100 protein-coding genes, 2 tRNA genes, 1 other RNA gene and 6 pseudogenes (2 of these 109 running past the window's edge) are annotated in these 115,343 nt (G+C 68.4%); 58 read left to right on the top strand and 51 right to left on the bottom strand.

Annotated features, from left to right (window positions below):
• The 4 genes in view from ACFORO_RS03335 to ACFORO_RS03320 are tightly spaced (at most 3 nt apart) and all read left to right on the top strand, a layout consistent with a single transcriptional unit that may run on beyond the window.
• Positions 1–793, top strand: partial view of an ABC transporter substrate-binding protein gene (locus ACFORO_RS03335; protein ID WP_377869419.1) — the 3' portion only. Its footprint begins 593 nt before the window's first position; 793 of the gene's 1,386 nt are visible here — the last part of the coding sequence; its start codon lies off the left edge, out of view; the stop codon is at positions 791–793.
• Positions 790–1,740, top strand: a complete 951-nt coding sequence (locus tag ACFORO_RS03330; protein WP_377869418.1) for a carbohydrate ABC transporter permease — start codon at positions 790–792, stop codon at positions 1,738–1,740. Before ACFORO_RS03335 ends, ACFORO_RS03330 begins: the two co-directional genes overlap by 4 nt.
• A gap of 1 nt (position 1,741) precedes the next feature.
• The gene (locus ACFORO_RS03325; protein ID WP_377869417.1) at positions 1,742–2,611 is read left to right on the top strand and encodes a carbohydrate ABC transporter permease; all 870 of its coding nucleotides are present in this window, start codon (positions 1,742–1,744) and stop codon (positions 2,609–2,611) included.
• A 3-nt stretch (positions 2,612–2,614) separates the two neighbouring features.
• The gene (locus ACFORO_RS03320; protein ID WP_377869416.1) at positions 2,615–4,672 is read left to right on the top strand and encodes a glycoside hydrolase family 2 protein; all 2,058 of its coding nucleotides are present in this window, start codon (positions 2,615–2,617) and stop codon (positions 4,670–4,672) included.
• Positions 4,673–4,711: 39 nt separating this feature from the next.
• On the opposite strand, the gene ACFORO_RS03315 is transcribed toward ACFORO_RS03320, so the two are convergent.
• Positions 4,712–6,379: a ricin-type beta-trefoil lectin domain protein gene (locus ACFORO_RS03315; RefSeq protein ID WP_377869415.1), complete on the bottom strand. Its 1,668-nt coding sequence runs from the start codon at positions 6,377–6,379 to the stop codon at positions 4,712–4,714.
• Positions 6,380–6,883: 504 nt separating this feature from the next.
• On the opposite strand from ACFORO_RS03315, the gene ACFORO_RS03310 reads away from it, so the two are divergent.
• From ACFORO_RS03310 to ACFORO_RS03280, 7 genes are all read left to right on the top strand, one after another.
• Positions 6,884–9,112, top strand: coding sequence for a terpene synthase family protein (locus ACFORO_RS03310; RefSeq protein WP_446681589.1), 2,229 nt, complete (start codon positions 6,884–6,886; stop codon positions 9,110–9,112).
• A gap of 572 nt (positions 9,113–9,684) precedes the next feature.
• Positions 9,685–10,476: an MBL fold metallo-hydrolase gene (locus ACFORO_RS03305; protein ID WP_377869413.1), complete on the top strand. Its 792-nt coding sequence runs from the start codon at positions 9,685–9,687 to the stop codon at positions 10,474–10,476.
• The gene (locus tag ACFORO_RS03300; protein ID WP_354750009.1) at positions 10,473–11,060 is read left to right on the top strand and encodes a DedA family protein; all 588 of its coding nucleotides are present in this window, start codon (positions 10,473–10,475) and stop codon (positions 11,058–11,060) included. The genes ACFORO_RS03305 and ACFORO_RS03300 overlap by 4 nt, the downstream gene beginning before the upstream one ends.
• Positions 11,057–13,177, top strand: a complete 2,121-nt coding sequence (locus ACFORO_RS03295; protein WP_377869412.1) for a phage holin family protein — start codon at positions 11,057–11,059, stop codon at positions 13,175–13,177. Before ACFORO_RS03300 ends, ACFORO_RS03295 begins: the two co-directional genes overlap by 4 nt.
• Complete coding sequence (locus tag ACFORO_RS03290; RefSeq protein WP_377869411.1) at positions 13,174–13,413, top strand: glutaredoxin family protein; 240 nt, start codon at positions 13,174–13,176, stop codon at positions 13,411–13,413. Before ACFORO_RS03295 ends, ACFORO_RS03290 begins: the two co-directional genes overlap by 4 nt.
• Positions 13,410–13,640: a putative acetyltransferase gene (locus tag ACFORO_RS03285; RefSeq protein ID WP_377869410.1), complete on the top strand. Its 231-nt coding sequence runs from the start codon at positions 13,410–13,412 to the stop codon at positions 13,638–13,640. Before ACFORO_RS03290 ends, ACFORO_RS03285 begins: the two co-directional genes overlap by 4 nt.
• 10 nt (positions 13,641–13,650) lie before the next feature.
• Positions 13,651–14,403: a class I SAM-dependent methyltransferase gene (locus ACFORO_RS03280; RefSeq protein ID WP_377869409.1), complete on the top strand. Its 753-nt coding sequence runs from the start codon at positions 13,651–13,653 to the stop codon at positions 14,401–14,403.
• On the opposite strand, the gene ACFORO_RS03275 is transcribed toward ACFORO_RS03280, so the two are convergent.
• From ACFORO_RS03275 to ACFORO_RS03260, 4 genes are all read right to left on the bottom strand, one after another.
• Entirely contained in the window at positions 14,369–15,166 is a 798-nt protein-coding gene (locus ACFORO_RS03275) for a TetR/AcrR family transcriptional regulator (RefSeq protein ID WP_377869408.1), read from the bottom strand. The two genes, ACFORO_RS03280 and ACFORO_RS03275, sit on opposite strands and share 35 nt — an antisense overlap.
• A 49-nt stretch (positions 15,167–15,215) precedes the next feature.
• Entirely contained in the window at positions 15,216–15,410 is a 195-nt protein-coding gene (locus tag ACFORO_RS03270; protein WP_377869407.1) for a ferredoxin, read from the bottom strand.
• A 13-nt stretch (positions 15,411–15,423) separates the two neighbouring features.
• Positions 15,424–16,599 (bottom strand): cytochrome P450, encoded by a 1,176-nt coding sequence (locus ACFORO_RS03265; protein WP_377869406.1) that lies wholly within the window; start codon positions 16,597–16,599, stop codon positions 15,424–15,426.
• Positions 16,600–16,786: 187 nt separating this feature from the next.
• Complete coding sequence (locus ACFORO_RS03260; RefSeq protein WP_377869405.1) at positions 16,787–17,404, bottom strand: TetR/AcrR family transcriptional regulator; 618 nt, start codon at positions 17,402–17,404, stop codon at positions 16,787–16,789.
• Positions 17,405–17,529: 125 nt separating this feature from the next.
• Between ACFORO_RS03260 and ACFORO_RS03255 the strand changes: the two genes are divergently transcribed.
• The 4 genes from ACFORO_RS03255 (at position 17,530) to ACFORO_RS03240 (ending at position 20,459) form a co-directional block, all read left to right on the top strand.
• On the top strand, positions 17,530–18,144 hold the full coding sequence (locus ACFORO_RS03255) for a YbaB/EbfC family nucleoid-associated protein (protein ID WP_354749991.1): 615 nt from the start codon (positions 17,530–17,532) through the stop codon (positions 18,142–18,144).
• Between the two features lie 145 nt (positions 18,145–18,289).
• Positions 18,290–18,856 (top strand): snapalysin family zinc-dependent metalloprotease, encoded by a 567-nt coding sequence (locus ACFORO_RS03250; protein ID WP_354749989.1) that lies wholly within the window; start codon positions 18,290–18,292, stop codon positions 18,854–18,856.
• Positions 18,857–19,034: 178 nt separating this feature from the next.
• A complete protein-coding gene (locus tag ACFORO_RS03245; RefSeq protein ID WP_377869404.1) occupies positions 19,035–19,718 on the top strand; it encodes an alpha/beta fold hydrolase in 684 nt (227 codons plus the stop codon).
• 144 nt (positions 19,719–19,862) lie between these two features.
• Positions 19,863–20,459 carry a LysE family transporter gene (locus tag ACFORO_RS03240; RefSeq protein ID WP_377869403.1) on the top strand — a complete coding sequence of 199 codons (597 nt, stop codon included), beginning with the start codon at positions 19,863–19,865 and terminating at the stop codon, positions 20,457–20,459.
• Here the strand turns inward: ACFORO_RS03240 and ACFORO_RS03235 are convergent.
• Positions 20,456–21,460: a LacI family DNA-binding transcriptional regulator gene (locus ACFORO_RS03235; RefSeq protein WP_377869402.1), complete on the bottom strand. Its 1,005-nt coding sequence runs from the start codon at positions 21,458–21,460 to the stop codon at positions 20,456–20,458. The genes ACFORO_RS03240 and ACFORO_RS03235 overlap by 4 nt on opposite strands.
• Before the next feature lie 203 nt (positions 21,461–21,663).
• Between ACFORO_RS03235 and ACFORO_RS03230 the strand changes: the two genes are divergently transcribed.
• From ACFORO_RS03230 to ACFORO_RS03205, 6 genes are all read left to right on the top strand, one after another.
• Entirely contained in the window at positions 21,664–22,740 is a 1,077-nt protein-coding gene (locus ACFORO_RS03230) for an ABC transporter substrate-binding protein (RefSeq protein ID WP_354749977.1), read from the top strand.
• On the top strand, positions 22,740–24,317 hold the full coding sequence (locus tag ACFORO_RS03225) for a sugar ABC transporter ATP-binding protein (RefSeq protein WP_377869401.1): 1,578 nt from the start codon (positions 22,740–22,742) through the stop codon (positions 24,315–24,317). Before ACFORO_RS03230 ends, ACFORO_RS03225 begins: the two co-directional genes overlap by 1 nt.
• Complete coding sequence (locus ACFORO_RS03220) at positions 24,289–25,248, top strand: ABC transporter permease (protein WP_354749973.1); 960 nt, start codon at positions 24,289–24,291, stop codon at positions 25,246–25,248. Before ACFORO_RS03225 ends, ACFORO_RS03220 begins: the two co-directional genes overlap by 29 nt.
• Entirely contained in the window at positions 25,245–26,228 is a 984-nt protein-coding gene (locus tag ACFORO_RS03215; protein ID WP_354749971.1) for an ABC transporter permease, read from the top strand. Before ACFORO_RS03220 ends, ACFORO_RS03215 begins: the two co-directional genes overlap by 4 nt.
• A gap of 51 nt (positions 26,229–26,279) precedes the next feature.
• Entirely contained in the window at positions 26,280–28,769 is a 2,490-nt protein-coding gene (locus ACFORO_RS03210; protein ID WP_377869400.1) for a LamG-like jellyroll fold domain-containing protein, read from the top strand.
• A gap of 111 nt (positions 28,770–28,880) precedes the next feature.
• Positions 28,881–29,519, top strand: a complete 639-nt coding sequence (locus ACFORO_RS03205; RefSeq protein WP_377869399.1) for a hypothetical protein — start codon at positions 28,881–28,883, stop codon at positions 29,517–29,519.
• Here the strand turns inward: ACFORO_RS03205 and ACFORO_RS03200 are convergent.
• Entirely contained in the window at positions 29,493–29,918 is a 426-nt protein-coding gene (locus ACFORO_RS03200; protein WP_377869398.1) for a PGPGW domain-containing protein, read from the bottom strand. The genes ACFORO_RS03205 and ACFORO_RS03200 overlap by 27 nt on opposite strands.
• 136 nt (positions 29,919–30,054) lie before the next feature.
• Between ACFORO_RS03200 and ACFORO_RS03195 the strand changes: the two genes are divergently transcribed.
• Together ACFORO_RS03195 and ACFORO_RS03190 are read left to right on the top strand one after the other, a co-directional pair.
• Positions 30,055–30,708, top strand: coding sequence for a GNAT family N-acetyltransferase (locus ACFORO_RS03195; RefSeq protein WP_377869397.1), 654 nt, complete (start codon positions 30,055–30,057; stop codon positions 30,706–30,708).
• Position 30,709: 1 nt separating this feature from the next.
• The gene (locus ACFORO_RS03190; RefSeq protein ID WP_377869396.1) at positions 30,710–31,333 is read left to right on the top strand and encodes a class I SAM-dependent methyltransferase; all 624 of its coding nucleotides are present in this window, start codon (positions 30,710–30,712) and stop codon (positions 31,331–31,333) included.
• Here the strand turns inward: ACFORO_RS03190 and ACFORO_RS03185 are convergent.
• On the bottom strand, positions 31,327–31,932 hold the full coding sequence (locus ACFORO_RS03185; protein WP_377869395.1) for an FMN reductase: 606 nt from the start codon (positions 31,930–31,932) through the stop codon (positions 31,327–31,329). The genes ACFORO_RS03190 and ACFORO_RS03185 overlap by 7 nt on opposite strands.
• Positions 31,933–31,962: 30 nt before the next feature.
• Complete coding sequence (locus ACFORO_RS03180; RefSeq protein WP_354749957.1) at positions 31,963–33,057, bottom strand: LLM class flavin-dependent oxidoreductase; 1,095 nt, start codon at positions 33,055–33,057, stop codon at positions 31,963–31,965.
• A gap of 241 nt (positions 33,058–33,298) precedes the next feature.
• Here ACFORO_RS03180 and ACFORO_RS03175 point away from each other — a divergent pair.
• The 6 pseudogenes from ACFORO_RS03175 to ACFORO_RS46655 all read left to right on the top strand — a co-directional run.
• Positions 33,299–34,711, top strand: a pseudogene (locus ACFORO_RS03175) (ATP-binding protein); the annotation flags it as partial.
• Positions 34,688–36,157 (top strand): annotated as a pseudogene (locus ACFORO_RS03170) (ATP-binding protein); the annotation flags it as partial. The pseudogenes ACFORO_RS03175 and ACFORO_RS03170, both read left to right, overlap by 24 nt.
• Positions 36,158–36,163: 6 nt before the next feature.
• Positions 36,164–36,802 (top strand): annotated as a pseudogene (locus tag ACFORO_RS03165) (toprim domain-containing protein); the annotation flags it as partial.
• 32 nt (positions 36,803–36,834) lie between these two features.
• Positions 36,835–37,464, top strand: a pseudogene (locus ACFORO_RS46665) (DNA gyrase subunit A); the annotation flags it as partial.
• Positions 37,465–37,491: 27 nt separating this feature from the next.
• A pseudogene (locus ACFORO_RS46660) lies at positions 37,492–38,139 on the top strand (LAGLIDADG family homing endonuclease); the annotation flags it as partial.
• A 390-nt stretch (positions 38,140–38,529) separates the two neighbouring features.
• Positions 38,530–40,611: pseudogene (locus ACFORO_RS46655) on the top strand (DNA gyrase subunit A); the annotation flags it as partial.
• Between the two features lie 942 nt (positions 40,612–41,553).
• Here the strand turns inward: ACFORO_RS46655 and ACFORO_RS03155 are convergent.
• The 6 genes from ACFORO_RS03155 to ACFORO_RS03130 form a co-directional block, all read right to left on the bottom strand.
• Positions 41,554–42,057 (bottom strand): YbaB/EbfC family nucleoid-associated protein, encoded by a 504-nt coding sequence (locus ACFORO_RS03155; protein WP_377869393.1) that lies wholly within the window; start codon positions 42,055–42,057, stop codon positions 41,554–41,556.
• Positions 42,054–42,434, bottom strand: coding sequence for a YbaB/EbfC family DNA-binding protein (locus tag ACFORO_RS03150; protein WP_377869392.1), 381 nt, complete (start codon positions 42,432–42,434; stop codon positions 42,054–42,056). The genes ACFORO_RS03155 and ACFORO_RS03150 overlap by 4 nt, the downstream gene beginning before the upstream one ends.
• The gene (locus ACFORO_RS03145; protein WP_377869391.1) at positions 42,435–43,550 is read right to left on the bottom strand and encodes a C40 family peptidase; all 1,116 of its coding nucleotides are present in this window, start codon (positions 43,548–43,550) and stop codon (positions 42,435–42,437) included.
• Positions 43,547–43,861: a hypothetical protein gene (locus ACFORO_RS03140; protein ID WP_116205241.1), complete on the bottom strand. Its 315-nt coding sequence runs from the start codon at positions 43,859–43,861 to the stop codon at positions 43,547–43,549. The genes ACFORO_RS03145 and ACFORO_RS03140 overlap by 4 nt, the downstream gene beginning before the upstream one ends.
• A gap of 78 nt (positions 43,862–43,939) precedes the next feature.
• A complete protein-coding gene (locus ACFORO_RS03135; RefSeq protein WP_377869390.1) occupies positions 43,940–44,740 on the bottom strand; it encodes a DsbA family protein in 801 nt (266 codons plus the stop codon).
• A 5-nt stretch (positions 44,741–44,745) separates the two neighbouring features.
• Positions 44,746–45,255, bottom strand: coding sequence for a MauE/DoxX family redox-associated membrane protein (locus ACFORO_RS03130; protein ID WP_377869641.1), 510 nt, complete (start codon positions 45,253–45,255; stop codon positions 44,746–44,748).
• Positions 45,256–45,353: 98 nt separating this feature from the next.
• Here ACFORO_RS03130 and ACFORO_RS03125 point away from each other — a divergent pair, with 98 nt between their 5' ends.
• The 4 genes from ACFORO_RS03125 to ACFORO_RS03110 all read left to right on the top strand — a co-directional run bounded on the left by ACFORO_RS03125 (position 45,354) and on the right by ACFORO_RS03110 (position 50,348).
• Complete coding sequence (locus ACFORO_RS03125) at positions 45,354–46,184, top strand: glutamate ABC transporter substrate-binding protein (protein WP_354748328.1); 831 nt, start codon at positions 45,354–45,356, stop codon at positions 46,182–46,184.
• On the top strand, positions 46,181–48,601 hold the full coding sequence (hrpB, locus tag ACFORO_RS03120; RefSeq protein ID WP_377869389.1) for an ATP-dependent helicase HrpB: 2,421 nt from the start codon (positions 46,181–46,183) through the stop codon (positions 48,599–48,601). Before ACFORO_RS03125 ends, hrpB begins: the two co-directional genes overlap by 4 nt.
• Positions 48,602–48,678: 77 nt before the next feature.
• Positions 48,679–49,593 carry an ATP-binding cassette domain-containing protein gene (locus ACFORO_RS03115; RefSeq protein WP_377869388.1) on the top strand — a complete coding sequence of 305 codons (915 nt, stop codon included), beginning with the start codon at positions 48,679–48,681 and terminating at the stop codon, positions 49,591–49,593.
• On the top strand, positions 49,590–50,348 hold the full coding sequence (locus ACFORO_RS03110; protein ID WP_377869387.1) for an ABC transporter permease: 759 nt from the start codon (positions 49,590–49,592) through the stop codon (positions 50,346–50,348). Before ACFORO_RS03115 ends, ACFORO_RS03110 begins: the two co-directional genes overlap by 4 nt.
• A 365-nt stretch (positions 50,349–50,713) precedes the next feature.
• On the opposite strand, the gene ACFORO_RS03105 is transcribed toward ACFORO_RS03110, so the two are convergent.
• Entirely contained in the window at positions 50,714–51,208 is a 495-nt protein-coding gene (locus tag ACFORO_RS03105) for a TetR/AcrR family transcriptional regulator (protein ID WP_417281601.1), read from the bottom strand.
• 109 nt (positions 51,209–51,317) lie between these two features.
• Between ACFORO_RS03105 and ACFORO_RS03100 the strand changes: the two genes are divergently transcribed.
• Positions 51,318–52,457, top strand: coding sequence for an FAD-dependent monooxygenase (locus ACFORO_RS03100; protein WP_377869385.1), 1,140 nt, complete (start codon positions 51,318–51,320; stop codon positions 52,455–52,457).
• Here ACFORO_RS03100 and ACFORO_RS03095 read toward each other — a convergent pair.
• Both ACFORO_RS03095 and ACFORO_RS03090 read right to left on the bottom strand, forming a co-directional pair.
• On the bottom strand, positions 52,429–53,076 hold the full coding sequence (locus ACFORO_RS03095; RefSeq protein ID WP_354748339.1) for a response regulator transcription factor: 648 nt from the start codon (positions 53,074–53,076) through the stop codon (positions 52,429–52,431). The two genes, ACFORO_RS03100 and ACFORO_RS03095, sit on opposite strands and share 29 nt — an antisense overlap.
• Positions 53,073–54,620 carry a sensor histidine kinase gene (locus ACFORO_RS03090; RefSeq protein ID WP_377869384.1) on the bottom strand — a complete coding sequence of 516 codons (1,548 nt, stop codon included), beginning with the start codon at positions 54,618–54,620 and terminating at the stop codon, positions 53,073–53,075. The genes ACFORO_RS03095 and ACFORO_RS03090 overlap by 4 nt, the downstream gene beginning before the upstream one ends.
• Positions 54,621–54,701: 81 nt before the next feature.
• On the opposite strand from ACFORO_RS03090, the gene ACFORO_RS03085 reads away from it, so the two are divergent.
• Positions 54,702–54,911 carry a hypothetical protein gene (locus tag ACFORO_RS03085; RefSeq protein ID WP_162834652.1) on the top strand — a complete coding sequence of 70 codons (210 nt, stop codon included), beginning with the start codon at positions 54,702–54,704 and terminating at the stop codon, positions 54,909–54,911.
• Positions 54,908–55,636 (top strand): hypothetical protein, encoded by a 729-nt coding sequence (locus ACFORO_RS03080; RefSeq protein ID WP_377869383.1) that lies wholly within the window; start codon positions 54,908–54,910, stop codon positions 55,634–55,636. Before ACFORO_RS03085 ends, ACFORO_RS03080 begins: the two co-directional genes overlap by 4 nt.
• On the opposite strand, the gene ACFORO_RS03075 is transcribed toward ACFORO_RS03080, so the two are convergent.
• From ACFORO_RS03075 to hutH, 8 genes are all read right to left on the bottom strand, one after another.
• Positions 55,633–55,854, bottom strand: a complete 222-nt coding sequence (locus tag ACFORO_RS03075) for a hypothetical protein (protein WP_182895320.1) — start codon at positions 55,852–55,854, stop codon at positions 55,633–55,635. The genes ACFORO_RS03080 and ACFORO_RS03075 overlap by 4 nt on opposite strands.
• A gap of 11 nt (positions 55,855–55,865) precedes the next feature.
• Positions 55,866–56,996 (bottom strand): inorganic phosphate transporter, encoded by a 1,131-nt coding sequence (locus ACFORO_RS03070; protein WP_354748345.1) that lies wholly within the window; start codon positions 56,994–56,996, stop codon positions 55,866–55,868.
• 239 nt (positions 56,997–57,235) lie between these two features.
• On the bottom strand, positions 57,236–58,507 hold the full coding sequence (locus ACFORO_RS03065) for an FAD-dependent oxidoreductase (RefSeq protein WP_377869382.1): 1,272 nt from the start codon (positions 58,505–58,507) through the stop codon (positions 57,236–57,238).
• Positions 58,508–58,686: 179 nt separating this feature from the next.
• Positions 58,687–59,832, bottom strand: a complete 1,146-nt coding sequence (gene hutI, locus ACFORO_RS03060) for an imidazolonepropionase (RefSeq protein ID WP_377869381.1) — start codon at positions 59,830–59,832, stop codon at positions 58,687–58,689.
• Positions 59,820–61,124 (bottom strand): formimidoylglutamate deiminase, encoded by a 1,305-nt coding sequence (locus tag ACFORO_RS03055; RefSeq protein ID WP_377869380.1) that lies wholly within the window; start codon positions 61,122–61,124, stop codon positions 59,820–59,822. Before ACFORO_RS03055 ends, hutI begins: the two co-directional genes overlap by 13 nt.
• A complete protein-coding gene (locus tag ACFORO_RS03050; protein ID WP_377869379.1) occupies positions 61,121–62,317 on the bottom strand; it encodes an allantoate amidohydrolase in 1,197 nt (398 codons plus the stop codon). The genes ACFORO_RS03055 and ACFORO_RS03050 overlap by 4 nt, the downstream gene beginning before the upstream one ends.
• The gene (gene hutU / locus ACFORO_RS03045; protein ID WP_354748355.1) at positions 62,314–63,975 is read right to left on the bottom strand and encodes a urocanate hydratase; all 1,662 of its coding nucleotides are present in this window, start codon (positions 63,973–63,975) and stop codon (positions 62,314–62,316) included. Before hutU ends, ACFORO_RS03050 begins: the two co-directional genes overlap by 4 nt.
• A gap of 2 nt (positions 63,976–63,977) precedes the next feature.
• Positions 63,978–65,504, bottom strand: a complete 1,527-nt coding sequence (hutH, locus tag ACFORO_RS03040; RefSeq protein WP_377869378.1) for a histidine ammonia-lyase — start codon at positions 65,502–65,504, stop codon at positions 63,978–63,980.
• Between the two features lie 180 nt (positions 65,505–65,684).
• On the opposite strand from hutH, the gene ACFORO_RS03035 reads away from it, so the two are divergent.
• The gene (locus ACFORO_RS03035) at positions 65,685–66,470 is read left to right on the top strand and encodes an IclR family transcriptional regulator (protein WP_354748358.1); all 786 of its coding nucleotides are present in this window, start codon (positions 65,685–65,687) and stop codon (positions 66,468–66,470) included.
• 2 nt (positions 66,471–66,472) lie between these two features.
• Here the strand turns inward: ACFORO_RS03035 and ACFORO_RS03030 are convergent, their stop codons facing one another.
• On the bottom strand, positions 66,473–67,474 hold the full coding sequence (locus ACFORO_RS03030) for a zinc-dependent alcohol dehydrogenase (RefSeq protein WP_377869377.1): 1,002 nt from the start codon (positions 67,472–67,474) through the stop codon (positions 66,473–66,475).
• A gap of 26 nt (positions 67,475–67,500) precedes the next feature.
• Between ACFORO_RS03030 and ACFORO_RS03025 the strand changes: the two genes are divergently transcribed.
• From ACFORO_RS03025 to ACFORO_RS03010, 4 genes are all read left to right on the top strand, one after another.
• A complete protein-coding gene (locus ACFORO_RS03025; protein WP_377869376.1) occupies positions 67,501–70,089 on the top strand; it encodes a helix-turn-helix transcriptional regulator in 2,589 nt (862 codons plus the stop codon).
• Positions 70,090–70,524: 435 nt separating this feature from the next.
• Positions 70,525–72,132, top strand: coding sequence for an AMP-binding protein (locus tag ACFORO_RS03020; RefSeq protein WP_377869375.1), 1,608 nt, complete (start codon positions 70,525–70,527; stop codon positions 72,130–72,132).
• Positions 72,129–72,806: a tRNA-dependent cyclodipeptide synthase gene (locus ACFORO_RS03015; protein ID WP_377869374.1), complete on the top strand. Its 678-nt coding sequence runs from the start codon at positions 72,129–72,131 to the stop codon at positions 72,804–72,806. The genes ACFORO_RS03020 and ACFORO_RS03015 overlap by 4 nt, the downstream gene beginning before the upstream one ends.
• Positions 72,807–72,821: 15 nt before the next feature.
• Positions 72,822–73,562: a class I SAM-dependent methyltransferase gene (locus ACFORO_RS03010; protein ID WP_377869373.1), complete on the top strand. Its 741-nt coding sequence runs from the start codon at positions 72,822–72,824 to the stop codon at positions 73,560–73,562.
• A gap of 387 nt (positions 73,563–73,949) precedes the next feature.
• On the opposite strand, the gene ssrA is transcribed toward ACFORO_RS03010, so the two are convergent.
• Positions 73,950–74,324, bottom strand: a transfer-messenger RNA (tmRNA) gene (gene ssrA, locus ACFORO_RS03005).
• Positions 74,325–74,501: 177 nt separating this feature from the next.
• Here ssrA and ACFORO_RS03000 point away from each other — a divergent pair.
• The 5 genes from ACFORO_RS03000 (at position 74,502) to ACFORO_RS02980 (ending at position 78,747) form a co-directional block, all read left to right on the top strand.
• Entirely contained in the window at positions 74,502–75,194 is a 693-nt protein-coding gene (locus ACFORO_RS03000) for a sensor domain-containing protein (protein ID WP_354748370.1), read from the top strand.
• Complete coding sequence (locus tag ACFORO_RS02995; protein WP_354748372.1) at positions 75,191–76,324, top strand: sensor histidine kinase; 1,134 nt, start codon at positions 75,191–75,193, stop codon at positions 76,322–76,324. The genes ACFORO_RS03000 and ACFORO_RS02995 overlap by 4 nt, the downstream gene beginning before the upstream one ends.
• 57 nt (positions 76,325–76,381) lie before the next feature.
• On the top strand, positions 76,382–77,023 hold the full coding sequence (locus ACFORO_RS02990; RefSeq protein ID WP_009073303.1) for a response regulator transcription factor: 642 nt from the start codon (positions 76,382–76,384) through the stop codon (positions 77,021–77,023).
• 101 nt (positions 77,024–77,124) lie between these two features.
• On the top strand, positions 77,125–77,343 hold the full coding sequence (locus tag ACFORO_RS02985; protein WP_344269261.1) for a hypothetical protein: 219 nt from the start codon (positions 77,125–77,127) through the stop codon (positions 77,341–77,343).
• A gap of 102 nt (positions 77,344–77,445) precedes the next feature.
• The gene (locus tag ACFORO_RS02980) at positions 77,446–78,747 is read left to right on the top strand and encodes an acyltransferase family protein (RefSeq protein ID WP_377869372.1); all 1,302 of its coding nucleotides are present in this window, start codon (positions 77,446–77,448) and stop codon (positions 78,745–78,747) included.
• On the opposite strand, the gene ACFORO_RS02975 is transcribed toward ACFORO_RS02980, so the two are convergent.
• From ACFORO_RS02975 to ACFORO_RS02935, 9 genes are all read right to left on the bottom strand, one after another.
• Positions 78,737–79,633 (bottom strand): amidohydrolase family protein, encoded by an 897-nt coding sequence (locus tag ACFORO_RS02975; protein WP_377869371.1) that lies wholly within the window; start codon positions 79,631–79,633, stop codon positions 78,737–78,739. The genes ACFORO_RS02980 and ACFORO_RS02975 overlap by 11 nt on opposite strands.
• On the bottom strand, positions 79,630–80,112 hold the full coding sequence (smpB, locus tag ACFORO_RS02970; RefSeq protein ID WP_116206697.1) for an SsrA-binding protein SmpB: 483 nt from the start codon (positions 80,110–80,112) through the stop codon (positions 79,630–79,632). Before smpB ends, ACFORO_RS02975 begins: the two co-directional genes overlap by 4 nt.
• Before the next feature lie 140 nt (positions 80,113–80,252).
• Positions 80,253–81,146, bottom strand: coding sequence for a permease-like cell division protein FtsX (gene ftsX / locus ACFORO_RS02965; protein ID WP_037359041.1), 894 nt, complete (start codon positions 81,144–81,146; stop codon positions 80,253–80,255).
• Between the two features lie 45 nt (positions 81,147–81,191).
• A complete protein-coding gene (gene ftsE, locus ACFORO_RS02960) occupies positions 81,192–81,881 on the bottom strand; it encodes a cell division ATP-binding protein FtsE (protein ID WP_009073292.1) in 690 nt (229 codons plus the stop codon).
• 98 nt (positions 81,882–81,979) lie between these two features.
• Complete coding sequence (prfB, locus tag ACFORO_RS02955) at positions 81,980–83,083, bottom strand: peptide chain release factor 2 (RefSeq protein WP_377869370.1); 1,104 nt, start codon at positions 83,081–83,083, stop codon at positions 81,980–81,982.
• 64 nt (positions 83,084–83,147) lie between these two features.
• On the bottom strand, positions 83,148–83,648 hold the full coding sequence (locus ACFORO_RS02950) for a PadR family transcriptional regulator (RefSeq protein ID WP_344268867.1): 501 nt from the start codon (positions 83,646–83,648) through the stop codon (positions 83,148–83,150).
• A 240-nt stretch (positions 83,649–83,888) separates the two neighbouring features.
• Positions 83,889–83,962 (bottom strand) — tRNA-Met (locus ACFORO_RS02945).
• Between the two features lie 763 nt (positions 83,963–84,725).
• Positions 84,726–84,799, bottom strand: a tRNA-Met gene (locus ACFORO_RS02940).
• A gap of 67 nt (positions 84,800–84,866) precedes the next feature.
• Positions 84,867–87,836, bottom strand: a complete 2,970-nt coding sequence (locus ACFORO_RS02935) for a UPF0182 family protein (RefSeq protein WP_377869640.1) — start codon at positions 87,834–87,836, stop codon at positions 84,867–84,869.
• 166 nt (positions 87,837–88,002) lie between these two features.
• Here ACFORO_RS02935 and ACFORO_RS02930 point away from each other — a divergent pair, with 166 nt between their 5' ends.
• The gene (locus tag ACFORO_RS02930) at positions 88,003–88,557 is read left to right on the top strand and encodes a PPA1309 family protein (RefSeq protein ID WP_344268864.1); all 555 of its coding nucleotides are present in this window, start codon (positions 88,003–88,005) and stop codon (positions 88,555–88,557) included.
• Between the two features lie 94 nt (positions 88,558–88,651).
• On the opposite strand, the gene ACFORO_RS02925 is transcribed toward ACFORO_RS02930, so the two are convergent.
• Positions 88,652–89,671: a YlbL family protein gene (locus ACFORO_RS02925; protein ID WP_377869638.1), complete on the bottom strand. Its 1,020-nt coding sequence runs from the start codon at positions 89,669–89,671 to the stop codon at positions 88,652–88,654.
• Positions 89,672–89,862: 191 nt separating this feature from the next.
• On the opposite strand from ACFORO_RS02925, the gene ACFORO_RS02920 reads away from it, so the two are divergent.
• Positions 89,863–91,287 (top strand): zinc-dependent metalloprotease, encoded by a 1,425-nt coding sequence (locus tag ACFORO_RS02920; protein ID WP_377869369.1) that lies wholly within the window; start codon positions 89,863–89,865, stop codon positions 91,285–91,287.
• A 570-nt stretch (positions 91,288–91,857) separates the two neighbouring features.
• Here the strand turns inward: ACFORO_RS02920 and ACFORO_RS02915 are convergent.
• Entirely contained in the window at positions 91,858–92,367 is a 510-nt protein-coding gene (locus ACFORO_RS02915) for a M48 metallopeptidase family protein (RefSeq protein ID WP_344268851.1), read from the bottom strand.
• Between the two features lie 216 nt (positions 92,368–92,583).
• Between ACFORO_RS02915 and ACFORO_RS02910 the strand changes: the two genes are divergently transcribed.
• From ACFORO_RS02910 to ACFORO_RS02900, 3 genes are all read left to right on the top strand, one after another.
• Positions 92,584–93,669 (top strand): ThiF family adenylyltransferase, encoded by a 1,086-nt coding sequence (locus tag ACFORO_RS02910; protein WP_354748385.1) that lies wholly within the window; start codon positions 92,584–92,586, stop codon positions 93,667–93,669.
• Between the two features lie 103 nt (positions 93,670–93,772).
• Positions 93,773–95,074, top strand: a complete 1,302-nt coding sequence (locus tag ACFORO_RS02905) for an ABC1 kinase family protein (protein WP_377869637.1) — start codon at positions 93,773–93,775, stop codon at positions 95,072–95,074.
• A 246-nt stretch (positions 95,075–95,320) separates the two neighbouring features.
• A complete protein-coding gene (locus tag ACFORO_RS02900) occupies positions 95,321–96,103 on the top strand; it encodes a hypothetical protein (RefSeq protein ID WP_446681588.1) in 783 nt (260 codons plus the stop codon).
• A gap of 429 nt (positions 96,104–96,532) precedes the next feature.
• Here ACFORO_RS02900 and ACFORO_RS02895 read toward each other — a convergent pair whose 3' ends face one another.
• The 5 genes from ACFORO_RS02895 to ACFORO_RS02875 all read right to left on the bottom strand — a co-directional run bounded on the left by ACFORO_RS02895 (position 96,533) and on the right by ACFORO_RS02875 (position 101,572).
• Positions 96,533–96,715 carry a hypothetical protein gene (locus tag ACFORO_RS02895; protein WP_377869367.1) on the bottom strand — a complete coding sequence of 61 codons (183 nt, stop codon included), beginning with the start codon at positions 96,713–96,715 and terminating at the stop codon, positions 96,533–96,535.
• Complete coding sequence (locus tag ACFORO_RS02890; RefSeq protein WP_377869366.1) at positions 96,712–97,767, bottom strand: class I SAM-dependent methyltransferase; 1,056 nt, start codon at positions 97,765–97,767, stop codon at positions 96,712–96,714. Before ACFORO_RS02890 ends, ACFORO_RS02895 begins: the two co-directional genes overlap by 4 nt.
• A 706-nt stretch (positions 97,768–98,473) precedes the next feature.
• Positions 98,474–98,821, bottom strand: a complete 348-nt coding sequence (locus ACFORO_RS02885; protein ID WP_354748395.1) for a WhiB family transcriptional regulator — start codon at positions 98,819–98,821, stop codon at positions 98,474–98,476.
• Positions 98,822–98,974: 153 nt separating this feature from the next.
• The gene (locus ACFORO_RS02880; protein WP_377869365.1) at positions 98,975–99,253 is read right to left on the bottom strand and encodes a hypothetical protein; all 279 of its coding nucleotides are present in this window, start codon (positions 99,251–99,253) and stop codon (positions 98,975–98,977) included.
• Between the two features lie 219 nt (positions 99,254–99,472).
• Positions 99,473–101,572, bottom strand: a complete 2,100-nt coding sequence (locus tag ACFORO_RS02875; RefSeq protein ID WP_354748399.1) for an ATP-dependent DNA helicase UvrD2 — start codon at positions 101,570–101,572, stop codon at positions 99,473–99,475.
• Between the two features lie 64 nt (positions 101,573–101,636).
• On the opposite strand from ACFORO_RS02875, the gene ACFORO_RS02870 reads away from it, so the two are divergent.
• Positions 101,637–102,365: a DUF4191 domain-containing protein gene (locus ACFORO_RS02870; protein ID WP_354748401.1), complete on the top strand. Its 729-nt coding sequence runs from the start codon at positions 101,637–101,639 to the stop codon at positions 102,363–102,365.
• A gap of 151 nt (positions 102,366–102,516) precedes the next feature.
• Here the strand turns inward: ACFORO_RS02870 and ACFORO_RS02865 are convergent, their stop codons facing one another.
• Complete coding sequence (locus tag ACFORO_RS02865; RefSeq protein ID WP_377869364.1) at positions 102,517–103,005, bottom strand: RDD family protein; 489 nt, start codon at positions 103,003–103,005, stop codon at positions 102,517–102,519.
• Positions 103,006–103,177: 172 nt separating this feature from the next.
• On the opposite strand from ACFORO_RS02865, the gene glnA reads away from it, so the two are divergent.
• Together glnA and ACFORO_RS02855 are read left to right on the top strand one after the other, a co-directional pair.
• Positions 103,178–104,602: a type I glutamate--ammonia ligase gene (glnA, locus tag ACFORO_RS02860; RefSeq protein ID WP_116201910.1), complete on the top strand. Its 1,425-nt coding sequence runs from the start codon at positions 103,178–103,180 to the stop codon at positions 104,600–104,602.
• A gap of 156 nt (positions 104,603–104,758) precedes the next feature.
• A complete protein-coding gene (locus tag ACFORO_RS02855) occupies positions 104,759–106,600 on the top strand; it encodes a plasmid pRiA4b ORF-3 family protein (RefSeq protein WP_377869363.1) in 1,842 nt (613 codons plus the stop codon).
• Between the two features lie 63 nt (positions 106,601–106,663).
• On the opposite strand, the gene ACFORO_RS02850 is transcribed toward ACFORO_RS02855, so the two are convergent.
• Genes ACFORO_RS02850 through ACFORO_RS02840 form a run of 3 tightly spaced genes read right to left on the bottom strand, consistent with a single transcriptional unit; the run spans position 106,664 to position 109,631 of the window.
• Complete coding sequence (locus ACFORO_RS02850) at positions 106,664–107,830, bottom strand: glycine C-acetyltransferase (RefSeq protein ID WP_377869362.1); 1,167 nt, start codon at positions 107,828–107,830, stop codon at positions 106,664–106,666.
• Entirely contained in the window at positions 107,827–108,795 is a 969-nt protein-coding gene (locus tag ACFORO_RS02845) for an NmrA/HSCARG family protein (protein WP_377869361.1), read from the bottom strand. The genes ACFORO_RS02850 and ACFORO_RS02845 overlap by 4 nt, the downstream gene beginning before the upstream one ends.
• On the bottom strand, positions 108,792–109,631 hold the full coding sequence (locus ACFORO_RS02840) for a polysaccharide deacetylase family protein (RefSeq protein ID WP_377869360.1): 840 nt from the start codon (positions 109,629–109,631) through the stop codon (positions 108,792–108,794). Before ACFORO_RS02840 ends, ACFORO_RS02845 begins: the two co-directional genes overlap by 4 nt.
• Before the next feature lie 119 nt (positions 109,632–109,750).
• Between ACFORO_RS02840 and ACFORO_RS02835 the strand changes: the two genes are divergently transcribed.
• Positions 109,751–110,650, top strand: a complete 900-nt coding sequence (locus tag ACFORO_RS02835; RefSeq protein WP_377869359.1) for a LysR family transcriptional regulator — start codon at positions 109,751–109,753, stop codon at positions 110,648–110,650.
• Positions 110,651–110,655: 5 nt separating this feature from the next.
• Here the strand turns inward: ACFORO_RS02835 and ACFORO_RS02830 are convergent, their stop codons facing one another.
• From ACFORO_RS02830 to ACFORO_RS02820, 3 genes are read right to left on the bottom strand one after another with little or no spacing between them, the layout of a single operon-like run.
• On the bottom strand, positions 110,656–111,084 hold the full coding sequence (locus ACFORO_RS02830; protein WP_377869358.1) for an arsenate reductase ArsC: 429 nt from the start codon (positions 111,082–111,084) through the stop codon (positions 110,656–110,658).
• The gene (arsB, locus tag ACFORO_RS02825) at positions 111,081–112,151 is read right to left on the bottom strand and encodes an ACR3 family arsenite efflux transporter (protein ID WP_377869357.1); all 1,071 of its coding nucleotides are present in this window, start codon (positions 112,149–112,151) and stop codon (positions 111,081–111,083) included. The genes ACFORO_RS02830 and arsB overlap by 4 nt, the downstream gene beginning before the upstream one ends.
• Positions 112,148–112,510 (bottom strand): ArsR/SmtB family transcription factor, encoded by a 363-nt coding sequence (locus tag ACFORO_RS02820; RefSeq protein ID WP_354747895.1) that lies wholly within the window; start codon positions 112,508–112,510, stop codon positions 112,148–112,150. Before ACFORO_RS02820 ends, arsB begins: the two co-directional genes overlap by 4 nt.
• Before the next feature lie 81 nt (positions 112,511–112,591).
• Between ACFORO_RS02820 and ACFORO_RS02815 the strand changes: the two genes are divergently transcribed.
• From ACFORO_RS02815 to ACFORO_RS02805, 3 genes are all read left to right on the top strand, one after another.
• Complete coding sequence (locus ACFORO_RS02815; protein WP_377869356.1) at positions 112,592–113,041, top strand: ArsI/CadI family heavy metal resistance metalloenzyme; 450 nt, start codon at positions 112,592–112,594, stop codon at positions 113,039–113,041.
• A gap of 71 nt (positions 113,042–113,112) precedes the next feature.
• Positions 113,113–113,592, top strand: a complete 480-nt coding sequence (locus ACFORO_RS02810; protein ID WP_377869355.1) for a UPF0158 family protein — start codon at positions 113,113–113,115, stop codon at positions 113,590–113,592.
• Between the two features lie 7 nt (positions 113,593–113,599).
• Positions 113,600–115,343 carry the 5' portion of a hypothetical protein gene (locus ACFORO_RS02805; protein WP_377869354.1) on the top strand. Its footprint extends 281 nt past the window's final position, so the window shows 1,744 of its 2,025 coding nt (coding positions 1–1,744); its start codon is at positions 113,600–113,602; its stop codon lies off the right edge, out of view.

Below are 115,343 nucleotides of genomic sequence, written 5' to 3'. Positions count from 1 at the left end.
GAAGAAATACCAGCAGTTCAAACCCGGCGCGAAGCCGATCCACCTGGAGCAGAACGCCTTCAACAGCCAGCTCCAGCTCGAGATGTTCGCCAGCCAGCTGGGCACCGGCCTGGCCGGCCCGGACGGCAAACTGCGGCTGAATTCCCCGCAGTACCACCAGATCCTGACCTGGCTGGACACCGTGCGCAAAGAAGGGCTCGGCACCCGCGCGGAGTACCTCAAGCCCAGTGACGTCAGCGCGCTGGACTCGGCCGACGAGGTCTTCTACCCGTGGGCGATCTGGTTCGATTTCGCCCCGCAGCAGCAGTTGACCGCGACCAAGGGCGACTGGCGGGCGATGCCGTTGCCGGCGTGGACCGCGGGCGGCGCGCGCAGCGGCGCGATGGGCGGGTCGTCGTTCGTCATCCCCAAGGACGCCAAGAATCCCCAGCTGTCGTGGCTGTTCTACCGCTTCCTGATGTTCGACCAGGCGGGCTACACCGGCGTCTATGGTCCGAACGCGGTCTATCCGGGCGGGTTGAACACGTCGATCCCGGCTTACCGGCCCGCCGCCGATCCGGCGAAACCGCTGTTCCGGCCGATCGACGCGATGGGCGGACAGGACGTCTGGAAGACCGCCGTCGAGGCGGGCCGGGAAATCCCCGGCGGGGCCCCGATCCCGGCCTGGTGGTCCGGCGCGGTCGACTACCTCGGCACCGACCTGCAGAAAATGCTGGACGGCGCGCTCACCCCGCAGCAGGTGATCGACAAGGCGGGCAAGGACATCCAGGCCAACCTGATCGACCGCAAATGACGACTCGTTCCGTCTCCCCCGCGACGAAGGTGTTCCGGGAACCGGCCGTCGAGCCGCGCACCCGGACACCGCGTCGGCGGCGGCGCACTCTTCCGTTGCGCCGTCTCCTCGCGCCCTACGTGTTCGTGCTGCCGTTTGTCTTGGTGTTCTTGGCTTTCAGCGTCTACCCGCTGTTCTTCACGCTGCGCCTGAGCTTCACCGACTGGCACGGATCCGGTGCCGCACATTGGATCGGCCTCGACAACTACCGCTATCTGCTGACCAGCAGCGGGTTCTGGTCGTCGCTCGGCAACTCCGGCGTGCTGTGGCTGCTGATCGTCCCGGCCCAGCTGGTGCTCGCCGTACTCGTGGCGGTGCTGCTCAACGCGGTCAAGCGGCTGCGCGGCTTCTACCGGGTGGCGTTCGTCGTGCCGTTCGTGACGCCGCTGGTCGCGGTCGCGCAGATCTGGATCGTGCTGTTCGACCAGGACAACGGCGCGGTGAACGCGATGCTCGGCGCGGTCGGCCTTCCCCCGGTCGGCTGGCTCGTCACGAGCGGATGGGCGAAGCCGACGCTCGCGTTGCTGTTCCTCTGGAAGACCACCGGATTCGTGGTGCTGATCGTCCTTTCCGGACTCCAGCAGATCGACCGAGGCCTGTACGAGGCCGCTTCGCTCGACGGGGCGGGCCGGATCCGGCAGCTGTGGTCGATCACGGTTCCGCTGCTGCGCCGTTCGCTGATGTTCAGTCTCGTTTTGCAGACGCTGGCGGTGTTCCAGATGTTCGCCGAGCCGTACGTGGTCACGAAAGGCGGTCCGTACACCTCGACCACCACGGCCGGGCTCTATCTCTACAACCACATCACCCGCGCGGATCTCGGCACCGGGGCGGCGAACTCGTTCCTGCTGGTGATCGTCGTGATGGCGGTGTCGCTGCTTTTCGTCCGGCTGCTCCGAGCGGAGGACTGACATGACCACCCTCGGCGTCCGCCAACGGAAGCCCCGGCCGCTGCTCGGCTCGCACGCGTTCCTGCTCGTGCTGACCGTCGCCCTGCTCGCGCCGGTGGCGTGGGCGATCCTGTCGTCGTTCAAACCGGCGGGCGAGATCATCCGGAACCCGCTCGGGTTCGACCCGGCGACCTTCACCCTCGCCAATTTCCGCGGGATGTTCCAGGACGTCCCGATCGGCAGCGGGTTCCTCAACACCGGCATCGTGCTCGTGGCGAAGGGCGCGATCACGATGTTCTGCGCGCCGCTCGCGGCCTACGCGTTCGCGAAATACCGGTTCGCGGGCCGGAACCTGATCTTCGGCGCCGTGCTGCTCACCCTGATGCTGCCGACGATCGTGCTCGTCATCCCGCTGCTGCTGGAGATGAAGGAACTCGGCTGGGTCAACACCTACCAGGCGCTGATCCTGCCCGGTTCGGTCGACGCGTTCGCGATCTTCTGGATGCGCCAGGTGATCGCGGCGGTGCCGGACGAACTGCTCGACGCCGCCCGCGTCGACGGCTGCGGCGAGTTCGGCATCTTCTGGCGCGTGGTGGTCCCGGCGATCCGGCCGGGGCTCGCCGGGCTCGGCGTGCTGACGATCATGAACATCTACAACGATTTCGTCTGGCCGGTCGTCGCGGCCAGTTCCAGCCGGATGGCCACCCTCCAGGTGGTCCTCTCGACGCTGGCCCAGAACATCTCGGGCAACCGGGTGGACGCCGATTACGCGACCGTGACCGGGGAACTGCTCGCCGCCGCGTCGATCGCGCTCGTCCCGCTGCTGATCCTGTTCATCGTGCTGCAGAAGCACTTCATCAACGGCATCCTCGCCGGAAGCGTAAAGGGCTGACACATGACGATTGCCGAGAACTCCGCCGACCCGACCGCCGCGGAGGCGGTCCCGCGGCCGGGGTACCCGCGTCCCGACCGGGACCGGTCCGCGAGATGGCTGAGCCTCAACGGGCGCTGGCGATTCGCCGCGGAAGACGGTGCGCCCGAGTCGATCACCGTCCCGTTCGCTTGGGAGACCGCGGCTTCCGGCGTGCACCGCACCTGGCTGGAACAGGCCGTCTACACGCGAACTGTCACGGTTCCGGCGGAGTGGGCCGGACGCCGGGTCGCGCTGTGCTTCGGTGCGGTGCATCACCGGGCGGTCGTCTCGATCGACGGGACGCCCATCGGTTCGCACGTCGGCGGGCACAGTTCGTTCGAGTTCGACGTCACCGACGTGCTGGAGCCGGGCCGATCCGCCGAGCTGACCGTCGAGGTCGAGGCACCCGCGGACAAACGCGAAATCCCGCACGGCAAACAGCGTTCGATCCCGCGAGACGACTACGACGGCGTCTCGTTCACGCCGACGTCCGGGATCTGGCAGAGCGTCTGGCTAGAGGCACGCGGCCGCACCTACGCCGCGGAGGTTTCCGTGCGCGGGGATTCGCTGACCGGCTTCGACATCGCGGGTGAACTCGCTGGGGACGCTCCGGACAGCGCCGCCGTGGTCGCGCTCTTGGAGGGCCGCGAGACCGTCCTTGCAGTGCGGGACGGGCGGTTCTCCGGACGACTGGAGATTCCGTCGCCGCAGTTGTGGAGCCCAGAATCGCCGCACCTGTACTCCATTGCGCTGACCGTGGGCGAAGGAGACTACGCCGATCGGCTGACCGTGACCGGCGGCCTTCGCCGGATCGAAACGCGCGGCGAAGGTTTGTATCTCAACGGGGAACGGCTTTACGTGCGCGGCGTGCTCGACCAGGGCTACTGGCCGGAGTCGGGGCTCACCGCACCGGACGACGAGGCGCTGGTCCGCGACCTCGAACTGGCGCGGGAGCTCGGTTTTTCACTGGTGCGCAAGCACCTCAAGGCCGAGGAACCGCGGTGGCTCGACCACGCCGACCGGATCGGGATGCTGATCTGGGCCGAACCGCCAGCTCCGAGCCGGTTCAGCCCGGCCGCCGCCGCGGCGTTCGAGGCGCAGCTGCCTGACTTCGTCGGGCGCGACGGCAACCATCCGTCGATTGTGATCTGGGGGCTGTACAACGAAGAATGGGGCCTGGACTGGGACATCCCGGGCAGCCCGGAGCGCGCTGCCGCGGCCGTGCGCGCGTACGACCTCATGCGCTCGCTCGACGACACCCGGCCGATCGTGGAGAACTCCGGCTGGGCGCACGTGAAGACCGATCTGGTCGACTGGCACTACTACGACGAGAATCCGCGCAACTGGGCGGAAAACCTCGCCGCACTCGCGTCCGGGGAACGGGAGTCGTTCGAGGTCAGGCTCCGGCCCGACTTCCTGGTCGACAAATCGTTCTACGGTTCCGCTGACTTCCCGCGCTCCGGCGTGCCGGTGCTGAACAGCGAGTACGGCGCGGGGTTCACCAGCCTGGAGCGGGCGTGGCACGTGCGCTGGCAAACCCAGGAAATCCGCAGGCACGACCGGTTTTCCGGCTATATCTACACCGAGCTGACCGACGTGGAACACGAGATGGCGGGCCTGCTGGACACGCACCGGCGGCCGAAGGACTGGGGCGGCCTCGATCCGGCCGACGCCTTCGCGGCGACCACCCTGGTCGTCGACCTCGTGCCCGCGCACGCCGGTGCCGACCTGCCGGTGCCGACGGAACCGCTGACCCTCGACGTGCACGTCTCGCACACCGGCCAGGAGCCGATCGCCGGAACTCTGCACGCCGGGTGGGGCGCCTCAGGTTCGCGCAATCTGCCCGCGGCATCGGTTTCTCTTGCCGCGCAAGCGAAACCGTTCCGGCTCAGCGACGCGTTCCCGTTGACCGTCCCGGTGCCGGGCGGTCCGGCGCGACTGCACCTGTGGCTGGAAACGGACGGCAAGGTGACCGCGCGGACCTTTGTGGACGCAGCGGTCGTGGAGGAATTGAACCGGCGGGGCGCGCGTAGCCGCTAAAGGGAAAGGGCGGCCAGCCGAGCTGGCCGCCCTTCCTGATCAAGCCGGAACGTGCCAGACCTGAGTGAACAAGCCGTTGCAGTCATAGATTTGCAACTGCGTGCCATCCGCGGTCTGGGCCTGCGGATCGTCGAGGCACCGACCTGACTGCGGATTGTAGATCGACCCGTCCGCCCGCGCCTGCCATTGCTGCGCAGGCGTGCCAAGACAGTCGCGAAGCTCCACTTTGGACGAATTCGCGGTCCCGCCGCCGACGATGTTCAGGCACTTGTCGAAAGCCCGGATCGTGCCGTCGGTTTCCAGCGACCACTGCTGCCCCGTCGCGATACCGCAGGTGTACAGCTGCACCGCGTTGCCGTTGACCGACGTGTTGGTGTTGACATCAACGCACTTGCCGGTGGTTCCGGGTCCGGTGATCTGGCCCTGCGCGTTCGGCAGCGTCGCCGTGCCGAAGTCCGTTTCGCATTTGCCGGTGGACAAATGTGTGCCCGCGAGCATCAGGAAGGTGTTGCCCGAGGGCGCGCCGAGCAACGGCGAACTGTACCCGGCGCAGGCGGTCTCGCCCGCGTCGTAGCCGCCGGTCGGCGCGGTGGTCACCGGCGTGGTGATCTCCTGCCAGGCACCGGATCCGAGGTTCCGGTTCACGAACAGCACGTGCCCGTCCTCCGGCTGGACCGCCAGTGAGCCGTCCGTGCCCGCGACGACCCGCTGTCCGGACGCGACGAGGGTCCCGTTCGCGCCGCCCGCGGGCGACCACGTCAGGTACGGCGTGTGCAGCAGGAACCGGTGGTCGGCGGTCTCGATGCGGGTGCCGAGGCTGCCGGGATTCCACGCTTCAGCGTCCGGGGAGGTCTTGAAGTAGACGTCGCACGCCTGGTCTGGATCGAAGCCGGCTTTGCAGTCCTCGTAGGTCATCGCGTAGGTGCCGTTGGGCAACGGGACGACGGTGGCCATCCCGGGCCGCTCGACGCCGTTCTGCAGCGCGACGTCGTAGACCTCGCTGCCCCAGGTCAGGCCGCCGTCGGTGGAGACCGCGTGGGCGAGAACCTGGGCGTAGTTGTTCACCGACGGGCGTTCGTCGGAGAAATAGCAGATGAGCCCGTGATCGGTGGTGGCGAACTCCGGTTCCCAGATGCCGTGGCCGATCGTGTTGGCCATCCCGGACTCGGCCGCGCACGAACTGCGGTAAGTCCAGCTCGCGCCCTGATTGGTGGACACGAAGACCTCGACCGCCTGCTGCGTGTAGTCGCCGTGGTTCCAGGCAGTGCCCGCGGCGAGCAGCGTGCCGGCCGGCAGCGATCCTTCGGCGCGCGGCAGTTCGTACAGCGTCGGGCCGTCGAGATCCCAGCCGTGCTGGGTGTCGGTGACCGTGCTGATCGGCGAGGACGTCCAGGTGACGCCGTTGTCGGTCGACCGGTAGACCGGGAAGTTCGCCTTCCCGACGCCGGTGCCGGAGTGGGAGAAGGTGGCCAGCAGGGTGCCGTTCGCGCTGCCGTTGTGCGCGAGGCGGATGACGCGCGGATAGCTCGCGTCCTCAGTGGAACCACTGGCCGTGCCGGGCCGGTAAAGGACCCCGCCGGAGGTGGTGGCCGCGGTGGCGGTGCCCGCCGGAAACGCGGCCGTGAGGGCGGCGCCGAGCACGACAGCGGCGACCAGCGCGCCTCTCCGTCTCGGCCTCGAACGGGAACTCAGGGGACCAGGCGACATGAGCGTCACTCCTAGGACGGGACGGCGCCACAACCTCCTTGGCTGCTCCCCTTCCCGGGCACAACGGCCCGCACGCGGCAACTGTCCGCCGTCGCCGCGCGAGCTTCTCGAAGAGGTGGCCGCCGGGGGACCCAGGCCGCTTTGCCATCGTGTGAAAACCTGAGCGTACTCCGATTTGCACACGTTGCAAGAAACTGTCCGGCAGACACCCGCCCACACCCGGATGACGGCTCGCCGTCCACCGACGAGCGACGCGGGAGCACGCAGCGAAGACCTCCCGGCGGACCGCGCTGGTCCGCACGGGCGATCCGCGAAATCGGCGGAGTGGCAGGACTTCCGCCGCGCCGGTCCGGTCTGTTTGCCTCGTGGAGTCGGCACCCACGGAACGCGAGGGGAGCACGCGTGCAGCCGTTCGTCCTGCCCGAGTTCTATCTGTCGTACCCCGCCCGGCTGAACCCGCACCTGGACGGCGCGCGGAAGCACAGCAAGGCGTGGGCGTACTCGATGGACATGATCGACATGCCCCAGCACGGCACCGTCATCTGGGACGAGCACGACCTCGACTCCCACGACTACGCCCTGCTGTGCTCCTACACCCACCCCGACGCCGCCCCGCGGGAACTCGATCTCGTCACCGACTGGTACGTCTGGGTCTTCTACTTCGACGACCATTTCCTGGAACTCTTCAAACGCACCGGCGACATCGAACACGCACGCGATTACCTGGACCGCATCGCCCGCTTCATGCCCGCCGAAGGCGCCATCACCGAGACCCCGGAAAACCCCGTCGAACGCGGCCTGACCGACCTGTGGAACCGCACCGTCCCCCACCGATCCGCAGGCTGGCGCCGCCGCTTCCGCGAAAGCACACGCAACCTTCTCGACGAATCGCTGTGGGAACTCGCCAACATGAACGAGGGCCGCATCGCGAACCCCATCGAATACGTCGCGATGCGCCGCAAAGTCGGCGGCGCCCCTTGGTCCGCCAACCTGATCGAACATTCCCTGAACGCCGAAGTCCCCGACGAAATCGCGGCTAACCGCCCGATGGAAGTCCTGCGCGACTGCTTCGCCGACGCCGTGCACCTGCGCAACGACCTCTTCTCCTACCAGCGCGAAGTCGAAGACGAGGGCGAACTGTCCAACAGCGTCCTGGTCTTCGAAAAGTTCCTGGGCTGCACCACCCAGCAGGCCGCAGACGCCGTAAACGATCTCCTCACCTCACGCCTGCACCAATTCGAACACACAGCGCTAACTGAGGTCCCCGCCCTCTTCGAGGAACACGGCGTAGACCCCGCCGGACGAGCCGAAACCTTCGCCTACGTCAAGGGTTTGCAGGACTGGCAATCCGGCGGACACGAATGGCACCTGCGCTCAAGTCGCTACATGAACGAAGGCGCCCTAGACGACCACGGCGGCCCAGAGTTGCTGGGCGGCCCGTCCGGACTGGGAACCTCCGCAGCTCGAATCTTCCGCTCTATTGCAAACACCGCACCACAACGCGCACGAGCCTTCACACACCAGCCCTACGAACAATTGAGCCCAGTCACGCTGCCCACCCTGCCCCTGCCGTTCCCCCTGCGCCTGAGCCCGCACCTGGCGGCTGAACGCAAGAAAATCACCGATTGGCCGCGACGAATAGGCGTGCTGTCCGAATCGGTGTGGGACTCCGCACGCCTGCGCGTCGCCGACATACCGCTAGCCTCCGCAGGAATCTGCCCAGACGCTCCCCCGGAACAGCTGTCCCTCACCAACGACTGGCTCACCTGGGGTACCTACGCCGACGACTACTACGCAGAAGTCTTCGCCCACGACCTGCCCACCGCCAGAGTGGCCACCGAACGCCTGAAACTCTTCATGCCCACCGACGGCGCCTCTCCGCCCTCGCCCGTGACCGCACTGGAAACCGGCCTGGCAGACCTGTGGCAACGCACCACCGGCCCCCTGACCTCCGCCGAACGCGAGTCCTTCCGCCACACGGTCGAGAAGATGATCGACGCCTGGGTGTGGGAACTGGCCAACCAGGCCCAAAACCGCATTCCCGACCCGATCGACTACGTGGAAATGCGCCGCCAAGCCTTCGGCTCCGACCTGGTGACCAGCATCAGCCGGCTCACCAACAGCAGCACCGTACCCCCGGAAATCCGCCGAAACCGCGTCATCGAAGCGCTGGAAGATTCAGCCGCCGACTACGCCTGGCTGATCAACGATTTAGTCTCCTACCGCAAGGAAATAGAATACGAAGGCGGCCTGCACAATGCGGTGCTGGTAGTCCGTTCTTTCTTGGACGTCGAGCAAGATCAAGCCCTGCAGATCGTCGCGAACCTGGCAGAAGCAAGACTGGCAGAATTCCAACACGCGGTTGACGTAGGCCTGCCGAGCATGTTCGCCGACTACAGCCTGGACGCGGAGGCGCAGGCCACGCTCACCGACTACGCGGACCTGCTGAAGAACCTGATGACCGGAATCGCGAACTGGCACCACGAATCCGCCCGGTACACCGACGAAGAACTGGACCGAGTCCGAGACGCGAAAGCCGCGACCGGGGCCCCCGCCGACCCGAGCGACGCCGCCGGATCCCCGGACACCTCCAAGGCACTGCTGCACCCAGGATGCACCGGCACCCACCCCGTCCCGATCGGCACAAAACCCAGCCTCCACCCCAGCGGCCCGACCGGCCTGGGCACCCGATCCCTGCACATCCCCGCACCAGCCAACTCCGCCACCCACTGACCAGTTCCGTGAGGGGAACCCTGAGGGACTCTGATTCCCTCAGGGTTCCCCTCACGACCCCCACCGGTCCGTGAAGGGCTCCTTGAAGGAATCTGATTCCTTCAAGGAGCCCTTCACAGCCCTCCCCCACCGCCGCGACGCACCCAACGCGGCATTCAGTGCACCCCACGCACCCAATGCGGCATCCGGCGCGTCGCATGCCCCCAATGCGGCGTTCGGTGCGTCAGATGCACCCAATGCCACATTGGGGCGCTAACCCCGGCCGCGAACCCAACGCAACCAGCCACTCAGCCGCGCACACCACCCACCAACCGCAGCCCGCGCACCCAACGATCGAGGCACCCAGCCCCTCCCCCGCACCCCGATACGAAGCCTCCCTGCGGTCTGGTGGTGCTTGTCAAGGCATCTTTCCCGCCTTGACAAGCACCCCCAGACCGTCAGCACAATCAAACTTCGGGGTGCCCCACGCAACCAACGCAGCAATGTCGCCGCCAGGCGACGAGCCACCCCCGAACGGTGCCCCCCGCCACTCCACCGAGCATCTCCCGGAACATCCAGCAATACTCGAACCCGTGACCAGCCCGAACCTCCACTTCCTAGGCCACGCGACCACCCGCGTGGAACTAGCCGGGCAGGTAGCCCTGACCGACCCCGTGCTCACCCGCTGGATCGGCCCCCTAACCCGAGTAGTCCCCAAACCAGACCTCGCCGCCTGGTCCGCAGTAGACGTCGTCCTCATCTCCCACCTCCACGGCGACCACCTGCACCTCCCCTCCCTCAAACTCCTGGGCAAAGCCACCAGAATCCTCGTCCCCCAAGGCGCAGGCTCCTGGCTGGCCAAACAGGGCTTCACCGAGGTAGAAGAACTCTCCCCAGGCCAATCCACCACCTCCGGCCGCCTCAAAATCACCGCCACGGAAGCGATCCACTCAGGTCACCGCTGGGGCCCCCGCCTGACTCACGGCCCGCAAAGCCCAGCCCTAGGTCACCTCCTGGAAGCCGACAACCAGCGGCTCTACTCAGCAGGCGACACAGACCTCTTCCCCGGCATGGCCGATCTGGGCCCAGTAGACGTAGCCCTGCTCCCAGTCTGGGGCTGGGGCCCGAACCTGGGCCCAGGCCATCTGACCCCAGAACGAGCCGCCGAAGCCGCCGCCCTCCTCCAGGCCCGCACGGCAGTCCCCGTCCACTGGGGCACCCTGGCCCTCCCCGGCATCCACCGCACGGCCAAAATGCGCAGACTCCTCGTGGAACCCCCGCGCACCTTCGCGCACCACGTCCGCTGCCTGGGCCTGGACACCGAGGTCCTGCACACCCGCCCCGGCTCCGACGTCCTGTTCCCGGCCCGCAAGGAGCGCGGGTGAACTGGACAGACCCGTCAGCGATCGGCTACCCGGCGCTGTTCGGCGGAGTACTGCTCGGCTCCGTCATCCCGATCGTCCCGACCGGCGCGGTCGTCGGCGCGGCAGCCGCGGTCGCGATGACCACCGACCACCTCTCGCTCCCGCTGGTGATCCTGCTGGCCGTACTTGGCGCATACCTCGGCGACGTGATCACCTTCGCCGTCCCGAAACTCGGCAGTGAACCGCTGCTGCGCTTCGTAGAACGACGCCAGCAAGCCGAACGCCTCGCGAAGGGCCGCGAGCAGTTCGCGAGACGCGGCTGGCAGCTAGTGGTGATCGGCCGCCTGGTACCCGCCGGGCGCATCCCGGTGCTGCTCGCCGCGGGCACGCTCGGCTACCCGTGGCGCAAGTTCCTGCCGTCCGGTCTCCTGGCCTGCGTCCTGTGGGCGGTGGCGTACTCGCTGCTGGGCATCCTCAGCGGCGGCATCTTCGACTCGCCGCTCGTCGCGACGCTGCTCGCCACCGTCCTTGTGCTGCTCGTGACCGTGCTGACCACGCTGATCTCCAAGAAACGGGCGGCCAACCAGACGGGAGGACATCGATGACGACACCTGCTCCGGCGAAAGGCCGGTTGCTGCGCGGCGGCCGCGTCGTCGCGCGGGTCCTGCTGGTCTGGATTGCGGTCACCGGCGCGCTACGGCTGCTCGACGCGTGGCTGGACGGGTTCACGATGCAGTCCTGGTGGCAGCCGACGGTGTGCGCGCTGATCCTCGGACTGCTCGTCTCCGTGGTGTGGCCGCTCGTCGTGCGGGTGGCATGGCCGATCGCGTACTTCACTCTCGGCGTCGGCACGTACATCCTGCTCAGCGCCGCGGCGTTGGCGATCCTGCAGGCCGTGCCCGGTGTTGAGCTGCACGGTTTCTCGACGGCGGTCGTCATCACTGTCGCGATGTCCGCGGTGGGCGCGGTGATCTCCAGCGTGCTGGCCGTCGACGAGGACGAGATCTTCTTCCGCCGTGCCGCGCGACGTCGACGGAAAGCGAAGCACCGCACTGATTTCGCCGATCAACCGCCCGGCGTGGTCTTCCTGCAGATCGACGGGCTCGGTTACGACACCGTCCGCCGCGCCGTGCGGGACGGCGACATGCCGACCTTCGCCAAGTGGCTGTCCGAGGGCACGCATTCGCTCACCCGCTGGCACACCGACTGGAGTTCGCAGACCGGCGCGAGCGTCTGCGGGATCCTGCACGGTTCGAACCACGACATCCTCGGTTTCCGCTGGTACGAAAAGGATCGCGACCACGTCATGGCGTGCGCGCACCCGTCCGACGCGGCCGAGATCGAGCGGCGGCACAGCGACGGGCACGGCCTGCTGTCGATCGGCGGCGCGAGCCACGGCAACCTCTTCTCCGGCGATGCCCCGCACGTCAGCCTGACCATGAGCTCGGTGCCGGTCCTTACGCCGCGCAAGCGCCACCGAGACCGCGTTGGCGCTGGGTACCGCGCTTACTTCGCCAACCCGGTCAACGTGTTGCGGACCTTCGGTGTCGCACTCGCCGACGTCGTCCGGGAGCTGTCTGCGGCGGCCAAACAACGGCGCGCCGGCGTCCTGCCGCGAATTCCGCGCGGCGGTGTCTACCCGCTCGCCCGGCCGGGCACGACGGTGATCGCGCGCGACGTCGTGGTGTCCGCGATCATCGGCGACATGCTCGCCGGGCGGCCGGTGGTGTACGCCGATTTCCTCGGCTACGACGAGGTCGCGCACCACTCCGGCATCGAACGGTTCGACACGCTGGAGGTGCTGCGCTCGATCGACCAGCAGTTCGCACGGCTGCTGCGGGCCGGTCGGCTTTCGCCGCGGAAGTACCACGTCGTCGGGCTGTCGGACCACGGACAGACTCAAGGCCAGGCGTTCGTCGACCGGTTCGGCGAGACCGTCGAGGCGCTCGTCGGACGGCTCTGCGGCGGTACACCCGTTGCTGAGCAAGGTAAACGTCGACAGGCGGAAAGCTGGCAGGTCAACGCCGCACTGGCGGAGGCAACCGCGACCGGCGGCCTGATCGCGCGACGGTTGCGGGCCCGGGTCGAAGGCGCGGAAGGAGCCGAGAACCGGCCGCGCACGGCGACCGGCTCGCCAGGGCAGGTCACGCGCGTGGCTCCCGGAGTCGTCGCTGTGGTGTCCGGGCATCTGGCGATGGTGTCGTTCACCGAGCACGAGGGCCGGGTCGAGCTGGAGACGATCGAGCGCGAGTACCCGGACCTGCTGCCGACGCTGGTCGACCACGACGGCGTCGGATTCCTGCTGGTCCGCAGTCGCGAATTCGGCCCGGTGGTGCTGGGCCGCGACGGGTTGAAGCGGCTCGCGACCGGCGTCGTGATCGGCGAAGACCCGCTGGCCGACTACGGTCCGTATGCCGCTGAGCTGGTCCAGCGCGTCGACAGCTTCCCGCATTGCGCCGACATCATGATCAACAGCCGGTACGACGCGGACTCCGACCAGTCCTCGCCGTTTGAACGGCACGTCGGCTCGCACGGCGGGCTCGGCGGACCGCAGCAGCGCGGCTTCCTGCTGCATCCGCGAGAATTCCCGGCGCCCGGCGAACCCGTCGGCGCGGAGGCCGTGCACCGCGTGTTCCGCGACTGGCTCACGTTCCTCGGCCATCCGGAACCCGGTGCGGCCGAAGGCAAAACCGCTGTCGTCCCCTCGGAGGTAGTGTCATGAGCAACCCGATCGTCTACGGCGCGAGCTGGTGCCCGGACGTCAAACGCAGCCGCGCGCTGCTCGACGACAAGGGCGTCGAGTACGACTATGTGGACGTCGAGGCCGACCCCGCCGCCGAAGCCCGCGTACGCGAACTGCAGGACGGTGCCCGCCGCATCCCGACCATCGTCTTCGCGGACGGCAGCCACCTCGTGGAGCCGAGCGACGACGAACTGAACGCCCACCTGTCGCGGTGACCCCGCTGACGGAACTCCCGCTGGGCACGCGGGTTGTCGTGCGATACCGGATCGAGGGCGGATTCACCGACGCCCTCGGTTCGCTTCGCGCTCGCGACGCTGAGACCTGCACCGTCGAGACCAAACGCGGGCTGGTCGTCGTCCCGTTGGCGGCGGTGGTCGCGGCCAAACCGGTGCCGCCGGCGCCGCAACGAAAATCGAGTGGCCCGCCCGAGCCGAATTTGTGACGATCACCGGATGCGCACCTTCGACGAACTGGTGGACGAGGCCTCGTCGGTATCCGTCGACGGCTGGGACTTCTCGTGGCTCGACGGGCGGGCCAGCGAGCAGCGGCCGTCCTGGGGGTATCAGCGGCTGATCGGCGAGCGGATGCGGGACGTCCAGTCCGTTGTGGACATCCAGACCGGCGGCGGCGAGGTGCTGGCAGGCGTGCCGGTGCTGCCACCGCTGACCGTCGCCACCGAATCGTGGCCGCCGAATCTCGAGAAGGCCGCCGCGTTGCTCGAACCTCGTGGCGCGATCGTCGTCGCGGACACCGACGAGCCGCCGCTTCCGTTTCAGGACAACACGTTCGAGCTGGTGGTCAGCAGGCATCCGGTCACCGTCTGGTGGGACGAGATCGTGCGGGTCCTCAAGCCCGGCGGCAGCTATCTGTCGCAGCACGTCGGGCCGTGGAGCGTGTTCGAGCTGGTCGAGTACTTCCTCGGGCCGCAGACGCCGGAAGTGCGCAACAGCAGGCATCCGGACCGCGCGAAGGCCGAAGCGGAGAAGGCCGGGTTGGAAGTGGTGGACCTGCGCTTCGAGGAACTGCGCACCGAGTTCCACGACATCGGCGCGGTGATTTACTTCCTGCGCAAGGTGATCTGGATGGTTCCAGGGTTCACTGTGGACGAATACCTGCCGCGCCTGCGCGAGCTGCACGAGGAATTGCGGAAGGGACCGTTCGTGGCGACGACTACGCGGTATCTGATCGAGGCGCGCAAGCGATAGCCGCTTCGATGCCGTCCGCCAGCACCGCCACGCCAGCGTCGAAGCTCAACCGTGCCTCATGCTCCAAATAGGACACTCCCGCAGGCGGCGGCGCGCTCTCCTCGCCTAGCCGGGCGACATGCGGGTACCGCTCAGCCAGATCGGGAGCCAGCTCGCCGAGCGCGGACGTCCGTGCCCGCCACCAGTCCTCATCGGACAGTCCGGTTTCCTTGAGTGCCAGCCGCGATTCGGCGGCGATCTGCACCGCGCCGCGCACGACGTTGAGCAGCGCGCCCACCAGCCGCCGCACCTGGCCGGCGGGCAGGCCGGTCGCGAACAGCACCCGCAGCACCGTTTCCTGCATCCGGAACTCCCCCGGACCCAGCACCGGACGCGCGTAGGACACCTGCAGCAGCCACGGGTGGCGCAGATGGAAGTCCCACAGGTCGCTGGCCAAAGACACCAGCGCGAGACGCCAGCCGCCGGACAGGTCGTGGTCGTCGCGGAGATCGCCGAACACCTGGTCGCACATCAGGTCGATCAGCTCGGTCTTGCTCGGCACGTACGTGTACAGCGCCATCGCGGTGCGCCCGAGCCGGTCCCCGACCGCGCGCATCGACAGCGCCGACATGCCTTCGGCGTCCGCGAGTTCGATCGCCGCGCCCACGATGAGGTCCACGCTCAGCGCGGGTTTCGGCCCCGGCGCGCTGCGCGATTCGACGCCCGCGCGCCACAGCAGCTCCATCGAACGGCGGGCGTCGCCCTGCCCCGCGAACACGACCACCGGCGACCCCTTTCCCCTTACAGGATAAAGGACCGCCGGGGCCGCCGGCTCAGCCGTCCACCTCGATCGCGAGGGCCGGGCAGAGCTGCGCCGCCTCCTTCGCCTGCGCGTGCAGATCCTCCGTCGGGTTTTCCTGCAGCAGCACCACGATCCCGTCCTCGTCGCGCTGATCGAACACCTCGGGCGCGACAAGCACGCACTGCCCGGCCCCGACGCAGCGGGCCTGGTCGACGACCACCTTCATCTCGCGACTCCTTTCACCAGGTCACGGGGAGTTCGTGCACCCCGTAGACGACCATGTCGTGCTTGAACTTCAGCTCGTCCACCGGCGCGGCCAGCCGGAGCGTCGGGATCCGCCGGTACAGCGTCCGGTACACCACCTGCAGCTCGACCCGCGCGAGCGGCTGGCCGAGGCATTGGTGCACGCCGTAGCCGAACGCGACGTGGTGGCGCGCCCTGCGGGTGACGTCGAGCTTGTCCGGCTCCGGGAACTGCGTTTCGTCGCGGTTGGCGACGTCCGTGGCCGCGACCAGGCCCTCGCCCTTGCGGACGGTCTGCCCGCCGATCTCCAGGTCTTCGAGCGCGACGCGGCGGCGTCCGGAGTGGACGATCGTCAGGTAGCGCAGCAGTTCCTCGACCGCGTTGGCCAGCAAGGCGTCGTCGCCGTCACGGACCGCGGCGAGCTGGTCCGGGTTCTCCAGCAACGCGACCGTGCCGAGCGCGATCATGTTCGCCGTGGTCTCGTGCCCGGCCACGAGCAGCAGCTGCCCCATCGCGGCCGCTTCCTCGACGGTCATCGCGCCAGCGGAGACCGGTCCGTTCGCGAGCCTGCTGAACACGTCGTCGGCCGGGTCGTCGATCTTCTTCTCGACCAGCCGCCCGAGATAGCCCTGCAGTTCCTCCGCCGCCGCGAGCGACTCTTCGGCGGTCGCCTCCCGCGAGACCAGGACCTTGCTGCAGCGATGGAAGAAGTCGCGATCCTCGTACGGCACGCCGAGCAGTTCGCAGATCACCAGCGACGGCACCGGCAGCGCGAACGCCTGGACGAGGTCGGCGGGTTTCGGACCGGCCAGCATCTCGTCCAGCAGTTCGTCGACGATCTGCTGGATCCTCGGTCGCATCGCCTGGATCTTCTTCACCATGAAATCGCCGGTGAGCAGCCGGCGCTGGGCGGCGTGCTCCGGCTCGTCCATGCCGATGAACGATTTGAACCGGTTGCGCCGTGCTTTGATCCCCGGCGTCTGCGGCGGATAGCCCGCCCGGTCGGGTTCGGCGCTCACCCGAGGGTCGGCGAGCAGCGCGCGCACGTCTTCGTAGCGGGTGAACAGCCACGGTTCGCTGCCGTCCCAGATCCGCACCCGCGACACCGGCTCGTCGCGCAGCTTGCGATCGAGTTCGGGCGGCGGATCGAACGGGCAGCGCCCGCGGCTCATCGGAAAGTGCTCTACGGGCCGGGCCTCCGGCATCACAGCCTCCTGGAGGAGAAGTCACCAAACGAGTGTTCGGATACTTACTGAACACATGTTAGGAGTCCTGGTGAGCACTTGCCCAGGACTGCGGTCCAAGATCACCGGGATGGCCGTGGACGACCGTGGCAAACGGGGAGGAAACGCCCGTGGCTCAAGCGAAAATGAGCGCCAGCAGTTCGTCGGCGAAACTCACGACTTGGTCTCCGCCCGGCTGCCGTCCCGTCGAATGGAACAGCGCGACGCGGCCGTGCGCGCCGACGAACGCGATCACTCCGGCCCGTTCGGCGGGCACCCGGAGCGCGGTGCCGGACTCGGCGCAGCGGGCGAACGCGGCGGTGATCCGGTCGACGAGATCGACCGCCGGACCGTGCGGCCGGGCCTCCGGCGACGGCCGGCTGGCCCCGTTGGCGGTCATCAGCCGGTAGTGGCCGGGGTTGGCCATCGCGAACCGGCAGTACGTGTGCAGCAGCGCGCGCACCCGGCCGACCGCGTCGCGGGCGGGAACGCGGGACTCGGCCGCGTCCATCGCGACGCGCAGCCGCCCGAACTCGTACTCGGCGAGCCCGGTGACGAGCGCGGCCCGGTCGCTGAAGTGCTGGTAGATGCTGGCCGGGGCGATGCCGACGGCGCGGGCGACCCCTCGGATGGTGAGCGCGTCCTCGCCGTCGAGTTCCGACAGGAGCCTGCTGGCCGCGGCGAGGATTTCCCCGCGCAGCCGTTCGCCCTCGCCCCAGCGGTTGCGCGTACGGGCCTGGACTTCTTCGGACACTTGCCCATTGTTACCGCTCGCGTTGCCCCCGTCCGCCCCGGCCCGCCGCGGATGTCGATCGTTTCGTCGCCCGGCAGCCATCCGAGGTTCACCAACTGGGCGGGGGCGGCCGATAGCGTTCGCCGGTGGACGATCAGGGGTGGCTGGACGACTTCCAGCGGCGGATTGACGAGATGCAGGCCAAGAGCGCTGCCCTGCAGGAGACGCTGAGCACCGCGGAGGGCCGCGCCAAATCGGGCGACGGGCTGGTGTCGGTTTCGGTCGCCCCGAACGGCACGCTCAAGAACCTCGAGATCGACGACCGCGCCCTGCGGCACGGGGGCGCCCGGCTCACCGCCTCGATCATGGACGCCTACGGCAAAGCCCAGCGCCAGGTGTCGCGCGACGTCATCGACGCGTTCGAGCCGATCGCCGGCGACAGCGAAATGATGAACGTGGTCAAGTCGTATCTGCCGGAGCCGGAGGAAGAGCCCGAGCCGCAGCCGCCCGCCGAGCCGCCGCGGTCCGAACCGCCCGCCCGGTACCCGGCGCCTCCGCCGGGCAGCACCACCCCGCCGGGCAGCGCGGCTTACGGCCGCCCGATGCCCCCGCCGGCCGGCGCGACCCACAGCCGTCCGCCAATGCCGCCTCCCGGCACGACCCCGCCGCCCCCGGCCGCGCCCGAACCGCCCCGGCCGACGTCCGGGCCGCACCGCAGGCGCGCCGCCGGCGAGGACGACGACGAGATGCAGCCCTGGTAACGGCTTGTCAACCCGTCGTTAGTGGTGGGAAATCACCAGTTGCCGGACCGTACGAATGGGGGGTCACATTCCGGGAGCTTCTGCCTACTTTGGGTTGAGCGCGCGCAAACCCGGCAAACTCCCCCATCCCCCCAGGAGCTTTCTTATGTCCAGGAAGTTCGTGCTGTCCGGCGCGGTCGCACTCGCTCTGGCCGCAGCCCCGCTCTCGGGCGCCGTAGCAGTCGCTGCTCCGGCTCCTGCCCCGTCTGTCGCCGCGACGACCACGGTCTACTACTCGACGGCAGGCGCGCCGTCGTTCCGGGCCGCGATCAACGCGGGCGCGGCGAACTGGAACCGCGCGGTGACCAACGTGAAGCTGGTCGAGCGCTCGTCCGGGGCCTCGCTGCGGTACGTCGAGGGCAACGACCCGCGCGGGTCGTACGCGCAGACCGACGGACACGGCTACGGCACCATCTTCATCGACTACACCCAGGCCCGCCAGTACGACAACACGCGGATCACCGCGCACGAGACCGGCCACGCGCTCGGTCTGCCGGACCACTACTCGGGCCCGTGCTCGGAACTGATGTCGGGCGGCGGCCCCGGCCCGTCCTGCCACAACGCCAACCCGAACTCGCAGGAAGCGTCCCGGGTGCAGCGGCTGTGGGTCAACGGAATCCGCGCGGCGGCCGGACCGCAGCAGCGGATCTACGAGCAGGTGCCGGTCGGCTGATCGGCTGAGCGAGCGGCGGCCGGGCGCGTCCCGGCCGCCGCTTCGCTGTCAAGGCTTCCTTGTCAGATAGCGCCGTTCGGGCCCGGGTTGAGGTCGGAATCCTCCTCTTTCCGCCGGGACAGCGAATCCCCGGACGCCGCCGGTGGTTGGCTTGCCTCCAGACGAAGGGGAGGCATTCATGGCGGAAATCGTTCTGGTCCACGGCGCTTGGAGCGACGGGTCGGCGTGGCTGGAGGTGATCCCCGCGCTGCATCGGCAAGGACACCGGGTCCGTGCGGCACACCTGCCGATGACCTCGCTCGCGGACGACATCGCCGAGGTCCGCCGGGAAGCCGCCACCTTCAGCGGCCCGGTCGTCCTGGCCGGTCATTCCTACGGCGGCGCGGTGATTTCCGGTGCGGCCAAGGATAATCCGCAGGTCAACGCCCTGGCTTACTTCGCGGCGTATGTCCCGGACGAGGGCGAGAACGTGCCTTCGCTGAACGGCAAGTTCCCGGACTCTCCCGGCAACGACGCGATGGTGTTCCGCGAGGACGGCTGGTCGTCGATCGACCCGGACCGCTTCCACTACGCCTTCGCCGCCGACGTGGCTCCCGAACGGGCTGCCGCGCTGGCCTCGGTGCAGCGGCGCGCTCGCGCCGAATGCTTCGCGGTACCCGCGGGTCCGGGTGCCTGGCGCGATCTGCCGACGGCTTACGCAGTGTCCACAGAGGACCGGATTCTCCACCCGGACCTGCAACGCTGGCTCGCCGAGCGGGCTGGGGCTGATTGTGTCGAGCTGGCGGCCAGCCACTATTCGCTGCTCTCCCAGCCGGAAGCGGTGGCGACGGTGATCGACAAGATCGCGGCCCGCGGCGAGTAGCCGGGAATTCAGTTGCCCAGTCCCGTTCGGACAGCCGAGTATTCCGGCCATGACCACCGAACCCGCCCGTCGTGACCCGTCCCGTTGTCCTGCCCCTGACGGCAAGCAGCAGACGGCGCAGGAAGGGACCAGCCAGGCCGTCCGATGAGCGCCGCGCTGGTCGCGGGGCTTGTCGCCGGGTACGGGATCGCCATGCCGGTCGGTGCGATCGGCGTCTACCTGGTCGAGCTCACCGCGCGCACGTCGTGGCGGGTCGGGGCGGCCGCGGCGATGGGCGTGGCCACCGCGGACGGCGTCTACGCCGTTCTCGCCACCACCGGCGGCGTCGCACTGGCCCCGCTGCTCGCCCCGATCACCACTCCCCTGCGCCTGACCTCCGCCGCCGCGCTGTTCCTGCTCGCCGCGTGGACGGCGGTCCGGGCCATCCGGCGTTATCGATCCGCCGAAGCTCCTTTGCTGGCAACGGAACCACACCCACTACGGGCGTACGCGACCCTGCTCGGCCTGACCCTGCTCAACCCGTCCACCATCATCTACTTCACCGCACTCGTCCTCGGCGAACGACCGGCGAACGGCACTGTGTTCGCCGCCGCCGCGTTCGCCGCTTCCGCCAGCTGGCAACTGCTGCTGGCGATCGGCGGCGCGTTGCTCGGACGCGGTCTGACCGGTCCGCGCGGACGGCTCGGTACCGCATTGCTGTCCAGCGTGGTGATACTCGTACTGGCGGTTCGGCTGCTCTAGGAAACGACCGTGCTTTCCCTTATCTCCAGGGAAAACGGCGGCTGCACCGAACGCGGCGCGGCACTCTCGGTACCGGCGAGGCGGCTGTGGATCAGGTCGATCGCGGCCTCGGCGATGGCCGCCTTGTCCGGCGAGATCGTGGTGAGCGCGGGCAGGCTGAACGCGCTCTCCTCGGTGTTGTCGAAGCCGACGATCGCGATGTCATCCGGCACCCGCAGCCCGTGCTCGGCCACCGAGCGCAGCGCGCCGACGGCCAGCAGGTCGTTGAAGCAGAACACCGCGTCCGGTGGTTCTTCCTTTGCCAGCAGCCGTTTCATCGCCGCCGCCCCCTCGGCGCGATGGTACTTCGCCACCGGCTCTACCAAGGAATCCGCCGACGGCAAACCCGCATCCGCCAACGCGGCCCGATAACCGGCGAGCCGCAGCGACGAGGTCCCGCGCTTGGGGTTCGCGCCGATGGCGGCGATCCGGCGACGGCCGAGCGAAACCAGATGCGACACCGCGACGTGCGCGGCCTGCACGTTGTCGATCGCCACCCGGTCCAGCGCGACGTCCACCGCGTGCTCGCCGAGCAGCACCAGTGGGATTTTCCCTTCCGCGTCAGGGAAATCGTCCGCTTCGAGCGCTTCGGGATGCACCAGGGCACCGTCGACCAGATGCGGGCCCAGCGAGTCCACAGTGGCCCGTTCCCGGTCGCGAGTCCCTTGCGTCTGCTCGATCAGCACGCTCCAGCCGCGGCGCTGCGCGGCGGTGATCACCAGCCCGGCCATTTCGCCGAAGTACGGAATGCTCAGCTCCGGCACCATCAACGCCAGGAACCCCGTCCGCCCGCGACGCAGGTTGCGCGCTCCGACGTTCGGCCGGTACCCGGTCGCGGCCAGCGCTTCTTCGACGCGCCGCCGGTTCTCCGGCTTCACGAACGCGTAGCCGTTCACCACGTTCGACACGGTTTTCACCGAAACGCCCGCCAGCGTAGCGACGTCCTTCAGGGTCACGGCCACGCTGACTCCTCATCTCGTCCGCCCAGAGCCCATCACGAGCCCGCGAGGCTTCCGGCACCAGCCCCGACGACCACGTAGTGTAGCGACGTTTTGCCTGTTTACAACGTTGTTCCAACGATGTAAAAATAGCCGGAGCTCAGCGGGGTGACGGGCGTCACGCCGCCGAGCGGGTTGCCCCAGTCGTCGGCTGCGAGGAGTCCGCCGTGTCCCCGTCCGTCCCTGCCCGCTTCGCCCTGGTCGCCGGCGCCGCCACGGCACTCGTGCTCGCCGGCTGCACCAGCCGCGAGGAAACCCCGGCCGCGCAAAGCAATGGCTCCGGCCCGGCCGCCTCGGCCGCGTCCGCCGCGCCGAGCGCCGACGGCTGCACCATCGACAAGACCGGCTACCCGAAGCTCGACCCGAAGACGGCGATCGTCGGCTTCTCCCAGTCGGAGAAGGAGGCGAACCCGTTCCGGATCGCCGAGACGCAATCCATCCGCGACGAGGCGGGCAAGCTCGGCATCCCGGCCGACCACCTGCTCACCACGAACGCGCAGAGTGACCTCAACAAGCAGATCTCGGACATCAAATCGCTGCTGGACCGGGGCGCGCAGCTGCTCATCGTGGCCCCGCTGAACTCCGACGGCCTGCAGCCCGCACTCGACGCGGCGAAGGCGAAGAAGGTCCCGGTGGTCACCATCGACCGCCAGGTCACGTCGAAGGCGTGCACCGATTACCTGACCTTCATCGGGTCCAACTTCATCGAACAGGGCCACCGCGCGGCTGCCTCCCTGGCAAAGGCCACCGGCGGCAACGGCAAGGTCGCGATCCTGCTCGGCTCCTCGGGCAACAACGTGACCACCGACCGCACCAAGGGCTTCAAGGACGAACTCGCGAAGACGCCCGGCCTCACCGTGGTCGCCGAGCAGACCGGCGAATTCGACCGCTCCAAGGGCCAGTCGGTGATGGAACAGCTGATCCAGAGCCATCCGGACCTCACCGCGGTGTACGCGGAGAACGACGAGATGGGCATCGGCGCGGTCAACGCGCTCAAGACCGCGGGCAAGAACCCGGGCAAGGACGTCAAGGTCGTGTCCGTCGACGGCACGCGCAACGCGGTGCAGCTGATCGTGGACGGCAGCTACAACGCGGTCATCGAATCGAACCCGCGGTTCGGGCAGCTGGCGTTCCAGACGCTGCAGCAGTTCGAGGACGGCAAGCCGATCCCGCCGAGCATCGTCATCACCGACGACTCCTACGACGAATCGAACGCGGCCAAGAAGGTCGGGAACGCGTACTGATGACGAGCACGGCCGACACCGAGGTGGCGACCATGACCGCACCAGTGCTCGAGGTGTCCGGGGTGACCAAGCGGTTCCCCGGCACCGTGGCCCTCGACGACGTCTCCTTCCGCCTGCGCCGCGGCGAAATCCACGCGCTGGTCGGGGAAAACGGCGCGGGCAAGTCCACGTTGATCAAAGTCCTCACCGGCGTGTACCGGCCGGACGAAGGCGAGGTCCGCCACCTCGGCGAACCGGTCGGGTTCCGCAAGCCGATCGACGCGCAGCGCGCCGGGATCTCCACCATCTACCAGGAGGTCAACCTCGTCCCGCTGATGAGCGTGGCGAGCAACGTCTTCCTCGGCCGGGAACCGCGCACCCGCACCGGATTGGTGGACTGGTCCGCGATGAACGAGCAGGCGCGCGAGCTGCTCAGCGGATACGGGATCGACACCGATGTGCGGCGTCCGCTGCACACGCTCGCGGTGGGTGCGCAACAGATGGTCGCGCTGGCTCGCGCGGTGTCCACAAAGGCCGGTGTGGTCGTGATGGACGAGCCGACGTCGTCGCTCGAACCGCGTGAAGTGGATACTTTGTTCGAGGTGCTGGCCCGGCTGCACGCCGACGATATCTCGGTGCTTTATGTAAGCCATCGGATGGACGAGCTGTATCGGGTGTGCGACAGCGTCACCGTGTTGCGCGATGGCCGAGTTGTCCACAGTGGACCGCTGAAGCCGTTGCCGCGCATCGAGTTGGTGTCGATGATGCTCGGCCGGGAGATCCGGCAGATCCGCGCCGAGGGCGTCACCGCGTTCGGCGAGGAGCATCACGCGGAGAAGGAACCGTTGCTGCAGGCCTCTCATTTATCTGGCGGGAACAAGCTGCACGACGTTTCGGTGAGTGTTCGGCCGGGCGAGGTTGTCGGCCTGGCTGGGCTTCTCGGGTCCGGCCGGAGCGAGACCGCGCGAGCTGTCGTCGGAGCGTTCCCGCTTGACGGCGGTACCGTACTGTTGGCCGGAAAGCCGTTGAAGCGCGGGAAGATCTCCGCCGCGATGCGGGCCGGGATCGCGTTGCTGTCCGAGGATCGCAAGGCGGACGGGATCATTCCGAATCTGTCCGTCCGCGAGAACATCGTGCTCGCCGCGCTGCCGCGACTGTCCACTTTCGGCTTTGTCAGCAGGTCCAAACAGGACCGAGTGGTGAAGACGTTCATGGAACGGTTGCGGATCAAAGCGTCCAGCCCGGAGCAGAAAGTGTCCGAACTGTCCGGCGGCAACCAGCAGAAGGTGCTGCTGGCGCGCTGGCTCGCCACCGGGCCGAAGGTGCTGCTGCTGGACGAACCAACCCGCGGCATCGACGTCGGAGCCAAGGCCGAGGTGCAGGCGCTCATCGACGAACTGGCTCAGGACGGGCTCGGCGTGCTGCTGATTTCATCCGAACTGGAAGAGATTCTCGACGGCGCGGACCGGGTGGTCGTCCTGCGCGACGGCAGCGTCGCCACCGAACTGGCCGGCGACGCGGTCACCGAGGACAACGTGCTGGCGGCCATCGCCGCAGGGGGTGACAACGATGTCGACCGCGACACTGACGAGACCTGACCGCGCCCGCGTCACGAGCTGGCTGCAGAACTACGGCGTGTATCTGGCCGTGGTCGTGCTGCTGCTGTTCAACATCGCGTTCACGCAGAACTTCCTCTCCGCGGCCAACTTCCGCACCCAGTTGGTGCAGGCCGCGCCGGTGTGCATCGTCGCGCTCGGCATGGCGCTGGTGATCGGCACCGAGGGCATCGACCTGTCCGTCGGCTCGGTGATGTCGGTCGCCGCGGCGCTCGTCCCGCTGTATCTCGGGGCCGGGCCGCTGATGGTGATCGTGGTCGCGCTGGTCGCCGGGGTCGCTTCCGGGCTGTTCAGCGGGTTTCTGGTGGCACAGCTCGGTATTCAGCCGATCATCGCGACACTAGCCCTATTGGTCGGCGGTCGCGGGCTAGCTCTCGTGATCGCGCACGGACAGCTGGTGCAGTTGCACAATCCGGACTTCCTCGCGCTCGGCACCGGCGATGTCCTCGGTGTGCCGATCATGGTTTTGGTGGCCGCGGTTCTCTCCGTGCTAGCCGGATTACTGGTGCGGCGCACCACCTTCGGCCGACACCTGGTCGCGGTCGGCGGCAACCGTCCCGCTGCGACACTCGCCGGGCTGCCGGTGAAACGCGTCCTGATCGGCGTGTACGCCATGTCCGGTGCGCTGGCGGCGATCGCTGGCGTGCTGTCCACCGCACGGCTCGCCGCGAGCGACCCCAACGATCTCGGCCTGCTGATGGAACTTTCCGCGATCACCGCGGTGGTGGTCGGCGGGACTCCGCTCACCGGCGGCCGGGTACGCGTGCTCGGCACGGTGTTCGGGGCGCTGCTCATGCAACTGGTGCACGCCACGCTGATCAAGCACAACCTGCCCGATTCCGCCGCGCAAATGGTGCAGGCCGCCATCATCGTCGCCGCGGTGTACGTCGCCCGGGAACGGAGCACGCGATGATCGCGACCACCGCCGCCCCGCCATCGGAACGGGGTGCCGCGTTCGCCGCGGTCCTGCAACGCCAAGGCGCGGCCGTGGTGCTCGTGCTCGGCGTGGCCGCCGCGTGGTTTGCCTTCCCACGTTTCGGATCCGCGGACAACCTGCGCGACCTCGCGCTGCAAAGCTCGTTCCTGGCAGTGATCGCGCTGGGCATGACGTTCGTGATCATCTCCGGCGGGATCGATCTGTCCGTCGGCTCGGTGTACGCACTGGGCGGCGTGCTGGCCGCATACGGCTCTCGCTACGGCCTGGTCATCGCGATCCTGCTGCCGCTGGTCGTTTGCGGACTGATCGGGTTCATCAACGGCCTTCTCATCGCCCGCACGAAAATGGCGCCGTTCATCGTCACGCTCGCCTCGTTGTTGTTCGCTCGCGGGCTCTTGCTGGCCTTGACCAACGAGGGCGCGACAACGTACAAAGTGGAGCCGGGATCGGCGTTGCTCTGGCTGGGGCAAGGCAAGATCTTCGGCGTCGGCGTGCCGGTGTACCTCGCTTTGGTCCTTTTCGGACTCGGCGGGCTGCTGCTGCGCCGGACCCGGTTCGGCCAGTCGGTGTTCGCTCTCGGCGGCGCGGAACAGTCCGCGTTGCTGATGGGTCTTCCGGTGGCCCGCACTAAGATCACCCTCTACACGCTCAGCGGCACGCTCGCCGGATTCGCCGGCGTGCTCACCGCGGCGTATCTGCAATCGGGCGTCACCGTGCTCGGCGTCGGCACGGAACTGGACGCGATTTCCGTCGTCGTCATCGGCGGAACGCTGCTCACCGGCGGCGCGGGAACCGTCATCGGCACGCTCGTCGGCGTGCTGCTGAAGACGCTGATCCAGAACGTCATCAACCAGGTCGGCACCCTCGATTCCAACTACCAGACGGTGGTCAGCGGCGCGTTCCTGCTGGTCGTCGTCGTGATCCAGCGGCTGCTGGCCCGCTCCCGCCGATCCTGACCCCGTGCCGCTCCATCCGCGCTGATCCACCTGTAACTAGGAGGTTCGACGATGGTCCGTCCTGCCCGCAGACCCGGCCGTTTGGCCACGGTGGCCGCCGCGCTCGCCGTGGCCGTGTCCGGGTTGTCGAGTGTCCCCGCCGCCGCGGCTGACCCGCCGCAATGGCAACGCCTCACCCCTCCCCTGACCACCCCGTGGACCAACCAGGTTTCGCCGGGCAACGCCCTTCCCGAATACCCGCGCCCGCAGCTGACCCGCGACAACTGGCAGAACCTCAACGGCGTCTGGGAATTCTCCGCCGCCAAACCGGGCGATTCGCCGCCGATCAAACGCAGTCTCGACGAACGCATTCTCGTCCCTTACCCGGTCGAATCGGCGTTGTCGGGAATCATGCGGCACGAAACGTCGATGTGGTACCGGCGGACGTTCCAGGTGCCGAAGAACTGGCACGTCGGCGGCCGGGACCAGCGGCTGATCCTGCACTTCCAGGCGGTCGACTACGACACCACGGTGTGGGTCAACGGCCATCAGGTCGCGCGCCACACCGGCGGTTACGACGCGTTTTCCGCGGATGTCACCAATGCCCTGACCACTGGGAAAGACCAGGAAGTCGTCGTCGGCGTCACGGATCCGAATGACGCGGGCGGACAACCGCTCGGCAAACAGCGCAAGCCCGGCGACGGAATCTTCTACACCCCGTCGTCCGGCATCTGGCAAACCGTCTGGATGGAACCGGTGACCCCGGCTTACATCTCCAAAGTGGACACTACGCCAGACGTCGCCAACGGTTCGGTCACCGTCAACGCCGTCGTGGGCGGGCCGGTGAAGCAACGCGTGGAAGCCGTCGCGTACGACCACGGCCGCGTCGTCGGCCATGTATCCGGACCGGCGAACACTCCGTTGAAGCTCAAGGTGAACCGGCCGCATCTGTGGACCCCGGACGATCCGTTCCTGTACGACCTGCGCGTCTCACTGTCCTCTGGGGACAGTGTCGGCTCGTACTTCGGCCTGCGGTCGGTTTCCGTCGGCAAGACCGCGGACGGCAAGCAACGAATGATGCTCAACGGCAAGTTCGTGATGCAACTCGGTCCGCTGGACCAGGGTTTCTGGCCGGACGGCATCTACACCGCGCCCACCGACGCCGCGCTGAAGTTCGATCTGGAGCAGGAAAAGGCGCTCGGGTTCAACATGGTGCGCAAGCACATCAAGGTCGAACCTGATCGCTGGTACTACTACGCGGACAAGCTCGGGCTCATGGTGTGGCAGGACATGCCCGCGATGAAGGACGACATCGAGGCGACGCCCGCGTCGCAAGCGAACTTCGAATCCGAACTGCACCGGATGATCGACCAGCACCGCAGCTTCCCGTCGATCGTCACCTGGGTGCCGTTCAACGAGGGCTGGGGCGACTACGCCGTCGGCCGGATCGCCGACCAGGTCAAGGCCTGGGACCCGACGCGGCTCGTGGACGCGGAGTCGGGCGTGAACTGCTGCCGGTCCGAGCCGGACAGCGGGCGCGGCGATCTCTACGACGACCACACCTACACCGGTCCCGGAACCCCGGTGCCGGACGCGACACGCGCCGCAGTCGACGGCGAGTACGGCGGCCTCGGCCTGAAGGTCGACGGACACCAGTTCGACCCGGCCGGCAGCTTCGCCTACGAGATGGAACCGGACAGCGCCACGCTCACCCGGCGCTACGCCGAACTCCAGCAACGCCTCCTGCTCGCCGGACGGCAATGCGGGGTGTCGGCAGGCGTGTACACGCAGACCACCGACGTAGAAAAGGAGGTCAACGGCTTCTACACCTACGACCGTCAGGTGAAGAAGATGGACTTCGCCGCCGTCCGCGCCGCGAACCTGTCGGTGATCAAGGGCGTTGACGGCTCGCCCCAACAGGGTCCGGTGATCCCGCCGGGCACTCCCGGCATCGACGGAATCGCCGCGTACCCGTTCGACGAGAACAGCGGCACCACCGCGGCGGACACCGTGGGCCACCACGACGCGACGCTCATCGGCGGCGCTTCCTGGACCGCCGGACACAGCGGTTCGGCCCTCGCGGTGAACGGCTCCGGCCAGTACGCCGACACCGGTGCCGCGCTCGCGAAGACGGACCTGAGCTACAGCGTCGCGGCGTGGGTGAAGTTCAACGCGGTCGGCGACGGGTTCCAGACCGTGGTGAGCCAGGACGGCAACGACCACAGCGCGTTCTTCCTGCAGTACTCCGGCGCGGACCACAAGCTGGCGTTCAGCTTCGTCGGCACGCGGGCCCTCGCGCCGATGACGCCGGAAGCCGGACGCTGGTACCACCTGGTCGGTGTCCGCGACGCCGCTACCGGGCAGCTCGCGCTGTACGTGGACGGTCAACCGGCCGCGTCGAAGAGCGTCTGTCTCGGCGAGGCGTCCACCGGGCACACGGTGATCGGGCGAGGGAAGTACGGCGGGAACCCGGTCGACTTCCTGAACGGGGCGGTTGACCAGGTGCACGTGTACGACCGGGCGTTGTCTGCTGCGGAGGTGGCCAAGCTTTACGCCTCCTGACGGCTAGCGAAGGGAGCGTCTGGGCCTGCGATTTCGCAGGTCCAGGCGCTTTCTTTCTCCGGTCCCGATACCATTCCCCAGCCCCGACACCGAGCCCTGAGGAGCCGAGCCGTGCCATCCGCCCCGCCGGAAGAACTGGCTCCTGCCGGTACCCGCCACCGGGTTGCACGAGCAGCGACGGAAGTACTTGCCCCCTGGGTGTGGGTGCTCGGCCTGCCGCTCGTGGTCGCCTGGCAAGTCACCGGTCAGCACCTCGGCGAAGCCGTGCTGTGGGGCCTGATCGTGGGAATCACCGGCTCCCTGATCCCGATGGCGGTCATCGTGCGCGGCGCGAAACGCGGGAAGTGGGACAGTCACCACGTCACCAACCGCGCCGGTCGGCTCGTGCCGTTCGCCGCGTGCATCGGTTCCCTCGCGCTGGGATTCGTGGTGCTGCTCGTCGGCTCCGCGCCCCACGAGATGATCGCGCTGGCCGCCGCCGAGCTGGCCTGTCTGGTTGTCGCGCTGGCGGTGACCTTCGGGCTGAAATTCAAGATCTCGATGCACGCCATGGTCGCCGCCGGGTCGACGGTGATGCTGATGAAGGTCTACAGCCCCTGGCTGGCCTTGCTTTTCCTTGCCGTGGCGTGGGTTTGCTGGTCGCGCGTCGAGCTGAAAGACCACACCGTCGCGCAAGTGACCATCGGCGCGGTGGCTGGCGTCGTGATCGGCGGGGGCGGCTACCTAGGACTCGCCGCCGTGCTCGCCTGACGCTCGCTTCGCCCGCACCCGTCGATAGCTCCAAATCAGCAACGCGAACAAGATCAAGCTCGACAGAATCAAGCTCGTCCCGGTGCTCCACCCGCTCAGCGGCAGCGACCGAACCGTCCCCCACACGATGCCCGCGGCCAGCAGCGCGAGCCCGGCCAGCACGGAACCGGCGATCCGCCACGGCGAAGACACACTGTCCTCGGCGGCTTTCATCGCCCGCGTCCGCACCGGGTCGACAAATCGCTGCAGCGCCGGGAACTCCGCGGCCAGCACCAGCAGTCCGGCGAGCACCAGCAGCAGTCCCGGCCCCGGCAGCACGAGCAGCACGACCCCGACGATCACCAGCACTCCGCCGACGACCGAGAAGAGCACCCGGCGCACTGGCTTGCCCAATCCCATCAGTTCAGTGTGCCGTCAGACTCGCCGTGCTGCCAGGCGAAACTTGGCCGGACTGTCCATACTGGACCCACGCTGGCACCCGGTCCTGCGACGGCGCGCACGTTTTTTGTCGGTGCTGAATGCTTAGCTGCTCAGCGTGGTCGAAGCACTGCCTGACCTCATCCTCCGCTGGCAGGCGGGATGGGGCGCATCCCGAGGCTTCCGTCCTGCCGAACAAGCCCGCGGCGGGCTGCATGTCCTGGTCGGACAACCCGACCGGCATCGCGAGGTCGTCGCGCTGTCCGACGAACCCGATGTCCTGGGCGGTCTCGCCGACGAGGCGGCCGCAGCTTCGCGCCCGACCTGGCTGACCGTGCCGACGAACCGGCCCGAGTCGGTCGAGGCGATTGTGCGCGAGGCTGGCCTAAAACTCCGGGACTCACGCGAAGCGCTCATGACCATTCCGCTGCGACGACATCCACTGCGCCCGGCTCCGCCGCCCTACACGTGCGCGACCACCATGAAGGGAACGGTGTTCGAAACCGTGCTGACACATCCCTCGGGCGTCGCGGCGCGCGGAACCATGGCCGTGGTCGGCACCGACGCGATCGCGGACCGGATCGCGACCGAGCCCGAACATCGCCGCCGCGGCCTAGGCAGCGTCGTGATGAGCGCACTCGCGGAAAGCGCCAAGGCGTGTGGCGCTCTGACGGGGATCCTCGTCGCCACGGCAGATGGCCAACAGCTGTATTCAGCGCTGGGCTGGACCACACGCGCCACCGTCCTCATCGCCCAGACCCCGGCAGGCTGACATGGAATGGCTCACCGACACCCGTACTTCGTACGACACCGTCGCGGAGGACTACGCCGCGTTCGTCCGCGACGCTTTCGCCGAACAGCCGTATCTGCTTGCCGCGCTGGAGCTATTCGCCGCGCAAACCGACGACGGCCCAGTCGCCGACATCGGCTGCGGTCCCGGCCAAGTGACCGCCCACCTCAACGGCCTGGGCGTCACCGCGTACGGCATCGACCTGTCCCCCGGCATGATCAAGATCGCCCGGCGCGACCACCCGACGCTGCGATTCGAGGTCGGCTCGATGACCGACCCGCTGCCCGCCGCTTCGCTGACCGGAATCGTGGCGTGGCAGTCGATCATCCACCTGCCGGACGACCTGGTCCCGGCCGTCTTCGCGAACTTCCGCCAAGCCCTGCGCCCCGGCGGATTGCTCCAGCTGTTGTTCCACGTCGGCGACGAAACCCGGCTCAAAACCGAAGGCTACGGCGGCCACCCGATGAAGCTCCAGGTGCACCGCCGTCCGCGGGAACGTATGACGAACTGGCTGCGCGACGCCGGGTTCACCATCGAGGCCGAACTGCTCCTCGACCCGCAAACCCAGACGCCGCAAGCCATCCTGACCGCCAGGAGCCGTCAGTGACCAGCCAGCAACTGCTCAAACGACACCGACGCGTACTCGTCATCCGGCTTCGCCTCAGGCGCCGCCGCGACCAACTGCGCCAGCTCACGGCCAGCCCGCTCCACGCGCTGCTGCAACGCACCCGTCGCCTCGACGCTGCCCCAATCCGACGACGCCGCGTACACGCCAGTCGCAACCACAGTCGCGCGAAGGTAAGCGAACAGCGGCCGCAGCGCGAAGTCGAGCGCGAGCGAATGCCGTTCCGTACCGCCCGTAGCGGCGAGCAGCACCGGCTTGCCGTCGAGCGCTTCCTTGTCCAACACGTCGAAGAACGATTTGAACAGCCCGCTGTAGGAAGCGGTGAACACCGGCGTCACGGCGATCAAGCCGTCCGCGCGAGTCACGGTGTCGATCACTTCCCGCAGCTGCGGGCTGGGGAACCCGGTGAGCATGTTGTTGGTGACGTCCACCGCGATGTCGCGGAGTTCGAACACCTTCACCGTCACGTCGTCGTCGACCAAGGCGGCGCGGGTGGCCTCGGCCAGCCGGTCGGCCAGCAGCCGCGTCGACGACGGCTGGCTCAACCCCGCGGTGACCACGGCGATAGTGCGTGCAGTCATGACCTCTCCACTCAGTCAGGCGAACCCAGGTCAAGCGGTGACGGACTGGGCTTCGCGAGCCGCCTTGAGCGATTCGTGCGTCGGCGCGTCCGGCACGTGCGCCGGGCGCTTCGCTTCCAGTTCCTTGCGCAGCACCGGCACGACCTCCTCGCCGAGCAGGTCGAGCTGCTCCAGCACGGTCTTCAGCGGCAGGCCGGCGTGGTCCATCAGGAACAGCTGGCGCTGGTAGTCGCCGAAGTGCTCGCGGAAGGTCAGCGTCTTGTCGATGACCTCCTGCGGGCTGCCGACGGTCAGCGGCGTCTGCTCGGTGAAGTCCTCCAGCGACGGGCCGTGCCCGTACACCGGCGCGTTGTCGAAGTACGGCCGGAACTCGTTCCACGCGTCCTGCGACTTCGGCCGGATGAACGCCTGCCCGCCGAGCCCGACGATGGCCTGGTCGGCCTTGCCGTGCCCGTAGTGCTCGAAGCGCTGCCGGTAGAACGCGATCAGCTGCTGGAAGTGCGAGGTCGGCCAGAAGATGTGGTTCGCGAAGAACCCGTCGCCGTAGTAGGCGGCCTGTTCGGCGATCTCCGGGCTGCGGATCGAACCGTGCCAGACGAACGGCGGCACGCCGTCGAGCGGGCGCGGGGTCGAGGTGAAGCCCTGCAGCGGGGTGCGGAACTTGCCCTGCCAGTCGACGACCTCCTCGCGCCAGAGCTGGTGCAGCAGCGCGTAGTTCTCGACGGCCAGCGGGATGCCCTCGCGGATGTCCTTGCCGAACCACGGGTAGACCGGGCCGGTGTTGCCGCGGCCCATCATCAGGTCGAGCCGCCCGTCGGCCAGGTGCTGCAGCATGGCGTAGTCCTCCGCCAGGCGCACCGGGTCGTTGGTGGTGATGAGGGTGGTCGACGTCGAGAGGACGATCTTCTCCGTCCGCGCCGCGATGTTCGAGAGCAGCACCGTGGGGTTCGCCGGCGCGGCGAACGGCGGGTTGTGGTGCTCTCCGACGGCGAAGACGTCGAGACCGACCTCTTCGGCCTTGAGCGCGATCTTGACCATCGCCTTGATGCGCTCGTGCTCCGTGGGCGTGACGCCCGTGGTGGGGTCGGTCGTGACGTCGCCCACCGAGAAGATTCCGAACTGCATGACCGCTCCCTAGCCGGTTGCTTCTTACCTTGCTTGTCGGCACAACTACTCGCGTGGAAGATGTATTCCAAGGGGACTATACCGGTGACCTGGGACACGCTGCGGGACGCCGTCGGGGGCGCAGCGGCCAGTTCCTGTCAGGGGGTGCGGATATCCTGCAGTACGGTGACGGCCCGGGGCCCCTGCTCCGGCCGCCTGTTTGCCCACCGAACAGCTCGCCTCGATCCGGGAGAACGACCTCGTGACCGCTGAGACTCTGTACGGGGCCGATGACCTGACCCACCTCGAGGGACTCGAGGCGGTTCGCAAGCGCCCCGGGATGTACATCGGCTCCACCGACAGCCGAGGCATCAACCACCTCTTCTCCGAGGTCGTCGACAACTCCACCGACGAGGGCGTGGCGGGCCACGCCGCGCGCATCGTCGTCACGCTGCACGGCGACAGCAGCGTCCAGGTGGACGACGACGGCCGCGGCATTCCCACCGGCGTGCACGCCAAATCCGGCCTTTCCGGCGTCGAACTGGTGCTGACCCGGCTGCACGCCGGCGGCAAGTTCGGCGGCTCCGGATACAAGACGTCGGGCGGTCTGCACGGCGTCGGGGCCTCGGCGGTGAACGCGCTGTCGCACCGCTTCGACGTCACGGTGAAGCAGGACGGCAAGGTGCACCAGATGTCGTTCGCGCACGGCGTGCCCGGCGTGTTCGACGGTCCCGGCGCGAAGGCGAAGTTCACCCGCCGCTCCGGGCTCAACCTCGTCGGCAAGATGAAGCGCGGCGAGCGCAGCGGAACGTCGATCCGCTACTGGTACGACGCGCGGTACTTCGAAACCGGCGCGGTGCTCGACGTCGAAGGCGTGCGCGCGAAGCTGCGCAACACCGCGTTCCTCGTGCCAGGCGTCACGTACGTGCTGCGCACCACGTTCGAGGACACCATCAACGAGGAGACCTTCCACTTCCCGAACGGGCTGTCGGACATGGTCGACTTCCTCGCCCCGGACAGCGAAAAACCCGTCTGCGGCACGCTGATGATCACCGGCGAGGGCACGTACAAGGAGAACGCGGCGGACGCCAACGGCGTCATGCAGTCCAATGTGGAGCGACACGCCGAGGTCGAGGTCGCGCTGCGCTGGGGCACCGGCTACGAGCGCACCGTGGAGTGCTTCACCAACACGATCCGCAACGTGCACGGCGGCACGCACCGGCGCGGGTTCGACCGCGCGGTCACCCGCGCGCTGCAGGACGTGATCGGCAAGACACGCGGGCTGCTCAAGGCGAAGGAGGACCCGCCGACCACCGAGGACGTGCTGGAAGGCATGACCGCGGTGATCCACGTCCGGCTGCCGGAGCCGCAGTTCACCTCGCAGACCAAGGACGAACTGTCCACGGCGGGCATCACGCGCGTCATCCAGGGCATCGTCGACAAGCAGCTGCGCGCCTGGACCGAGGACCGGAAAACCAAGTCCGAGGCCAAGATCGTGCTGCAGAAGGTGGTCGACGCGGCGCGCGTGCGGCTCACCCAGAAACAGCAGAAGGACGCCGCCCGGCGCAAGACCGCGCTCGAGGGCGCGGCGATGCCGCCGAAGCTGGTCGACTGCCGCACCACCGGCGTCTCGCGCAGCGAACTGTTCCTGGTGGAGGGCGACAGCGCGCTCGGCTGCTTTACGGGAGACACGCGGGTAGCGCTGGCCTCCGGCACCAGCCGGTCCTTCGCGGAGCTTGCTGAAGACTGGGAAGCAGGCATCACTCACTTCGGCTACACCACGAACAAGGCGGGCCGTGTCGTCCTCGCACCGCTCGTCGAGCCTCGAGTGACCAAGCAAGGCGCGGCGCTGGTCCGCGTCACGATCGACAACGGCGAATCCGTGCGCTGCACCCCCGATCACCTCTTCCGGCTGCGGGACGGGTCATACCGGCGTGCGGACGCCTTGGCGCCCGGCGACTCCCTGATGCCGCTTTACCGATCCGTCTCGTCCGCCGCGGCAGGAGACAAGCTCAACGGCTACGAACGTGTCTGGATGAACGACCGGTCGGAGTGGGTTTACACGCACTACCTCGCGGACGCCGACAACCTTCGGCACGGTCGCGACTACGCGGCGAACGGCAACGTCCGGCACCACGTCGACGTGAACAAGCGGAACAACGATCCCCGCAACATCCGCCGGATGACGTGGGAAGACCACGCCGCCCTGCACGCGTCGATGATGGGCGACCACGTCCACGAGGGCTATCGTGCCTGGCTGGCCGAAGGCGGCTTGGAATTCAAGTCGGCGATGCTGTCGCGACAATGGGAGGACCCGGCCTTCCGCACGGCGTGCCTCGCCCGGCTGGCCGCGCTCAACAGCGATCCGGACTTCCGGAAGCGGCTCGAAGAAGGTTTCCAAACCTGGTACGGCGGACTCGACGCCGAGGAGAAGGCGGCATACGCGGAGCGCCTGCGACAGGTTCAAGCCGAGTACTGGGAACGCCCTGAGCATCGGGCGCAGGCCGCGGAACGGGTCCGTGCGTTCTTCGCCGAGCCGGGACGGCGCGAGGAGTGGAGCGAACGGTCCGCCCGACAGTGGCAGGACGAATCTCTCCGGTCTTGGCGCGCGCAGAAGACGATCGAGCAGTTCTCCTGCCCTGGGGAGCGGGAACGGCAGCGAGCCGCGGTCCTCGCCTGGCACGACGAGCATCCCGAGTTCGGAGAGCAGCACTCCGAGCGGATGAAGAAGCGAATGAGCGACCCGGAAACGGGACACCTCGAGAGGGTTCAGGCAGGGCGCGCAGAGTACGTCGCGTCTGTCCCCCGAGCCGAGCGAGTGGCCAAGCAGAACGACGGGCGGCGGAATGCCGCGCTAAAGCGTCTGTCAACAATGCTGTCCTGCTCAGACGACGTACTAGGCTCCAGGTACGACGCACACCGCAAGACCGCAGCACCGACCGGCTTGCGCTTCGCGCGGCTTCTCGCGCACTTCGACGGTGACTACACCCGCCTTCGCGAGGCTGCGCAAAACGCCAACCACAGCGTCGTCAGCGTCGAACCGCTCACCGAGACGGCAGACGTTTACGACCTCACCGTCGAGGACTATCACAACTTCGCCCTCGAATCCGGTGTGTTCGTCCACAACAGCGCGCGCATGGCGCGGGTGTCGGAGTACCAGGCGCTGCTGCCGTTGCGCGGCAAGATCCTCAACGTGCAGAAGGCGTCGCTCGGCGACACGCTGAAGAACGCCGAGATCGCGTCGATCGTGCAGGTGCTCGGCGCGGGCACCGGCCGCACGTTCGACCTGACGACGATGCGCTACGGCCGGGTGATCCTGATGGCGGACGCGGACGTCGACGGTTCGCACATCCGCACGCTGCTGATCACGCTGTTCGCGAAGTACATGCGCCCGGCGATCGAGGACGGCAGGCTGTACGCGGCCATGCCGCCGCTGCACAAGATCACCACGAAGGGCCGCGGTTCGGAGACCATCTTCACCTTCACCCAGCGCGAGATGGAGCAGAAGGTCGCCGAACTCGAAGCGGCGGGCAAGACGGTCGTCACGCCGGTGCCGCGGTTCAAGGGCCTCGGCGAGATGGACGCCGACGAACTGTGGGAAACCACGATGAACCCGGCGACGCGCTCGGTCCGGCGGATCACGCTGGAGGACGTCGAGGCCGCGGAGCTGGCGCTGGAACTGCTGATGGGCGAGAAGGTCGAGCCGCGGCGCAACTGGCTGGTCGAATCGTCCGACCGCGTCGACCGCGACGCCATCGACGTCTGAGATTTCCGTTCGTTCCCAAGGAGTTGTGAGCCATGGCTCGCCGTAGCAAGACCCCGGTGACCCGGGTCGACCCGAGCGCGTTCGACTCGCCGGGCGCGCAGGTCTTCGACAACCCGCTGAAGACGGAGATCGAAGACTCATACCTGGAGTACGCGTACTCGGTGATCCACTCGCGCGCCCTCCCGGACGCGCGAGACGGCCTGAAGCCGGTGCACCGCCGGATCCTGTTCTCGATGAACGAGAACGGCTACCGCCCGACGCACGCGTACGTGAAGTCGTCGCGCGTGGTCGGCGACGTCATGGGCAAGTACCATCCACACGGCGACGTGGCGATTTACGACGCGATGGTCCGGCTCGCCCAGGACTTCTCGATGAACGCCCCGCTGATCGACGGGCACGGAAACTTCGGTTCCCCGGACGACGGACCGGCCGCGAGCCGATACTGCCTGACGGGCGACACCCGGATCCGTCTCGCCGACGGGTCCAGCCCGCGCATCGCCGACGTGGTGAACCTTCCCGCCGATTCCGAGGCCGACGCCGACTTCGAGGTGCTCGACAAGGACGGCAAGGCGGTTCAGGTCGACAAGGTCTTCAACTCCGGGGTGCACCCGACCGTCCGGATCACGACCAAGTCCGGCTTCGCGCTCCGCGGCAGTGAAAACCACCCGGTGCTGTGCCTGGAAGCACCGATGGGCGTGCCGATGTTCCAGTGGCGCCAGCTCGACGAGGTCAAGCCGGGAACCGTCGTCTGCCTCGCCCGCAACGCGTGGACGCAGATCATCCCGACAGCCCGGGAATACAACCTCGGCGTCCTGGCTGGAGCCTGGGTTTCCGAGGGCTTCGCCAGCGAGAACCGAGCCGGCTTCAACAACACCGACGAGCATTTCTTCGGCGAGGTCCTGCACGCTTACGACCAGGTGGTCGGAGGCAAACGCTACGTCTCGGAACGCACAACGCGCCGAGACCGCAAGCGGATCCAGGAAATCGACATCCAGGACTACGCCGGGGCGATGGACGCCTTCCGGGCCAGTCCGCTGGCCGAGTTCATCGGCCACCAGGCCCGGGACAAGGTTGTCCCGGAGTTCGTCTGGAACTCCGGTCCCGGTGTGAAACGCGCGTTCCTGATGGCCGCGTTCGAGGGGGACGGAGGTTGCCGGGTCGCCTACGACGGCTTCACTGTCCAATACTCGAGCTACAGCGAGCAGCTTGCCGCCCAGCTGCAGGAAATGCTCGCCGAGTTCGGCGTCATCGCCACGCACCGGCGCTACACCCGGCCTACCGGTTCGATCGAGCACCGGCTCGTAGTGTCCGGTCTGCGCAACGTCCGCGCGTTCGCTGAACGTGTCGGATTCCTGAAGTCGAAGCAGTCAAAGCTGCGGCAGCTCTTGCAGCGGTCCGTCCTGCGCCCGCACCGGCTCAGCTCGGACAAGGTGCCGTTCGTAGCCGATTACGTGCGCGGCGCGCTCGACTTCGACCGTCGTGGCAGCGGCCGGAAATGGCTCACCCGGCACAACTTCGACCGGATCGAACGGTGGGAAACCGAGCGGCTCCGGATCATCGACCGGATCAAGGACACCGAGGTCCTCGCGACGATCCTGCCGATCATGGATTCCGGCTACCGGTTCGAAGAGGTCGTCGACGCGACTGCCGCCGAACCCGCCGAGGTCTACTCGGTGCGAGTGACCACCGAGGACCACTCATTCCTGGCCGGCGGTTTCGTCAACCACAACACCGAAGCCCGGATGTCCCCCGAAGCGATGCTGCTAGTCGGCGAGCTCGGCGAAGACACCGTCGATTTCCGCCCGAACTACGACGGTTCGCTCGAAGAGCCTTCGGTGCTTCCCGCCGCGTACCCGAACCTGCTGGTCAACGGCACGTCCGGGATCGCGGTCGGCATGGCGACCAACATGATCCCGCACAACCTCGGCGAGGTGATCGGGGCCGCGCGGTGGCTGATCAACCATCCGACCGCCACGCTCGACAAGCTGATGGAGTACATCCCCGGCCCCGACCTGCCCACCGGCGGCAGCCTGCTGGGCCTGGACGAGGTCCGCAAGGCCTACGAAACCGGCCGCGGCGTGGTGCGGATGCGCGCGAATGTCGAGACCGGCCCGCTGGAAGGCAGCCGCGGGCGGCAGGCCATCACGGTCACCGAGCTGCCGTACGGCGTCGGCCCGGAGAAGGTGATCGAGAAGATCACCGACGAGGTCAACAAGTCCAAGCGGCTCACCGGAATCGCGGACGTCAAGGACCTCACCGACCGCGAGAACGGCACGCGGCTCGTCATCGAGTGCAAGGTGGGCGTCAACCCGCAGGCCCTGCTGGCGGATCTGTATCGCCTCACGCCGCTGGAGCAGTCGTTCGGCATCAACAACCTGGTGCTCGTCGACGGCCAGCCGCAGACGCTCGGCTTGAAGGCGCTGCTGGAGGTCTTCCTGCGGCACCGCTACGAGGTCGTCACGCGGCGCACGCGCTACCGCCGCCGCAAGCGCGAAGAACGCCTGCACCTGGTCGACGGTCTCTTGGTCGCGCTGCTGAACATCGACAAGGTCATCCGGCTGATCCGCGAAAGCGAAAACGCGGCCGCCGCGAAGGACGGCCTGATGACGAAGTTCAAGCTGTCCGAAATCCAGGCGACCTACATCCTCGACACCCCGCTGCGCCGCCTCACGAAGTACGACCGGCTGGAGCTGGAAAACGAGCAGGAGAAGCTGCGCGCGGAAATCGCCGAGCTGACCACGATCCTCGAGGACGAGTCGGTTCTGAAGAAGCTCGTCTCGACGGAATTGGCGAAGATCGCCAAGGACTTCCCCACCGAACGCCGCACCCGCCTCATCGACGGCGACCTGAAGGAGGTCCTGGCCGCGTCAAAGCCGTCCGGCCCGCTGGAAGTCGCCGACGACCCGTGCCAGGTGATTCTCTCGGCCACCGGCCTGGTCGCCCGCACCGCAGCGGAATCCGAAGAGGCGTCAGAAGTCCGCCGCCGCAACGGCCGCGTAAAACACGATGCTGTATCGGCCGTCGTACACACCACCGCGCGCGGCCAAGTGCTGTTGGTGACGAGCCGAGGCCGCGCCTTCAAGACGGATGTCCTGCCGCTGCCCGTGCTCCCAGAGCAAGCAGGCACAGTGTCTTTGCGCGGCGGTATGGCAGCAAAAGAGCTGGTACCACTCGAAAAGGGCGAACGCGTCGTAGGCATCGCGCCTTTGGGCGAGCAAGCGGGAGAATCGCCAGGCCTGGCCATCGGCACCCGCGCCGGCGTAGTGAAGGTCTGCGCGCCAGACTGGCCAGTCCGGTCGGACGAATTCGAGATCATCACCCTCAAGGCAGGCGACGAGGTCGTAGGCGCGACCTGGCTGGCGGACGGAAACGAAACCCTGGCCTTCGTCTCGTCAGACTCGTCACTGCTTCGTTTCGCCGCAAGCCTGATCCGCCCGCAAGGCGCCAAGAGCGGCGGCATGGCAGGAGTGAAACTGTCCGCGAACGCGACCGCAGTCTTCTTCGGCGCTATCCGCACGGACGACGAAGAACACGGCGAACCGATGGTCGTCACCGCGACGGGCCAGAGCGTGAAGGTCACGCCGTTCAGCGAATACCCGGCAAAAGGCCGAGCCACCGGCGGCGTGCGAACCCACCGGTTCCTCAAGGGAGAAACCCAAGTCCAGGTCGCCTGGATCGGCCCCCGCCCAGCAGGCGCGAGCCGCACCGGAGACCCCGTGGAACTCCCCGAAATCGACCTCCGCCGCGACGGCTCAGGCCACGCCCACCCCGGCCCGGAAGTGGTGGGCCACCTCATCGAACGCGGCTAGCGACACTGAAGGCGTGGGTGCGATCCAGCACAAGCACAGGTCGCACCCACCCCGCCGCCGTCCGTGAGGGGAACCCTGAGGGACTCTGATTCCCTCAGGGTTCCCCTCACGACCCGGCACCGTCCAATACCAGGGACATAAACCGGGCGACCCAGTCCGCCGACTGTCCACAAAGGACGCTGGCGTGGTCGAAATGCCTGATTGACACCTTTCTGACCGTGCCCGCAGGTCTGTGAGGGCCTCCTTGAGGGAATCTGATTCCCTCAAGGAGGCCCTCACAGACGACAATCCCGCTCCTGCCACCCGCGCTGGCAAAAGCCGGAACCGATGCCATCGACCTGGGCAGACGCATCTCAACCGCGCCGAGAGCGCCGCCTTAAGTTCCCTGGCATTGCCTGGCACCGTCCGTGAGGGGCCCCTTCACGGACTTGGATTCCCTCAAGGGACCCTTCACGGACCCGCCTCTACCTTCGCGACGCAACCAATGTGGCGTTCGTTGCGTCGCATGCACCCAATGCCACATTGGGGTCTTCTCAGCAACGCGGCGAATTCGTTGCCATCAGTGCTGGCCAGGGGATGCGGAGCACCACCTGGCGAGACGGGCTGCGAAGCTCGGTTCCTGCGGAAGATCCGCGAGGCGTCGCTGGCATCGCACGCCCGCCCCGTCGACTGGGGCGAAAAACCCCACGCGCTACCGAGAAAACCTCATTGGGGCGCTAGCCCCGACCACCCACCCAACCGCAGCCGATGCACCCAGACCAAGGCAGCCACACCCCCCGCACCCCGATACGAAGCCAAAAACGCGGCGCGGGGGTGCTTGTCAAGGCATCTTTCCCGCCTTGACAAGCACCCCCGCGCCGTAGTCACAATCAGCTTCGGGGTGCCCCACGCAACCACCACCCCCGAAGGGGGCGTCAGCCCCCGGCAAAAGGCTTCAGCCCCTCACCGATCCGACCGCAACGAAGCCGGATCAAAGTCCTCCCACTCCTCACTATCCACAGTGGACTCAACAGGAGCAGGAGCAGAAGCAGCAGGAAACCGCCTCTCCCCCACCCTCTCCCCCCGCAACCGCTGGAACTCCTCCACCGTCATCCCAGGATCATCATCCGAAGAGCGAGCCGGCGCGGCCCGCCCGGACAACGCCTCCACGAGCAACCCAGCCTCCTCCCCCAGCAACAACCCCACCCGGTTGAAGCAATCCTGCTCAGCCTCAGCCATCGCCACCCGCACCACCTCAAGCACCAAAGCCGAGACCCGAGATGGATCCGCCGATGCCAACGAAGGCGCAAGCCACAACCGCTTCAACGCCCCCAGCGCATCCACCGTCACCTCAACCGACCCATCGACAGCATGAGCCGACCCCCGCGCCTCCGTCATCAACGAGGCGACCTGCCCCAACGCAGCCTCGCGAGACCGAGCCAGCTCAATAAGCTCTCGGGTCTTCACAACACCACCGGCTCTTCGTCATAGAAATCCGGATCATCCTCAGCCAACGCCGCATACCCCAACGAAGCCACGGCTTCCGCACCCAAAACCGGTGCCAGAACCTGATGCATCCGATCCCCAGCCCGCCGCTCAGCCCGCCTCGACAGCTCCAGAATCTGCGAAGCAACAGCCTCCGACCCGCTGCGCAAAGCGGCCCGAGTCAACGTCAGTCCAGTCAGCAACCCACCAGGCGCGACCTCGACCGAAACCCCGCCTGCAGCGGCCTTCCCCACCACCGGCCCAGCCCGCTCGAACCGCGCGGCAGCCGCCTCCCCGGTCCGGGAGGCCTCCTCCATCACCCGCGCCACGGCGCGATCCAGGTCGAATTCAGCCACCACTCACCCCGTAGGCCGGTAGAACCCAATGAACTGCTGCCCGGCATTGGTCGTCCGGATCTTGCTGATCTGCACCGGATCCCCGGCCTCGACCATCTGCCCGTCGCCGATCACCATCGCGACGTGCCCGGACCACACCACCAAATCCCCCGGCAGCAACTGATCCATCGACGGCACCTCAGCCCCGACGGTCTGCTGCTTGGCCGTCCGCGGCAACTGCAGCCCAGCGTCCTGATAGGACGTCATGGTCAACCCGCTGCAGTCGAGCCCCTGCCCGCGCGCGGTCCCGCCCCATACATACGGCACACCCAGCTGAGACAACGCCGCCCGAACCGCTTTGGCCGCGGTCTCGTTCGGGGCCATCACGGTTTTCCCGCCCGGCAGGTTGATCCCGACCCCGCTGCCGGGCTGCGGCGGAACGGCCACCGGCAACCGCGGCTTCCCGGCGAACCCGCCGCCGCCTCCACCGCCACCGCTATCCCCACCGCCGCCACCGCCGTGGCTGACGTGCGCGCCGTTGTTGTTGAACGCCTGCGGCACCGAGGTCGTGGCGCTGCTCGCGGAAGTCGAGTCCGACCCGCCGAGCCGCTGCCCCAGCCCGGTCAGTTTCCCGAGCGTCTCCTCGGTGAACGTCGCCGCCTGACCGGTCAGCTGCCCGATCTTCGTCTGCAGCTGCACCAGAATCTGCCGAGCCGCGGCCGCCCGGCTTTCCGGCGGCTGGATCCCGTTGACGGCGGCCAGCGCCTTCATCGAAGACGCGATCTCCCGCAGAATCTGGTCCCGCACCTGATCATTGCGGATCTCGCCGACGTGCAGCGTTTCCGCCGCCTCCGCGACCGCCCGCTCGATTTCCGCGCTCTCGTCGAGAAGGTCCTGGACTTCCTTCTCCAGGTCCTTCGACGTCGCGACCGCCCGCTCCGAGGTCGCCCCGGAACTGGCGTGCGCCAGGTTCACCCGCTGGCTGCCCGCGTGCTGATTCGCTTGGCCGACGGACGTCTGCAGCGCGACATGCCCGTCGCGCGCGCCGTTGATCGCCGACGGATCGTGCTTCAGCTTCGCGGCGAACTGATTAGTGGTGTCCAGTCCGTTGCGGACCAGATGATCGACCGGAGCGTTCACGAAAACCTGCGCAACGCGTCGCCGTGTTCCTGCTCGACCGCGGCGTAATTGCCCTGCGTACGCCGAGCGGCCTCGCCGACGTCGTGCCAGCCGCCGCCGAGCGCGTGCATCCGTTCCTGCAACGCGCGCATCCGCGCCCCGTACGCGCCGGCGAACCCGGATTCGTCCCCGATCGCGGAAAACCCGTCGCCGGACAGCGTCACGTGCGGACCGAGATGTGCTTTCGCCGCGGCGCGCACCTCGTCGCCGAGTGGGTCGACCTGCTTCGCGTAGTTCTCATACGCGCCGTCGTCGACATGAAAACCGGACACAACCCGCCCCTCCCCTGAGCCCTGCGGCCCAGGTTAGCGGACGGGTTGTGCCCGGACAGGCGAATTGACCGGATCAGGTCAGCCGTTGAGGATCTTCGTCAGCCAGTCACCCTGGGCCGGGACGGCCTTGCCGTTGACCGCGACCGTGGGCGTGCCGAAGCCGACCTGGCCGTTGCCGAAGTCCTGCTGAAGGTTCTGGTCGCCCTGGATCTGCTGGAACGCCGCCTGCAGCGGCTGGTCGTAGGTTCCGGCGTTGACCGCCTGCGCGAACTTCGGGTCGCTGATCCCGAGGTCCTGGCCGAGCTTGATCAGCTGGGCCTTGTCGTACCCGCGGCCGCCTTCCTGCGGCTGGTTCTTGAACAGCGCGTCGTGGAACGCGGTGAACTTCTGCTGGTCGGCGGCGGCGAGCGCGGCGTTGGCCGAGTCGAGCGAGTAGCCCGGCGGGTCCGAGTTCTTGTTGAGCAGGATCACCATGTGGTAGCGCACGGTGAGCTGGCCGTCGTTGATCGCCTTCTCCATCCGCGGCCCGTAGTCCTGCTGCAGCTTGGCGCAGTACGGGCACAGGAAGTCCGCGTACAGGTCGATCGTCTTCGGCGCGCCCGGCTTGCCGACCGACACCACGGCCCCGTCCCGCTTCTCGACCACGCCCGCTCCGAGCGCCGAGCTCGTGCCCGGCTGGATCGCGCTGTCCTGCGTGGCGTTCTTGCTCGAGTTGATCCAGAGCACGCCGCCGATCACGAGCGCGGCGACCACCACGATGGCCACCACGATCGCGATGATCTTGTTCCGGTCGCTCTTCGAGCCCCGCGCCTGGGCGACCGACCTCGCGGCCGCCGCCTGCTGACGGCTTTTCCGCGCGTTGCGCGCAGCTCCACCCACTGTTCCTAATTCCCTTCCGCGATGCTCTTGGGGTAGTCGTCCGGGGCCTCGTCCGAGTTCCCGGCGTTCCTGCCCTTGCCCCAGCCGAGCCAGCCGTCGACCGAGAACCACGTGCGCGGCCGTGCCAGCAGCCACACCGCGAGCAGGGCGAAGCCGGTGTCGCGCAGGATCTCCTGCGGGTACTCGGTCTGCCCGGCGTCCACGCGCCCGCCGCCGCCGAAGCAGCCGCAGTCGATGCTCAGCCCGCGCGCCCACGACTGCGCGATGCCCGCGACGAGCACGGCGAGCAGCAGCAGCGAGGCGCCCGCGACCCAGCGCGTGGCCAGCCCGGCCAGCAGCAGCAGCCCGAGCACCAGCTCCAGCAGCGGCAGCCCGGTGGCGACCGGGCGCACGAGCGCGTGCGGGAGGACGTCGTAGGCCTGCACGGCGATGTACGTCTGCCCCGGGTCGGCGATCTTCAGGCCGCCGGACACGAGCCACACGGCAGCCAGCCCGAGGCGGGCGAGCGTCCCGATGGTGTCGAGTACAGGTTGGGGCAGTCGGCGCACGCGCTTAGGCTAGCCGTCTGACCTGAGAACCATGTGAGCAGCCGAGCGGCGAAGCGGAGGCACCGATGCGGTTTCGCGCAGTGCTCGCCGCCGTGTTTCTGCTGGTCAGCTGCGTTTCCTGCGGATCGTCGACGGTATCCAAAGACGATCCGCTTCCTACCCGGGCGCGTGACGGCAACCACCTGACCATCGGGATCCGGTTCGACGCGCCGGGCCTTTCGCAACGAACTGTGGACGGCAGGCTCGCCGGATTCGACGTCGATGTCGCTACTTTCGTCGCGCGCGAACTGGGTGTCGAGCCGGACCGCATCACCTGGCACGAGACCACCCCGGCGCGCCGCGAGACCGATCTGACCTCGGGCGCGGTCGACCTGGTCGTGGCCACCTATTCGATCACCGACAAGCGGAAACAGCAGGTCAGCTTCGCCGGACCGTACTTCGTCACCGGCCAGGACCTGCTGGTGCGCCTCACCTCGCCGGACATCACCGGCCCGGAAAGCCTCAACGGCAAACGGCTCTGCTCGGTCACCGGGTCGACGCCGGCGCAGATGGTGAAGGACAAGTTCGCGCAGCGGGTGCAGCTGGTCGAGTACCCGCGGTACCCGGACTGCGTCACCGCGCTGCTGGCCAACCAGGTCGACGCGGTCACCACGGACGCGGTGATCCTCGCCGGGTACGCCGCGCAGAATCCGGAGCTGCTGAAGGTGGTCGGCCGCCCGTTTTCCACTGAGCGGTACGGCGTCGGCCTGCGCAAGGGCGACACCGAGGGCCAGCACGCGGTGGACGACGCGATCCGGAAGATGGTGTCGACCGGGGCCTGGCGGAAGTCGCTGGAGACGAACATCGGGCCGTCGAACTATCCGTTCCCGAATCCACCGGAGATCACCGAGCAGTGACCGACCTAGCCTCGCTGCCGGACCTTCCCGTCCGCGCGGTGCTGCCGTCCGTGCTGAGCGCGCTCGACGACCGCGGCGCCGCGGTGCTCGTGGCCCCGCCCGGCACCGGCAAGACCACGCTCGTGCCGCTCGCGCTGAACCGCGGCGAAGGACGCGTCGTGGTCGCCGAACCGCGCCGGCTCGCTGCGAGGGCCGCTGCCGGGCGGATGGCCGCGCTGCTGGGCGAACCGGTGGGCGAGACAGTCGGGTATGCCGTGCGCGGCGACCGGAAAGTGTCGTCGCGCACGCGGATCGAAGTGGTCACGTCGGGCCTCCTGGTGCGGCGGGTGCAGCACGATCCCGAGCTGGCCGGGGTGTCGACGGTCCTCCTGGACGAATGCCACGAACGCCATCTCGACGCCGACCTGCTGCTCGCGCTGCTCCTCGACGTCCGCGCCGGGCTGCGCGACGACCTGCGGCTGCTCGCGACCTCGGCGACGGTCGCGTCCGGACGGCTGGCCGAACTGCTCGGCGACGCTCCGGTGATCACCGCACACGCCCGCACGTACCCGGTCGAGCTGAGCTATCGCGCTCCGCCGCGCGGGGAACGTCCGGAAGCCGCGGTGGCATCGGCGGTCCGGCAAGCACTGTCCGAAGGGGACGGTGATGTGCTCGCGTTCCTTCCGGGCGCGGGAGAAATCGCGCGTACGTCGTCGCTGCTGAATTCGCTGGACGCCGACGTGCTGCCGCTGCACGGACGTCTCGCTGCTGCCCGGCAAGACGAAGCGTTGCGGCCACGGGACCGTCGCCGAGTGGTTCTCGCGACCGCCGTCGCCGAGTCGAGCCTGACCGTTCCCGGCGTCCGCGCGGTCGTGGATTCAGGCCTCGCGCGCGTCCCCCGGGTCGATCACCGGCGCGGTCTCGCCGGGCTCGCCACGGTGCGGGTTTCGGCCGCGGTGGCGGAACAACGCGCTGGTCGTGCGGGCCGAGAAGCGCCTGGTCGCGCTTATCGATGCTGGCCAGAGCACGAGCAGGCGACGCTCCCCGCGTACCCGGAGCCGGAAATCCGCACCGCTGAACTGGCGCGGTTCGCGTTGGAACTGGCCTGCTGGTCCACCCCGGACGGAACCGGGCTCGCCTGGTGGGACCCGCCCGGCGAAGGCGCGCTCGCCGCCGCGCGAAGCCTGCTTCAGACGCTCGGAGCAACCACTGCCGACGGTGCTGTCACGTCGCGCGGACAGAAGATGGCCGACCTCGGCTTGCATCCCCGGCTGGCTCGCGCGTTGCTGGACGGCGCGGAGGCGGTCGGAGCCCGCGCTGCGGCGGAAGTAGTTGCCTTGCTCGACACTGGAGCGACGCTGACCGATGTCGAAGCCGAGCTGCGACGCCTCCGCTCCGCGCACGACGACGCGGCCCGCCGCTGGCAGCGGGACGCGAAACGGTTGGCAGCCTTGGTCAACTCGCCAGCCAAAACCGCACCAGACGCCGCGTTGGTCGTCGCTCTCGCGCATCCGGAACGCTTGGCGCGGCGACGCAGTGGTTCGGCCCCGGTGTATCTGATGGCCAGCGGCACCGCGGCCGAACTGCCCAACGGGAGCGGCCTGGGCGACGCCGAATGGCTGGCCGTCGCCGAAGCCACCCGCGACCCGGGCCGCGTGCACGGCACCATCCGACTCGCGGCGACCGCCGACGAAGCCTTGGCGACTCAAGCCGCGCCGACCCTGGTGTCCGAAGTGGACGAAGTGCATTGGGACGGCGACGTCGTCGCTCGCCATGTCCGCCGCCTGGGCGCGATCGTGCTGTCCGAAAAGCCTTTGCGCAACCCGGATCCGCAGCTAGTCCACGACGCAGTGGTCGCCGGACTCCGCGCCGAAGGTCTCGGCTTGTTGCGCTGGAGCCAAGACGGGACCCGCCTCCGTGAACGTCTCGCCTTCCTGCACCGCGCACTGGGCGAGCCGTGGCCGTCGGTGGATGACGAAACCCTGCTGTCCGATGTAGACACTTGGCTGGACCTCTCGCGGGTCCGCCGACGAGCCGATCTGGCGAACGTCGACGCCGGAACCGCCCTGCGCGGCCTGCTCCCCTGGCCCGAAGCGGCGCGCCTCGACGAACTCGCCCCGGACCGGCTGGAAGTCCCGTCCGGCTCGCACTACCGCGTGGACTACCGCGGCGATCAGCCGGTGCTCGCGGTGAAGCTCCAAGAGACCTTCGGCTGGACCGAGACGCCATCACTCGCCGACGGCCGCGTGCCGGTGGTGCTGCACCTGCTGTCCCCCGCCGGTCGCCCGGCCGCGGTCACCGCCGACCTCGAATCCTTCTGGCGCACCGGATACGCCGCCGTCCGCGCCGACCTCCGCGGCCGCTACCCGAAACATCCGTGGCCGGAAGACCCCGCGACCGCCCGACCGACCCGGCACACCACCCGCAGGGCTCGCTGACCCCTGCCTAAAGTCGGGGTCGGTCCAGGACGGTCGGCCGATGTCCGAGCACCCCGCGCGGGCGCAGACTTCGCCCTATGATCACGTTTCGCGGATTGACGAAGCGCTACGGGCAGAAAACGGTGGTCAACGGCCTCACCTCGGTCATCGAGACGGGCACGGTGACCGGGTTCCTCGGCCCGAACGGCGCGGGCAAGTCCACCACCATGCGGATGACCGTCGGCCTCGACCGGCCGGAGTCCGGCGACGCGCTGATTCGCGGCAAACCGTATGCAGAACTACGGTTTCCGCTTCGCGAAGTCGGCGCACTGCTGGATGCGAAGGCCATGCATCCCGGACGCAGCGCGGGCAAACACCTGCTCGCGATGGCGCGCAGCAACGGAATCGCCGCCAGCCGCGTCGAAGAAGTGCTCGCGACGGTCGGGCTGAGCGACGTCGCGGGCAAGCGCGCCGGGACGTTTTCGCTCGGCATGAGCCAGCGGCTCGGCATCGCCGGCGCCCTGCTCGGCGACCCGGGCGTGCTGATGTTCGACGAGCCGGTCAACGGCCTCGACCCGGACGGAGTCCGCTGGGTGCGGCAGCTGATGCGTTCGCTCGCCTCCGAAGGCCGCACGGTCTTCGTGTCCAGCCATCTGATGAGCGAGATGCAGCTGACCGCGGACCGGCTGCTGGTCATCGGCAAGGGTTCGATCCTCGCCGACGCGGCGATCGGCGACTTCATCGCGGGCAACTCGAGCCGGTCGGTCGCGGTGCGCGTGCCGGACCCGGCCGAGCGCGCGAAACTCGCGGACTGGCTGCGGGGGAACGGCCGGACGGTGGCGCCCGGGGACGACGGCGAACTGCTCATCGACGAGGCGAGCGTGGCCGAGATCGGGGATCTGGCTCACGAACTGGGCGTCCGGCTGCACGGGCTCGCCGAGCGGACCGCTTCGCTCGAGCAGGCGTATATGGAACTGACCGCCGGATCGGTGGAATACGGGGTTACGGCATGACGAAGCTGGCGATTTCGGCGGAGTGGACCAAGTTCTGGTCGGTTCGGGCGACGTGGTTGTCGCTGATCGGCGGAGTGCTGCTGATGGCGTTCTACTCCGTCGTGTCGGGGATCTCCCAGCACGTCGGGGATGATCGACAGCAGTCCGCGCACGGCATTGTCAACGCCGGGGCGATCTACCTGGTCGAGTTCTGCGTGCTCGCGGTCGCGACGTTGTTCGTGACCAGCGAGTACACCAGCGGGTCGATTCGCTCGACGCTGCAATGGGTCCCGGTGCGCGCCCGGGTCACCGCGGCAAAGGCAGCGGTGCTGGTGCCGGTGCTTTTCGTTTACGGCGTGGTGGTCGCTGCTGTCGGCATGGGGGTCGCGTCGGTGCTGATGCGTGGGGCTGGGGGTTCCACGTCGCTGTCACAGGGAGCGATCACCGCGTTGGGCATGGGAGCGTATTTCGCACTGCTCGGCGTGCTGTGCCTGGGGATTTCGTTCGTGCTGCGCAGCGCGGCGGGGACGTTGGTGGTGGTGATCGTGCTGCTGCTGCCGTTGCCGATGCTGATGTCGTCGTACGTGCTTCCCGGCGCGATGAACTATTTCCCGGCGTTCGCGGGGATCAACGCGATGGTGCCGCCCGGCGACGTGAACCCGTTGTTCGGCAGCATGCCGCCGTACGGGCCTTGGGTCGGCGTGCTGGTCTGCCTCGTCTGGGCGGTCGCCGGAATCGGTGCCGGGACGGCGATGCTGAACCGCCGCGACGCCTGATCCCCGGGAGGTCCGTGAAGGACTCCTTGAGGGAATCAGATTCAATGCCGAGAACTAAATCTCCGAGACCTCGGCCTACTGACCGTCCACAAAGGGCGCTAACAGTGCAGAAATGACCGATTTGTCAGCATGGGGCCGAGTCTTGAGGTCCGTGAGGGGCCCCTTGAGGGAATCTGATTCCCGCAAGGGGCCCCTCACGGACCTCTGCCCAACTTCCGTTCCCAGGTCCGCAGCCCACAGCGACCTGCACTCACCCCACCCGAACCAGCCAAGCTGGGTAACACGCCGGAAGCGCGTCCACATCACAATCTTAAGTTCCCGCCCCTGGGACTCAGACTCCCCCAAGGAGCCCTTCACAGACTTTGTCAGGCCGCGGGGAGACCGAGGCCGGCGAGCACGGCACGGGCTCCCTCCACCAGCTCGGCCTCGGCCGGCGGGTTGAGGGAGCCCGTGCCCGCCAGCGCGTCGAAGATCGATCCGTCGAGCCACCCGATGAGCACGCGGGTGTGGTCCTCCGGCGTCGGAGAACCGGCCGCGGCAAGCACTTCCGCACACCGCCGACGCAATTCCAGACCACCGGCGTCGTACTTGGCCCGCAACTCCGGCCGTCGGACCGATTCCAGCGCGAACTCGTAGCGCGCGAGCATTCTGGTGCGGCCGACGGTGATCGACCGGTACACCATCGTGCCCAGGAACTCCGCGAGTTCTCCTTCCGGCGGCGCGACTTCGGCCTGGTCCAGCGCGACCATCCGGTCCGCGGCCAGTTCCAGCAGCGCGGCACGGGTGCGCGCGTAGTACGACGTCGAGCCCGCGGGCAGCCCGGCCGCCCGGTCGACGGCGCGGTGAGTCAGCCCGCGCATGCCTTCGGCCGCGATCACCTCGACCGCTGCGTCGCCGATCACAGCTATCCGTTCCACCACCAGGACACTACAGGTGTAGAGTCCTCTACAGACGTAGAGGAGGTCGGACATGGCTTCGCGACGCGCGGTCGTGGTCGGGGGCGGCATCGGCGGGCTGGCGGCGGCGATCGGATTGCGCCGCGTCGGCTGGGAGGTCACGGTGCTCGAACGGGCACCGGAGCTCACGGCCATCGGCGCGGGAATCTCGTTGTGGCCCAACGCGCAGCGGGCGCTGGCCGAACTGGGGGTCGAACCTCGGATCTCAGCCCAGCGCGGCGGCGGGCTGGTCGACTGGCGCGGACGTCGGCTGGCCAAGTGGGACGCCGACCTCTTCGTGCGCAGCCACGGACTGCCGCTCGGCGCGATCCACCGGGCGAATCTGATCGAAACGCTGCGGTCAGCCTTGCCGGACTCGTGTCTGAAGACCGGGGTCGAGGTCACGAGCGTCGAGCAAAACGGCGTGGTGCACCACGGTTCCGGCTCGACCGAGGCCGACCTGGTCGTGGCCGCCGACGGGATCAACAGCCCGATCCGGCAGGCGCTTTTCCCGGCCGCACGCGTGGAGTACAGCGGTGGTGCGGCGTTCCGCGGCATCGCCAAGCTGCCGCTGCGGCCCACGCTGAGCACGACGTGGGCGGCGGGTATCGAAATCGGGGTCCTGCCGTTGCTGGACGACGAGGTGTACTGGTGGGTCTCGGAAGCCCGCCCGGCCGGGATCCGCCACGACGACGTCCGCGCTTACCTGAGCGAGAAGTACGCTCGCTGGCACGAACCGATCCCGCAGCTCATCGACGCCACCCCGGAAATCCTGCTGCACGACACGCATCACCTGGCGACCCCGCTGCCCAGCTACGTCCGGGGCCGCATCGCGCTCCTCGGCGACGCGGCGCACGCCATGCCGCCGTTCCTCGGGCAAGGCGGTTGCCAGGCGTTAGAGGACGCGGTTGTGCTGGCCTCGCACGCCAAAGAGTCCACAGTGGACGAAGCACTCCGCCGTTATGACGCTGAACGTCGACCGCGCACGCAGAAGGTCGCGAAGGCGTCGATCCAGGCCGGTGCCAGCGGACCGCTCCTCCGCAACCCGGCGGCGGTCGCGCTTCGGGCGACATTCACCCAGTTGCTGCCTGCCTCGGTCACCACCCGGATCGGTGCCAGTATCAGCCGTTGGCAACCGCCGAGGCTTACACCAGCCCCGCCTCGAAAGCCGTGATCGCGGCCTGCACCCGGTTGCGCACGTCCAACCGGGTCAGGATCGTGCTCACGTGCGCCTTCACCGTGCCCTCCACCACGAACATCCGCGCCGCGATGTCCGCATTGGACAGTCCCTCGGCCAGCAGCACCAGCACTTCCCGTTCCCGGTTCGTCAGCACGTTCACCCGCTCGCGCGCGGTCGCGGCCCGGCTGAACCGGCTGCCGGACAAGCGCGTGATCACCCGGTGCGCGACCTTCGGCGACAGGAAGGCCGCGCCGTCGGCCACCGCGTGCACCCCGGCCAGCAGCTCGCGCGGATCGCCCGCCTTGAGCAGGAATCCGCTCGCGCCGAGGCCGAGAGCGCGTTCGATGTACTCGTCCTCGCCGAATGTCGTCAGCATGAGCACGCCGGTGTCCGGGAGCAGTTTGCGGATCTCCTCGGCCGCGGCGAGCCCGTCGAGTCCGGGCATGCGGATGTCGAGCAGCGCGACGTCCGGCCGGTTCGCGCGCGCCAGTTCGATCGCCGCCCGTCCGTCCGCGGCCTCGGCCACGACCTCGATTTCCTTGTCCGAGGCCAGAATCGCGGCCACCCCGGCGCGGATCATCGCCTCGTCGTCGGCCAGCAGTACGCGGATCACGGTTCGTCCTCACTGTAAAGGTCTTTGCTCGCCACCAGACCGTCCACAAAGCACAGCCGGTAGACAGCGTGGTTGAAGTTGAGCCAGCTCCGGCCGGCTCCGTAGTACTCGCAGGTGCTTCGGTAGGGCTGCGGCGGCACGTTGATCGCCGGAAGCGTCGTTCGCTGACGGGAGGGCAGCATCGGTTCGACCGCCGAGCGCGGCATGCCGAGCTGGATCCGCTCGTACGAGTCCGGCGGCAGCTCCGACGACGACCACTGGGCCACGAACGCCACCCCGGCGCCGCCGATGATCACCCCGAACAGCCCCAGCGGCACCACGATCGCCTGCACCAGGCTCGACCGGACGGCGCGGCGGGCGCGTTCCAGCTCGCGCGCGGCCTGCCCGATCACCTCGTCGTCCTGCTCCGGCACGGGCGCGGCGTCGTGCGGCAGCCGCGCCGCCACCTCGAACCCACCGCCGGACGGACCCGCGGTCAGGCTCCCGCCGACCAGCCGCACCCGCTCGTGCAGGCCGATCAACCCCCGCTTTCCGGACCGGACCGGCAACGGCCCGGCGGGCGGCGGCGCGTTCCGCACCCGGACGTCGGTCGCCTCGTTCGTGCTGGTCACGTCGATCGAAACGGCTGCGCCAGGCGCGTACTTCGCCGCGTTGGTGAGCGCTTCCTGCACGACGCGGTAAACCGCCCGCGCGACCATCGGCGGCGCGTTGTCGAGACTGCCGAGCCGCGAGCCGATCTCGATCCCCGACGCCCGCGCGCGGTCGATCAGTTCCCCCAGATCGCCCTGCACCGGCTCGACCGGCGCGGCGTCCTCGCGGAGCACACCGATGATCTCGCGCAGCCGTTCCGTCGCCGTCGCCGCGCCCGCCCGGAGCTGTCCGGCGGCTTCGCGTTGCTTGTCGCCTAGTTCGCTGTCGACCTCCAGCGCCGCCGCCCGCACCGCGATCAAGCTCAGCTCGTGGCCGAGCGAATCGTGCATGTCGCTGGCGATCCGGGCCCGCTCCCGCAGCCGCGCCTCCTGCGCGACGAGCCGGTGCCTGCTCTCCATCTCCTCGGCGCGCCGCCACCCGTCCTGCGCCAGTTCGCGCCGCAGCCGCACGTGCCTGCCGAGCAGACACGGCGCGACCCCGGCGAACGCGAGCGTGCCGAGCACCGCGCCCCATGCGTCGAAGCTCGACGTCGGCAGGAGAGCGAGCGGGATCCCGGCCACCGCGATGGCGAAAAAGCTGATCATCGCCACGCGTGCCCTGGCCAGCCGCAAGCCGGCCAGGTACGAGATCACGACGATGAGGAAGAACTCCCACACCGCGACCCGGCCGCCCCAGCCGAACGCGATGACGATCGCCGTCGCCATCGCCACCACCAGTGCCACCGCCGGGTACACCCGGGCAGTCGCCATCGCCACGGTGACCGACGTCAGGCCGTAGGCGAGCTCCCAGCCGTTCGGGCTGTTCGGCGCGTCGAGCAGGACGAACCCGCACAACGCGGCCCAGAGCAGCACGTCGAACGCCACGCGCCAGCGGAACCGCGTCGCCTCCTTCATTCCGCTGACGCTACAAGGGCCGCCCGATTCGTCACCACTGCCGAAAGTCAAGGTCGGGATCGTGCGGCATGATGGGTCACCATGGCTGAACGCACCCTGGCCGAGCAGCTCGGCGCTCCGCTGCCGGACGGCATCGAAACCCTGCCTGAGCAGCACAAACAGGATCTGGCAGCGGCATTGCGCGACGCCCGGCACCGGCAGGCGCAGGCGCTCGCCCGCGCGGGTGAGGAGAGCCTGAAGTACGTGCCCGCCCTGCTGCGCGGCGCGGTGCGGAAAGCGGTCGGCCTGTGAATCCCGAAATCCTCAAGCTCGCCCGGGTGCTCGACGTCGACCCCGCCCGGCTCGATTACCTCGCCGACGTCGACCAGGGCGAGGTGCGGCTGCTGCGCGAGCAGATGACGACCACGCTGTTCGACGCGAACCTCGTCGTGCTGGAGCGGATGGCGCTGGCGAGCAAACTGCTCCCGGCGGCGGTGACCTCGAAGATCGCGGAGAAGGTGTTCGGCCCGCTGCTGTGCGCGCGGATCGCCGGTCTGGTGGATGTGTCGCGCGGCGTCGACGTCGCGAAGCGGCTGTCGCCGAAGTTCCTCGCCTCGGTCGCGGCGGAGCTGGACCCGCGGCGTGCGACGTCGATCATCACGCGGATCCCGGTGGCGACGGTCGTGGCGGTCGCCGAGGAACTGACCCGCCGCGAGGACTGGATCACGCTGGGCCGGTTCGTCGGTCACCTGCCGGACGACACGGTCCGCCGCTGCGTCGGCCTGCTGGACGACGCAGGTCTCCTGCAGACCGCGTACGTGCTGGACGACCGGAGCCGGATCGACCACGTACTCGCGCTGCTCGGCGATGCCCGCCTGCCCGCGTTGGTCCGGACCGCCGCGGCGGACGAATCGCTGTGGGCACCGGCGCTGGACGTCCTGGCGCACCTAAACGAAACTCGCCGGGCAACGGTACGACCGCTGCTCGACGAGCTTCCGGAAGAACTGCGAACCCGCGCTGAAGCGGCGCTCGCCTAGGCCACGATCAGATAGATCCCGTACCCGATCACCGCGGCGCAGATCGCGAAGCACACGACCGCACCGGTCAGCTGAACCGTGCCGCTGCCGCCGTGCGCCCGTGCCGTCACGCGCTCGGACAGACCGCGCACGCCGTACGCGAACAGCCCGGTGAGCACGACCACCGCGGCCAAAGCCACCACGAAAACGATGCCGAGGGCACCCCAGTTGATCGCCATGTCGTGCTCCCTCAGGCCGCGACCGGGGCGGGCTCAGCGCCCTCCGGCTCGTTGTTGACGGTGGCCGGCGTGACCGGGTTGCGCCGCGACGCGAGCCAGATTCCCAGCGCGAGCAGCACTCCGACGCCGCCGACGAGGACAGTGCCCCAGCTGCCGCGAGTGGAGACCGCGGCGGCGATCGCGCCGACAATCGCGGCGGCGGGCAGCGTGAGCGCCCAGGCGATCACCATCTTGCCCGCGACGCCCCAGCGGACCTCGGCGAGTTTCCGGCCGAGCCCGGAACCGATGATGCCGCCCGAGGTGACGTGCGTGGTCGACAGCGCGAAGCCGAGGTGCGACGAGGCCAGGATGACCGCCGCGGAACTCGTCTCGGCGGCGAACCCTTGCGGCGTCTGGATTTCGGTGAGCTTCTTGCCCATCGTCTGGATGATCCGCCAGCCGCCGAAGTAGGTGCCGAGCGCGATCGCCGCGCCGGAGGCGAGGATGACCCACACCGGCGGGTTGGACCCGGGCGCGAGCGAACCGCCCGCGATCAGCGCGAGCGTGATGACGCCCATCGTCTTCTGCGCGTCGTTGGTGCCGTGCGCGAGCGAAACCAGGCTGGCCGAAAGTACCTGGCCGGTCTTGAAACCCTTGCCGACGACGTCTTGCCGCGACTTGGCGGTGATCCGGTAGACGAGGAACGTGCCGACGATCGCGACGACGCCCGCCACCACCGGCGACGCGATCGCCGGGATGAGCACCTTTTCGACGACCTTCGCGAAGTGCACCGCGTCCGCGCCGGACGCGATCCAGGTCGCCCCGATCAGCCCGCCGAAGAGCGCGTGCGACGAACTCGACGGCAGCCCGACCAGCCACGTCACGAGATTCCAGACGATGGCCCCGACCAATCCGGCGAAAATCACCACCGGCGTGACCTTGGTGTCGTCGACGATGCCGCCGGAAATGGTTTTCGCGACCTCGATCGAAAGGAACGCGCCGACGAGATTCAATACCGCCGAGATCGCGACCGCGACCCGGGGTTTCAGCGCGCCGGTCGCGATGGAAGTGGCCATGGCGTTGGCCGTGTCGTGGAACCCGTTGGTGAAGTCGAAGGCCAGCGCCGCGACGATCACCACCAGGACGATGAGAGAAAAGTCCATGCCCGCTCTCCAGTTCGGAGTGTCCTGCGGGAATGACGGTACCGACGCGGGCGGTGTCTCCAGATCCCTCAGCGAGTGGCCAGTAGTTGAACTCTAAATGAACGAGATCTTGCCGCCGCCGCTGGTTTTCCGCTGTTCACCTGGTGGTCCTTTTTCATCGTTGCCCCGATGGTTGGCGACCGCGCGCGGGGCTGAGCGCGAGGGCAGGAAAACTGCCCCCACGCTCTTCTCGCGGCTCTTTAGGAAACGGTCTTTAAGGACATTTCCGGCAACGGGTTCTGCCCCAGGTGCTGCGCACCGTTCGCTGCGGACTCGCGGACCGCGGCGAATCCGTACCGGCGCATTTCCGCCTCGTATTCCCCGATCGCGTCGGGATTGCCGCCGCGCAACGCGGCGGCGAGGGCGGCACCGTCGCGCATCGCGGTGTTCGCCCCGGCCCCGGCGGCCGGGCTCATCGCGTGGATCGCGTCGCCGACCAGGCTGACCCGCGACGGCTCCCACGGCCCGATCGGCACGCTGGTCCGGATCGAGACGAGGAATATCGTTTCCGGGAGCCAGCTCTCCACGATCCGGCGCACCTTCGGATGCCAGCCGGAGACCCGGTCGAGCACGAGTTTGTGCATCTCGTCCCCGGACAGCGCGCGGAGTTCGTCATCAGTCTGCCCGAAGATCTCTTGGCGAGCACCGAAAGCGCAGGTCATGTACGACTTGTCGGGGCTGAGCCGCACGCCGGGCGCGAGCCGCGCGCACGCGTCGGCGATCGGCTCCGGATAGTCGACCGGCGCGACTCCGATCATCGCCTTGCCCGGCCCGGAAATAATGTTGAACACCGAGAACATGGCCGGGTCGAAGAGTTCCCGGTTCGCCTCGGTGAGCGGAATCTTCCCGTACAGCTGGCGCAAGCCGGTGTCGGCCACCCGCGCGTGCGGAAGATATTGGCGGCGCACCGGCGAATTCACGCCGTCCGCGCCGACGAGAACCGAGCCGCGCGCCTGCGTCCCGTCGGCGAAGTGCGCGATCACGCCGTTCTCATGCGTTTCGTACCGCACGAACTCTTTGCCGAAGTGGACGTTGCCGAGACCCTCGAACAGAATCTCCCGGAGGGTGAACCGGTTGACGTTGCGCTGGACATCGCCGTCGTCCAGCACGAACTCGGTGACCGGCTTCAGCCGGCTGTCGTAGATCGTGGTGACGTTGCGCGGCTGGCCCGACGTGGCCCGGAACAGCTCGTGCAGGTGCGGCGGGAGCACGTCGCGCAACGCCTGGTCGCCGCGGGAATCGATGTGCAGCCGATAACCCTGCCTGCGTGCGTCCAGCGCGGAGTCTCGTTCGTAGACCTCGCACGGGATACCGGCTTTGCGCAGCCCCTGGGCGAGACACAGCCCGCCGAGCCCGGCTCCGATCACGAGCACCGTGTTGTCGGCATTGCTTGCTGCGGCACTGCTTGCCGCGGCATTGTCTACGGCGGCATTGCCATTGCCCGTGCTGTCGGTGGCAGCGTTATTCGCCATCAGCGAAGTCCCTTCCGTACCAAATTCTGGTTCGAGAGGGACGCACTGGGCTGGCCCACGCCGGGCGCTTGGAAACAGAGCGAGTGGATCGTCCAGCCTAACCCATACCGGACAATGGTCTTTCGCGCGTCCTGTTCCCTTTCACGTTAGCGCAGCCGCGGACTCGGTCGCCACCCGGATTAACGCAGCTTTGCCCCTTTCCGCCACACCGAGTGGGTCAACGGGACCCCGGGCCGATAAGCGAGATGCGTGGTGGACGGAGCGTCGAGTACGTGCACATCCGCCCGCGCACCCGGCCGCAGATACCCGACGTCCTCGCGGCGAAGCGCCCGCGCGCCACCGGCGGTCGCCGACCACACGGCCTCGTCGACAGTCATCCGCATCTGCAGCACCGCTGTCGTTACGCAGAAGGCCATCGACGTGGTGTACGAACTGCCCGGATTCGCGTTGCTGGCCAACGCGACCGTCGCACCAGCGTCGAGCAGCCGCCGCGCCGGAGCGAGCGACTGCCTCGTGGACAGATCGCACGCGGGCAACACCGTCGCGACCGTGTTGGACGACGCGAGCGCTTCAACGTCGGCATCGCTCAGGTACGTGCAGTGGTCGACGCTCGCCGCATCCAGCTCCACCGCCAGCCGCACTCCGGGACCCTCGCCGAGCTGATTGCCGTGCACCCGCAGCCCAAGCCCGCGCTCCGCCGCTGCCTTGAGCACCCGCGCCGACTGCGCCTCGTCGAACGCACCGGTCTCGCAGAACACATCGGCCCACCGCACGTGCGGCGCGACCGCGTCCAGCATCTCGCCGCACACCAAGTCCACATAGGACTCCGCGTCGGCACCCGGAGGCACGAGGTGCGCCCCGAGGAAGGTCACCTCATCCGCGACCGCACCGGCGATCCGCGCCGACCGAGTCTCGTCAGCGACATTGAGGCCGTACCCGGTCTTCGTCTCCAGGCAGGTGGTGCCCTGCGCAGCCGCTTCCTCGACATGTCGACGGAGATTCGCCGCCAGCTGCTCGTCCGAAGCCGCCCGCGTCGCCTCGACGGTGACCGCGATTCCGCCTGCCGCGTAGGCCTGTCCGGCCATCCGCGCCTCGAACTCGGCGGTGCGATCGCCCGCGAACACGAGGTGGGTGTGACTGTCCACCCACCCGGGCAGCACCGCGCGGCCCTCGACGTCGATGCGCTCGTCGGCGTCCGGAGCCTGTGCGGCCGGACCGACCCACGCGACAGTCTCGCCGTCGAGCACCAACGCGGCATCGCGGAGTTTGCCCAGTTCCTGGTCGTTCGTGGTGAGCTCGCCGATTCCGGTGATCAGAACTGCCACAGCGCCTCGATCTCCTTGGCCAGTAAGGTTTCCGGTCGTTCGATCAGCACGTGCGCGCCGTCGCGCACCACTTCCCGCCCGGCCACCACCACGGTACGGACATCCGCAGCCGCAGCGGCGAACAGCACGCCGGACGGTTCGATCCCGGCCGTGCGCACGGTGTCCGTCGCGACGGTGACCAGGTCAGCCCCAGCACCAGCCGTGAGAGTGCCGGTCTCCGGCCAGCCCGCGGAGATGTGCTCGGTCCCGGCGGTGAGCAGTTCCTCCGCAGTGAACCGGCCGCGTTCCTCACTGGCGAGCCGGTCGTCCAGCTCCAGCGCGCGGGTCTCCTCGAACGCGTCGACCACCGCGTTGCTGTCGCTCCCGATACCGAGCCGTGCGCCCGCGTCGAGCAGACTCCGGGCTGGTCCGATGCCGTCGCCGAGGTCCCGTTCGGTGGTCGGGCAGAAGCACGCGCCGCTCTTGGAATCGCCCAGCCACATGATGTCCTGCTCGGTCAGGTGCGTCGCGTGGACCGCGGTGAGCCGCTCGCCGAGCACGCCGTAATCCCAGAGCAAACCGGTCGGCGTCCACCGGTACGCGGCCTCGCACTGCTCGTTCTCCGCGCGCTGTTCGGACAGGTGGATGTGCAACGGCCGGTCCTTCGGCACCGCGCTGTCCACCTTCGGCAGCTCGTACTCCGGCACCGCGCGCACGGAGTGGATCGCCCCGCCGACCCGGAACAGGTCGTCTTCCTTCAGCAGCGCGACGCGTTCCGCCCACTTCTCCGCGGAACCGTCCGAAAACCGCTGCTGCACCTCGTCCGGCGGCACGCCGATGCCGCCCGCGAGATAACAGGTGTCGAGCAGGGTCATCCGGATCCCGGCGTCCCGCGCGGCCTGCCGCAGCGCGTCGCCCATGGCGTTGGGCGACGCGTACGGCTTACCGCCCGGCCCGTGGTGCAGGTAGTGGAACTCGGCGACGCTCGTGTACCCCGCCAACACCATTTCCGCGTAGACGCCGCGGGCGAGCCGGTAGTACGAATCCGGATCGAGCCGGGCCGCGAGCGAGTACATCCGCTCCCGCCACGTCCAGAACGTGCCCCGCTCGTGGTGCGTCCGGCCGCGCAACGCGCGGTGGAACGCGTGCGAGTGGCCGTTGGCGAACCCGGGCAGAGTTAGTCCATTGAGGACAGTTCCGGTCCGCTCCGCACCGGCGACCGCCGAAACGATCCGGCCGTCGGCGATCTCGATCCGGACCGCGTCCGCGACACCCTCGGGCAGCCAGGCCCGTTCGCACCAGTATGTGGTCATCTCGCGAGCCGCTCCAGCACCTCGGCGAGCGCCCTCGCGCCAGCCTCGACGTCGTCCGCCTCGGCGAATTCCTCCGGCGCGTGACTGATCCCGGTCGGATTGCGGACGTACAGCATCCCGGACGGCACGAATCCCGCCAGGATCGCCGCGTCGTGCCCGGCACCGGTGGGCAGCTCGGGCGGAGCGCCCAGCCACTCCCCCAGCGACCGCCGCAGCGACTCGTCGAACACCACGTCGTCGGAGTACGACTCGCGCGTGACGGCGAGCTGACACCCCTCCGCTTCCGCAGCTTCCTGCGCCGCCCGGGTGATCTCCTCGACCAGCTCTGGCGTGGAGGTGCCCGGCACCCGCGCGTCCAGCCACAGGTCCACAGTGGACGCGATCACGTTCGTCCCGCCCGGCGTGGGCACGAGCCGTCCCACTGTCGCCCGCGCGTCCGACAGCTTCCGCGCCAACCGCCGCACCGCTCCCACGGTCTCGGCGGCGGGCAGCATCGGATCCACGCGATCCGCGAGCAACGTCGCGCCCGCGTGGTTTCCCTGTCCGGCAAACGAGAACCGCCACCGGCCGTGTGCGATCACCGTGTTGCCGACCGCCACCGGCGATCCGAGATCGATCAGCCCCCTGCCCTGTTCGACGTGCAGTTCCAGGAACTGCCCGATCAGCCCGAGCCGGTCCGGGTCCGCGCCGACGCGGTCGACGTCCAGCCCGGCCTTCGCGGCGGCCTCGGCGAACGTGACGCCGGACGGATCCCGCAGCGCCCGGGCCCGGTCCGCGTCGATCGTCCCGGTGAGCAGCCGCGAACCGAGACACGGCACGCCGAAGCGCCCGCCCTCCTCCTCGGCGAACACGACCACCGCGAACGGCTTGTTCGGACGGAACCCCTTGGCCTGCAACGCTTCCACTGCCGCCAGCGCGCTCACGACGCCGAGCGGCCCGTCGAACGCGCCACCGCCCGGCACCGAGTCCAGGTGGCTGCCGGTGACGACCGCGTCCGCGCCGGGAGCGCCCCACCACGCCCACAGGTTGCCGTTGCGATCGGTCTCGACGTCGAGGCCCAGCTGCTGCGCCCGTTCGACGAACCACGTGCGCAGGTCGTGCTCCGGCGAATCGAACGCGTGCCGCGAGTAACCGCCGCGCCGGGCGTCGCGCCCGACGTCGGCGATCTCGCCGAGCAGCCCGGATGCGGTCACGCCTGCTCCCGCATCGGCACCCGCACGCCACGCTCGTCGGCGACCTCGGCCGCGCGGTCGTACCCAGCGTCGACGTGCCGGATGACGCCCATGCCCGGGTCGTTCGTGAGCACCCGCTCCAGCTTCTGCGCCGCCAGCGGCGTGCCGTCCGCGACGGACACCTGCCCGGCGTGGATGGACCGGCCCATGCCGACCCCGCCGCCGTGGTGAATGGACACCCAGCTCGCGCCGGACGAGGTGTTGACGAGCGCGTTGAGCAGCGGCCAGTCTGCGATAGCGTCGGAACCGTCGGCCATGCCCTCGGTTTCGCGGTACGGCGAGGCGACGCTGCCCGAGTCGAGGTGGTCGCGGCCGATCACGACCGGGGCCTTCAGCTCGCCGCTGGCCACCATCTCGTTGAAGCGCAGGCCGGCCAGGTGCCGTTCGCCGTAGCCGAGCCAGCAGATCCGGGCGGGCAGGCCCTGGAACGCGACCCGCTCGCCGGCCAGCTTGATCCAGCGGGCCAGCGATTCGTTCTCCGGGAACAGTTCGAGCATCGCGCGGTCGGTCGCGGCGATGTCCTCCGGGTCGCCCGACAGCGCGGCCCAGCGGAACGGTCCGTTGCCCTCGCAGAACAGCGGCCGGATGTAGGCGGGCACGAAACCGGGGAAGTCGAACGCGCGCTCGCAGCCGCCGAGTTTCGCTTCGCCGCGCAGGGAGTTGCCGTAGTCGAACACCTCGGCGCCACGGTCGAGGAACCCGAGCATCGCGTCGACGTGCTCGGCCATCGACTCGCGCGCCCGGTCGGTGAACTCGTCCGGCTTCTTCGCCGCGTAGTCCTGCCAGTCGTCCACGCTGATGCCCTTGGGCAGGTAGGACAGCGGGTCGTGCGCCGAGGTCTGGTCGGTGACGATGTCCACCTCGACGTCGCGGCGCAGCAGCTCCGGCAGCAGCTCGGCGGCATTGCCGACGACGCCGACCGACAGCGGACGCCGTTCCTTCTTCGCGGCCGTGACCCGCCGGATCGCGTCGTCCAGGTCGTCGGCCACCTCGTCGAGGTACCGGTGCTCGACACGGCGGTGCGCGCGCTGGGCGTCGACCTCGATGCACAGCGCCACGCCGTCGTTCATCGTGACCGCCAGCGGCTGCGCGCCGCCCATGCCGCCGAGACCGGCGGTGACGGTGAGCGTGCCGCGCAGGGTTCCGCCGAAGCGCTTCTTCGCCACCGCGGCGAACGTCTCGTAGGTGCCCTGCAGAATGCCTTGCGTGCCAATGTAAATCCACGAACCGGCGGTCATCTGGCCGTACATGGTGAGGCCCTGCTGCTCGAGCCGGCGGAACTCCGGCCAGGTCGCCCAGTCGCCCACCAGGTTCGAGTTCGCGATCAGCACCCGCGGCGCCCACTCGTGCGTGCGGAACACGCCGACCGGCTTGCCGGACTGGACCAGCAGCGTCTCGTCCTGCTCCAGCGCGGTCAGCTCGCGGGTGATCGCGTCGAAGCTCGCCCAGTTGCGCGCGGCACGGCCGGTGCCGCCATAGACGACCAGGTCGTCCGGCCGCTCGGCGACCTCTGGGTCGAGGTTGTTGTGGAACATCCGCAGCGCGGCCTCGGTCTGCCAGTTCTTCGCGGTCAGCGAGGTGCCCCGGGCGGCGCGGACGGTACGGGCGGTGCTTGTCATGCTCAGGCCTCCAGTTCGGCCGCGGCCAGGACAGCGCCCGACCGCACGAGTTCTTCGGCGGCCGCGATCTCGGGCGCCAGGTGACGGTCGGGGCCAGGACCCTCGACCTTGGTGCGCAGCAGGTCCCGGACGCGTCCGGTGACCGGCGAGGGCTGCAGCGGCGCGCGGAAATCGAGCGCGCGGGCCGCGGTGAGCAGTTCGACGGCGAGCACGGTGGTCAGGCCGTCGACCGCCTTGCGCAGCTTGCGCGCGGCGGACCAGCCCATGGACACGTGGTCCTCCTGCATCGCGCTGCTCGGGATCGAATCGACCGAGGCGGGCACGGCGAGCCGCTTGAGCTCGCTGACCACGGCGGCCTGCGTGTACTGCGCGATCATGTGCCCGGAGTCGACGCCGGGGTCGTACGCGAGGAACGGCGGCAGCCCGTGCGAGCGTGCCTGGTCGAGCATCCGGTCGGTACGGCGTTCGGCGATGCTCGCCACGTCCGCCACCGGCACCGCGAGGAAGTCGAGCACGTACGCGACCGGCGCGCCGTGGAAGTTGCCGTTCGACTCCACCCGGCCGTCGGCCAGCACCACCGGATTGTCCACAGCGGACCAGAGTTCCCGCTCCCCGACCAGTTCCGCGTGCGTCAGCGTGTCCCGCGCGGCTCCGTGCACCTGCGGCGCGCACCTCAGCGAGTACGCGTCCTGCACGCGGTTGCAGTCCGGACCGCGGTGGCTTTCCACGATCTTCGACCCCTGCAGCGCCGCGAACATCCGCGCCGCGCTGGTCGCCTGACCCGGGTGCGGCCGCAGCGCCTGCAGATCAGCGGCGAACGCGCGATCCGTGCCCAGCAACGCCTCGACGCTCATCGCCGCGGTGAGGTCCGCGACGTCCAGCAGCCGGTGCAGATCGGCCGCGGCGAGCAGCAGCATGCCGAGCATGCCGTCGGTGCCGTTGGTGAGCGCGAGGCCCTCCTTCTCGGCCAGCACAACCGGTGTGATCCCGGCCGCGTTCAAGGCGTCCGCGGCGGGCTTCCGCTCGCCCGCGTGGAACACCTCGCCCTCGCCCATCAGCGCCAGCGCGACCGCGGCCAGCGGCGCGAGGTCGCCGGAGCAGCCGAGCGAACCGTACTCGTGCACGACCGGCGTGATGTCCGCGTTGAGCAGCGCCGCAAGCGTTTGCGCCGTCTGCGGGCGCACGCCGGTGTAGCCGCTGGCCAGCGTGCGCAGGCGCAGCAGCATCAGGGCGCGCACCACTTCGGTCTCCACCGCGGGCCCGGCGCCCGCGGCGTGCGAGCGGATCAGGCTGCGCTGCAGCGCGGTGCGGCTCTCGACGGGAATGTGGCGCGTGGCGAGCGCGCCGAACCCGGTCGAGACCCCGTAGGTCGGCGACGTGGCGTCGGCGAGGTCTTCGATGTGCTGGCGAGTGGCGGCGAGGTTCTTCTCGACCGCCTCGGCGAGCCCGACGTGCGCGTGCCCGCGGACGACGTCGACGACCTGCGCCGCGGTCATCGGCTTCGAGCTCAGGAGGACTGGTTCCGGCATGCCGCCATTGCACCTCCCGGCGGGCTCCGGCGACAGTGCGGAGTTGGCGGTAGTGTCTGGCATCCAAGACAACACGTGGCGAGAGCCTCAACTACCGGAGCGAAGGGACCCCTCATACTCCGTCTGGGCGGTGCGAGGGGTCCCCTCGCACCATTTCCTGAGGAGGCGGAGGAGTCCCCGGTGAGCAGTTCCGACGTTCCCGCCCTGCGCAACGGCCTCTCCGTGCTGCGCCTGCTGGCCGGCCACGCGGGCCCGGTCTCGGCGGCGGCCGTCGCCCGCGACCTCGACCTGCCCCGGTCGACGACGTATCACCTGCTCAACGAACTGACCGCGGCCGGTTTCGTCACCCACCTGCCCGCCGAACGCCGCTACGGCCTCGGCATCGCCGCCTTCGAACTCGGCTCGGCCTACCTGCGCCACGACCCGCTGGAGCGGCTTGCCGGACCGCTGCTGCGCAAACTGGTCGACCGCATCGGCCACACCGCCCACCTCGGCGTCCTGCACGGCAACGAATCGCTGTACCTGATCAAGGAACGCCCAGCCCGCCCCGAAACGCTGGTCACCGACGTCGGCGTACGCCTGCCCGCACACCTGACCGCCTCCGGCCGCGCGATGCTGCAGCATCTGCCAGCCGCACACGTCCGCGCCCTGTTCCCAGCCGCCGCGTCGTTCGTCTTGCGCACTCCGCGCGGCCCCAATTCGCTGGCCGCGCTACGCCGCACCTTGGCCACCGAACGCCGTCTGGGCTGGTCAGTGGAAGACGGCCACGTGACAGCGGGCTTCGCCTCTGTCGCCGCCCCAGTGTTCGACCATGGTTCCAGGCCGATGGCCGCGATCAGCGTGACGCTGCGACACCTCTGCCCAGACGACCGTCCCTGCGAAGAGACCTTCCCCGTTCTAGCCGAAGCCGTCGCCGCGACAGCCGCGACGCTCACCACCCACATCGGCGGCAACCGGCCGGAATGAGATCAGGGTTCGAGGACCACCTTGATCGCCCCAGCCACACGGTCACCCGCGACACGGAACGCCTCCCGCGCGTCCTCAAGCGGATACCGGTGGGTGATGATCGTCCGCGCCAGTTCGGGATTCCCGGCCAGCATTCCCGCGACCTCCCCGACCTCCCGCACTCCGTCGTGGCGGCCGTAAGCGATGCTGCTGACGTAGGTCAGCTCCTTGACCTGGCTCACCGCACTGCCCGGAACCGGCATCCGGTCCAGGTAGACACCTAACGGAACGATCCGCCCGCCCGGCCGAGCGGCCTCCGCAGCCCGATCAAGGCTGGTCGCGCTCCCCGCCGCGTCGATCACCACGTCGTACACACCGTTCGGCCGACCGAATCCGAGGCGTTCAGCCGCCTCCAACTGCGCGGGGTGCCGGGCTTCCAAATCCGCTTCGAACCCTTGGCTGCGGGCGGCCGCGGCGGCCAGCAATCCGATCGAACCGCCACCAACCACGAGGATCCGTTCCCCCTCACGAGGCTGCGCGCGCCGCACCGCGTGCCAGGCCACCGCGCCGGGTTCGATCAGGCACGCGTCCCGGACGGACAGCTCCGGCGGCAACGCCAGCAGCGTGTACTCGGGCACGACGATCCGCTCAGTCATCCCTCCGTCGCTGAAGACCCCGAGGTTCCCGTGCCCCTCCTCAGTGCACCGCTGCGGATGGCCCGCGCGGCACTCGTCGCAGGCTCCGCCGTAGACGGTCGGCTCGACGAAGTACGCCTGGCCGGAGTCGTCCACTCCGGCGAACTCGTGGCCGTAGACGAATCCCATCACGCCGGAGCTGGCGAGCAGCACGTCTGTCCCGCAGATCCCGGCGGAAGCGACGGAAATCCGCACCCCCGGTTCGTCCGGCTCGCCGACCTTCACGACGCGGATGCCTTCGCCGGTGTTCACGACTGCCTGCACGTACTTCTCCCCTGGTCCGATCGGTTCCTCCTCAGCCTGTGCGAGCACGAGGTGAGCGGCACTCACCCCATCAGGGTGATTTGATCGACGCCATGAAAGTCGTACGACGGCCGGTGCTGTTCGAACGGCTCGCCGCGGCAGCGCGGGTGACGGTGGTGTCCGCGCCCGCGGGCAGCGGGAAAAGCATGCTGGTCCGGTCGTGGCTCGAGGATGCGAACCTGACCGACCGCGTTGCCTGGGTCAGCTCGCGCGAGACGTTCTGGCCGACGGTGCTCAACGCGCTCCGCCACGCCAGCCCACTCGTGCGACCGCTCACCCCAGCACCGGATCTCGACGCGTCGGCGATGGTGGAACGCCTGCTCACCGACCTCGCGCCGCTGACGGAACGGCTCTGGCTGGTAATCGACGACGTGCACGAACTGAGTGCCGCCGACGCCCGCCAACTCGAACTGCTAGCCCTCCGTGCCCCGGCACGACTGCGACTCGTCCTGATCACGCGGCACGAGCTCCGGGGGCTGCACCGCGTGCGGCTGGACGGCGAGCTGACCGAAATCCGCGCGGCCGACCTCCGGTTCACCCTCGACGACGCGAGACAGCTTCTGGACTTCGCCGAGGTGAGGGTGTCCGGGCAAACGCTTGCGTCGCTGTTGGACCGGACCGAAGGCTGGGTCGCCGGGTTGCGACTGGCGGCCCTATCCCTTGCCGGACACCCGGATCCGGAACGGTTCGTCGCCGAATTCTCCGGCAGCGAGCGGACTGTGGCCGAGTACCTGCTGGAGGAAGTGCTGGAACGGCAGACTCCCGAAGTACGGGAGTTGTTGCTGCGGACGTCGATTCTCGAGCAGGTCAACGGAGAACTGGCCAACCTGCTCACCGGCAGCACGGGCGGTGAACGCATCCTCCAGGATCTGGAGCGAGCGAACGCCTTCGTGCACTCCGTCGACACCGGACGCACGTGGTTCCGCTACCACCGGTTGTTCGCCGGTCTCCTGCGCCTCGAACTGCGCCGCACCGCGACGGACGAAGCCGCATTGCACCGAGCCGCCGCCGAATGGCTCGCCTCCAACGGACATCCGACCGAGGCGATCCGGCACGCCCAAGCCGCGCGGGATTGGCCGCTCGCCACGCGGCTGCTAGCCGACCACTGGCCAGCCCTCCATCTCGACGGCCGATCCGCCACCGCACACGACCTGCTCACCGGGTTTCCCGCGGAAGTCATTGCGGCACAAGCAGAACTCGCGACCCTCCGCGCCGCGGACGAACTGGCGCACGGCTCGGTCGAGTCCGCACAGCGATATCTGGACCAGGCAGAGCGAAATGCAGTCGCCGAAGACCGGCGAGAACAGGCGTCCTTCTTACGCGACCTCGTCCGGCTCATGCTGGCGCACCGTCTCGGCGATCTGCCCGCGGTGTCCGGATTGGCCCAGCGACTGCCCGCGCTCAACGAAGACCTGCGCGCGCTAGCCCTGATCAGCCTCGACAGCCCGGAATACTGGACTGCGAACTTCGCGGGCGCACGGCGTCACCTGGAACGCGGGCGCACCCGCGAACAGCGGCCGTACCTGGAGTTCAGCAGCCTCGCCTATCAGGCGGCGAACGAGTTCTTCCTGTCCTTTGACCAGGCCGCCGACCACGGCGGGCAAGCCGTCGCGCTGGCCGAACGGCACGGCTGGACGGACGAACCGGCCGCCGGGGTCGCGTACATGACGCTCGGCGCGGTCCTTGCGTGGCAAGGACTTCTCGACGAATCGCAGCGATGGGTCCAGCGTGCCGAGCGGACGATCCGGCCCGAAGCCCAACCGCTGGCCGGGATGGGCATCGCGCACGTCCGCGCGACACTGGCGATGGCACGCGGCCGGAACGCCGAGGCGGTGGCCGCTTTCAGCGTCGCCGACCGGCTGGCCCGGCTGCTGACCGCGCCGAACCCGATGACGCTCGCCATGCGCGGTTTCCAGCTGCAGGCCCTGGTCCGGCTCGGCGAAACCGAGCGCGTCGAAGGGATTGTCGCGAGCTTCGACCGCCGTTATCGCGACCACGGCGAAGTGCGGATCGTGCGCGCGATGCTGCATCTCGCCGCCGCCGATCCGCTTGCCGCGTCGGACGCTCTCGCGCCGGTGCTGGACCGCTCCGCGCCGGTGGTCTGGCCGACCTGGCGAACCCAGGCGTACCTGCTGGAAGCCGTCGCCCAGGACGCGCTCGGGCACGCGACCGCCGCCGGGCACGCCCTCGAACGCGCGCTCGATCTCGCCGAACCGGACGGCGCGCTGGTCTGGTTCCTGCTGCACCCGACGCCGGATCTGCTCGACCGCCACGCCGCACACCGCACCCGGCACGCCGGGCTCATCGCCGGCATCCGCGGTCTCCTGGCCGGACGGGCTTTCTCGACACCGGCACCGCTGCTGGATCCGTTGAGCGAAGCCGAAATCCGCGTGCTGCGGTACCTGCCGACCAACCTGTCGATCCCGGAAATCGCCGGCGCGCTGACCGTCTCGCGGAACACGGTCAAGACACACGTCCGGAATCTCTACCGGAAACTCGGCGCGCACCGCAGAGCCGCGGCAGTCGAACAAGCCCGCACGACCGGACTGCTCGCGCCGTCCTTGAGTGAAGCCCACCTCCCGGCAATTCCCCAGAAAATAAACGCTAGCCCCAGAACGTCCTCACGAACGAGCATACCTTAACCGAAGCGCGCACCCGCGCAACCGCCTCTTTCCAGCCGCGACAAAACCGACACAACGGCACTTCAGCGTCACCGCGCCGGTTCCCCCACTTGTCGCAATACTCGAGTTGGCCGGTCCCAACGGACGATTGACAGTCACTATCCGCTCAGGTATAGCTCTTAATGGGTTTAAAGCGAAACTCAAAACATCAGGGGGCTTGAGTGGATTCGCTTCAGCACGTTTCTGCCTGTTCGCTTACCGGCCACCGGTAGGCCATCTTCACTGATCCGGGCGTCGCGGGGGCGATGCCCGGATCAGCTTTGCGCTGCCAGCCGAACATTCCCTCCAGTGATTCGAGCGTCATTCGAGTCGCTGCGATTACCCTTGCCCGCATTTGGCCAAGGGCGGCGAGCGGCCTCGTAATGCCGCATTCCACCGCATAGGAGCACTTCACCGATGAAACCGAACTGGGCTTTCAACCTGGGCGAACTGTTCGATCACCGAAGCAGTTCCGGCAAGCCCATGACGTTCCACCTGTCCCGGCCGCTGGACATCGACCGGGAAAGCCGCTCGACCCTGGACCTCCCCGCGCTGGCCGCACTGGTCAAGGACTCCGCGGGCGTGCTGAGCAAAGCGGGCGTGAAGCCCGGCGATCGAGTGGTCGTCTACAAGGCCAATCATTTCGACTGCATTCTGCTCGCCGCCGCGATCGCCCGGATCGGCGCGGTCGCCGTGATGCTGTCCGGCATGCTGGGAAAGGAAGCGGTACAAGCCCTGATCCGGCGCGTAGCACCGGCGGCGGTCGTGACTGACGCGGAACGCATCGAACGCGCGGAAATCTCGCCAGCGGTGTTCCCCGATCTCGCCGGAAAGATCTTCAGCGTCAACGGCGATTCCCCGCACGCACAGACCTACGCGGACCTCAAAGCCGAGCCGCACCCGCACCCCGTCCCGCGCCGCGACGACGAACTCCTGATGCTCACCCACACCTCGGGCACCACCGGCATCCCCAAGCTGATCATCTTCCCGCCGGCCACCATTCAAAAGCAAATGGCCAGGCTGGAATGCCGCCATTTCCCGCCCCTGACGTTCCGCCGCAACGACGTCGTGGCCATGTTCACGCCCTACGTGCACGCGCGAGCCTTCACCTGGATCTATTCGGTGCTGACGCTGTCCCCGGCCACCGTTCTGGTCATGGACGACAGCTCCCCGGACGTAGTCGACCGGGTTTTCCGCCGCTACCGGCCGACTTTCATGGAAGCGCTGCCCATCGACTACGCGGCCATGGCCCCGCTGATCCGCACCGGCGCGGACAACCCGTTCGCCCGCATCCGCCTGTTCGCCGGGAACTTCGACGCGATCCGCTGGCCGGTCATCCGCCGTTTCCTGAACGCGTCCCGGCACCCGTTCCCGCTCTGGCGCGACGGTTACGGCCAGTCGGAAACCGGCGGCATGGGCATGACCGTGCTCTCGCGCCGCTCCGCGAACCGCCCGCGCGACCACAAACCGGGTCCGCGCGTCGTGGGCCGCCCCATGCCCGGTTTCGTCACCCTCAAGATCGTCGACCCCGTCACCTTCGAACCGGTCGACCGCGGCCGCCCCGGCCTGGTACTGGCCAAAACAAAAGCCCGCTGCGCCGGCTACTACGGCGAACCCGAACGCTGGAAGGAAAAACTGGTGGGCGACTGGTGGAACACCGGCGACATCGGCATCCTCACCCCGACCGGGGCGTTGAAGATCGTGGACCGGGAGGTCAACGTCTCGTCCGGCATCGGGTACCTGGAATTCGAAGACACCCTGGTGGACCGCCTGCCCGAAGGCTCCGACGTGGCCATCCTCCCGCGCGAGAACGACGTGCCCCTCCCCGTCGTCGCGACCCGGGACGGCCGCCTGGACGAAACCGACTGGTCCCGAGCTTGCACCGGCCTCCCCGACCTGGCGGACCCAGTAGTCATCGCGACGGCGGACATGCCAAGAACGGCAACCGGAAAAATAGTCCGGGAAGAACTCCGCCGCACCCACCTGAACACCGCGGCCACCCCCGGCTCCGGACGCTGGACATGATCAGCAACGGCTTCAGCGTGGAACCCCTGACCACGTCCTGCCGAGAAGTCTGGGAATCCCGCCGCCACGCGGTTTTCGGCGTCAGCCCAGGAAACAGCTACTTCAACGTGGACCGCCTGCGCGGCACTTTGGACTGGCTGCAAACGGAATTCAAGCAAATCGACGTCATCATCCCCGACAGCGCCCTGAAACACACCTTCACCGCCCTGGGCTACGACGAGGCCAAAGCGGCGAAGAAGGCCAGATCGGAAACCAACGTCCTGCGAAACCGAGTACTCCGAGCCTGGACCGACCTGGGCGGCCCAAGACCAGCCGACGGCCTGCACCGCATGTCCGAACTCTCGGCAAGCCCTGTCTACACAGAGGCCCTGGCGCACTGCGCCCACCTGACCGCGACAGACCCCACCCTGTCCGCCGCCAGCACAGAAATGACCAAAGAAGTCCTGGCCGCCAAAGGCTTAACGGGCGATGCCACCCCCGCCCAAATCGCCGAAGCGAAAAACTACCTCATCGCCGAACTGCCATTTTTCGTGTCTTCGTGCAGAATCTTCGACGTAGACGCCTCCCTCAATTTCTATCACCAGCCCCTCCCGCTGGCGAACGTGATCTTCTCGGACACCTCAGCCCTGAAACCAGACCCCGGCCAGGGCTACGCCACCATCCGCCCCGCCTGAACACGGAGACCTCGCATGACCGAATCCGTAGACCAGTACGACCAGGTAGCCACCACTTTCGCCGACGTAGAAGCAGTAATCAGCTTCGTCCGGGAAAACCTGGAATGGCCCTCATTCCAAGAACTCCTGGGCGACCTGAGTGGCCTGCGAGTACTGGACGTAGGCTGCGGCGAAGGCAGCTTCACCCGCCGCATCAAACAACTAGGCGCCGCCCAAGTAGTGGGCACCGACCTGTCCCCCGGCATGATCGCCCTGGCGGAACAAGCAGAAGCGCGCAACCCGCAAGGCATCACCTACGAAGTACAAGACCTGGCGACAATGCCGCCCCAAGGCGAGTTCGACGTGGTAACGGCCATCCACGTCCTGCACTACGCGGACACCCGGAAAACCATGCAAACCATGGCGAACACCATGCAAGCCAACCTAAAACCCGGCGGCCGCCTAGTCGTCCTGAGCGCGAACGCGGACTCAAGCGAAGAATCCGAAACCGCGGCGGGCTTCCGCACGCACCGCCCCGCCAACCCCCAGGAAGGCGACAAGTTCAAAGTAGCCGTCCTGACGACCCCGCCAACAGAAATCGAAGTACACCACTGGCCCACGGCAACCATCGTGGACGTCCTGCGCACCGCGGGCTTCACCAACATCGCCTGGGCCCCGGTAAAACCGTCGGCCACCGTCGCCCCCGCCGACCAAGACCGAGCCGCCCGCTGCGCGAAAAACCCGACAAGCCTAACCCTGACCGCCACAAAGCCGTAGCCCCGCGGAGAACCCGGCTCGCGCTCAACCCGACCGCGAGCCGGGCACCCAACAGAACCCACTAGTCAAGGCGCCAAGAACTTTCAACGACACCACCCGGCGCAGCCCGCGCCGACCAGTACCCCCGCCGACCCGAACTCCGGCACCCGTCACGAACACGCGCCTGCCATCCCCACCAGCTGCCACCCCAACAGCAAAGCCAAGCCCGCAGCGGACACCACCGCTCCACGACCCTGACGGCAACCGTCCCACAAAACGCGCCCACCACGATGGGGGTCCAGGGGGCGCAGCCCCCTGGCGGGGCTTTGGGGGTCCGACCCCCAACGGAGATGACGAAGAAGAGCCCTGGCCCACGCGTAAAGCGTGGGCAGGGCTCTCCCGCGAATCGAGTGGAGGTGCCGGGAATTGAACCCGGGTCCTCTAGCGCCTCCTCAAGGCTTCTCCGTGCGCAGTCCGCTCTGTCTCTGCTTGGCCCCTTCAGTCACGCGAACAAGCTGAAGTGACGAGCCCAGCCACTGTTTGCTTCCCAACCAGGCCCCGTGGCCGGGACTGGAGGTGAGCCTCCTAGCTGATGCCGGAAACCGGGTCGGAGGCGACCCCGGGCCGACAGACTTGCTCTACTGCGATCAGGCAGCGAGAGCGAAGTCGCGCTGGCTATTGGCCTTGGCGCTTATTAGGTTGCGATGACGCTTACGGTGGTCTCTCGCCTGCACCGGCACGCTTCCCTTGATTCAACGTCCAGAGTCGAAACCGTTCACCCCCTTGTAGGTGCTCGTAACCTACCCATCATAACTCCCCCGGCAACCCGATAATTCCGGCATGGGCAAGCAGCCGGGGTAGGGCTGTCCCCACCTCGAAGATGCCCGCTCGCCCCCTGGTTGCCCGGCACGGGTCCGGCCATGCTGAGCAGGTCAGTTTCCGCAGTGAGGGAGCCCCGCCATGGTCACCGTGCCCGCCGGTCGCAGTTTCGGGCGCCGCACTCCGCCGTTGGGCGGGGCGCTGGCTTATCTGCTGCTCAACCTGCCCATCGGCATCCTCTCGTTCACGCTGATCGTGACGCTCGCTTCGGCCGGGTTCGGGACGCTCATCGTGTGGCTGGGCGTTCCGCTGCTCGCGCTGCTCATCCTGTTCGCGCGGATCGCGGGCCGGGTCGAGCGGGGGCGGGTGTTCGCGCTGCTGGACGTGTACGTCGACGACCCCTACCTTCCGCTGCCGCCGTCCGGGCAGAAGCAGCGCTGGCTGACCCGGCTGAAGGACCCGGCGACGTGGCGCGACCTGTCCTACCTGTTCCTGCTCTTCCCGCTCGGCCTGGTGGAGTTCGTGCTGGTCGTGACGGTGTGGGCGGTCAGTTTGGGCCTGGTCACGCTGCCGATCTACTACCGCTTCCTTCCGGACGGCGTCTACGCCTTCCCGAGCTACGATGTGCAGTGGTTCGTCGTCGACTCGACGGTGACCGCGCTGCCGTGGGCGGCGCTGGGGGTGCTGTTCGCCGCGATCGCCGTGGCCCTGACGAAGGGGCTGGCGGCGCTGCACGCGGCGTTCGCGACCGGGCTGCTGCGGCCCACGGTCGCCCAGCGGCGTCGCATGGAGCGCTCGTGGAACGAGATCGACGGGATCACGGTGGCCGGATGACTTCGCAAGACCCGCCTCCGGAGCAGCCCCGTCCGAATCCGGCCCGCACGATCGCGTACATGATTCCGTCGTTCGTGCTGCGGCTGCTGCAGTTCATCCTCATCGTGGTCGGCGGCACCGTCGGCACGGCGACGCTCATCATCTGGATCGGCTTCCCGATCCTGCTGGCCGTCACCGGGTTCATCCGCTGGTCAGGCGACCTCGAACGCCGCTGGGCCCGCCGGATGCTCGGCACCCCGCTGGCACCGGTCGAGCGGCTTCCGCTGGAGGGGCAGTCGCTGACCCGCCGCTGGCTGACCCGGCTGTCCGACCCGACGACCTGGCGCGATCTGGCGTACCTGATGGTCGCGTTCCCGCTGTCGATCGTCGAATTGCCGATCGCGATCGCGTCGATCGTGCTGCTGCCGATGGCGATCTGGGTGACGCCGTGGCTGGGCTGGCTGCACGGCAACCTGGCGCTGTCGATGCTGGGCCCGAACCGCACGAAGAAGCTCGAAAAGAAGGCTGAGCACCTGCAGGCGTCGCGGGCTCGTGGCGTGGACGCCGCGGAGGCCGAGCGCCGCCGGATCGAGCGTGACCTGCACGACGGCGCGCAGCAGCGGCTCGTGGCGGTCGCGATGAGCCTCGGCCGGGCGAAGTCGAAGTTCGACAACGACCCGAACGCGGTGCGCGACCTGATCGACGAGGCGCATTCGGACGCCAAGCTCGCCGTTTCCGAGCTGCGCGACCTCGCCCGCGGCATCTACCCCGCCGTGCTCGGCGACCGCGGTCTCGACGCGGCTCTGTCCGCGCAGGCCGCGAAGTCGCCGATCCCGGTGGACGTGCACGTCAACGTCGAGCCCCGGCCGCCGGCCGCGGTCGAGACCACGGCCTACTTCATCGTCGGCGAGACCCTCACCAACATCGCCAAGCACTCCGGCGCGACCGAGGCGACGGTGAAGGTGTGGCGTTCGGAAACGCACGTCATCACCGAGATCACCGACAACGGCCACGGCGGCGCCGAGGTTCGCCATGGCGGCGGGCTCGCCGGGCTGGCCGACCGAGCGGCGACCATCGACGGCGTGATCACCGTCGTGAGCCCGGTCGGCGGGCCGACGGTCATCAGAGCGGACCTGCCGTGTCAATGGTGACCCGTCCGTGAGTGAATAGCCTCCGGGAGCTTTTCACTCACGGACCTGGGGGCTTTGATGCGAGTAGTGATCGCCGAAGACGCCGTGTTGCTTCGGGCGGGGGTCACCCGGTTGCTCGCCGACGAGGGCATCGAGACGGTCGCCGCGGTCGACAACGGCGACGATCTGCTCGGCGCGATCACCGAACACCGTCCTGACCTGGCGATTGTCGACGTCCGGATGCCGCCGACGTTCACCGACGAGGGCTTGCGCGCGGCGTTGGCGGCCCGCAAGGAGATCGCTGGCCTGCCGGTGCTCGTGCTGTCCCAGTACGTCGAGGAAAGCTACGCGGTCGAGCTGCTGTCCGGCGGGGCCGGCGGCGTCGGCTACCTGCTGAAAGAGCGCGTCGCCGACGTGGACGAGTTCCTGGACGCGGTCCGTCGCGTCGCGGACGGCGGCACCGCCATCGACCCCGACGTCATCGCCCAGTTGATGGCCCGCGGCCGCCGCAACCCGCTCGATTCGCTCACCGCGCGTGAGTCCGAGGTACTCGGACTGATGGCGCAGGGACTGTCCAACAACGCCATCGCGAACTCGCTGGTCGTGTCGCACGGAGCGGTCGAAAAGCACATCGGCAACATCTTCTCGAAGCTCGGCCTCGAGGCCAGCTCCGAAGAACATCGCCGGGTCCGCGCGGTGCTGACCTACCTTGGCCGTTGAACCTGGCCGCTGAAACCCCTCACTCGAACTGACGGCAGCCCGGGCGGGCCTGCCTCGCCTACCATGGACTGATGCCGCCCGAACCGAGCGAGGAGAGCCCGATGTCCGACCGCAGCGTCCGCTTCTTCGGCGGCCCGCTCGACGGCCGGGTGCAGGAACTCGCCGACGAGGAACCGGTTCCGGGCACCGTCGTGCGCCACATCCACCTGCACGGCGGCCCGAAAATCGAGACGCGGTACGAACTCGGCCTCACCGAGGACGGCTGGGCGTACCGGGTACAGGCGCACGAATCCGAACCGGAACCGGACACCCTCCCCTAGGGAGGTAGGGCAAACCCCACCTCGCACCCCCTGCTGGCCTGAACCCCTTTTCGGTGGTCTGCACCGCTGTTTCCGCCCCCGGAAGCCGACAAGCTCTTCAGCATGACGACGAGCCAGCTGCCGACCCGCGCCCCACGGGCGTCCCGGGACAAGTTTCTCGACGTGGTGCGCGCCGGAGCGATCCTCGCGGTGGTCGCGCAGCACTGGACGATGCCGGTGCTTTCCTTTTCCGGCAACACTCTTTCCACCGGCAACGCCCTCGCGACGCCGGGCTGGTGGATCATCACCTGGGCCTCGCAAGTGATGCCCCTCGTCTTTTTCGCCGGCGGCGCGGCGAACCTGATCTCCTTGCGCCGCGCGGAATCCACCCGCGCCTGGTTCGCCGGACGGGTGCGCCGGCTGCTCGTTCCGGTGCTGCCGATCATGGCGGTGTGGCTCGTCGCGCCGGATCTGTTGCACGGTTTGGGAGTTCCGCCACAGCCAGTGCAAGTGGCCAGCGCGATCGCCGCGCAGCTGCTGTGGTTCCTGTCGGTCTACCTGCTCACCGTGCTGCTCACGCCGCTGATGGTCGCCGCGCACCGGCGCTGGGGTCTCGCGGTGCCGGCGGTGCTGGCCGGACTGGGCGTTCTCGTTGACGTGGCGCGGTTTTCCGACCTCGGCCTGATCGGGTACGCCAACGCCGTCATCGTCTGGGTCGCCGTGCACCAGCTCGGTTTCCACTACGTCGAAGGCCGCCTCGGCTCGCTCAGCCGCCGCGCCGCGCTCGCCGTGTCCGCCGCCGGTTTCGGGGTGACGGCGCTGCTGGTCGCGTTCGGTCCGTACCCGGCGAGCATGATCGGCATGCCGGGCGCGCCGGTGTCCAACATGAGCCCGCCGACCGTCCTGCTGCTGTTCCTGGCGCTCGGCCAGATCGGGTTCCTGCTGGCTTTCCGCGAGAAGCTCGTCTCGCTCCCCCGCGTCACGGCCGCGCTCAGCTGGCTCAGCCCGCGGTTCATGTCGGTCTACCTGTGGCACATGCCGGCGCTGGTCGTGGTTTCCGGAGTGACCGTGTTCGGCCTCGGCTACTCGACGCCGACCCCGGGTACGTCGATGTGGTTCCTCATGGCGCCCGCCTGGTTCGCGGTGTGCGGCGCGGTGCTGCTGGGCCTGCTGCGGCTGTTCGAGCGCTTCGAGACGCAGCCGGACGGCCTGGTCGTGACCGCACGGACGCCGCAGCTGGTGCTGGCGGGCCTGCTCGCCTCTGGCGGTCTTCTCGGCTTGGCCGCGCACGGGTTCGCACCGCTGCGCGACGGCGTGCTGAACGGTCCGCTGCCGTGGGTGGCGCTGGTCGCGGCCGGGTTCGCGCTGGCCGGACGTCAGGTGTCGCTGCCGCGCGGCCGGGCCCTCGTGGCGGTCAAACGCTGAGCAGCTTCGCGGGGGTGTCGTGCAGCACCGCTCGCAGGAACGGCTCGCCAAGGCGATCGTCGGCTGCCCAGCCGGCGATCGCCTTCAGCTGTGTGGCGTAGGAGTACGGGATGTTCGGGAAGTCGGTGCCGAGCACGACGCGGTCGGCCACCTCGGCCAACCGGACCGTCCAGTCCGGCGGCAGCGGCGACATCGCCTCCGCGAACGGCACGCCGACCATGGTGGTGTCCAGGTGCACCCGCGGGTAACGGGCCATCAGCTCGAACGCGGTGGTGAACTGGGGCATCGCCGCGTGCGCGAGGACGGCGGTGAGCCGCGGATGCCGTCGCAGGACTTCCTCGAACACCTCGAGCCCGGTGAAATCGCCGCGCAACGGCCCGTGTCCACAGTGGATCACCACCGGTACGCCCGCTTCGGACAGCGCACCCCACACGCCATCGAGCAGCTCGTCACGCGGGTCGTACGCGCCGACCTGAACGTGCGCCTTGAAGCACCGGGCCCCCGCACGCAACGCACTGTCCACATAGGATGCCGCGCCCGGCTCCGGGTAGAACGTGCCAGTCGGCACCGCTTCCGGCACCTGCTCGGCGAACTCCAAAACCCAGGACGTGAGCCACTCCGCCATGCCCGGCTTGTGCGGGTACACCAGCGGCGCGAAGGCTTTCACGCCCAGCGTGCGCAGCGTTTCGATCCGCTCCGCCTCAGGCGTGCGGTAGTGGATCGGCCAGGGCGTGCCGTAGTGCTGCTCAGCGCGGTCGAAATACGCCCACACCTTGTCCAGCACGGGCTTCGGCAGGAAGTGGACGTGCAGGTCGACGATCCCGTCGAGGCCGAGCCCGGCGATCCAGCCCGGGACGTCGGCGTCGGCGGCCGGGCCCGCGCTCACTCCGTGAACCGGCCCTTCAACGCCCGCCCCATCGCGCGGCTGATGTCCTTCTGCGCGTCGCGTTTGGCGAGCGACTGGCGCTTGTCGTAGGCCTTCTTGCCCCGGGCCAGCGCGATCTCGACCTTGACCTTGCCGTCCTTGAAGTACATCGACAGCGGCACCAGCGACAGACCGCTTTCCTTGGTCTTGCCGATGAGCCGTTCGATCTCGCGCCGGTGCAGCAGCAGCTTGCGCGTGCGCCGCGGCATGTGGTTGGTCCAGGTGCCCTGGGTGTACTCGGGGATGTGGACGTTGCGCAGCCACACCTCGCCGTCGTCCACCGTCGCGAACGCGTCCACAAGCGACGCTTTGCCGGCCCGCAGGCTTTTCACCTCTGTGCCCACCAGCACCATCCCGGCCTCGTAGGTGTCCAGGATGGAGTAGTCGTGCCGAGCCTTGCGGTTCGACGCGATGACCTTCTGTCCACGTTCCTTGGGCATACCGGCCAGTTTACGTGGCGTCCAGACGATCAAGCACGCCGGTTTACGGCCGGTCACCCGGCGAAGTCAGTGCTGCTGGAGACGCACGAACCGCCCGGCGAAAACGTTCGCCGGGCGGTTCGGAGGCGGAGAGAAAGCGGCTAGTGGCGCACGTACAGGCGCAGCGTCACGTACCCGGTGATCGCCGAGATCACGATCGACACCGCCAGCAGGATCGGCGCGACCGGGAACAGCACCTCGAGCGTGGTGATCTGCGGGAACACTTCGCCGGTGAAGACCGTGTCGAGGAAGGACAGCTTCGTCAGAAGCAGGAACACCACCCCGAGCACGGCGCCGACCGTGCCGGCGACCACCGCCTCCAAGAGGAACGGCAGCTGGGTATACCACCGCGTCGCGCCCACCAGGCGCATGATGCCGACTTCCGTCCGCCTCGTGAACGCCGAAACCTGAATAGTGTTCGCGATCAGCAGCAGCGCGGCGACGGCCATGATGAGCGCCATCACGAACGCGATGTTCCGGACCCCGTTGAAGACGTTGAACACGCGGTCGAGGAACTTCTTCTGGTCGTCGACCTTCTTGACGCCGGGCTGGCCGGTGTACTGCTTGATGATCGCGTCGGACCGGTCCGGGTCCTTCAGCTTCACCTGCAGCGACGCGGGCAGCGCCTCGGGGCCGGTCAGCTCGAGCAGTTCGGGCTGGCTCGCGAAGATCTTCTTGAACCGGTCGTAGGCCTGGTCGCGGTTCTCGTAGACGACCGACTCGACACCGGGGTTGTTCTGCAGCGACTGGCGGAGCCCGTTGCAGAGTGCCTGGGTGCAGTTCTTGTCGTTCGCGCTCACGTCGTCGACCAGCGAGACCGAAACCTCGACTTCGGCGAGGAAGTTCGCCTTCATCTTGTCGATCGTGCGCACGGCGAGCAGACCGCCGCCGAGCATGGCGAGCGAGACCGCGGTGGTGAGGATCATCGCGATGGTCATCGTGACGTTCCGGCGCAACCCGGTGACGACCTCGCTGAAGACGAAACTGGCTCGCATCGCTCTAGTAATTCCTTGGGTCGGGGCGGAAAAGGGCGGGGTGCGTCAGCGGCCGATGCCGTAGACGCCTCGGGCGTCGTCGCGGATCACGCGACCGAGCTGCAGCTCGACGACCCGCCGCCGCATCGAGTCCACGATGGAATGGTCGTGCGTGGCCATCAGCACGGTGGTGCCGGTGCGGTTGATCCGCTCCAGCAGCAGCATGATGTCCTGGCTGGTGTCCGGGTCGAGGTTCCCGGTGGGCTCGTCGGCGAGAAGCACGAGCGGGCGGTTCACGAACGCGCGGGCGATCGCGACGCGCTGCTGCTCGCCGCCGGAGAGCTCGTTGGGCAGCCGGTCGGCTTTGCCGTCGAGGCCGACGAGTTCGAGCACCTCGGGCACGACCTTGCGGATCGTGGGCCGCGGTTTCCCGATGACCTCGAGCGCGAACGCCACGTTTTCCGCGACGGTTTTGTTGGCCAGCAGCCGGAAGTCCTGGAACACGCAGCCGATGGTCTGGCGCAGGCGGGGGACCCGGCGCCGGGCGAGCTTGGCGACGTCGAAGTTCGACACCATGACCCGCCCCTTGGAGGGCACCTCTTCCCGCAGCAGCAGCCGCAGGAACGTCGACTTCCCGGAACCGGACGGGCCGATGAGGAAGACGAACTCACCCTTGTCGATCTCGACCGACACCCGTTCGAGGGCGGGACGGGTCGAGGTCTTGTAGACCTTGGAAACCTCTTCGAGCCGGATCACGGTTCGGCATCCTACCCATGGGCCCCGTTAAGCCCGGGTTGCCGGTGCCTTGGGCGGCCCGCGCCTCGTCCCGGCGCGGGTCGCCGCCGCCTCGCGGATCAGACCGCGTTCGCCTGCTTGCGCCAGCGGATTCCGGCTTCCAGGAAGCCGTCGATGTCGCCGTCGAGGACCGCGGTGGGGTTGCCGACCTCGAATTCCGTACGCAGGTCCTTGACCATCTGGTACGGGTGCAGCACGTAGGAGCGCATCTGGTTGCCCCAGCTGGAGCCGCCGTCCTTGAGCGCGTCCATTTCGGCCCGTTCCTCCTCCTTTTTGCGCTGCAGGAGGCGCGCCTGGAGGACCTTCATCGCGGCCGCCTTGTTCTGCAGCTGCGATTTCTCGTTCTGGCAGGAGACGACGATGCCGGTCGGGATGTGGGTCAGGCGGACCGCGGAGTCGGTCGTGTTGACGCTCTGCCCGCCGGGGCCGGACGAGCGGTACACGTCGACGCGGATGTCCTTTTCCGGGATGTCGACGTGGTCGACTTCCTCGACCTCGGGCAGGACCTCGACGTGCGCGAAGGACGTCTGCCGCCGGCTCTGGTTGTCGAACGGCGAGATCCGCACGAGGCGGTGGGTGCCCTGTTCGACCGAGAGCGTGCCGTAGACGTACGGGGCGGTCACCTTGAAGGTGGCGGACTTGATGCCCGCTTCTTCGGCGTAGGAGATGTCGAAGACGTCCGTGGGGTAGCCGTGCCGCTCGGCCCAGCGCAGGTACATGCGCAGGAGCATCTCGGCGAAGTCGGCCGCGTCGACGCCGCCCGCTTCGGAGCGGATGTTGACGACGGCGTTGCGGTCGTCGTATTCGCCGGACAGCAGGGTGCGGACCTCGAGCGCGTCGATGTCTTTGCCGAGGTCGGCGAGGTCGCCCTCGGCCTCGGTCATGCTGCCGCTGTCGCCCTCGTCGGCGGCGAGCTCGTAGAGGACGCCGAGGTCGTCGAGGCGCTGGCGCAGTTCGGAGACGCGGCGCAGCTCGGCCTGCCGGTGGGACAGCTGGCTGGTGACCTTCTGGGCTTCTTCGACGTTGTCCCAGAGGGTGGGGCTGGACGCCTGCTCCTCGAGCTCGGCGACCTGCGCCCGCAGCGCGTCGAGGTCCATCACCGACTCGATCTGGGTCAGCTTGCCGGTCAGGTCCTTCAGCGCCGCATCGAACTCATCACTCACGCCGGACAACGTTACGGCAAAACCCACGACCGGTCGCGAACCGGTCGTGGGGCCGTGGCGAAGCTCAGGCCTGCGGGATCGAGTCGAGCAGCTTCAGGGCGGCCTTGGCCTGCGCCTGGGCGAACTCGGCGACTGCCTTGGCGTAGGGGCCGTCGGCGGTCTTGGTGGCGTTCTTGGCCTCTTCGAGCTGCGCCTGATAGGTGGTGCGGGCGCTGTCGAGCAGGGCGCTGCGCTGTTTGGCCGTCAGGGAGCCGGCGTGCACGAGCCGCAGGATGAGCGGGCTGCGCAGGTGGTCGGGTCCGGCCTCGGACGTGAGCCACGTCTTGAAGGCCTTCTTGCCTGCCGCGGTGAGCACGTACTGCTGGCTCGAACGGGGTCCTTGCTTGCCGAGCCGGACGAGACCCTCTTTCGAGAGCGCCGGGAGCTCGCGGTAGACCTGGCTGCGGGTGACGCTGAAGAAGGCGCCGAAGCGCTCGTCGGCGCCCGAGACGAGCTGGCCGCCTGTGGCGGGGCCGTCATGGAGCAGACCGAGCAGAGCGGCGGCGGTTGCATTCAATTCGGACACCCCTCTACGGTCCCACTTATCCGCCGCTGTGTCCACAGTGGTCACGAATCAGTCCATTGTGGCCAGCGGCAACCCCTCTAACAGCCCAGTCCGCTGGTATGTCCACAATAGACTCTGCCACGCTCCGCAACCACCGCCGAAACGATCACCGCGCCGCAACCACCACCCGAGCGACGGCCAAATGGCGCACAAAAAAGCCGGGGCCCGTGCATCCGCACGAGCCCCGGCTTTGTATCCACGTAGCGGGGACAGGATTTGAACCTGCGACCTCTGGGTTATGAGCCCAGCGAGCTACCGAGCTGCTCCACCCCGCGTCGTTGTGAAAACAACAATACACCCCCCAAAACACCCCTTGACACCACCCCCCAAAACACCATCCCACCAGCAAAAACACCACAACCAACCCCCAGAGCCAGCCACCCCACCCCGCCCAACCCCCCACGAATCCCACCGCCCCAACAAACAACCCCCACACTTTCCGCACCCCACCCCCGGCACACACCGCCAATAACGGAATATTCCACCGCCCCAACGATTCCCGACCCTCTACAAGAGAACAACCAAGAGGTCTAAACCTGTCAAACCCACCCGATCCCCCACCACCCCAAAAAAACCCACCACCCCCAACGCCCCCACAGCCGCGCCGCAGCAGCTTGGCTCCCCGCCCTCCGAACCGAGCAAGTCTTCCGACCCCGACTAGACAGCACCGGATTGACGACTAGGTTTTTGCCCTCCAGGCGAGTTCAGATCCATTGGGCCGCCAAGGATCGCCCCCTCCCGAACCGGAGCACCCAGCAAGACCGCCCCACGCCTCACAACGAACGAACCCGTCGCAACCAACGAAGACCAACCGCCCCGAAAACAAACGCAAGCCCCGCACCCACCTCACCTGACCGGCCAAGCTCGCTCCGCGAGCAAAGGCCCCCACGACAAAGGTGAGGATCCAGTCCCGAAGCACCCCGGCCGGGGGTCCAGGGGGCTTGCCCCCTGGCGGGGGTCTGGGGGTTCGACCCCCAGAGGCAACAACGAAAGAGGCCCGTCTTCGCGCTTTTTGCGAAGACGGGCCTCTCACCTCTGTAGCGGGGACAGGATTTGAACCTGCGACCTCTGGGTTATGAGCCCAGCGAGCTACCGAGCTGCTCCACCCCGCGTCGTAGGACCTACCTTACGCCCTGGTTTCCAGCGGGCGCAAAGCAGGTGCCCATTACGTAACCGAGGTCACCCGCCGGGCTGGGACGGCGGACCGCTGGAGGCGGGCGGGGTGGTCGGTTTGGCGGAGTTGTATTCCTTGGTCGCCGCGTCGAGAGCGGCGAGTGCCGCGCCTTGGTCGGTGAAGTTGCCGGACTGCTGTGCGGCCTTGAGTTTGGCGAGCGCGGCCTGGATGTCAGCGACGGCCTTGTCCATGGCCGGGTTGCTGCCGCCGGTGCTGGGCGGCGGCTGGGCGGTGCTGGACGTCGGCGGGGTCGTCGTGGTGCCGGGGTCGCCTTCCTTGGGCGTGGTGGCCGCCGCGCCGGTGCCCTTGCCGAAGACCTGGTCGAGCGCCTCGTTGAGGGTGGACGCGAAGCCGATCTTGGCTCCGTAGGAGACGAGCACGCGGGCCAGCTGCGGGTAGCTGAGCTGGTTGCGCTGGCGGATGTAGACGGGTTCGACGTAGAGGAACCCGTCGGCGACCGGCAGCGTGATCAGGTTGCCGTAAATGGGAATGACGTTGGGGTTGTTCAGCAATGTCCGGTCTTGGGCGACCCGGGGGTCGCTCTGGAACCGGTTTTGCACCTGGACGGGTCCGTCGACCTGGTTCGCCCCGCTGGCCGGCGGTAGTCGCAGGACGCGGATGGTGCCGTAGTCCTGCGGATCGGACGAGACGGACATCCAGGCGGAGAGGTACTGCCGTTGCAGACCGGTGAGCGCACTGGTCAGCTGGAAGGTCGGCCTGCCTTCGCCCGCCGCGTTGGCGAGGACGTAATAACCGGGCTGGTTGGCGACATTCGCGCCGGCCGTGGTGGAACTGCCGTCCTCGGTCGGGTCCTGCGGGACGCTCCAGAACGCCTGCTGCGCGTAGAACTCCTGCGGGCTGTCGACGTGGTAGCGGGCGAGCAGTTCGCGCTGGATCTTGAACAGGTCCTCGGGGTAGCGGAAGTGCGAGCGCAGTTCCGGCGAAATCTCCGAGCTGGGCTTCACGACGCCGGGGAAGACGTTCTCCCACGCCTTGAGGACGGGTTCGTTGTCGTCGATCGAGTACAGGTTGACGGTGCCGTCGAACGCGTCGACGGTCGCCTTCACCGAGTTGCGGATGTAGTTGATCGAGTTGTTCGCCTGTTTGGTGACTCCGTTGAGCGAGTCGTTGGTCGCCTCGCCGAGCTGCGTCTGCTGGGCGTACGGGTAGTTGTCGAGCGTGGTGTAGCCGTCGACGATCCACTGGATGCGGCCGTTGACCACCGCCGGATACGGGTCGCCGTCGAGGGTGAGCCACGGGGCGACCTTGGCGACGCGGTCGCGCGGTTCGCGGTTGTACATGATCTTCGAGCCGTCGCCGATGGCGTCGGAGAAGAGGATCTTCGGCTCGCGGTACTCGGCGGCGAACATCAGCCGGTTGAACCAGTTGTCGAGCGAGACGCCGCCCTTGCCCTGGTAGAGGTAGTCGCGCTTGGCATCGGTGTCGTACTCGCCGGGAGCCTTGCCCGGCGTGCCGCCGACGATCGCGTAGTCGGACTGGTTGGTGAGCTCGCCGTAGTAGATCCGCGGCTGGTCGACCTTGATCCCCGGCTGCCCGTTGACCGAGCCCGCGCCGGTCGGGTTCGTGGTGTCGCTCGTGGTGGCGATCGGGTAACCGCCGTCGGAGTTCGAATCCTTCACCGCACGGTCGATCGTGTTGGCGGGCGCGGCCACGAATCCGTTGCCGTGCGTGTAGACCATGTGCTTGTTGATCCAGTTGGTCTGGTTGCCGCTCAGCCCGTCGGTCTTCATTTCCTTGGCGGCCACGATGTAGTCCTGCATCGTGCCGCCGATGTTGTACCGGTCGATGTCCAGCTTGGACGGGAAGCCGTAGAAGTTCTCGCGGCCGACTCGCTGGGTGAAGGTGTCGCTGAGGATGTTCGGATCGAGCAGCCGGATGTTGGAGACCGTGCCGGTGTCGGCCTTCACCGCGTCCGCCGTGGTTTCGGTCTTGCCCGGGTACTGCTCGTACTTCACGTTGCCGAGTCCGTACGCCGCGCGCGTCGCGTCCATGTTGCGCTGGATCGACGGCGCTTCCTTCTCGTTGGCGTTCGGCTTGACCGAGAACTGGTCGAGGATCGCCGGCCAGGCGACGCCGACCAGCACGCCGGAGAGGATCAGCAGGACCAGCGAAATCGCCGGCAGCTGCAGATTCCGCAGGAACGCGCCCGCGAAGAACGCGATCGCGCAGATCACCGAAATGCACAGCAGGATCAGCTTCGCCGGGAGCACCGCGTTGAGGTCGGTGTAGGTGGCGCCGTTGAACAGCGGCATGTTCCGGTCGGACAGCAGCAGGTTGTACCGGTCGAAGAAGTACTCGACCGCCTTCAGCAGCACGAAGAGCCCGACCGTGATGGCGAGCTGCGCGCGGGTCGGTCCGGCCAGCTGGCCGCCGCGGCCGGCGAGCCGGATGCCGCCGAAGATGTAGTGCGCGATCAGCGCGCCGAAGAACGAGACGACGACGGTGACGAACAGCCAGCCGAGCAGCCAGTTCACGAACGGCAGGGTGAAGGCGTAGAAACCGAGGTCGATTTTGAACTCGGGATCCGTCTGGCCGAACGAGGTGCCGTTGAGGAACAGCTGGATCGTCTGCCAGTCCCCGGTCGCCGACGCGCCGGAGATGACGCCGGTGAGCACCGGGATGCCGATGCCGAACAGCCGGATCCGGCTGACGATCACCGAGCGGTAGCGCGACAGCGGGTCGTCGCGGCCGGACACCGGCACGAACACCGGCCTGGTCCGGTACGCGATCAGCAGGCTGACCGCCAGCGCGCCGCCGACCAGCAGCCCTACCGCGAGGAAGAGCACGATGCGGGTGACCAGCTGCGTGGTGAACACCGAACGCGCCTGCAGTTCGCCGAACCACAGCCAGTCCACGTAGGTGTCGAGCAACCGGACGCCGGCCAGCAGGGCCAGCACGATCACCGCGGCGATGATGAGAAGGATCCGGCTGCGCCGGGACAGCTTCAGGCTCACCGGGGGCCGAGTCGCCACGGCAATGCTCCTGTCTTCGTGAACATGTTCGCCGGGGACAGCTGTGTCCCCGTGACCTCTAACTCTACGGACGGTGCCCCGAGTTCCCGGGACCACCCAAACCGGGCACGTACGGCGCGTCGCGAGGACGCCTGACACGATGGTCGCCATGCCACCGAGTGAGCCGTCTGCCGCCCACCCTGTCGCCGGGCTGGCCCGGGAAGTCGAAGAGTTCGTCGCCGCCGCGGGCTGGAACCAGCCGCCGCAGTTGTTCGCGCTGGTGCCGACCGCCGCGCTGCTGGACGAACAGCCCGAGCTGGCCGGTCAGCTCGACCGCGCGAACCCGCTGACCCCGGTGGCCCAGGAGGCCCTGCCGGACGGCGATCTCGCCGAATCGCTCGGCCGGATCGCGTGGCCGGACATCGTGGTCGGCTGCGCGCTGGCGCAGGAGATCATCGTGCTGCCCCCGGACGTCGAGGCGGAACTCGAAGGAATCGCCGAGGCGGACGCCGAAAGCCTCCGCCGCGCCGCAGCGGACCACCCGCGCCGCACCGAGGCGCGGCTCGTGGCCGCCGTCCTGCGCGAAGGCGACGCGGCTTGCGTGATGCGGCTGCGCGGCGTCCAGCCGGGCGACGAGGACGAGAACGCGGTCGACGAACTGGTGGAAAGCCCGGATCTCGCGCCGAATCTCGTGGACGCGCTGAAGACGACCCTGCAGCCCTGATTCACCGGCTGCTGCTTCCGTTAAATCCGTGAAGGGCCCCTTGAGGGAATCAGATTCCCTCAAGGGGCCCTTCACGGACTTGCTCGAGTGCCGCTCAGCAGTGCTCGACCGGGCGGCCGGCCTTCAGGTTGTCCAGCTGCTTGAGCGCGTCGTCCAGCGTCGACACCTTGATGAGGTTGAGCCCTTCCGGCGCGGCCGATTTGGCCTCGGCGCAGTTGTGCTCGGGGACGAGGAAGTCGGTCGCGCCCGCTTCCTTCGCGCCGACGACCTTGAACGAGATCCCGCCGATCGGCCCGACCTGGCCGGTCTCGCTGATCTCGCCGGTGCCCGCGATGTGCCTGCCGCCCGCGAGGTCGCTGCCCGGTTTCCCGGGCGGGGTGAGCCGGTCGATGATCGCGAGGGTGAACATCAGGCCCGCCGAGGGGCCGCCGACGTCCTGCAGCGAGATGTCGACGGAGAACGGCGCGACCGCGCGGTCGACGGCGGTCAGCCCGAGGAAGCCCTGGGTGCGGTCCTCGCGCTGGGCGAGCGTGACCGGCACGGTGCGCTCCGGCTGGCCGAGGTGCTGGAAGGTGACCTGGACGCTGTCGCCCGGCTTGGTGTTGACGATCGAGGCGGCGACCTCGGCGGCCTCGCGCACCTGCTTGCCGTTGACCGCGATGAGCTTGTCGCCGGGGGCGAGGATGTGGTCGGCCGGACTGCCGGACACGATCTGCTTCGCGACGACCTGCACCGGGTAGCCGAGGTGGCGCAGCGCGGCGACCTGGGCGTTGCTCTGCGAGTTCTGCAGCTGCTGGATGTTCTCCTGCTTGACCTGCTCGTTGGTCTCGCCGGGCTTGTAGTACTCCTCGCGCGGCGCGAGCGCGTAGCGGCCGCTGGCCCAGAGGCCGAGCGCGGTGAAGAGGTTGATGCCGTCGTTGAGCGAGACGGTGGTCATCCGCAGTTCGCCGCTGGTGCCGTAGGTCTGCTGTCCCTTGACCTGGATCACCGGGCTGCCCGCGGCGTCGCGGCCGAGGGTGTCGTAGGTGGGCCCGGGGCTGATCGCGACATACGGCACCTGGACCAGGAACCCGGCCACGACGAACACCAGGAACAGCACGCCGCTGACCAGCATCGTCCATCCGCGGCGGGTCATCCGCCGGTCGCTGCGGGCCGGCGCGCGCGACGGCTCGGCGCGGCGGGACTGGTTCGCGGTGTCCTCGTCCGGTTTTGTCACGAGCGACAGCGTACGGTGACTGTGTTCGCTTCCCGGTGAAGGCCACGGTTGACGCGCTGAGCCGGGTCGTACCCGCGTACGGTGGAGCTATGAGCAATCCCCCGTTCGGCTTCGGACCGCCCGATCCCGACAAGCGAGGCGACAACGACCCCTCGAACCCGGGCCAGCCCGGCGGAGCCGAGGCGTTCAACCAGCTCGGGCAGATGCTGAGCCAGCTGGGCCAGATGCTGAGCCAGGCGGGCTCGTCGAGCGGGCCGGTCAACTACGACCTGGCGAAGCAGATCGCACTCCAGAACCTGAGCGGACGGGACGACGGCAAGATCGGCTTCGCGTCCGAGGGCGGCGATTCCTCGACGGCCGTGCGCGACGCCGCGCACCTGGCGGAACTGTGGCTCGACGCGGCGACGATCCTCCCCGCGGGCGCGACGACCACCGTGTCGTGGTCCGCGCGCACCTGGGTCGAGAAGACGCTGCCGACCTGGCAGCGGCTGTGCGATCCGGTGGCGCAGCAGGTGTCCGGCGCGTGGATGCAGGCGCTGCCCGAAGAGGCCAAGCAGGCGGCCGGTCCGCTGCTGTCGATGATGGGCCAGATGGGCGGCATGGCCTTCGGGTCCCAGCTCGGCAACGCGCTGGCGCAGCTCGCGCAGGAAGTCCTCACGTCGACCGAGGTCGGCCTGCCGCTCGGCGAGGCCACCACGTCGGCGCTGCTCCCGGCGAACATCGAGAAGTTCACTGAGGGTTTGGAGCTGCCCGCCAGCGAGGTGCTGGTCTTCCTGGCCGCGCGCGAGGCCGCGCACCAGCGGTTGTTCGCACACGTGCCGTGGCTGCGGCAGCGCCTGCTCGCGACAGTCGAGGAGTTCGCCCGCGGCATCACTGTCGATACCTCCGCGCTGGAGTCCCTGGCCGGAAGCATCGACCCGGCGAACCCGGCGAGCATCGAAGAAGCGATGTCGTCCGGTCTGTTGGAGCCCCAGACCACTCCCGAGCAGCAGGCCGCCCTGAAGCGCCTGGAAACCCTGCTGGCGCTGGTGGAAGGCTGGGTGGACGTGGTGGTGGCCGAGGCCATCGGCGACCGTCTTCCCGGAGCCGAGGCCCTGCGCGAAACGCTGCGCCGCCGCCGTGCGACCGGCGGCCCCGCCGAGCAGACCTTCGCGACCCTGGTGGGTCTGGAACTGCGCCCGCGCCGGATGCGCGCCGCGTCGTCCTTGTGGAAGCTCGTCGAAGACCGCCACGGCATCGAAAAACGCGATGGCCTGTGGTCCCACCCGGACCTCATGCCGACCGCCGAGGACCTGGACGAGCCCCTGGACTTCGCCGACCGCATGGCCGAACCGCACGCTCTCGCCTCGGACCTGGACCCGATCGCCGAGCTGGAGCGTACGGAGAAGGCCGAGCGCGAGGCCCGCGAAGCCAAGTCGGCCGCCGAAGATGGCGGTGAGGCTAAGGATTCCGACACAGCCTCTGGCGACAAGGGCGACGAGACCCCGAAGGACGAGGGGAACCCGCCTTCCTAGGGCCTCTCAGCTACCCCGCCCGCGCGGACCGTCTCACCTGAGCTGAGACGGTCCGCGCGGCGTTTGTATTGCCAGCACTCCGCTCCGCACCCAACACTCGCCCTCGCTGGTTCCTTCACACCATCGATCACGGCGCGCCAGGCGACCGCTCCGCACCCAACACTCGCCCTCGCTGGCTCCTCCACACCATCGATCACGGCGCGCCGGGCGACCGCTCCGCACCCAACACCCGCCCGCGCTGGCTCCTCCACACCATCGATCACGGCGCGCCAGGCGACAGCCAAGACCTCGACGTTCGAGCCTTCCCACTCGGCCGCCCCGCTCACGACTTGAGACACCGCCGCTGACTTGTCTCCGGCCAGGCCGCCTCAGCCGCCTGGTCCCCGCGCTCAGGATCGCCTTGCCCTTCTCCCGGCTGCGATCAGCCGTCCGCGCAATCCTCCCCCGAATTCCTTCGCTCCACCGCAGCTGGCCACGAACTCCGTCCGGCCACGCCGTCCGCCCTCCAGAACCCTCCGAAACCAGCGTCCACCGGCTCTCCAACGCGGCCGAGCAGCCGCAGCCACCCCCTCAGTCCTCCTCCGAAATCCCCCACCCAGCCGCCGCCGAAAGCCCCTCCAGGTACCCGATCGCCCGTTCCGTCTTCGGATACCGGTTGACCAGCGTCCAGAACGCCGCGTCGTGCCCCGGCTCCTTCAGGTGCGCCAGCTCGTGGATCAGCACGTAATCCAGCACCCACTGCGGCACCCGCTGGAGCCGGTCGCTGACCCGGATGGTCGCGTCCACCGGCGTGCACGACGCCCACCGGGTGCGCATCGGCGGCACCCACCGCACGCTGGCCGGCAGCGCTTTCCCGTCCAGGTACTTCGCCCCGAGCAGGGCGCAGCGCGCCAGCAACGCCGCGTCCGACGCCTTGGGCGGCGCCGCCTTCCGTCCTCCCGAGCGCAGCAGCCTGCGCTCCATCTCCGCGACCCAGTGTTTCTCTTCCTCGCGGGTCATCCGGGCCGGGATGAGGACCACCAGGGTGTCCTCGTTCCAGTACGCGGTGACCGTCCGGTGCCTGCGCTGGCTGCGCCGCACCTCGACCTTGTGTTGAGAAGTGTCCGACGGGGCCTTCTCGCCCCTGCCTCTCAGTGAGGGCATCCGTGCTTCGACCACTCGACAACGGTAAGGCTCAGCACCGACAACTTGGAGCGCCGAAAGGTCACAGCCCTGAGTTGTCCACAAGTAGATTTCCCTGTGGACAACTCGGCTTCTCACCCGCGAGTGGCGTTCCGGAGCTGCCAAGCTGGCCGCATGACCCTGTCCAGTGTTCCGCCGCCGGACGTGCTCCTCCCGGCGTATCCGACGTTGCTTCCGGGCATCCACGTGCTCGAACGCGACGGCAACGAGATCCAGTTCGGCCTCGACCCCCGCCACGGCATCATCGCCAACGGCCTGCCCGCTCCGATCGTCGACAGCGTCCGCAGGCTCGACGGACGGCGTGGGCTCGAGGACATCCTGCTCGCTGTAGGCGAACACCGGGACCAGTTCCATCTGCTGCTGAAACAGCTGGCCGCACTCGGTTTGGTCACCGAAGCGGCGAAGAAGAGCGCGAAACGGGTCGAGACCGGGTTGTGGTCGCTGCGAGCCCGGCACTATCAGCCAGCGCTCACGGACCGTCGCTGGCAAAGCCTCATCGCGGTCCACGGCAGCGGACGGATCGCCGTGGCGGTCGCCGCGCTGCTCGCGGCGTCCGGAGTCGGGCACCTCGACATCCGTGCGTCCGGCAGGGTCAACGAAGCCGACCTCGGTTCCGGGTTCACGCCGGCTGAGCTGGGCCAGCCCAGGCAACGCGCGATCCGGACCGTCGTCGCCCGGGTCGCGCCCGACGTCACCACCGCCCGGAACCAGCGCCGCCTCCCTGACCTCGTGCTGCTCACCGACACGCTCGTCCCGCCGCCGGAAGAAGTGGCCGAGCTGGTCGACTCGGCCACCTCGCACCTGCCGGTCCGGGTGTGGGAGGGCACGGGCATCGTCGGCCCGCTCGTGGTGCCTGGCCGCAGCGCCTGCCTCCGCTGCTGTGACCTGCATCGGACCGATGCTGATCTGTCGTGGCCAAGGATCGCGACGCAGCTGGTCGGCCGGATTCCACGGGCTGATCTGGGTGCCGTCCACGCCTGCGCCTCGCTCGCCGTAGCGCAGGCGATGCGGCTGCTCTCGCCGAGCGAAACCCCGCCGCCTGCCTGGAACGCCACGTTGGAGATCGACAACTTCGACGGAAAGTTGCACCGCAAGGACTGGGAGCCACATCCGGACTGCGGTTGCGGAGCGCCCGTACCGGTCGAGGAAGGCCCCTTACCGGCGGAGGAGGCTCCCGAGGAGGTGCTGCAAGAGACGTAGGCCACACCTAGGTGGCGTCAGCAGGCTGCGAGCGTCGTGCTCATCAAGGCAGAATCGCAGGGTGACCGACTTTCGCGACCGAACCGGAGACCGCGATTCCGCCATGCCGCGTCGCGGCGCTGCCCGTACCGCGAAGCTGGCGAGCCTCCCGCTCGGCATCGCCGGACGAGCCGTGGGCGGCTGGGGCAAGCGGCTGGCCGGGCAGAGCGCTGAGCAGGTGAGCGCGACGCTCTCGGCCAAGGCCGCGGAGCAGCTGTTCGAGGTGCTGGGCACGCTCAAGGGCGGCGCGATGAAGTTCGGGCAGGCGCTGAGCGTCTTCGAGGCCGCGGTACCGGACGACATGGCGCAGCCGTATCGGGAAGCGCTCACGAAGCTGCAGTCGGCCGCGCCGCCGATGCCTGCCCGGCAGACCCATCGCGTGCTCGCCGAGCAGCTGGGCCGGTCCTGGGTCGGACGGTTCTCGCACTTCGACGACGAGCCGGCCGCCGCGGCGAGCATCGGTCAGGTGCACCGCGCGACCTGGCACGACGGTCGCGAGGTGGCGGTCAAGGTCCAGTACCCGGGCGCGGACGAGGCGCTGCGCAGCGACCTGCGCCAGTTGCAGCGCTTCAGCAGGCTGTTCCAGGCTTTTGTGCCCGGCACCGACGTGAAACCGCTTCTCATGGAGCTGGCCGAGCGGATGGACGAGGAACTCGACTACCTCGCCGAAGCCGACAACCAGCGCGCGTTCGCGAAGGCGTTCGAGGGCGACCCCGAATTCCTGATCCCGCGCGTCGTGGCGAGCGCGCCGAAGGTGGTGGTCAGCGAGTGGGCCACCGGCACCCCGCTGGCCAAGATCATCTCGGACGGCGATCCGGCCACCCGCAACCTCGCCGGGCGGCTTCTCGCGGAGTTCCACTACTCGTCGCCGGCGCGGGCGAATCTCCTGCACTCCGACCCGCACCCCGGCAACTTCATGCTGACCGGCGACGGCAGGCTGTGCGTGATCGACTTCGGCGGCGTCGCGAAGCTGCCGCACGGAATTCCGCGGCACCTGGGCGAAATCACGCGACTCGCCTTGGACGGCCACTCCGACGACCTGATGCGGCTGCTGCGCGAAAACGGTTTCGTGCGCGCGGATTCGTCCCTGGAAGCGGACGAGGTGCTTGCCTATCTCGCGCCGTTCACCGAGCCGCTGGCCGAGCCGACGTTCCACTTCACGCGCCGCTGGATGCAACGGCAAGCGGGCCGCGTCGGCGACTCCCGCGGCAACGACTTCCACGTCGGCCGCGCGCTGAACCTGCCGCCGGAGTACCTGATGATCCACCGGGTCACGGCAGGATCGACGGGCATCCTCTGCCAGCTCGACGCCGAGATCCCGGCTCGCGGCATCGTGGAACGGTGGCAGCCGGGGTTCGCCGCCTGAGTTGTCCACAAGCCGAGGCGACCACGCCGAGTTGTCCACAGATTGCGCAGGGTGGTTTCGCTGAGTTGATCAAGCCGTCATTCTCGAGGTATGACGACTACGACAAGCACAGACTCCCTCGCTTTCGGTGACTTGGTCTCGCACGGAGTTCTCCACCGACGGCACCTGCGCGTCGCGGGAATTTCGGATCGAAGAGCCGCACAGCTTTCCGGCCCGGGCGGACCGTGGCGACAGGTGTACTCCGGCGTGTACCTCGTGCACGACAAACCTCCGAGCCGAGAAGAACTCCTGCACGCGGCCGTTGCCCGGTACGGTCCCGGAACCGTCGTCACCGGCACAGATGCGTTGTGCGCACACGGAATCAGCCATCCGCGGACCGCAGAGATCCATCTTTTGGTACCGCACAACCGAAGGCCAGCCAACGAACCGAGCGTCATCACGTACCGAACCGCCCGAATGCCCGAAGCGATCCTGATCGACGGCTTGCCCTACGCGAGCGCCGCCCGCGCAGCTCTCGACCTCGCCCGGCGGGAAAACGATCCGGACGAGATCGCAAGGCTGGTCTCGCTGCCGCTGTATTGGGGCTTAGCGGATCGCGCCGAGCTCACCCGCGAACTGGACAACGGAAACCAGCGCGGCTCAGCAGCCGTGCGCACAGTCCTGCGCAGCCTCGACGACCAAGAAACCTTCGCGCACGGACAAGCACTCCGTGTCCTCCAACGAACACCGCTGCCCACCCCACAATGGAACGTCGCAGTCTGCGACCGCCGCGGCCGACGACTCGGTACCGCAGATGCGTGGTGGGACGAAATCGGCCTCGCCTGGCGCTACCGCACTGCAGCGGGCCCCGAAGACTTCAGCCACCTAGCACTGGCCGCGACCGGCACCGTGTTGTTTCGGTGTACCCCACGCCAACTCCGGGATTCACCGGAAGAGATGAGCACCGAGCTTCTCAACGCCTACCGCCATGCGGCGCGCACTCCTCGCCCGAAAGTGCGCGCTGTCTACAAGACAGGAAATGCCGCATGACCCAAACCTGATGCACAGGAGGGACAATGCGGCACTGCTGTCAGCCGCTCGGCAGGCAATGTGTCCTGGACGCCCCGGCGTGGCCACTCGTTCACCGGTACCCGGAGGCAACTTACTTCGGTTCACGCCCGAGGCGAGTGGCAGCGCTCGACATGCTGGAAATTAATGCGCGCGCAACCCCAGTCGCCGGTATTCGTCGAACAGCTTGCCGTTGACCTACCGAAACTCGCTGCGTCCAACCCAGAGCACCGGTATCCGGCGGACAGGCTTCCGTCGACCGACCGAAACTAGCTGAGCCCGACCCGGGCACCGATATTCGCCGAACAGCCTGCCACCGACCTACTGAAAACTGGCTCGTCCTAGCCAGGGCACCGATATTCGCTCAACAGGCCGATACTGACCGTCCGAATCTGGCTGCCCGCGATCCGGTCACCAGTATTCGTCCGGCAGCTTGCCTTCGATGTCCCGGACGTGGTTGCGCGCGCAGTCCGGACAGAGCCAGCGCTGCTCGCCGTTTTCCTTGGTGCTGACCCAGGCCAAGGTCGCGAGCGGGTCAGTTTCGGCAGCACGTGCTCGACCGCACCAGGAGCACGTCGGGCCGGGCGCGGTCACGATCGACGTCCGTGGTGCACGGTGCGCGCGCCGAGCAGGAAGAGGTCGCGACGTTTGCCGAGGTAATGGGAGCTGTCCGGATCGAGCAAAGAAGCCAGCGTCGCACGGTCTTCGTCCGCGAGATGGTCGGCACCGTGCGTCGCGAGACGGGAAAGGTGGTGGTGCACATAGTCAGTGAGACCGTCCGGGCCAGGTGCGGGGTGGTCCACCAATGCGCTGAACGAGCTGACGTCAGCGAGCCCGGCCCGTTCGAGCGCGACTGTCCAGCCGTAGGGCATCGGCACGGCGCCGTCGATGCCCTCGCGCATCCCGACGAACCACTCAGCCTGCGCGGCCTGCAACCGGTCCTCCAGGCCGGGCCGTCCGACTCCGAGATCCCAAGGGAGGCAAGAAAAAGACAACCCGCCCTCAGCGAGAGCGACCACGCCGCCAGCCCGCGCGACAGCCGCAAGCGTGCCGATCGCGGCCTGCTGGTCCGGAAGGTGATGCACAACGCGCGACGCCCACACGAGATCCGCGGCGGGAAGCAAGTCAGGCAAGGCACTGTCGGCAAGATCGGCGACGATCGCCCGAACCTCGACTGTCGGTGCCCTGCTTCCGGTCGCAGCGGTGTGGTTGCTCGAGACCTCACTGCCCGAGCCTCCAGCGGCAGCGGTGTGGTTGCTCGAACCCGCGTCGGACGTGCGGTGGTCCCCGTCCCCATCGGTCGCGACATGGCCTCCACGTTCGGGCGGGAAGGCTGGGTTGTCTGCGCGATTGTTCTGCGCTGCATCGGCGGCGGCGAGGACGGCGCGTTCGGCCTCGTGGAGAAGCTCGGGAGTCGCGTCGACCAGGATGATTGTGCCGCCGTGCTGGGTGGCCAGGGCTTGGGCGAAGTGGGTGCTCATCCCGCCCGCGCCGCAGCCCAGGTCGATCACCGTCGGGTTGGCGGGCAGTTTCGCGACCAGGCGGGCTGCGATGGCGGCCTGCGCGGGGGCGTCGAGGGTGTCGGCTGCGCGGAGGAGGACCAGCCGGTCAGCCCAGTCGATGTGGTCGTGCGTATGTCCGGACACTGGCTCATTGAACACCCGTCCCCGGGCGAGAACGAGCCTGGAAGGTCCCCCCGACGGGCCTTCCAGGCTCATTCCCGCGAAGTGATCAGCGACGGGATTGGTCGCGCGGACGCCTGCCCCTCCCCTTGGGCAGAGCGTCGCTTCCCCGTTCCCGAAAACCGATACCGGTTGCTCGTGGCCGAGCCGGTTGGGCAAGGCGAATCACGCCGACGGCCTGGTTCACAGCCGGATGATCGGGCGACGGAACCGGATCCACGCTGCCTGAGATGAGCCGGGCAGCGCGAATCGGCTCGGAGGCGGGATCAAAGCCCGGGCGGCCGACGCTCGCCAGCAGGATTGGAGGCAATCCTGCTGGCGGGCATCGGCTTCCGGACGGTCCCAGACAAAGAGGCAGGTCAGGTGAGTCCAGCTGAAGCCGGACCCACCTCACCGGACCGAGCTGGGGTCTAGCTGGGTGGTTGGAATCGCTCCGCTCGGCTGGTCGCCCAGCGGGCTACTCGCGACCAGCGGCGCGCGGCTCGCGCTCGGCGCCATGGACGTTGGATTTCATGTTCGGTTATCAGGTCGCGTATTCGCGCTCGGGACAGTTCTTCGTGAAGCAACATCTTCGTGGTCTCCTGAGACTTGTTCTGCTTGGGTTTCGGCTGCACACGGACCGGTTTTCCGGTGCGGGCCTCGAAATCGCGCGTGGTGATGAGGTCGACGGTCATGCGGCGGCGCTCCGGGCCGCGGCGACGGGTTCGAGGGCTGCGTTCTTGCGCGGACGGCCACGGGGCCGCTTGCGCGCGATCACCGCACCGCGCTCGAAGATCTCCCCTCCCCAGACACCCCACGGCTCACGCCGGGCGAGTGCTCCCGCGAGGCAGGCCTCGCGGACCGGGCAGCCGGCGCAGAACGCCTTGGCCCGCTCGAGTTCCGCGGGCGATTCGGCGAACCAGAGGTCCGCGTCGCGCGAGCGGCAGGGGAGTTCGGGCTCAGCGACCCCGTCGAGCAGGTCGCCGATGTCGAACCCTTCGGCTAAGGGGCCCTCGGCGAGGGCGATGGCGGCAGACATATCCGTGCTCCTTTGCGATTCGGTGGTGGTGTGGCGGTGGGCGATCGAACTGGACAACTTGTTCCTTCTTGTTGTGCAGCCAAAAAAACACGAAGGCCGCGGATCCGGTTACCGGTTCCGCGGCCTTCGTGAGCCTTGAGTCCTGACGTCAGGTCAGGAACTTCGCTCCCGTATCGACAACGGAACACGGAACTGCTTGATGGTCGGCAGATCGACATCAACCTGCGGGTACGCGGCAACAACGGCCGCGGTCGCGAGAGTGATGCCGGCCGGGGCCCCGTTGCGCTCGATGCGACGCAATCCGTCACTGTGACGACGCGTTCCGTCGATGTGCGCGAACGTGGACACACCGGTGCCCTGGCGCGGGGCGGCGACGGTCGTGCAGACAGGCAGACCAGTGCCAGGGATCGTGTGCATCAGATTGCTGATCATTTCACCGGCACCGCCTTTCTCTGTCGGACTGCGCCGCGTGAAGCGGCAACCGTCGTGTTCTTGTTCTTCCCCAGACCGGGCCTTCTTCTCGCCCGGGTGCCTACGCAGGCTATGCGCCCCGGCACAGCCGGGGCAACTTATTTTCCCAAATCTCTGCCGAAGAGACGAAGATCGCCCCCTAGCAGCAGGTTCGCCGCATCGATCACCGCGAAGACGCGGTCAAGATCGCATCGACGAGCGGACCACGTCGAGCACTTCCGCGCCGAACCGTTCCAGCTTCGTCGCGCCGATCCCGGAGATCGACACCAGCGCGCCGTCGTCGGTCGGCCGTTGCTCGGCGATCGCCATCAGCGTCGCGTCAGTGAACACGACGAAGGCCGGGACCTTCAACTCCCGCGAACGCTCCCCGCGCCACGTCTTCAGCTTCTCCAGCAAATCCTCATCCACTGTGGACGGGCATTTCCCGCACCGCCCCAGCTTGACCTCCATGGTCTGCACCAGCGGACCGCCGCACAGCCGGCAGCGCGCGACGTTCGACCCGGGCTTCGACACCTGCTGCGAACGGGCGATGCGCGCCGCCGGGTGGTCCTCCGGGATCAGCCCGTACAGGAACCGCGACCGGCGCCGGTTGCGTCCCCGGCCCTGTCCGCGCGAGAGCGACCACGACAGCGACAGATGTTCTCGAGCCCGCGTCACCCCGACGTAGAACAGCCGCCGTTCTTCTTCGATCGCGGCGTCGTCGCCGTCCGCATGCAGGATCGGCATGGTGCCCTCGGACAGCCCGACGAGGAACACTGCGTCCCACTCGAGCCCCTTCGCCGCGTGCAGTGACGCGAGCGTGACGCCTTCGACCGTCGGCGGGTGCTGCGCCGCCGCGCGCTGTTCGAGCTCCGCGACGAAGCGCGGCAGGTCCGCGTCCTCGACCGATGCCGCCAGCTCCTCGGCCAGCTCCACCAGCGCGAGCAGCGCGTCCCACCGCTCCTTCGCCGCTCCCCCTGACGGCGGTTGCTCGGTGAGCCCGACCCGCGCGAGCACCGAGCGCACCGCGGTGACCAGCTCGAGCGAGGTCGGTTCCATCGACGCCGTGCGCAGCGCCGCCATCGCCTGCCGCACCTCGGTGCGCTGGAAGAACCGCTCGCCGCCGCGGACCAGGTACGGGATCCCGGCTTCGGTGAGCGCCTGCTCGTAGGCCTCCGACTGCGCGTTGACCCGGAACAGCACCGCGATCTCGCTCGCTGACACGTCCGCGTCGAGCAGTTCGCGGATCCGCCGCGCGACCGCGCTGGCTTCGGCGGCCTCGTCCTCGTACTCGGCGAACTGAGGTTCCGGACCCTCCGGCCGCTGTCCGATGAGCTTCAGCCGCGAACCGGCCGGACGTCCGCGCGCGGCGCCGATCACGCGGTTCGCCAGCGCGACGACCTGTGGCGTGGACCGATAGTCGCGTTCCAAGCGCACGACGGTCGCCTCCGGGAACCGCCGCGTGAATTCCAGCAGCGACTTCGGCGAGGCGCCGCCGAAGGAGTAGATGGTCTGGTTGGCGTCGCCGACGACGGTGAGGTCGTCTCGGCCGCCGAGCCACGCGTCGAGCAGCCGCTGCTGCAACGGCGTGACGTCCTGGTACTCGTCGACCACGAAGCAGCGGTACCGATCGCGGAACTCGGCCGCGACCGCCTCGTGCTTCTCCAGCACCGCGGTGGTCTGCAGGAGCAGGTCGTCGAAGTCGAGGACCTGCGCGTTCGTCTTCAGCTCCTCGTACCAGCGGTAGACCTCGGCGACCTGCGCGACCGGCGCGGGAGTGTCGCGCTGCGTCCGCGCGGCGACCGAGGGGTAGTCGTCCGGCGACACGAGCGACGCCTTGCTCCACTCGATCTCGCTCGCCAGGTCGCGCAGCACCTCGGTCTCGGTGCTCAGCCGGACGCGCTGGGCGGCCTGTGCGACGAGCCGGAACTTGTTGTCGATCAGGTCCCAGGGCCGGTCGCCGACGACCCGCGGCCAGAAGTAGCGGAGCTGACGGCGGGCGGCGGCGTGGAACGTCAGCGCCTGCGCCGCGTCGACCCCGAGGCCGCGCAGCCGGGTGCGCATCTCCCCCGCGGCGCGCGTCGTGAAGGTGACCGCCAGTACTTGCCCCGGCGAGACGTGGCCCGATTGCACCAGGTGGGCGATGCGGTGCGTGATCGTCCGGGTTTTGCCGGTGCCCGCGCCGGCGAGGACGCACACGGGACCGCGGGGGGCCGCCGCGGCGGCTCGCTGCTCGGGATCAAGCCCGTCGAGCAGGCCTTGGCGGCTCTGCCGGCTCTGGGGAGACGATGCGATGGCCACCCCGCGATCCTCGCAGAGGGGGCCGACGGATTCCCGGCCGGGCACGCGGCCGTATCCTGGTCATATGGCGGGCAAGCAGGACAAGGAAGCGGCCAAGCAGGCCAAGCGGGAAAAGCGCGCTGCGAGCAAGGCCCGGCGCGGCCAGCTGTTCGAGGCGTTCAAGATGCAGCGCCGCGAAGACCCGATGCTCATCCCCTGGATGGTCGGTTCGATCGTGGTGGTCGCCGGTGTGCTGTTCGGCATCGGGTTCATCTTCAATATCCAGTGGACGCTGCTGCCGCTGGGCGTCGTGCTCGGCATCCTGCTCGCCGTGATCATCTTCGGCAGGCGCGTGCAGCGCACGGTCTACGGGAAGGCCGACGGCCAGCCCGGCGCGGCCGCCTGGGCGCTGGAGAACCTGCGCGGGAAGTGGAAGGTCACGCCGACCGTCGCCGCGACGACCCAGCTCGACGCCGTCCACCGCGTGCTCGGCCACCCCGGCGTGATCCTCGTGGCGGAGGGCGCTCCGCACCGGGTGAAGAACCTGCTCGCGCAGGAGAAGAAGCGCGTGTCCCGGCTGGTGGGCGACACCCCGATCTACGACGTCACGATCGGCCACGAGGACAAGCAGGTTCCGCTCAAGAAGCTGCAGTCGCACCTGACGAAGCTGCCGCGCAACCTCAAGCCGGCCCAGGTCGACGCCCTCGAAGCGAAGCTGGCCGCCCTCGGCTCGCGCGGCGCGGCGATGCCGAAGGGGCCGATGCCCGCGGGCGCGAAGATGCGGAACGTGCAGCGCACCATCCGCCGTCGCTGACGCTGCTTGCTGACGAAGAACCCCCGGTCCGAGGCGGCCGGGGGTTCTTCGCGTTCGAAGCAGCGCGGCGCGGGACCGGCGCGAGGTTGTTGTCCGTGAAGGGCTCCTTGAGGGAATCAGATTCCTTCAAGGAGCCCTTCACGGACCAGCGTCAACGCATCCGGATGACGACGGTGTTGGTGGCGCGGTCGAGCCAGTTGCGGCCGTCGGCGTTGCGCACCAGCGGCGGGAGCAGCAGCGCGGTCAGCACCATCCGCACCAGCGCGCGCCACGCGCCGACCATCGTCGCGCCGTCCAGGCGGGCCACCCGGATGCCCAGGACCGCCATGCCGGGCGTGAAGCCGAAGAACGTCACCGGGACGACCGTGATGACCGCCCAGACCGCGCCCGCCCAGAGGTTGAACGTCTGCATCGCGGCGGCGTTCTGCAGGTCGTAGCGCACGAACAGGGCCGTGATCAGGGACGCGAGCACCAGGTCGACGACCAGCGCGAGGAAGCGCGGGCCGCCGCCGGCCACCGCGCCCACGCCGGTTTCGGGCAGGCCCATCGACTCGCCGCGCCACTTCGGGGCCTCGCGCGGGCCCGCCGCGGTGGAGCCGTCGCCGGTGCCCGGCAGCCATTCGCCCGTCCATCTCGCCACCCGTCCAGGGTATGCCGGTGGCGCGGACCACATCCGGCCTGGTCGACTGGGCAGTGGCGGCGACCCGTTAACACCGGCGAAACATTCGGGTGACGGTCGGGCAACACCGCCCTCTTAGCGTGAGCCGAAGAGAGTACAGCCGCCGGTAACGAACGAGAAGGAGTCACCGAGGGTGCCCACTACTCCAGACGACATTCAGCGCCTCATCGCCGACGAGAAGGTCGAGTCGATCGACGTCAGGTTCTGCGACCTGCCGGGCGTCATGCAGCACTTCACGGTGCCGGCCAAGGCGTTCGACCTGGAGGCGTACGAAGAGGGCCTCGCCTTCGACGGCTCCTCGGTGCGCGGCTTCCAGTCGATCCACGAGTCCGACATGCTGCTGCTGCCGGACCCCGAGACGGCGCGGATCGACCCGTTCCGCAAGGCGAAGACGCTCTCGCTGAACTTCTTCGTGCACGACCCGTTCACCCGCGAGGCCTACAGCCGCGACCCGCGCAACATCGCGCGCAAGGCCGAGCAGTACATCGCGGAGTACGGCGTCGCCGACAACGTCTTCTTCGGTCCGGAGGCGGAGTTCTACATCTTCGACTCGGTCCGCTTCGAGGACGCCGAGCACCTGTCGTTCCACGAGATCGACTCGGTCGAGGGCTGGTGGAACACCGGTGCCGACACCGAAGGCGGGAACCAGGGCTACAAGACGAAGTTCAAGGGCGGCTACTTCCCCGTCCCGCCGGTCGACCACTTCGCCGACCTGCGCGACGACATCGTCCGCACGCTGACGAACTCCGGCTTCGAGATCGAGCGCGCGCACCACGAGGTGGGCACCGCAGGCCAGACGGAGATCAACTACAAGTTCAACACGCTGCTGCACGCTGCCGACGACCTGCAGCTGTTCAAGTACATCGTGAAGAACACCGTGTTCGCCGCCGGCAAGACCGCGACGTTCATGCCGAAGCCGCTCGCCGGCGACAACGGCTCGGGCATGCACTGCCACCAGTCGCTGTGGAAGGACGGCCAGCCGCTGTTCCACGACGAGTCCGGCTACGCGGGCCTGTCCGACACGGCGCGGCACTACATCGGCGGTCTGCTCAAGCACGCGCCGAGCCTGCTGGCCTTCACCAACCCGACGGTGAACTCGTACCACCGCCTGGTGCCGGGCTTCGAGGCGCCGGTTTCGCTGGTGTACTCGCAGCGCAACCGCTCCGCCTGCGTGCGCATCCCGATCACCGGCAACAACGCGAAGGCCAAGCGCGCCGAGTTCCGCTGCCCGGACTCGTCGGGCAACCCGTACCTGGCGTTCTCCGCGATGATGATGGCCGGGCTCGACGGCATCAAGAACAAGATCGAGCCGCCGGAACCGATCGACAAGGACCTCTACGAGCTGCCGCCCGAGGAGGCCAAGAACGTCAAGCTGGTCCCGGGCGACCTGGGCACCGTGCTGGACACGCTGGAAGCCGACCACGACTACCTGCTCGAGGGCGGCGTCTTCACGCCCGACGTGATCGAGACGTGGGTCCAGTACAAGCGCGAGAACGAGATCGACCCGCTGCGGCTTCGCCCGCACCCGTACGAGTTCTCGCTGTACTACGACGTGTGATGCCAGACCGGGGTTGACCTGGTAAACGGCAGCGACAAGCGGCCGGTTCCGCCATCCGTGCGGGGCCGGCCGTTTGTGTTTCCCGGTATCCAGGGCGCGCCGCGGAGAAGTCCGGCCCGCCGTTCGCCCGGTGACCGACGGCCCTAAGGTGCTTTCATGCCATTCCGCGCGGAGGAACGAGAGCCGGTTTTCTCGCCCGAGGAACTCGCCTCGGCGGCACGGGGCTGTCCGGCGCTCGCCGAGGCGGCGAAGCTGGCCGAATGGGTCGGACCTGGTCGGCCGCTGACCGCTCGCGGGGTGCTCAAACCCGCCGCCGCCGTCGAGGCCTGCGACCTGCTCGGGATCGAACTGCCCACCCGCAAGCCCCGCAGCGCGCTGGACATCGATCAGCTGATGCTGGCGTGGTTCACCGCGGCGGCGGCCGGATTCGTCGAGGTGGAGCGTGGCCGGGCGGCTGCGGGCGCAGCGCTGGAGACCTGGGCCGAGGGGACCGCGGACGAGGTACTGGCGGTCTGGACCCGGTGCACGATGGAGTGTTTCGGGCTGGCCGGCGAGGCGGGCGATCCCGATGCGGAACTCCTGGACGGGTTGGCCGTCCTGTACGAGCGGGGCGGCACGATCTCGCTGGACGACCTGAGCGAGGACATCGCGAGGGGCCTCTCCGCCGGCACGCCGGGCTGCGCTTGCCCGTCCTGCTCGTTGGCGACCGGCCTCCTCGAGGACCTGGCAGGCGCGACGGAAGCCGGCGGCGAGATCGTCGAAGCCCTCGCCGAGTTCGGCGTCGCCGCCCTGCACGGCGACACCGCCGAGCTGACCTCGCTGGGGCGTTGGCTCACCGATTTCCTGTTCCGGCGGAACGCGCCGGCGGCCGGAGCCGATGCCGCCGCGCTGGTGGCTGCGGTGGCGGCGCTGCCGGACCGGATCGCCGCGCTGATGGCCCGGCCCTGGCTGTCCGCCCGCGCGCCGGCCGAGGCCGCGGCCGAACTTATCTCGGCCGGCGAATCCGTGTCGGGGCAGCAGCGGCTCGCCGCACTGGCGCTGGCTCGCGAATGCGGCCCGGACGCGGCCGCCGCTTGGCGGGAGTGGGCGGGCGATGAAGGGTTCGGCTCCTACGCACGGATCTGGCTGGCCGAGCAGGACGGCACGGAGCCGGCCGAGACCGACCTGGCGTGGACCGCCGCGGACGCACTCGCCGTCCTGCAGGACACGCTGGCTCCTGATCTGCCCCCGCAAGCGCTGTCCGGCCTGCTCCACGACGAGGCAGGCGCCGAGCTGGCCGAAATCCTGCCGCTGCTGGCCGGCACTGGCCATCCGGCGGCCGACCGGCTGGCCAAGCTCCTGCCGGTCCCTCCGATGGCCGGATTGCCCGGCGGTCCACCGCCCGCACCGGACGCGCCCGTCCCGCCCGCCGCGGTGCGCCCCGACGCTCGCTACCAGATCAAGGTCGCCCTGCGCGACGTGACGAAACCGCCGGTGTGGCGACGCCTGGAGGTGCCCGCCGATCTCGACCTGGGCCAGCTGCACGAAGTGATCCAGATCGCGATGGGCTGGGAGAACTGCCATCTGCACGCCTTCTCGGCGGGTGGTGCCGAGTACGGAATTCCCGACCAGGGCCTCGGCCACGCCGACGAGCGGGCGGTGCGCCTGTCCCAGCTGCTGGCCGAGGTCGGCGACCGGCTGGACTACGCCTACGACTACGGCGACGGCTGGGAACACGACCTCACGCTGGAAAAAATCCTGCCTGCCGAAGCCGGAACGACCGGTGCGATCTGCACTGCCGGGAAAGGGGCGTGTCCGCCGGAGGACTGCGGCGGCCCGTACGGCTACCAGGAGCTGAAGGCGATTCTGGCCGATCCGGGCGACGACGAGCACGAGGGCATGCTCGAATGGCTCGGCTTGGCTTCGCCCGGCGACTTCGACCCGCACGCGTTTTCCGCTGAGGACGCCAATCGCCGGCTCGACCAGCTCACCGGGCCCCGCCTGCGCATCGTGCGCTGACTCCGGTTCGTCCCCGCTCCGGGCCCGAACGGCTGTGGGAGAGGCAGTATCTCGCCGCGTTCCTCAGCTGTTTTCGGCTTGTGCTGCGACGAATGCCGCGACGCAACGGTCCAGGTCTTCGCGAGAGTGTTCCGACGAGATCTGCACCCGGATGCGGGCCTCCCCCACCGGCACCACCGGATAGCTGAACGCGGTCACGTACACGCCGGATTCCCGCATTCGTTCGGCGACCCGGACGGCTTCCCGAGCATCTCCGAACATGACCGGCACGATGGGGTGTTCTCCGGGTAGGAGGTCGAAGCCCGACCGTTCCATGCGAGCGCGGAAGGCGGCGGTGTTGCGGTGGAGTGCGGCGCGGCGAGAGGGGTCCGCTGCCAGATCTAGGGCGGCCAAAGCACCGGCCACGATGGCGGGTGGGAGGGCGTTCGAGAACAGGTAGGGACGGGAACGCTGTCGCAGCAGTTCCACGATCTCGGCGTGAGCGCTGACGTAGCCGCCGGAAGCACCTCCGAGGGCTTTGCCCAGGGTGCCGGTGATGATGTCGACTCGGTCCTGCACGCCTAGCAACTCGGGGGTTCCGGCACCGGTCTCGCCGAGGATTCCGACGGCGTGTGAGTCGTCGACCATGACCAGGGCGTCATAACGGTCGGCTAGGTCGCAGATTTCTCCTAGTGGGGCGATGGAACCGTCCATGGAGAAGACGCCGTCGGTCACGATCAGGCGGCGGCGGGCTGGAGTCGACAGTTGGGTTTCCAGGTCGGTCAGGGTGCGGTAGCGGTGGCGGCGTGCTTTCGAAAGGCGGATGCCGTCGATGATCGAAGCGTGGTTGAGGGTGTGGGAGAGCACTACGTCTCGCGCGTCCAGCAATGCGGCGAATACGCCGCCGTTCGCGTCGAAGCAGGAGGAGTACAGGATCGTCGCGTCGGTGCTCAGCAAAGCTGACAAGCGATTCTCAAGGGCGGCGTGTTCGGTTTGGGTGCCGCAGATGAAGCGGACGCTTGCCATTCCGAAGCCGCGGGTTTCCAGGGCTTGTTTGGCGGCGGCGATTACTGCGGGGTGGTCGGCCAGGCCGAGGTAGTTGTTGGCGCAGAAGTTCAGGACATCCCGTCCGTCGACGACAAGGCGTGTCGATTGTGGAGAGGTGAGGTGGTGTTCGGTCTTGTATAGGTCCGCGGCGCGGAGGTCGTCTAGTGCGGCGCGCAGTTCGGGTTGGACGGACGTGTAGGTCATGCGCGGGGCCGGAATTGCTGGACCTCGCGGCGGCGGCCGTCCCAGCCGGTGTGGTGCAGCCAGTCTTCGAAGGTCATCAAGCGGGGGTGGAGGCGGCGCAGCAGGGGGAGGTCGCGGTCGTGAGCGGCGACGTCGTGTTGCTGGAAGAAGCCGAACATTCCGGCGTAGTCGTGGCCGACGTCGGGGATGCCCGTGCGGAGTTCGTCGAGGGGCAGGTCTTTGTAGCGGGAGAGGGTTCCGGTTACTCGCGAGAAAGTCTCGGCGATTTCGGTGCCGGTGAGGCTGTCCGCGGAGACGGACAGGTCGCGTGCGCCCCAGGATTGCCAGTGTTCCAGCATGTGCACCGCGAACCACGCGATGTCGGCCAGGGCGATCATGGGGTATCGGCCGGAACCTAGCGGGAGGGTGAACACCGCGGCCTCGTCGTCGTCGGCGGAGGGCGAGAGGCGGGATTGGAGGTTCTCGAAGTACGGCGAGGTCACGAGGATCGAGACGTGTTCGGTGTACCAGCCCTCCGGTTCGCGCCGCATCATTTCTTCTGAGCGGTGGAGCTGGATGTGTGCGGCGACGGCTGCCTTGGCCTCGTAGTGCGGCACGAAAACGCGTCCGTTGGTCAGGGTCGCGGCGCTGTCCAGCGACGACCACACGAATCGGTCGACGCCGTGTTGCCTGGCTGCTTCGAGGATGTTCGTGCCTTGTGTGAACTCGGCGAGCGGGCTTTTGGTGGAGAAGAAGTCGGTGTTGCAGAAGACCTGGGACACGTCGTGCAGCGCGGACTCGATGCTTCTCGGGTCGCCTGCGTCGCCGCGGACCAGACGCACGCGGTCGCGGGCCAAGGCTGCCGCGCGGGGTGAGTCTGGGTCGCGGGTGAGGACTGTGACCTCGTTGTCGGTGTCGGCGAGGAGACGCGCGACGACTCGGCTGCCCATGGCTCCGGTGCCGCCGATGATGAGGGTGCGGGTCATGATGCGGCCTTCTCGGTGTCGAGCACGTGCTCGGCCAGCTCGTGGTGGGTGGCGATCCAGAGGTCGTCTCGGAGGAGGGCGATCTGCTGGAGCAGTTGGTCGAACTGGTCGGCGAACAACGGACGTCCTCCGACGTGTGCGTGGACGGTCAGGTTGAGGATGCCTGGTGTCGGCTGGCGGAGGAGGTAGTCGAGGAAGTCGACGTGGATGTCCCGGTACGCGCGCGGGCCCGCCATTATGCCGCGGACGTCGGTGAAGTCGCTGTGCATGAGGTACGCGAGGGGGCCTGCGGCGGTGGCGGCGACGTAGGGCAGGTCGCGGTCGCTGCGGTCGCCGGACCAGAGGTAGCCGGACGCGGCGAGGAGGGCGGGGGTGTGACGGGATTCGGTGGCTCGCGGGCTGAGCCAGCCGGTCGGCCGGGAACCGGTGGCCTGGCGCAGGATGTCGGTGCAGCGCCTGATGTTTTCCGCCTCGGCGTCGGCGCTGAGCTGGCCGGGGATGATGTCCTGGGCGTAGGAATGCGCCGCGATCTCGTGTCCGGCGGCGTGTGCGGCCAGCACGGGTTCGGGATGCCGTTCCGCGAGCAGGCCGCTGACGCCGAAGGTGGCCGGCAGGTCGTGCCGGTCCAGGATTTCGAGCAGCCTCCACACTCCCGTCGTCGCCCCGTATTCGGCCCACGACATGCTGTGCCGGCACTCCACATCGGACAACGGCCACGCGGCGGCCATCGGCGCGTAGACCGGCCAATGGCCATCAGACCACGACTCGAGCGCGACGCAGATCTTCACCGCGACCTTCTTGCCGTCCGGCCAAGTCCGCACAGGTCCCATGGGCATTTTTCGCTTCTTTCCCTCGGAATACCGTCACGGTAGCCGCGGGCGGGCGATTCATTTAGCCTCGTGGGCGGAGAGGATTTATCCACACGATGCATAAGCCAGAAGTCACGCTCGATCGAATGCGCACGTTCGTCCGGGTCGCCGAAAGCGGCAGCTTCTCCGCTGTCGCCCGGGATCTCGGCGTCGGCCAGTCCACCGTCACGCGGCACGTGGGCGATCTGGAAGAGGCGCTCGGGGTGTCCGTGTTCAGCCGGACCACCAGGAGCATTTCGCTGACCGACGAGGGGCGCCGGTTTTACGATCGCGCCACGGAGATCCTCCGGCTGGTCGAGCAGGCGCGCCACGAGGTCGAGGACGCCAAGGCGGGCGCGTCCGGGAAGGTGCGGATCTCGTGTTCGGCGTTCTTCGGGGTCATGCATCTGAGCAGGCTGATCTTCGACTTCCAGGACCGCTACCCGGACATTCGCGTCGACTTCGTCCTCACTGACGAACGGTCCGACCTGATCCGCGACGGCGTGGATGTCGCGATCCAGATCGGACCTCAGCTGGACAGCGAACTGCGGCTGCGTCCGCTCGGGGTGGCGCATCAGATCCTGGTCGCTTCACCGGACTATCTCGCGCGGCGCGGGACGCCTGAGTCGCCGGAAGATCTGTCTTCGCATGATGTGATTCGGCGGACGAGTGTCGCGAAGAGCCATGAACTGACGCTCATCGACGAAGCGGGGGCGGCGCACGTCGCGGCCTTCGAGCCTCGGTTGCGCGTCGATCACGGGCTGGCTGCGCGGGAGGCGCTTGTCGCTGGGCGCGGGATTTCGCCGGTGCCGCAGTGGTTGGTTGACGATCTTCTTCGGGACGGGGTGTTGCAGGCGGTGTTGCCGGGGTACAGCTGTGCACCGTTGCCGTTGAATCTGCTCGTCGTTCCTGAACGGGCTGAGTTGGCTCGGGTTCGGCTTTTGCGGGACTTTCTCGCGGACGAGATCACCCGGGTTCCGGGAGTGGGGCCGCTGCTGCGGCAGTGAGCGAGTCAGCCTGACGGCTTGGTGCAGGGCCTGGACGCGCTGACCAGCTCCGCGAGCAAGGCCCGGACCCGCCGGTCGATCTCATCCCGGATAGGGCGGACCTGCTCGACCGGAAGGCCCGCCGGGTCGTCGAGCTTCCAGTCGAGGTAACGCTTGCCGGGGAACACGGGACAAGCGTCGCCGCAGCCCATGGTGATCACGACGTCGGCCGAGCGCACGCCCTCGGCGGTCAGGGGCTGGGGAAATTCGCGGGACAGGTCGATGCCGAGTTCGGCCATCGCCGCGACCACGGCGGGATTGACCGTGTCGGCAGGCGCGGAGCCGGCAGAGCGGACGACCACCTTGCCGCGCGCGTGATGCTGCAGCAGCCCGGCCGCCATTTGCGAGCGTCCGGCGTTGTGGACGCAGACGAAGAGCACTTCAGGGGTGGTCATGGCGAAACCTCCGCGGGCACGGCAGCGAAGCGGCGTCGAAGCGCGAGAGACACGTATACCAGCGCGACCAGGACCGGGACTTCGATGAGCGGCCCGACGACTCCGGCGAGCGCTTGTCCGCTCGTGGCGCCGAAAGTGGCGATCGCGACGGCGATGGCGAGTTCGAAGTTGTTGCCCGCTGCGGTGAACGCCAGCGTCGTGGTTCGTTCGTACGACAGGCCGACCGCCTTGCCGAGCGCGTAGGAGCCGGCCCACATGAGTCCGAAGTAGACCAGCAGCGGCAGCGCGATCCGGGCGACGTCGAGCGGGCGGCTGGTGATCTGGTCGCCCTGCAACGCGAACAGGACGACGATGGTGAACAGCAGCCCGTACAGCGCGACCGGACCGATCTTCGGCAGGAACCGGGATTCGTACCAGGTGCGCCCCTTGGCGCGCTCCCCCAACCGACGGGACAGGTACCCGGCGAGCAGCGGAATGCCCAGGAACACCAGCACGCTCTTGGCGATTCGCCACGCGGAAACGCTCAGACCGGCTTGCGGCAGGCCGAGCCATCCGGGCAGCACGGCGAGGTAGAACCAGCCGAGGACGCCGAACATGACGACCTGGAACATCGAGTTCAGCGCGACCAGCACGGCGGCGGCTTCCCGGTCGCCGCAGGCGAGGTCGTTCCAGATGATCACCATCGCGATGCACCGGGCGAGGCCGACGATGATCAGCCCGGTCCGGTATTCCGGCAGGTCGGGCAGCAGGAGCCAGGCCAGCGCGAACATCAGCGCCGGGCCGATCAGCCAGTTCAGCACCAGCGACGGCCACAGCAGCCGCCGGTCGCCGGTCACGCCGCCGAGCCGGTCGTAGCGGACTTTCGCCAGCACCGGGTACATCATCACGAGCAGCCCGAGCGCGATCGGCAACGAGATCCCGTCGACCCGCACCGCGTTCAGGACCTCGCCCAAGCCGGGAATCCACCGGCCCGCCAGCAACCCGGCCAGCATCGCGACGGCGATCCACACCGGCAGTAATCGGTCCAAAGTGGACAGTTTGCCGACGACGCCCGCTTCCGCCGTCATGCCAGCGCCTCCGCGCCGCCCGGGACCAGCACGGCCGAGAGCCGGGCCAGCACTTCGGGGTGGACCCGGTAGTAGACCCAGGTGCCGCGCCGTTCCCCGGTGATCAGGCCGGATTCGCGCAGCACCTTCAGGTGGTGGGAAATCGTCGGGCCGGTCAGGTCGAACGCGTCGGTCAAGTCGCACACGCACGCCTCCCCGCCGGCATGGGACGCGATCAGCGACAGCAGCCGCAGCCGCACCGGGTCGGACATCGCCTTGAACAGCTTCGACAGCTCCGCGGCCTGGTCGGCCGTCAGCGGCTCGCGCGCCAACGGGGAGCAGCACGCGTCCATCGCGACCAGCGGCAGTTGCTTCGACATCTGTCTATCTTGACAGATCTCTACATAGACAGCAATCTAGGTCCCATCCTGTTTCGACAGATATCTATTCAAGGAGGACGGATGGCCCGCGTTCAGCTCGCGCTCCGCGTCGGAGACCTGGCAGGTTCGATCGACTTCTACTCGAAGCTCTTCGGCGCCGAACCCGCCAAACTCCGGCCCGGCTACGCCAACTTCGCCGTCGCCGAACCCGCGCTCAAGCTCGTGCTCCTGGAGGGCGAGCCCGGTCAGGACACCGTTCTGGACCATCTCGGCGTCGAGGTCGAGTCGACGGACGACGTCAACGAGGCCAGCAAGCGCCTCACCGGGGAGGGCCTGGAGACTCTGACCGAGGACAACACCACCTGCTGCTACGCGGTGCAGGACAAGGTGTGGGTGCACGGTCCGGGCCGGGAGCCTTGGGAGGTTTACACCGTCAAGGCGGATTCGCCGGCGTTCGGCTCCGACAGTGCCGCGCTCGCCACGTGCTGCACTTCTGACGAAGCCGCCAAGCCCGACGGCTGTTGCGCCTGATCGAATGTCTTCGCTGGCGTTTCGGGGGCCGGGCACGGCATCGAAGCCCACGGACCCCCTACCCTGCCAACGTGCTCGCTTTGGACCAGTTCGACCTCGACCGGATCGCGGAGGCGTTGCAGGACCAGAGCGCCTGCGAACTCCGCCACCTCGTCGATCCTCGAACGGGCGTCATCTCGATCTGGACGGAGGACGGCGGGCTCGACGGCGAGCGTCCGATCGACCTCGACGAACTGGACCTGATCCCGATCGATCCGCTGCCGTCTTATGTCTGGTACCAGGACATGGCGGACTTCGCCGGACGCGTCGGCGACGAGCAGGCCAGCGACCAGCTGTCGATCGCTCTGCGCGGCAAGGGGGCCTTCCGCCGGTTCAAGGACCGGCTGCACCGAGACTGGCCTGGGCTTTTGCCCCGTTGGCAAGCCTTCCACGACGTTCGCGCGCACCGCCGCGCCGTGGCGTGGCTGAGCGGCAAAGCACTGGTCAGCCAGGAAGCCGCGGACCGCTTCATCGCCGAAAACCCCGACCCCGACCTGCGACAAGGACGCTGAGACCGCGATGCGCATGTACTTCGAACCCGAGGACTCCGAAGCGTTCGAGGCGGCCAAGGACCTGCTGATCCGGCGCTGCACGGCTTGGGCCGAACACGACGACCTCGATCCGCTGGCGTTGGGGTCGGCACTGAATTTCCGGCACTGCAGCATCGACGGGCGGCTGGGGTACTGGACCGCCGGCCTGGTCGAGGAATTTCTGCTGTCGTACGCGCCCCGGGCGCTGTCAGTCCCTCCGGAGGAGGCGGGCCACGTCCCGGAAAACCTGCGGCTGTTCCTGCGCTATCTGCACGCGACCGGGCTGGCCGACCCTGCCGGAGACCCGCTCGCGGATCTCGACGCGGCCATCACGAAAGCCGGAGCCGGTTTCGCCGCCGCGATGGCCGACGAGCTCAACTTCGGCGTGGCCAAGTTCTGGGTGATGACCGCGTTCCGGCACGGAGTCGATCCCGCGGACGACGTGGCGATGGAACGTTTTCTCGACAAGGTCCGGGCGGGCAAGGTCGACTACAACGCCGAAGTGCTCGAAAAGATCACCGCGCGACACCTCCTCGATGGAGGCGGCTTGCCCGAGCGGGCCGTGCCTCAGCTTCCGGTGTCGCTTCCGCCGGACGCCGAACTCGCCGCGGCGGCCGAGCGGACGCCGGTCGTCGCCCGGTTGCGCGCACTGGTCGAATGGGTCGGCGACGGCCGGGCGCTGACCTCGAAAGGCAATCTCAAACTGGCCGATGCCCGCGAACTGGTGGGCCTGCTGGGCACCGGCGACCGGATCGATCCGCAGATCGGCGACCACACCTACCGGACCCAGAGCAGCGAGGATCTTCCGGTCCTGACCGGCCTGGTCGGGCTGGCGAAAGAGATCCGGGTCCTCCGCGTGGTCAAGGGCAAGCTGGTGCGCGTCGCGAAGAATGCGAAGCTGCTTCGGGACAGCCTCGCCCTCTGGACCGCGGCGTTCGGCAGCCTGCCCTCCCCCGAACTCGTCACGCGCGGGAACCACTGGGCACCTGAGTACACCGTCATCTTCGGCGACATCATCGACGTGGTGCTGCCCGACATTCTCAACACCCTCTACGGCTTTCCCGAGCCGATGCCGGTGGTCCGGCTCGAGGAAACCGTTTGGCTGTCCTTCCTCGAAACCATCTGGTACGCGGATCTGGACGAGCCGACCGAGGCGGAGTGGCGGCACGGAGTCGGCGCGGACCTGCGCCGGGTGTTCGCCACACTCGCGGAGTTCGGCGCGGTCACGCTCGCGACCGGTGTGCCCGACCCGATTTTCCGTGCCGATCTCGGCCCGGACGGGCCTGCCGGGTTCCCTCCGGACACCGATGCCCGCCTGCGGACCGCGCTGTCCTCCGGAGCCACTGAACTGGTGACGCTGACCCCGTTGGCGGCCAGGGCGGTCCGCGTCGGCCTGATCGCCGCCGGCCGCCACGCACCGCTGGTCGGGGAGCTGTCGGACGCCGAACCCGCCGGATTGCTCGGCACGCTCTCCGAGCACTACACCCCGGAGGCCGCGAAAGCGGAGTTGGCCGGATGGCTAGCCGTCCACGGCGGGCGGGAACACGGGCTGCCGCTGCTGCTGGACGCTGTCCGCCGCTCCCCGTTCCGCACGCGCGCGCGGGCGATGCTCGACGTGCTCGTGCAGGGTGTTCCCGACGGTGCCGCGGTGCTTCGGAAGCTGCGTCACGACCCGCTGCTCGGACCGATCGCGGTGCAGCTCCTCATCGACGACGGCGAGTTCACGATGGAGG

Origin of the sequence: Amycolatopsis halotolerans, assembly GCF_042647905.1 — a bacterium.
GTDB lineage: Bacteria > Actinomycetota > Actinomycetes > Mycobacteriales > Pseudonocardiaceae > Amycolatopsis > Amycolatopsis halotolerans.
This window is presented reverse-complemented; position numbering and strand designations above follow the sequence as displayed.

Coding starts and splice junctions, on each gene's coding strand:
- ACFORO_RS03330 (WP_377869418.1), top strand. CDS start 790: ATGACGACTCGTTCCGTCTCCCCCGCGACGAAGGTGTTCCGGGAACCG.
- ACFORO_RS03325 (WP_377869417.1), top strand. CDS start 1,742: ATGACCACCCTCGGCGTCCGCCAACGGAAGCCCCGGCCGCTGCTCGGC.
- ACFORO_RS03320 (WP_377869416.1), top strand. CDS start 2,615: ATGACGATTGCCGAGAACTCCGCCGACCCGACCGCCGCGGAGGCGGTC.
- ACFORO_RS03315 (WP_377869415.1), bottom strand. CDS start 6,379: ATGTCGCCTGGTCCCCTGAGTTCCCGTTCGAGGCCGAGACGGAGAGGC.
- ACFORO_RS03310 (WP_446681589.1), top strand. CDS start 6,884: ATGGACATGATCGACATGCCCCAGCACGGCACCGTCATCTGGGACGAG.
- ACFORO_RS03295 (WP_377869412.1), top strand. CDS start 11,057: ATGACGACACCTGCTCCGGCGAAAGGCCGGTTGCTGCGCGGCGGCCGC.
- ACFORO_RS03290 (WP_377869411.1), top strand. CDS start 13,174: ATGAGCAACCCGATCGTCTACGGCGCGAGCTGGTGCCCGGACGTCAAA.
- ACFORO_RS03280 (WP_377869409.1), top strand. CDS start 13,651: ATGCGCACCTTCGACGAACTGGTGGACGAGGCCTCGTCGGTATCCGTC.
- ACFORO_RS03270 (WP_377869407.1), bottom strand. CDS start 15,410: ATGAAGGTGGTCGTCGACCAGGCCCGCTGCGTCGGGGCCGGGCAGTGC.
- ACFORO_RS03265 (WP_377869406.1), bottom strand. CDS start 16,599: ATGAGCCGCGGGCGCTGCCCGTTCGATCCGCCGCCCGAACTCGATCGC.
- ACFORO_RS03250 (WP_354749989.1), top strand. CDS start 18,290: ATGTCCAGGAAGTTCGTGCTGTCCGGCGCGGTCGCACTCGCTCTGGCC.
- ACFORO_RS03245 (WP_377869404.1), top strand. CDS start 19,035: ATGGCGGAAATCGTTCTGGTCCACGGCGCTTGGAGCGACGGGTCGGCG.
- ACFORO_RS03240 (WP_377869403.1), top strand. CDS start 19,863: ATGAGCGCCGCGCTGGTCGCGGGGCTTGTCGCCGGGTACGGGATCGCC.
- ACFORO_RS03225 (WP_377869401.1), top strand. CDS start 22,740: ATGACGAGCACGGCCGACACCGAGGTGGCGACCATGACCGCACCAGTG.
- ACFORO_RS03220 (WP_354749973.1), top strand. CDS start 24,289: ATGTCGACCGCGACACTGACGAGACCTGACCGCGCCCGCGTCACGAGC.
- ACFORO_RS03215 (WP_354749971.1), top strand. CDS start 25,245: ATGATCGCGACCACCGCCGCCCCGCCATCGGAACGGGGTGCCGCGTTC.
- ACFORO_RS03210 (WP_377869400.1), top strand. CDS start 26,280: ATGGTCCGTCCTGCCCGCAGACCCGGCCGTTTGGCCACGGTGGCCGCC.
- ACFORO_RS03200 (WP_377869398.1), bottom strand. CDS start 29,918: ATGGGATTGGGCAAGCCAGTGCGCCGGGTGCTCTTCTCGGTCGTCGGC.
- ACFORO_RS03190 (WP_377869396.1), top strand. CDS start 30,710: ATGGAATGGCTCACCGACACCCGTACTTCGTACGACACCGTCGCGGAG.
- ACFORO_RS03185 (WP_377869395.1), bottom strand. CDS start 31,932: ATGACTGCACGCACTATCGCCGTGGTCACCGCGGGGTTGAGCCAGCCG.
- ACFORO_RS03180 (WP_354749957.1), bottom strand. CDS start 33,057: ATGCAGTTCGGAATCTTCTCGGTGGGCGACGTCACGACCGACCCCACC.
- ACFORO_RS03125 (WP_354748328.1), top strand. CDS start 45,354: ATGCGGTTTCGCGCAGTGCTCGCCGCCGTGTTTCTGCTGGTCAGCTGC.
- ACFORO_RS03115 (WP_377869388.1), top strand. CDS start 48,679: ATGATCACGTTTCGCGGATTGACGAAGCGCTACGGGCAGAAAACGGTG.
- ACFORO_RS03110 (WP_377869387.1), top strand. CDS start 49,590: ATGACGAAGCTGGCGATTTCGGCGGAGTGGACCAAGTTCTGGTCGGTT.
- ACFORO_RS03105 (WP_417281601.1), bottom strand. CDS start 51,208: ATGCGCGGGCTGACTCACCGCGCCGTCGACCGGGCGGCCGGGCTGCCC.
- ACFORO_RS03100 (WP_377869385.1), top strand. CDS start 51,318: ATGGCTTCGCGACGCGCGGTCGTGGTCGGGGGCGGCATCGGCGGGCTG.
- ACFORO_RS03090 (WP_377869384.1), bottom strand. CDS start 54,620: ATGAAGGAGGCGACGCGGTTCCGCTGGCGCGTGGCGTTCGACGTGCTG.
- ACFORO_RS03085 (WP_162834652.1), top strand. CDS start 54,702: ATGGCTGAACGCACCCTGGCCGAGCAGCTCGGCGCTCCGCTGCCGGAC.
- ACFORO_RS03075 (WP_182895320.1), bottom strand. CDS start 55,854: ATGGCGATCAACTGGGGTGCCCTCGGCATCGTTTTCGTGGTGGCTTTG.
- ACFORO_RS03070 (WP_354748345.1), bottom strand. CDS start 56,996: ATGGACTTTTCTCTCATCGTCCTGGTGGTGATCGTCGCGGCGCTGGCC.
- ACFORO_RS03065 (WP_377869382.1), bottom strand. CDS start 58,507: ATGGCGAATAACGCTGCCACCGACAGCACGGGCAATGGCAATGCCGCC.
- ACFORO_RS03055 (WP_377869380.1), bottom strand. CDS start 61,124: ATGACCACATACTGGTGCGAACGGGCCTGGCTGCCCGAGGGTGTCGCG.
- hutU (WP_354748355.1), bottom strand. CDS start 63,975: ATGACAAGCACCGCCCGTACCGTCCGCGCCGCCCGGGGCACCTCGCTG.
- hutH (WP_377869378.1), bottom strand. CDS start 65,504: ATGCCGGAACCAGTCCTCCTGAGCTCGAAGCCGATGACCGCGGCGCAG.
- ACFORO_RS03025 (WP_377869376.1), top strand. CDS start 67,501: ATGAAAGTCGTACGACGGCCGGTGCTGTTCGAACGGCTCGCCGCGGCA.
- ACFORO_RS03020 (WP_377869375.1), top strand. CDS start 70,525: ATGAAACCGAACTGGGCTTTCAACCTGGGCGAACTGTTCGATCACCGA.
- ACFORO_RS03015 (WP_377869374.1), top strand. CDS start 72,129: ATGATCAGCAACGGCTTCAGCGTGGAACCCCTGACCACGTCCTGCCGA.
- ACFORO_RS03010 (WP_377869373.1), top strand. CDS start 72,822: ATGACCGAATCCGTAGACCAGTACGACCAGGTAGCCACCACTTTCGCC.
- ACFORO_RS03000 (WP_354748370.1), top strand. CDS start 74,502: ATGGTCACCGTGCCCGCCGGTCGCAGTTTCGGGCGCCGCACTCCGCCG.
- ACFORO_RS02995 (WP_354748372.1), top strand. CDS start 75,191: ATGACTTCGCAAGACCCGCCTCCGGAGCAGCCCCGTCCGAATCCGGCC.
- ACFORO_RS02990 (WP_009073303.1), top strand. CDS start 76,382: ATGCGAGTAGTGATCGCCGAAGACGCCGTGTTGCTTCGGGCGGGGGTC.
- ACFORO_RS02985 (WP_344269261.1), top strand. CDS start 77,125: ATGTCCGACCGCAGCGTCCGCTTCTTCGGCGGCCCGCTCGACGGCCGG.
- ACFORO_RS02980 (WP_377869372.1), top strand. CDS start 77,446: ATGACGACGAGCCAGCTGCCGACCCGCGCCCCACGGGCGTCCCGGGAC.
- smpB (WP_116206697.1), bottom strand. CDS start 80,112: ATGCCCAAGGAACGTGGACAGAAGGTCATCGCGTCGAACCGCAAGGCT.
- ftsX (WP_037359041.1), bottom strand. CDS start 81,146: ATGCGAGCCAGTTTCGTCTTCAGCGAGGTCGTCACCGGGTTGCGCCGG.
- ACFORO_RS02930 (WP_344268864.1), top strand. CDS start 88,003: ATGCCACCGAGTGAGCCGTCTGCCGCCCACCCTGTCGCCGGGCTGGCC.
- ACFORO_RS02925 (WP_377869638.1), bottom strand. CDS start 89,671: ATGCTGGTCAGCGGCGTGCTGTTCCTGGTGTTCGTCGTGGCCGGGTTC.
- ACFORO_RS02920 (WP_377869369.1), top strand. CDS start 89,863: ATGAGCAATCCCCCGTTCGGCTTCGGACCGCCCGATCCCGACAAGCGA.
- ACFORO_RS02910 (WP_354748385.1), top strand. CDS start 92,584: ATGACCCTGTCCAGTGTTCCGCCGCCGGACGTGCTCCTCCCGGCGTAT.
- ACFORO_RS02905 (WP_377869637.1), top strand. CDS start 93,773: ATGCCGCGTCGCGGCGCTGCCCGTACCGCGAAGCTGGCGAGCCTCCCG.
- ACFORO_RS02885 (WP_354748395.1), bottom strand. CDS start 98,821: ATGTCTGCCGCCATCGCCCTCGCCGAGGGCCCCTTAGCCGAAGGGTTC.
- ACFORO_RS02880 (WP_377869365.1), bottom strand. CDS start 99,253: ATGATCAGCAATCTGATGCACACGATCCCTGGCACTGGTCTGCCTGTC.
- ACFORO_RS02870 (WP_354748401.1), top strand. CDS start 101,637: ATGGCGGGCAAGCAGGACAAGGAAGCGGCCAAGCAGGCCAAGCGGGAA.
- ACFORO_RS02855 (WP_377869363.1), top strand. CDS start 104,759: ATGCCATTCCGCGCGGAGGAACGAGAGCCGGTTTTCTCGCCCGAGGAA.
- ACFORO_RS02850 (WP_377869362.1), bottom strand. CDS start 107,830: ATGACCTACACGTCCGTCCAACCCGAACTGCGCGCCGCACTAGACGAC.
- ACFORO_RS02845 (WP_377869361.1), bottom strand. CDS start 108,795: ATGACCCGCACCCTCATCATCGGCGGCACCGGAGCCATGGGCAGCCGA.
- ACFORO_RS02840 (WP_377869360.1), bottom strand. CDS start 109,631: ATGCCCATGGGACCTGTGCGGACTTGGCCGGACGGCAAGAAGGTCGCG.
- ACFORO_RS02835 (WP_377869359.1), top strand. CDS start 109,751: ATGCGCACGTTCGTCCGGGTCGCCGAAAGCGGCAGCTTCTCCGCTGTC.
- ACFORO_RS02830 (WP_377869358.1), bottom strand. CDS start 111,084: ATGACCACCCCTGAAGTGCTCTTCGTCTGCGTCCACAACGCCGGACGC.
- arsB (WP_377869357.1), bottom strand. CDS start 112,151: ATGACGGCGGAAGCGGGCGTCGTCGGCAAACTGTCCACTTTGGACCGA.
- ACFORO_RS02820 (WP_354747895.1), bottom strand. CDS start 112,510: ATGTCGAAGCAACTGCCGCTGGTCGCGATGGACGCGTGCTGCTCCCCG.
- ACFORO_RS02815 (WP_377869356.1), top strand. CDS start 112,592: ATGGCCCGCGTTCAGCTCGCGCTCCGCGTCGGAGACCTGGCAGGTTCG.